The sequence below is a fragment of the Pseudomonas sp. Irchel 3F6 genome (genome assembly GCF_900187595.1).
GTDB lineage: Bacteria > Pseudomonadota > Gammaproteobacteria > Pseudomonadales > Pseudomonadaceae > Aquipseudomonas > Aquipseudomonas siliginis.
The window spans coordinates 1-113,081 of the sequence record NZ_FYDP01000011.1; the positions used below are offsets into that span (position 1 = coordinate 1).

General features: G+C 59.6%; 96 protein-coding genes and 3 pseudogenes. 57 read left to right on the forward strand and 42 right to left on the reverse strand.

The window, feature by feature from the left end; all coding sequences use genetic code 11:
* Positions 1 to 272: 272 nt before the first annotated feature.
* Entirely contained in the window at positions 273 to 2,165 is a 1,893-nt protein-coding gene (mrdA, locus tag CKW30_RS26065; protein ID WP_056791554.1) for a penicillin-binding protein 2, read from the forward strand.
* 44 nt (positions 2,166 to 2,209) lie between these two features.
* Here the strand turns inward: mrdA and CKW30_RS26070 are convergent, their stop codons facing one another.
* On the reverse strand, positions 2,210 to 2,614 hold the full coding sequence (locus CKW30_RS26070) for a lysozyme inhibitor LprI family protein (protein WP_041477366.1): 405 nt from the start codon (positions 2,612 to 2,614) through the stop codon (positions 2,210 to 2,212).
* 40 nt (positions 2,615 to 2,654) lie between these two features.
* Positions 2,655 to 3,569, reverse strand: a complete 915-nt coding sequence (locus CKW30_RS26075; protein ID WP_095182350.1) for an ADP-ribosylglycohydrolase family protein — start codon at positions 3,567 to 3,569, stop codon at positions 2,655 to 2,657.
* A gap of 176 nt (positions 3,570 to 3,745) precedes the next feature.
* On the opposite strand from CKW30_RS26075, the gene CKW30_RS26080 reads away from it, so the two are divergent.
* A complete protein-coding gene (locus CKW30_RS26080; RefSeq protein WP_016775506.1) occupies positions 3,746 to 4,234 on the forward strand; it encodes an SRPBCC family protein in 489 nt (162 codons plus the stop codon).
* Positions 4,235 to 4,548: 314 nt separating this feature from the next.
* On the opposite strand, the gene acnA is transcribed toward CKW30_RS26080, so the two are convergent.
* Positions 4,549 to 7,290 (reverse strand): aconitate hydratase AcnA, encoded by a 2,742-nt coding sequence (gene acnA / locus CKW30_RS26085; protein WP_095182352.1) that lies wholly within the window; start codon positions 7,288 to 7,290, stop codon positions 4,549 to 4,551.
* Between the two features lie 222 nt (positions 7,291 to 7,512).
* On the opposite strand from acnA, the gene rlmM reads away from it, so the two are divergent.
* Positions 7,513 to 8,586, forward strand: a complete 1,074-nt coding sequence (rlmM, locus tag CKW30_RS26090) for a 23S rRNA (cytidine(2498)-2'-O)-methyltransferase RlmM (RefSeq protein WP_041477361.1) — start codon at positions 7,513 to 7,515, stop codon at positions 8,584 to 8,586.
* A gap of 162 nt (positions 8,587 to 8,748) precedes the next feature.
* Entirely contained in the window at positions 8,749 to 8,997 is a 249-nt protein-coding gene (tusA, locus tag CKW30_RS26095; protein WP_016775503.1) for a sulfurtransferase TusA, read from the forward strand.
* A gap of 48 nt (positions 8,998 to 9,045) precedes the next feature.
* Here the strand turns inward: tusA and CKW30_RS26100 are convergent, their stop codons facing one another.
* Positions 9,046 to 10,455: an MATE family efflux transporter gene (locus CKW30_RS26100; RefSeq protein WP_095182443.1), complete on the reverse strand. Its 1,410-nt coding sequence runs from the start codon at positions 10,453 to 10,455 to the stop codon at positions 9,046 to 9,048.
* A gap of 160 nt (positions 10,456 to 10,615) precedes the next feature.
* Between CKW30_RS26100 and pdxB the strand changes: the two genes are divergently transcribed.
* Positions 10,616 to 11,761 carry a 4-phosphoerythronate dehydrogenase PdxB gene (gene pdxB, locus CKW30_RS26105; RefSeq protein WP_095182354.1) on the forward strand — a complete coding sequence of 382 codons (1,146 nt, stop codon included), beginning with the start codon at positions 10,616 to 10,618 and terminating at the stop codon, positions 11,759 to 11,761.
* A 154-nt stretch (positions 11,762 to 11,915) separates the two neighbouring features.
* Here the strand turns inward: pdxB and CKW30_RS26110 are convergent, their stop codons facing one another.
* Positions 11,916 to 12,095, reverse strand: coding sequence for a PA1571 family protein (locus CKW30_RS26110; RefSeq protein ID WP_024013646.1), 180 nt, complete (start codon positions 12,093 to 12,095; stop codon positions 11,916 to 11,918).
* Between the two features lie 258 nt (positions 12,096 to 12,353).
* On the opposite strand from CKW30_RS26110, the gene CKW30_RS26115 reads away from it, so the two are divergent.
* Positions 12,354 to 14,135: an ABC transporter transmembrane domain-containing protein gene (locus tag CKW30_RS26115; protein WP_177434240.1), complete on the forward strand. Its 1,782-nt coding sequence runs from the start codon at positions 12,354 to 12,356 to the stop codon at positions 14,133 to 14,135.
* 82 nt (positions 14,136 to 14,217) lie between these two features.
* Here CKW30_RS26115 and CKW30_RS26120 read toward each other — a convergent pair whose 3' ends face one another.
* Positions 14,218 to 16,146: a transglycosylase SLT domain-containing protein gene (locus CKW30_RS26120; protein WP_095182358.1), complete on the reverse strand. Its 1,929-nt coding sequence runs from the start codon at positions 16,144 to 16,146 to the stop codon at positions 14,218 to 14,220.
* A 214-nt stretch (positions 16,147 to 16,360) separates the two neighbouring features.
* On the opposite strand from CKW30_RS26120, the gene CKW30_RS26125 reads away from it, so the two are divergent.
* Positions 16,361 to 18,283: an ATP-binding cassette domain-containing protein gene (locus CKW30_RS26125; protein ID WP_016775499.1), complete on the forward strand. Its 1,923-nt coding sequence runs from the start codon at positions 16,361 to 16,363 to the stop codon at positions 18,281 to 18,283.
* Positions 18,284 to 18,475: 192 nt separating this feature from the next.
* Here the strand turns inward: CKW30_RS26125 and CKW30_RS26130 are convergent, their stop codons facing one another.
* Positions 18,476 to 18,913, reverse strand: a complete 438-nt coding sequence (locus tag CKW30_RS26130; protein ID WP_016775498.1) for a universal stress protein — start codon at positions 18,911 to 18,913, stop codon at positions 18,476 to 18,478.
* Between the two features lie 103 nt (positions 18,914 to 19,016).
* Between CKW30_RS26130 and CKW30_RS26135 the strand changes: the two genes are divergently transcribed.
* The 7 genes from CKW30_RS26135 to CKW30_RS26170 all read left to right on the forward strand — a co-directional run bounded on the left by CKW30_RS26135 (position 19,017) and on the right by CKW30_RS26170 (position 27,420).
* Positions 19,017 to 19,454, forward strand: a complete 438-nt coding sequence (locus CKW30_RS26135) for a hypothetical protein (protein WP_095182360.1) — start codon at positions 19,017 to 19,019, stop codon at positions 19,452 to 19,454.
* Between the two features lie 527 nt (positions 19,455 to 19,981).
* Positions 19,982 to 22,129, forward strand: coding sequence for a fatty acid oxidation complex subunit alpha FadB (gene fadB, locus CKW30_RS26145; protein WP_024013640.1), 2,148 nt, complete (start codon positions 19,982 to 19,984; stop codon positions 22,127 to 22,129).
* Positions 22,130 to 22,158: 29 nt separating this feature from the next.
* Positions 22,159 to 23,334: an acetyl-CoA C-acyltransferase FadA gene (gene fadA, locus CKW30_RS26150; protein WP_095182362.1), complete on the forward strand. Its 1,176-nt coding sequence runs from the start codon at positions 22,159 to 22,161 to the stop codon at positions 23,332 to 23,334.
* A 92-nt stretch (positions 23,335 to 23,426) separates the two neighbouring features.
* Complete coding sequence (locus CKW30_RS26155; RefSeq protein ID WP_016775494.1) at positions 23,427 to 23,663, forward strand: DUF1653 domain-containing protein; 237 nt, start codon at positions 23,427 to 23,429, stop codon at positions 23,661 to 23,663.
* 114 nt (positions 23,664 to 23,777) lie between these two features.
* Entirely contained in the window at positions 23,778 to 26,411 is a 2,634-nt protein-coding gene (gene topA, locus CKW30_RS26160) for a type I DNA topoisomerase (protein ID WP_056791529.1), read from the forward strand.
* Between the two features lie 144 nt (positions 26,412 to 26,555).
* Positions 26,556 to 27,080 (forward strand): DUF6586 family protein, encoded by a 525-nt coding sequence (locus CKW30_RS26165; RefSeq protein ID WP_095182364.1) that lies wholly within the window; start codon positions 26,556 to 26,558, stop codon positions 27,078 to 27,080.
* Between the two features lie 106 nt (positions 27,081 to 27,186).
* Positions 27,187 to 27,420 carry a hypothetical protein gene (locus CKW30_RS26170; RefSeq protein ID WP_003226592.1) on the forward strand — a complete coding sequence of 78 codons (234 nt, stop codon included), beginning with the start codon at positions 27,187 to 27,189 and terminating at the stop codon, positions 27,418 to 27,420.
* Between the two features lie 97 nt (positions 27,421 to 27,517).
* On the opposite strand, the gene sulA is transcribed toward CKW30_RS26170, so the two are convergent.
* Positions 27,518 to 27,991: an SOS-induced cell division inhibitor SulA gene (gene sulA / locus CKW30_RS26175; protein ID WP_041477346.1), complete on the reverse strand. Its 474-nt coding sequence runs from the start codon at positions 27,989 to 27,991 to the stop codon at positions 27,518 to 27,520.
* 10 nt (positions 27,992 to 28,001) lie between these two features.
* Positions 28,002 to 28,610: a transcriptional repressor LexA gene (lexA, locus tag CKW30_RS26180; RefSeq protein WP_016775490.1), complete on the reverse strand. Its 609-nt coding sequence runs from the start codon at positions 28,608 to 28,610 to the stop codon at positions 28,002 to 28,004.
* Between the two features lie 229 nt (positions 28,611 to 28,839).
* Between lexA and CKW30_RS26185 the strand changes: the two genes are divergently transcribed.
* The 4 genes from CKW30_RS26185 (at position 28,840) to CKW30_RS26200 (ending at position 34,770) form a co-directional block, all read left to right on the forward strand.
* Positions 28,840 to 29,547 (forward strand): TetR/AcrR family transcriptional regulator, encoded by a 708-nt coding sequence (locus CKW30_RS26185; protein ID WP_016775489.1) that lies wholly within the window; start codon positions 28,840 to 28,842, stop codon positions 29,545 to 29,547.
* Positions 29,548 to 29,717: 170 nt separating this feature from the next.
* Positions 29,718 to 30,716, forward strand: a complete 999-nt coding sequence (gene nagZ, locus CKW30_RS26190) for a beta-N-acetylhexosaminidase (RefSeq protein WP_177434243.1) — start codon at positions 29,718 to 29,720, stop codon at positions 30,714 to 30,716.
* A gap of 13 nt (positions 30,717 to 30,729) precedes the next feature.
* Positions 30,730 to 31,467: an S-methyl-5'-thioinosine phosphorylase gene (locus tag CKW30_RS26195; RefSeq protein ID WP_056791517.1), complete on the forward strand. Its 738-nt coding sequence runs from the start codon at positions 30,730 to 30,732 to the stop codon at positions 31,465 to 31,467.
* Between the two features lie 9 nt (positions 31,468 to 31,476).
* On the forward strand, positions 31,477 to 34,770 hold the full coding sequence (locus CKW30_RS26200; protein ID WP_095182368.1) for a DEAD/DEAH box helicase: 3,294 nt from the start codon (positions 31,477 to 31,479) through the stop codon (positions 34,768 to 34,770).
* A 148-nt stretch (positions 34,771 to 34,918) separates the two neighbouring features.
* On the opposite strand, the gene CKW30_RS26205 is transcribed toward CKW30_RS26200, so the two are convergent.
* The 3 genes from CKW30_RS26205 to mfd are packed head-to-tail and all read right to left on the reverse strand — an operon-like array spanning position 34,919 to position 41,647.
* Positions 34,919 to 37,609 carry a DEAD/DEAH box helicase gene (locus tag CKW30_RS26205; RefSeq protein WP_095182370.1) on the reverse strand — a complete coding sequence of 897 codons (2,691 nt, stop codon included), beginning with the start codon at positions 37,607 to 37,609 and terminating at the stop codon, positions 34,919 to 34,921.
* A gap of 11 nt (positions 37,610 to 37,620) precedes the next feature.
* The gene (locus CKW30_RS26210) at positions 37,621 to 38,187 is read right to left on the reverse strand and encodes a CsiV family protein (RefSeq protein WP_056791507.1); all 567 of its coding nucleotides are present in this window, start codon (positions 38,185 to 38,187) and stop codon (positions 37,621 to 37,623) included.
* A gap of 10 nt (positions 38,188 to 38,197) precedes the next feature.
* Positions 38,198 to 41,647 carry a transcription-repair coupling factor gene (mfd, locus tag CKW30_RS26215; protein WP_095182372.1) on the reverse strand — a complete coding sequence of 1,150 codons (3,450 nt, stop codon included), beginning with the start codon at positions 41,645 to 41,647 and terminating at the stop codon, positions 38,198 to 38,200.
* Between the two features lie 354 nt (positions 41,648 to 42,001).
* Here mfd and CKW30_RS26220 point away from each other — a divergent pair, with 354 nt between their 5' ends.
* Positions 42,002 to 43,465, forward strand: a complete 1,464-nt coding sequence (locus CKW30_RS26220) for a glyceraldehyde-3-phosphate dehydrogenase (RefSeq protein WP_016775482.1) — start codon at positions 42,002 to 42,004, stop codon at positions 43,463 to 43,465.
* A 172-nt stretch (positions 43,466 to 43,637) separates the two neighbouring features.
* On the opposite strand, the gene CKW30_RS26225 is transcribed toward CKW30_RS26220, so the two are convergent.
* A complete protein-coding gene (locus CKW30_RS26225; protein ID WP_095182374.1) occupies positions 43,638 to 44,936 on the reverse strand; it encodes an MFS transporter in 1,299 nt (432 codons plus the stop codon).
* Positions 44,937 to 45,011: 75 nt separating this feature from the next.
* Between CKW30_RS26225 and CKW30_RS26230 the strand changes: the two genes are divergently transcribed.
* Positions 45,012 to 46,058 carry an FAD:protein FMN transferase gene (locus CKW30_RS26230; protein ID WP_095182376.1) on the forward strand — a complete coding sequence of 349 codons (1,047 nt, stop codon included), beginning with the start codon at positions 45,012 to 45,014 and terminating at the stop codon, positions 46,056 to 46,058.
* 201 nt (positions 46,059 to 46,259) lie between these two features.
* Entirely contained in the window at positions 46,260 to 47,654 is a 1,395-nt protein-coding gene (sthA, locus tag CKW30_RS26235) for a Si-specific NAD(P)(+) transhydrogenase (RefSeq protein ID WP_016775479.1), read from the forward strand.
* A 42-nt stretch (positions 47,655 to 47,696) separates the two neighbouring features.
* Here sthA and CKW30_RS26240 read toward each other — a convergent pair whose 3' ends face one another.
* On the reverse strand, positions 47,697 to 48,419 hold the full coding sequence (locus tag CKW30_RS26240; RefSeq protein ID WP_041477331.1) for a glycerophosphodiester phosphodiesterase family protein: 723 nt from the start codon (positions 48,417 to 48,419) through the stop codon (positions 47,697 to 47,699).
* 14 nt (positions 48,420 to 48,433) lie between these two features.
* Positions 48,434 to 49,015, reverse strand: a complete 582-nt coding sequence (locus CKW30_RS26245) for a PilZ domain-containing protein (RefSeq protein WP_016775478.1) — start codon at positions 49,013 to 49,015, stop codon at positions 48,434 to 48,436.
* Between the two features lie 94 nt (positions 49,016 to 49,109).
* On the opposite strand from CKW30_RS26245, the gene CKW30_RS26250 reads away from it, so the two are divergent.
* The 3 genes from CKW30_RS26250 (at position 49,110) to CKW30_RS26260 (ending at position 52,359) form a co-directional block, all read left to right on the forward strand.
* Positions 49,110 to 50,360: a lipoprotein-releasing ABC transporter permease subunit gene (locus tag CKW30_RS26250; RefSeq protein WP_041477329.1), complete on the forward strand. Its 1,251-nt coding sequence runs from the start codon at positions 49,110 to 49,112 to the stop codon at positions 50,358 to 50,360.
* Positions 50,353 to 51,051, forward strand: a complete 699-nt coding sequence (gene lolD / locus CKW30_RS26255; protein WP_024013628.1) for a lipoprotein-releasing ABC transporter ATP-binding protein LolD — start codon at positions 50,353 to 50,355, stop codon at positions 51,049 to 51,051. Before CKW30_RS26250 ends, lolD begins: the two co-directional genes overlap by 8 nt.
* A gap of 63 nt (positions 51,052 to 51,114) precedes the next feature.
* Positions 51,115 to 52,359, forward strand: coding sequence for a lipoprotein-releasing ABC transporter permease subunit (locus CKW30_RS26260; protein ID WP_071173051.1), 1,245 nt, complete (start codon positions 51,115 to 51,117; stop codon positions 52,357 to 52,359).
* Between the two features lie 119 nt (positions 52,360 to 52,478).
* Here the strand turns inward: CKW30_RS26260 and CKW30_RS26265 are convergent, their stop codons facing one another.
* Both CKW30_RS26265 and CKW30_RS26270 read right to left on the reverse strand, forming a co-directional pair.
* Entirely contained in the window at positions 52,479 to 53,825 is a 1,347-nt protein-coding gene (locus CKW30_RS26265) for a heavy metal sensor histidine kinase (protein WP_056791495.1), read from the reverse strand.
* Positions 53,825 to 54,505, reverse strand: a complete 681-nt coding sequence (locus CKW30_RS26270) for a heavy metal response regulator transcription factor (RefSeq protein WP_056791492.1) — start codon at positions 54,503 to 54,505, stop codon at positions 53,825 to 53,827. The genes CKW30_RS26265 and CKW30_RS26270 overlap by 1 nt, the downstream gene beginning before the upstream one ends.
* 166 nt (positions 54,506 to 54,671) lie before the next feature.
* Here CKW30_RS26270 and CKW30_RS26275 point away from each other — a divergent pair, with 166 nt between their 5' ends.
* Together CKW30_RS26275 and queF are read left to right on the forward strand one after the other, a co-directional pair.
* The gene (locus tag CKW30_RS26275) at positions 54,672 to 55,205 is read left to right on the forward strand and encodes a plastocyanin/azurin family copper-binding protein (RefSeq protein ID WP_056791490.1); all 534 of its coding nucleotides are present in this window, start codon (positions 54,672 to 54,674) and stop codon (positions 55,203 to 55,205) included.
* Positions 55,206 to 55,266: 61 nt separating this feature from the next.
* Complete coding sequence (gene queF / locus CKW30_RS26280; RefSeq protein WP_095182378.1) at positions 55,267 to 56,097, forward strand: NADPH-dependent 7-cyano-7-deazaguanine reductase QueF; 831 nt, start codon at positions 55,267 to 55,269, stop codon at positions 56,095 to 56,097.
* A gap of 187 nt (positions 56,098 to 56,284) precedes the next feature.
* Here the strand turns inward: queF and CKW30_RS26290 are convergent, their stop codons facing one another.
* Complete coding sequence (locus tag CKW30_RS26290) at positions 56,285 to 56,551, reverse strand: DUF4404 family protein (RefSeq protein WP_056791483.1); 267 nt, start codon at positions 56,549 to 56,551, stop codon at positions 56,285 to 56,287.
* A 108-nt stretch (positions 56,552 to 56,659) separates the two neighbouring features.
* The gene (locus CKW30_RS26295) at positions 56,660 to 57,280 is read right to left on the reverse strand and encodes a phosphatase (protein ID WP_041477319.1); all 621 of its coding nucleotides are present in this window, start codon (positions 57,278 to 57,280) and stop codon (positions 56,660 to 56,662) included.
* Between the two features lie 199 nt (positions 57,281 to 57,479).
* Between CKW30_RS26295 and CKW30_RS26300 the strand changes: the two genes are divergently transcribed.
* The 3 genes from CKW30_RS26300 (at position 57,480) to rssC (ending at position 60,177) form a co-directional block, all read left to right on the forward strand.
* A complete protein-coding gene (locus CKW30_RS26300; protein WP_016775470.1) occupies positions 57,480 to 58,169 on the forward strand; it encodes a VacJ family lipoprotein in 690 nt (229 codons plus the stop codon).
* A 344-nt stretch (positions 58,170 to 58,513) separates the two neighbouring features.
* Positions 58,514 to 59,695, forward strand: a complete 1,182-nt coding sequence (gene rssB, locus CKW30_RS26305) for a two-component system response regulator RssB (protein ID WP_095182382.1) — start codon at positions 58,514 to 58,516, stop codon at positions 59,693 to 59,695.
* The gene (gene rssC, locus CKW30_RS26310; RefSeq protein ID WP_003226553.1) at positions 59,695 to 60,177 is read left to right on the forward strand and encodes an anti-sigma factor antagonist RssC; all 483 of its coding nucleotides are present in this window, start codon (positions 59,695 to 59,697) and stop codon (positions 60,175 to 60,177) included. The genes rssB and rssC overlap by 1 nt, the downstream gene beginning before the upstream one ends.
* Positions 60,178 to 60,391: 214 nt before the next feature.
* On the opposite strand, the gene tal is transcribed toward rssC, so the two are convergent.
* Together tal and CKW30_RS26320 are read right to left on the reverse strand one after the other, a co-directional pair.
* Positions 60,392 to 61,318: a transaldolase gene (tal, locus tag CKW30_RS26315; RefSeq protein WP_016775468.1), complete on the reverse strand. Its 927-nt coding sequence runs from the start codon at positions 61,316 to 61,318 to the stop codon at positions 60,392 to 60,394.
* Positions 61,319 to 61,520: 202 nt separating this feature from the next.
* Entirely contained in the window at positions 61,521 to 62,477 is a 957-nt protein-coding gene (locus tag CKW30_RS26320) for a glycosyl hydrolase family 5 (protein ID WP_095182384.1), read from the reverse strand.
* 289 nt (positions 62,478 to 62,766) lie between these two features.
* Between CKW30_RS26320 and CKW30_RS26325 the strand changes: the two genes are divergently transcribed.
* The 8 genes from CKW30_RS26325 (at position 62,767) to CKW30_RS26360 (ending at position 72,348) form a co-directional block, all read left to right on the forward strand.
* Positions 62,767 to 63,207, forward strand: coding sequence for a low molecular weight protein-tyrosine-phosphatase (locus CKW30_RS26325; protein WP_041477312.1), 441 nt, complete (start codon positions 62,767 to 62,769; stop codon positions 63,205 to 63,207).
* A 39-nt stretch (positions 63,208 to 63,246) separates the two neighbouring features.
* Positions 63,247 to 65,469, forward strand: a complete 2,223-nt coding sequence (locus CKW30_RS26330) for a polysaccharide biosynthesis tyrosine autokinase (protein ID WP_095182386.1) — start codon at positions 63,247 to 63,249, stop codon at positions 65,467 to 65,469.
* Between the two features lie 40 nt (positions 65,470 to 65,509).
* Positions 65,510 to 66,592 (forward strand): glycosyltransferase, encoded by a 1,083-nt coding sequence (locus CKW30_RS26335; protein ID WP_095182388.1) that lies wholly within the window; start codon positions 65,510 to 65,512, stop codon positions 66,590 to 66,592.
* Positions 66,593 to 66,607: 15 nt separating this feature from the next.
* The gene (locus CKW30_RS26340) at positions 66,608 to 67,720 is read left to right on the forward strand and encodes a polysaccharide pyruvyl transferase family protein (RefSeq protein ID WP_041477306.1); all 1,113 of its coding nucleotides are present in this window, start codon (positions 66,608 to 66,610) and stop codon (positions 67,718 to 67,720) included.
* A complete protein-coding gene (locus CKW30_RS26345) occupies positions 67,717 to 68,949 on the forward strand; it encodes an oligosaccharide flippase family protein (protein WP_095182390.1) in 1,233 nt (410 codons plus the stop codon). Before CKW30_RS26340 ends, CKW30_RS26345 begins: the two co-directional genes overlap by 4 nt.
* Positions 68,940 to 70,043 (forward strand): hypothetical protein, encoded by a 1,104-nt coding sequence (locus tag CKW30_RS26350; protein ID WP_016775461.1) that lies wholly within the window; start codon positions 68,940 to 68,942, stop codon positions 70,041 to 70,043. Before CKW30_RS26345 ends, CKW30_RS26350 begins: the two co-directional genes overlap by 10 nt.
* A gap of 12 nt (positions 70,044 to 70,055) precedes the next feature.
* Positions 70,056 to 71,105, forward strand: coding sequence for an acyltransferase family protein (locus CKW30_RS26355; protein ID WP_095182392.1), 1,050 nt, complete (start codon positions 70,056 to 70,058; stop codon positions 71,103 to 71,105).
* A 112-nt stretch (positions 71,106 to 71,217) separates the two neighbouring features.
* Positions 71,218 to 72,348, forward strand: a complete 1,131-nt coding sequence (locus tag CKW30_RS26360; RefSeq protein ID WP_095182394.1) for a GDSL-type esterase/lipase family protein — start codon at positions 71,218 to 71,220, stop codon at positions 72,346 to 72,348.
* 99 nt (positions 72,349 to 72,447) lie between these two features.
* On the opposite strand, the gene CKW30_RS26365 is transcribed toward CKW30_RS26360, so the two are convergent.
* The gene (locus CKW30_RS26365) at positions 72,448 to 72,861 is read right to left on the reverse strand and encodes a mannose-1-phosphate guanylyltransferase (RefSeq protein WP_016770593.1); all 414 of its coding nucleotides are present in this window, start codon (positions 72,859 to 72,861) and stop codon (positions 72,448 to 72,450) included.
* Between the two features lie 32 nt (positions 72,862 to 72,893).
* Complete coding sequence (galU, locus tag CKW30_RS26370) at positions 72,894 to 73,727, reverse strand: UTP--glucose-1-phosphate uridylyltransferase GalU (RefSeq protein ID WP_024013613.1); 834 nt, start codon at positions 73,725 to 73,727, stop codon at positions 72,894 to 72,896.
* 387 nt (positions 73,728 to 74,114) lie between these two features.
* Here galU and galE point away from each other — a divergent pair, with 387 nt between their 5' ends.
* The 6 genes from galE (at position 74,115) to CKW30_RS26400 (ending at position 80,316) form a co-directional block, all read left to right on the forward strand.
* Positions 74,115 to 75,131, forward strand: a complete 1,017-nt coding sequence (galE, locus tag CKW30_RS26375) for a UDP-glucose 4-epimerase GalE (RefSeq protein ID WP_076563642.1) — start codon at positions 74,115 to 74,117, stop codon at positions 75,129 to 75,131.
* Between the two features lie 230 nt (positions 75,132 to 75,361).
* Positions 75,362 to 75,598: a hypothetical protein gene (locus CKW30_RS26380; protein WP_016775457.1), complete on the forward strand. Its 237-nt coding sequence runs from the start codon at positions 75,362 to 75,364 to the stop codon at positions 75,596 to 75,598.
* A gap of 145 nt (positions 75,599 to 75,743) precedes the next feature.
* Positions 75,744 to 76,805: a polysaccharide biosynthesis/export family protein gene (locus CKW30_RS26385; protein ID WP_042609067.1), complete on the forward strand. Its 1,062-nt coding sequence runs from the start codon at positions 75,744 to 75,746 to the stop codon at positions 76,803 to 76,805.
* Between the two features lie 12 nt (positions 76,806 to 76,817).
* Complete coding sequence (locus tag CKW30_RS26390) at positions 76,818 to 77,483, forward strand: YjbF family lipoprotein (protein WP_024013610.1); 666 nt, start codon at positions 76,818 to 76,820, stop codon at positions 77,481 to 77,483.
* Positions 77,480 to 78,241: a capsule biosynthesis GfcC family protein gene (locus CKW30_RS26395; protein ID WP_095182396.1), complete on the forward strand. Its 762-nt coding sequence runs from the start codon at positions 77,480 to 77,482 to the stop codon at positions 78,239 to 78,241. The genes CKW30_RS26390 and CKW30_RS26395 overlap by 4 nt, the downstream gene beginning before the upstream one ends.
* Positions 78,238 to 80,316 carry a YjbH domain-containing protein gene (locus tag CKW30_RS26400; RefSeq protein WP_095182399.1) on the forward strand — a complete coding sequence of 693 codons (2,079 nt, stop codon included), beginning with the start codon at positions 78,238 to 78,240 and terminating at the stop codon, positions 80,314 to 80,316. The genes CKW30_RS26395 and CKW30_RS26400 overlap by 4 nt, the downstream gene beginning before the upstream one ends.
* Before the next feature lie 323 nt (positions 80,317 to 80,639).
* On the opposite strand, the gene CKW30_RS26405 is transcribed toward CKW30_RS26400, so the two are convergent.
* The 3 genes from CKW30_RS26405 to CKW30_RS26415 all read right to left on the reverse strand — a co-directional run bounded on the left by CKW30_RS26405 (position 80,640) and on the right by CKW30_RS26415 (position 84,102).
* On the reverse strand, positions 80,640 to 82,034 hold the full coding sequence (locus CKW30_RS26405) for an undecaprenyl-phosphate glucose phosphotransferase (RefSeq protein WP_095182401.1): 1,395 nt from the start codon (positions 82,032 to 82,034) through the stop codon (positions 80,640 to 80,642).
* Positions 82,035 to 82,424: 390 nt separating this feature from the next.
* Positions 82,425 to 83,084 (reverse strand): helix-turn-helix domain-containing protein, encoded by a 660-nt coding sequence (locus tag CKW30_RS26410; RefSeq protein WP_016775451.1) that lies wholly within the window; start codon positions 83,082 to 83,084, stop codon positions 82,425 to 82,427.
* Between the two features lie 277 nt (positions 83,085 to 83,361).
* On the reverse strand, positions 83,362 to 84,102 hold the full coding sequence (locus tag CKW30_RS26415) for a winged helix-turn-helix domain-containing protein (protein WP_095182403.1): 741 nt from the start codon (positions 84,100 to 84,102) through the stop codon (positions 83,362 to 83,364).
* Between the two features lie 491 nt (positions 84,103 to 84,593).
* On the opposite strand from CKW30_RS26415, the gene CKW30_RS26420 reads away from it, so the two are divergent.
* The gene (locus tag CKW30_RS26420) at positions 84,594 to 85,427 is read left to right on the forward strand and encodes an undecaprenyl-diphosphate phosphatase (protein ID WP_016775449.1); all 834 of its coding nucleotides are present in this window, start codon (positions 84,594 to 84,596) and stop codon (positions 85,425 to 85,427) included.
* Here CKW30_RS26420 and CKW30_RS26425 read toward each other — a convergent pair whose 3' ends face one another.
* Both CKW30_RS26425 and dusA read right to left on the reverse strand, forming a co-directional pair.
* The gene (locus CKW30_RS26425) at positions 85,428 to 85,799 is read right to left on the reverse strand and encodes a DUF2388 domain-containing protein (RefSeq protein ID WP_076563637.1); all 372 of its coding nucleotides are present in this window, start codon (positions 85,797 to 85,799) and stop codon (positions 85,428 to 85,430) included.
* A 75-nt stretch (positions 85,800 to 85,874) separates the two neighbouring features.
* Positions 85,875 to 86,849 carry a tRNA dihydrouridine(20/20a) synthase DusA gene (gene dusA / locus CKW30_RS26430; RefSeq protein WP_177434241.1) on the reverse strand — a complete coding sequence of 325 codons (975 nt, stop codon included), beginning with the start codon at positions 86,847 to 86,849 and terminating at the stop codon, positions 85,875 to 85,877.
* A gap of 266 nt (positions 86,850 to 87,115) precedes the next feature.
* Between dusA and CKW30_RS27745 the strand changes: the two are divergent.
* The 4 genes and pseudogenes from CKW30_RS27745 to CKW30_RS26440 form a co-directional block, all read left to right on the forward strand.
* Positions 87,116 to 87,252: pseudogene (locus CKW30_RS27745) on the forward strand (Lrp/AsnC family transcriptional regulator); the annotation flags it as partial.
* 421 nt (positions 87,253 to 87,673) lie between these two features.
* A pseudogene (locus CKW30_RS28010) lies at positions 87,674 to 88,750 on the forward strand (methyl-accepting chemotaxis protein); the annotation flags it as partial.
* A 78-nt stretch (positions 88,751 to 88,828) separates the two neighbouring features.
* Entirely contained in the window at positions 88,829 to 89,608 is a 780-nt protein-coding gene (locus CKW30_RS28015) for a methyl-accepting chemotaxis protein (protein ID WP_371857576.1), read from the forward strand.
* A 139-nt stretch (positions 89,609 to 89,747) separates the two neighbouring features.
* Positions 89,748 to 90,557 carry an EAL domain-containing protein gene (locus CKW30_RS26440; RefSeq protein WP_095182407.1) on the forward strand — a complete coding sequence of 270 codons (810 nt, stop codon included), beginning with the start codon at positions 89,748 to 89,750 and terminating at the stop codon, positions 90,555 to 90,557.
* Positions 90,558 to 90,615: 58 nt separating this feature from the next.
* Here the strand turns inward: CKW30_RS26440 and CKW30_RS26445 are convergent, their stop codons facing one another.
* The 8 genes from CKW30_RS26445 to CKW30_RS26480 form a co-directional block, all read right to left on the reverse strand.
* Entirely contained in the window at positions 90,616 to 91,035 is a 420-nt protein-coding gene (locus CKW30_RS26445) for a DUF6691 family protein (protein WP_095182409.1), read from the reverse strand.
* A 2-nt stretch (positions 91,036 to 91,037) separates the two neighbouring features.
* Complete coding sequence (locus CKW30_RS26450; protein WP_056791428.1) at positions 91,038 to 91,472, reverse strand: YeeE/YedE family protein; 435 nt, start codon at positions 91,470 to 91,472, stop codon at positions 91,038 to 91,040.
* 178 nt (positions 91,473 to 91,650) lie between these two features.
* The gene (locus CKW30_RS26455) at positions 91,651 to 92,436 is read right to left on the reverse strand and encodes a transporter substrate-binding domain-containing protein (protein WP_071173019.1); all 786 of its coding nucleotides are present in this window, start codon (positions 92,434 to 92,436) and stop codon (positions 91,651 to 91,653) included.
* A 58-nt stretch (positions 92,437 to 92,494) separates the two neighbouring features.
* Complete coding sequence (gene copD / locus CKW30_RS26460; protein ID WP_095182411.1) at positions 92,495 to 93,364, reverse strand: copper homeostasis membrane protein CopD; 870 nt, start codon at positions 93,362 to 93,364, stop codon at positions 92,495 to 92,497.
* A gap of 3 nt (positions 93,365 to 93,367) precedes the next feature.
* Positions 93,368 to 93,742: a copper homeostasis periplasmic binding protein CopC gene (gene copC / locus CKW30_RS26465; protein ID WP_056791417.1), complete on the reverse strand. Its 375-nt coding sequence runs from the start codon at positions 93,740 to 93,742 to the stop codon at positions 93,368 to 93,370.
* A 32-nt stretch (positions 93,743 to 93,774) separates the two neighbouring features.
* The gene (locus CKW30_RS26470; protein ID WP_371857577.1) at positions 93,775 to 94,596 is read right to left on the reverse strand and encodes a copper resistance protein B; all 822 of its coding nucleotides are present in this window, start codon (positions 94,594 to 94,596) and stop codon (positions 93,775 to 93,777) included.
* A 59-nt stretch (positions 94,597 to 94,655) separates the two neighbouring features.
* Complete coding sequence (locus tag CKW30_RS26475; RefSeq protein ID WP_095182415.1) at positions 94,656 to 96,353, reverse strand: copper resistance system multicopper oxidase; 1,698 nt, start codon at positions 96,351 to 96,353, stop codon at positions 94,656 to 94,658.
* Between the two features lie 102 nt (positions 96,354 to 96,455).
* Positions 96,456 to 96,926: a hypothetical protein gene (locus CKW30_RS26480; RefSeq protein WP_095182417.1), complete on the reverse strand. Its 471-nt coding sequence runs from the start codon at positions 96,924 to 96,926 to the stop codon at positions 96,456 to 96,458.
* A 164-nt stretch (positions 96,927 to 97,090) separates the two neighbouring features.
* Between CKW30_RS26480 and CKW30_RS26485 the strand changes: the two genes are divergently transcribed.
* A complete protein-coding gene (locus CKW30_RS26485) occupies positions 97,091 to 97,759 on the forward strand; it encodes a ribonuclease T2 (protein WP_095182419.1) in 669 nt (222 codons plus the stop codon).
* 177 nt (positions 97,760 to 97,936) lie between these two features.
* Here the strand turns inward: CKW30_RS26485 and CKW30_RS26490 are convergent, their stop codons facing one another.
* Entirely contained in the window at positions 97,937 to 98,794 is an 858-nt protein-coding gene (locus CKW30_RS26490; protein WP_095182421.1) for a LysR family transcriptional regulator, read from the reverse strand.
* A 109-nt stretch (positions 98,795 to 98,903) separates the two neighbouring features.
* Here CKW30_RS26490 and CKW30_RS26495 point away from each other — a divergent pair, with 109 nt between their 5' ends.
* The 3 genes from CKW30_RS26495 to CKW30_RS26505 all read left to right on the forward strand — a co-directional run bounded on the left by CKW30_RS26495 (position 98,904) and on the right by CKW30_RS26505 (position 102,139).
* Entirely contained in the window at positions 98,904 to 99,611 is a 708-nt protein-coding gene (locus tag CKW30_RS26495) for a haloacid dehalogenase type II (protein WP_095182423.1), read from the forward strand.
* Between the two features lie 11 nt (positions 99,612 to 99,622).
* Positions 99,623 to 100,396 (forward strand): aldolase, encoded by a 774-nt coding sequence (locus CKW30_RS26500; protein WP_095182425.1) that lies wholly within the window; start codon positions 99,623 to 99,625, stop codon positions 100,394 to 100,396.
* A 174-nt stretch (positions 100,397 to 100,570) separates the two neighbouring features.
* A complete protein-coding gene (locus CKW30_RS26505) occupies positions 100,571 to 102,139 on the forward strand; it encodes a sensor domain-containing diguanylate cyclase (RefSeq protein WP_076567680.1) in 1,569 nt (522 codons plus the stop codon).
* Between the two features lie 159 nt (positions 102,140 to 102,298).
* Here CKW30_RS26505 and CKW30_RS26510 read toward each other — a convergent pair whose 3' ends face one another.
* Positions 102,299 to 102,658, reverse strand: coding sequence for a hypothetical protein (locus CKW30_RS26510; protein WP_095182427.1), 360 nt, complete (start codon positions 102,656 to 102,658; stop codon positions 102,299 to 102,301).
* Positions 102,659 to 102,847: 189 nt separating this feature from the next.
* Between CKW30_RS26510 and CKW30_RS26515 the strand changes: the two genes are divergently transcribed.
* The 4 genes from CKW30_RS26515 to CKW30_RS26530 all read left to right on the forward strand — a co-directional run bounded on the left by CKW30_RS26515 (position 102,848) and on the right by CKW30_RS26530 (position 107,629).
* Positions 102,848 to 103,288 carry a carboxymuconolactone decarboxylase family protein gene (locus CKW30_RS26515; RefSeq protein WP_016775423.1) on the forward strand — a complete coding sequence of 147 codons (441 nt, stop codon included), beginning with the start codon at positions 102,848 to 102,850 and terminating at the stop codon, positions 103,286 to 103,288.
* A 252-nt stretch (positions 103,289 to 103,540) separates the two neighbouring features.
* Complete coding sequence (locus CKW30_RS26520) at positions 103,541 to 104,032, forward strand: sigma-70 family RNA polymerase sigma factor (protein ID WP_095182429.1); 492 nt, start codon at positions 103,541 to 103,543, stop codon at positions 104,030 to 104,032.
* Positions 104,033 to 104,120: 88 nt separating this feature from the next.
* Positions 104,121 to 105,104, forward strand: coding sequence for a FecR family protein (locus CKW30_RS26525; protein WP_095182431.1), 984 nt, complete (start codon positions 104,121 to 104,123; stop codon positions 105,102 to 105,104).
* Between the two features lie 98 nt (positions 105,105 to 105,202).
* Complete coding sequence (locus CKW30_RS26530) at positions 105,203 to 107,629, forward strand: TonB-dependent receptor (RefSeq protein WP_095182433.1); 2,427 nt, start codon at positions 105,203 to 105,205, stop codon at positions 107,627 to 107,629.
* Between the two features lie 85 nt (positions 107,630 to 107,714).
* Here CKW30_RS26530 and CKW30_RS26535 read toward each other — a convergent pair whose 3' ends face one another.
* Positions 107,715 to 108,866 carry an MFS transporter gene (locus CKW30_RS26535; protein WP_095182435.1) on the reverse strand — a complete coding sequence of 384 codons (1,152 nt, stop codon included), beginning with the start codon at positions 108,864 to 108,866 and terminating at the stop codon, positions 107,715 to 107,717.
* Between the two features lie 244 nt (positions 108,867 to 109,110).
* On the opposite strand from CKW30_RS26535, the gene CKW30_RS26540 reads away from it, so the two are divergent.
* On the forward strand, positions 109,111 to 110,091 hold the full coding sequence (locus CKW30_RS26540) for a diaminopimelate epimerase (protein ID WP_095182437.1): 981 nt from the start codon (positions 109,111 to 109,113) through the stop codon (positions 110,089 to 110,091).
* 129 nt (positions 110,092 to 110,220) lie between these two features.
* Here CKW30_RS26540 and codA read toward each other — a convergent pair whose 3' ends face one another.
* The 3 genes and pseudogenes from codA to CKW30_RS27400 all read right to left on the reverse strand — a co-directional run.
* Positions 110,221 to 111,456 (reverse strand): cytosine deaminase, encoded by a 1,236-nt coding sequence (codA, locus tag CKW30_RS26545; RefSeq protein ID WP_095182439.1) that lies wholly within the window; start codon positions 111,454 to 111,456, stop codon positions 110,221 to 110,223.
* 14 nt (positions 111,457 to 111,470) lie between these two features.
* Positions 111,471 to 112,742: a cytosine permease gene (gene codB, locus CKW30_RS26550; RefSeq protein WP_095182441.1), complete on the reverse strand. Its 1,272-nt coding sequence runs from the start codon at positions 112,740 to 112,742 to the stop codon at positions 111,471 to 111,473.
* A gap of 155 nt (positions 112,743 to 112,897) precedes the next feature.
* Positions 112,898 to 113,081: pseudogene (locus CKW30_RS27400) on the reverse strand (IS110 family transposase); the annotation flags it as partial.

The window sequence follows — 113,081 nt, forward strand, 5'->3', positions numbered from 1 at the left end:
CATCCCGAACTCAGCAGTGAAACGATGCATCGCCGATGGTAGTGTGGGGTTTCCCCATGTGAGAGTAGGTCATCGTCAAGATTAAATTCCGAAACCCCAATTGCGAAAGCAGTTGGGGTTTTGTTTTGCCTGCGAGAAAGTTTTTAGCCTGCCACCGGGGAAATTCATCCTGAAGTGGATGGCGAGTTTTGGTATGGTGCAGCTCGTTTTTTAACGGACTGATGTCCTGCCCACGGATCGGCACTCATTTACGTCTAAGAGTTGCTGTAGAAATGCCTGAACCAATCCCGATCAAGGACCATGAAAAAGAGACGAGGCTGGTCAACAAACGCTTGATTGCCTGTGCTCTGTTCGTGTTCGCCATCAGCTGCGCTTTGGTGGTGCGGCTGTACATTCTCCAGGTCGTGGAATTCGATTACCACTCGACCATCTCCGAAAACAACCGTGTCCATGTCCTGCCGATACCGCCGACGCGGGGATTGATCTACGACCGCAACGGCGTATTACTCGCCGACAACCGTCCCAGCTACAACCTGACCATCACCCGTGAGCGTGCAACCGACGTCAATCAAGAATTGGACGAAGTCATCAACTTGCTGCACTTGCCTGCTGAAGACCGTACGGTATTCGACAAGGCGATGAAGCAATCCCGGCATCCATTCACACCGGTCACACTGTTTTATGAGCTGACGGAAGAGCAGATCGCCGTCCTGGCGGTGAACGAATTTCGCCTGCCGGGGATTGATGTCGAACCGCAGTTTGTCCGGCACTATCCTCTCGGCGCACATTTCGCTCATTCGATCGGTTATGTCGGTCGGATCAATGAAAAGGAAGCTAAAACCCTCGACTCCGTGGAGTACCGAGGTACGCAGTCCATTGGTAAAACCGGTATCGAGCGTTTCTATGAGGCGCAGTTACACGGCCATGTCGGTTACGAAGAAGTCGAGACCAATGCTCAAGGCCGCGTGCTGCGGGTGCTCAAACATACCGATCCGGTGCCAGGTAAAAACATCGTCCTCAGTCTTGACGTCAAACTGCAGGAAGCCGCCGAAGCTGCTTTGGGCGACCGTCGTGGTTCAGTGGTAGCTCTCGACCCGTCCACCGGAGAAGTGCTGGCGATGGTCAGCAATCCGAGTTTCGATCCGAATCTGTTCGTCACCGGGATCAGTTCGAAGGAATATTCAGCGCTGCGGGATTCCATCGATCGGCCATTGTTCAACCGCGTGTTGCGTGGTCTGTACGCCCCGGGCTCGACGATCAAGCCGGAAGTCGCTATCGCTGGTCTGGACGCCGGCGTCGTGACCCCGCAGACCCGCGTATTCGATCCCGGCTATTACCAATTACCGGACTTCGACCACAAGTATCGCAACTGGAACCACAGCGGTGATGGCTGGGTGGACATGGACGCGGCGATCATGCGTTCCAACGACACCTACTTCTACGACCTGGCGCACAAGCTTGGCATCGATCGTCTGCACGACTACATGGCGATGTTCGGCCTTGGTGAAAAAGTCTCGCTGGACATGTTTGAAGAGTCCCCCGGTCTGATGCCGTCGCAGGCGTGGAAACGCGCTACACGGCGACAGGCCTGGTATCCCGGCGAGACGGTTATTCTCGGCATCGGCCAGGGATACATGCAGGTCACACCGCTGCAATTGGCCCAGGCCACTGCCCTGATCGCCAATAAGGGGATATGGAACCGGCCGCACTTGGCCAAGTCGGTCGACGGTGTAGCACCGGTCGACGAACATCCAATGCCCAATATCCTGCTCAAGGACCCGCGCGATTGGGAGCAGGTCAATCACGGTATGCAGATGGTCATGCACGATGCTCGAGGTATTGCCCGTGCGGCCGCTGCGGGTGCGCAATACCGCATCGCCGGCAAGAGTGGCACGGCGCAAGTGGTAGCGATCAAGCAAGGGGAGCGCTACAACCGCGAGAAAACCCTGGAGCGCCACCGTGATAACGCCCTGTTTGTAGGATTCGCACCGGCCGAGCATCCGAAGATCGCCATCTCGGTAATGATCGAGAACGGCGAGGCGGGTGGTCGTGTTGCCGGTCCAGTAGTGCGGCAGATCATGGACGCCTGGTTACTCGATCAGGATGGTCACCTTAAACCTCAATACGCTGCGCCGAGCAAAGCGCCGGGCGATCCTCACGTCTGAGGCGTAACGGTTCACAGCACAGGCTCCGTAAGCGGAGCCTGTGATTACGCACCCGGTACCGGGCAGCTCATATCACCTTCCTCACATTTCAAATACTGCTTGAGGGTTTCTACTCTGGCCTTGGTTACGGCTGTAAGACAACTACTGTAAACCAATGGATAAACACTCCCGCCTGCCACCCCAGAAGCCGAAAACTTGCACTCGGCATCCCGAAAGCTGACCCACGCCCGCTGCGCATTGACCAGCAGCTTCTTTCCGTCCGGGTTGTCCTTCAGGCGTCCGGTGATCTGCTGATAGAGCGTATTCAGTTCCTTGTCTGCCGCTTTGAAGGCTTGCCCCGCGCATTGATTCATCGTCGCCTGATCGCTGGCGTTGGCACAATCAACGGCGGCATGGGCGAAAGGGGCAAACAAAAAGGGCGCAGAGGCCAGAAGCAGACGCACTGACATAAGGTTCTCGCTGTATCGAGTGGAAAGAGTGTATCGAGTGTTATGTACGTAGCCGGGAGGCCTCAAGCAAGCGATCCGCAGTGGCGGTGATTTCTTCGCCTTCATGCAGCCGCTCCAGCCAGTGCTCGGGGATCGCCCGAGCGCTGTAGTAAGCACCTGCCAACTGACCCACGATAGCAGCCGTTGTATCCGCATCATCACCGAGATTGGCTGCTTTCAACACCGCTTCGGCGAATGTCTGCGTATGGTGAAAGCACCACAAAGCGGCTTCCAGCGATTGGACGCTATAACCACTGCCTTTTATTTCAGTTTCCGCTTTGTGAAGGTACTCACCCTGAGCAATCGCAACCACCTTGGGCTGGGAAAGCTTGAGCAGTGGCGCCCGGCGAAGCTGTGTTTTCTCCGCACCCTCAAGCGCTCGTGCAATCAGATCAGCCAGCAATTGGCAGCACTCGATTGCCTCCGGCGCCGCATGGGTTGTGCGCGAACTGTCGGCAGCAAAGGCCTGTATTTGGCGATTATCGGGGAAATAGAACAGCACGATGGGCGCCAACCGCATCAGCGACCCGTTGCCAGCTGTCAACGGGTCAGTCGAGCCGGCAAAAGGCTCTCCGCTTCGCTGATACTGTTGCAGCGCCTGGCTCACGGTCATGCCGATGTCGAAACATTCACCGGTGGAGCTCAGATATCCCCATTTCCACCAATTGAGATAGCGGCCCATCTGATCAGCCGCGTCGAAACCGTTTTTGCGCAGCAGGCTCTCGGCCAGGCAGAGTGCCATTGAGGTGTCATCGGTCCATTGCCCTGGCTTGAGCTGGAACGGGCCACCGCCGACCATGTCGCTCAGCGGCTGGAATGATCCTCGCGGCTGGAACTCAACTGTTGTGCCGACCGCATCGCCGCAAGCCAGGCCGAGGAGGGCGCCGCGATACCGATCGGCAAGAGAGGGCTGCATGATTCGTCCTTGTTTCTGCGGATTCGCTGGAAAGATAACAGGTCAAGCGGCGCCGATCACAGAGCGCAAACTACCGCAGGATGTGTCTGCTCGAATCGATGCCTGCAGCGCCTGGATACAACTTCGCATTGGACATGTGGTCATACAAGCCTAGTGTTCAGAACAGGAGGTGACGTATGAAACCAGTACCTAACAGTTTCGAACGCAAGATCACGCTCAAGGCGTCGCGTTCCCATGTCTGGCGCGCATTGGTCGATGCAGAGGCGTTCGGCCAGTGGTTTGGCGTGGCACTTGAGGGCCGGCGCTTCATTGCCGGTGAGTGGACGCAGGGCCAGGTCACGTACCCCGGTTATGAACACGTATTGTGGAATGTACTGATCGAGCGGGTCGAGCCGCAGCAGTTGTTTTCTTTCCGCTGGCACCCGTACGCGGTCAACCCGAAGATCGACTACTCACAAGAGCCGACCACGCTGGTCAAATTCGAACTGCAGGACTTCGAGGACGGCACTCTACTCAAGGTCTCGGAGTCCGGCTTCGCGCACATCCCTGATATCCGTCAGAAAGAGGCGTATTACATGGACAGTCGCGGCTGGGAGGAGCAGTTGAGCAGGCTTGAACAGTTTCTCGCCGAAAGCGCCAGGGCTCGTGAAAGCGGCGGTGCCTGACGGACCTAGGGGTTTTCGGAAGTGTTTGTATGGCGAATGTCTTACACGCGTTGGTAGCTTTTACGACTATTGCTGATTGGATCCACTGGGTAATCTACACACATCAACTGAGACACAGGGAGTGTTTCAGGATCATGGACGATCGACCATCGCAAGGATCGCTGCCGACAGGGAGTCGATAATGGTCTTGGGAAAAACCCGCTTCGGCGGGTTTTTTTTCGCCTGAATGTAGGAGCCGCCGAAGGCTGCGATCTTTTGATCCTGCTTTTAAAAGCCAGGTCAAAAAGATCACAGCCTGGGCGAATGTCATCCCGTCACGAAGCAATCAACTGCCGCAACACATAATGCAGGATCCCCCCGGATTTGAAGTACTCGACCTCATTCAGCGTATCAATGCGGCACAAGACTTCGATTCTCTCCTGACGCCCATCCTCCCGAGTGATAACCAGCGGCAGGTTCATCCGCGGCCTCAGCTCGACGCCGGTCAATCCCAGAATCTCGAACGTCTCTTTGCCGGTCAGATTGAGACTCTTGCGGTTCTGATCAAGCTTGAACTGCAACGGCAGCACACCCATGCCGACCAGATTCGAGCGGTGAATACGTTCGAAGCTCTCCGCAATCACCGCTTTGACGCCCAGCAGATTGGTGCCTTTCGCCGCCCAGTCACGGCTCGATCCGGTGCCGTACTCCTGACCGGCAATCACCACCAACGGCGTACCCGACGCCTGATATTTCATCGCTGCGTCATAGATCGCCATTTTTTCCCCGGTGGGAATGTAAAGTGTGTTGCCACCTTCCTCGCCACCCAGCATCTCGTTGCGAATACGGATGTTGGCAAAAGTACCGCGCATCATCACTTCATGATTGCCGCGACGCGAACCGTAGGAGTTGAAGTCGCGCGGCTCCACGCCTTTTTCCTGCAGGTATCGCCCGGCCGGGCTGTCGATCTTGATGTTGCCGGCGGGGGAGATGTGGTCGGTGGTCACTGAATCGCCGAGCAAGGCCAAGACCCGCGCGCCTTTGACGTCTTTGACTTCCGGCAGAGGGCCGGAAATGTCGTCGAAGAAAGGTGGATGCTGAATGTAGGTCGAATCGTCCTGCCACACGTAAGTCGCCGCTTGCGGCACCTCGATGGCCTGCCATTGCTCATCACCGGCAAACACTTCGGCGTATTCCTTGTGGAACATCGCCGTGTTGACCTGATTCACCGCTTCGGCGATTTCCCGGCTGCTCGGCCAGATATCGCGCAGGTACACCGGATTGCCCTGCTGATCCTCACCCAGCGGTTCGCTGCTGATGTCGGTGCGCACGCTGCCAGCCAGTGCGTAGGCGACGACCAGCGGAGGCGAGGCCAGCCAGTTGGTCTTCACCAGTGGGTGCACGCGGCCTTCGAAATTGCGGTTGCCGGACAGGACTGATGCGACGGTCAGATCGGCCTTTTGAATGGCTTTCTCGATCGGCTCCGGCAGTGGCCCGGAGTTGCCGATGCAGGTGGTGCAGCCGTAACCGACCAACGAAAAACCGAGCTGATCAAGGTACTGAGTCAGCCCGGCAGCCTTGTAATAGTCGGTGACGACTTTCGAACCGGGGGCCAGTGAGCTTTTGACCCAAGGCTTGCGCGTCAGACCTTTCTCGACAGCTTTTTTCGCCAGCAGTCCAGCAGCCATCATCACGCTCGGGTTGGAGGTGTTGGTGCAGGAGGTAATCGCGGCGATGACCACTGCACCGTTTTTCAGGCGATAGGTCTTGCCCTCGTATTCGTAGTCCGCTTCGCCCACCAGATCGGCGTTGCCCACTGCTACGCCGCCGCCACCCTCGCTTTCCAGGCGTCCTTCTTCCTTGCTGGTGGGTTTGAATTGCAGGTCGATGAAATCACTGAAGGCCTGCGCGACGTTCGGCAGCGAGACGCGATCCTGCGGACGTTTCGGTCCGGCCAGGCTGGCCTCGACGCTGCCCATGTCCAAAGCCAGGCTGTCGGTGAACACCGGCTCCTGACCCGGCAGACGCCACAGGCCTTGAGCCTTGGTGTAGGCCTCGACCAGTTTCACCACTTCCGGCGGCCGGCCGGACAGGCGCAGGTATTCCAGCGTGACATCGTCGACCGGGAAGAAGCCGCACGTCGCACCGTATTCCGGGGCCATGTTGGCGATGGTTGCGCGGTCGGCCAGTGGCAGATCGGCGAGACCATCGCCATAGAACTCGACGAATTTGCCGACTACGCCTTTCTTGCGCAGCATCTGCGTTACGGTCAGCACCAGATCGGTGGCGGTGATGCCTTCCTTGAGTTTGCCGGTGAGTTTGAAGCCGATCACTTCCGGAATCAGCATCGATACCGGTTGCCCAAGCATCGCCGCTTCCGCTTCGATCCCGCCCACGCCCCAGCCGAGTACGCCGAGGCCGTTGATCATGGTGGTGTGGGAGTCGGTGCCGACCAACGTGTCGGGGAACGCGTAGGTGCGGCCATCCTCGTCTTTGGTCCAGACGGTGCGGCCGAGATATTCGAGGTTGACCTGGTGGCAGATGCCGGTACCCGGCGGGACCACGCTGAAGTTATCGAACGCACTCTGGCCCCAGCGCAGAAAGGCATAGCGCTCGCCGTTGCGTTGCATTTCGATGTCGACGTTCTGTTCAAACGCACTGGCGCTGCCAAACTTGTCGACCATCACCGAGTGGTCGATCACCAGATCCACCGGCGACAACGGATTGATCCGTTGCGGGTCGCCACCAGCCTTGGCCATCGCCGCGCGCATTGCGGCGAGATCGACGACGGCGGGGACACCAGTAAAATCCTGCATCAATACCCGGGCGGGACGGTACTGGATTTCCCGATCAGAGCGGCGCTCCTTGAGCCAGGCGGCGATGGCTTTGAGGTCAGCGCCGGTGACGGTTTTTTCGTCTTCCCAGCGCAGCAGATTTTCCAGCAGTACCTTCAACGACATCGGCAGCTTGTCGAGGTCGCCCAGGCTTTTGGCGGCTTCCGGCAGGCTGAAATAATGGTAGGTCGTGGCATCGATTTGTAGGGTTTTCAGTGACTTCAGACTATCGAGGGACGGCATTACGATCACTCCTTTGAGTCCGCACGGCTACGGACTGAGGGGACGGGCAGAGCATTAAACCTAGCCCTGTTTTGAGTAGCTGGCTAATAACTGGACTCTATCGGCGCAACCATGGTTCCGACTTCAGCTATCATGCGCCGGTTTTCGTGACAGGCATTGCGGCAACGCAAGGCTTGAGCATCGCGCAACGGTCGAATGATCGACCGTTGCCCAGGAGTAAGAATGAACACCCTATTCATGCATTGCCGGCCCGGCTTCGAAGGCGAAGTCTGTTCGGAGATTTCCGATCTCGCCGCCCGTCTCAATGTCGCCGGTTACGCCAAAGCCAAAACCGCCACGGCCTGCGCCGAGTTTGTCTGCACTGAAGCCGACGGCGCCGAACGCCTGATGCGCGGTCAGCGTTTCGCCGAATTGATCTTCCCTCGGCAGTGGGCGCGGGGCTTTTTCATTGATCTGCCGGAAAACGATCGCATCAGCGTAATCCTCGCGCACATGGCCGATTTCCCGGTGTTTGGCAGTCTGTGGCTGGAAGTGGTCGATACCAATGACGGCAAGGAACTGTCGAATTTCTGCAAAAAATTCGAAGGCCCCCTGCGCAAGGCGCTGACCGCCGCTGGCAAACTGGTGGAAGACGCCAGCAAGCCGCGTTTGTTGCTGACCTTCAAGAGTGGCCGCGAAGTGTTTCTCGGCATGGCCGATGCCGGCAATTCGGCGATGTGGCCGATGGGCATTCCGCGCCTGAAGTTTCCTCGCGAGGCGCCGAGCCGGTCGACCTTGAAGCTGGAGGAGGCGTGGCACCACTTCATTCCACGTGATCAGTGGGAAGACCGCCTGCACAGCGACATGACCGGCGTCGACCTCGGCGCCGCGCCGGGCGGCTGGACCTGGCAACTGGTCAACCGGGGCATGCTGGTGACGGCGATCGACAACGGCCCGATGGCTGAAAGCCTGATGGAAACCGGGCTGGTCCAGCATCTGATGGCGGACGGTTTTACCTTCAAGCCAAAGCAGCCGGTGGACTGGATGGTTTGCGACATCGTCGAGAAACCGGCGCGCAACGCGGCGATGCTGGAAGAGTGGATCGGCGAGGGGCATTGCCGCGAGGCGGTGGTCAACCTGAAGCTGCCGATGAAACAGCGTTATGCCGAAGTGAAGCGTCTGCTCGAGCGCATTGCCGATGGTTTCAAGGCACGTGGGATCAAGGTTGATATCGGCTGCAAGCAGCTATATCACGACCGCGAGGAAGTGACTTGCCATCTGCGCCGGCACGACACCAGGAAAACCAAATCGCGCTGACACAACACTGAACCTGTGGGAGCGAGCCTGCTCGCGAAAGCGGTGGGGCAGCCAACGATGTGCTGACTGACGGATTGCCTTCGCGAGCAGGCTCGCTCCCACATGGGTTGGACGATAATCCCGGCGATGCGCGACAATGCCGGCCAGTTTCTGGAGTGAACCATGAGTGAAATGATCGATACCCCGGTCGACGGCACCCTCGACGCCACCGGCCTCAATTGCCCGGAGCCGGTGATGATGTTGCACCAGCACATTCGCGATCTGGTACCCGGCGGCCTGCTCAAGGTGATCGCCACCGATCCCTCGACCAAGCGCGATATCCCCAAGTTCTGCGTGTTTCTTGACCATGAGCTGGTCAGCCAGCACGAAGAGGCCGGCACCTATCTGTACTGGATTCGCAAGAAGTCCTGACTCAGGGCAAAAAAAGACCTGCAAATGCAGGTCTTTTTTTATGGGTGATCAACCCGCCGAACGACTGATTCGAATCCGCTTGCGCGCACTGCGTGTCAGACGAATCGACAGCATCAACGCTGCGCAGCTTAAGCCTACGATCAAACCCTGCCACAAACCGCTCGGACCGCGTGGCTCGCCGAGCCAATCGGTCAGGCCCAGCGCATAACCGACCGGCAGACCGATGCCCCAGTAGGCGAAGAGAGTCAGGATCATCGTCACCCGAGTGTCCTGATAGCCACGCAGTGCGCCTGCTGCGGTCACCTGGATTGCATCGGAAAACTGGAACAGCGCCGAATAGACAATCAGCATCGCCGCAATGTGAATCACCGTTGGATCAGCGGTATAGATCGCCGCAATCGGCTCGCGCAGCACCAGCATCAGGCTCGCCGACAGGCAGGCGTAGGCCAGCGCAGTGCCCATGCCGACTCCGGCGGCAAAGCGCGCTTCACGCGGTTCTTCGCGCCCAAGCGCCTGACCGACACGCACGGTGACCGCCATGCCCAGCGAATAGGGAATCATGAATACCAGCGAGCTGACGTTCAGCGCGATCTGATGCCCGGCCACCACCGTCGCGCCGAGGCTGCCGATCAGCAGCGCAATCACGGCAAAAATGCTCGACTCGGCAAACACCGCGATGCCGATCGGCAAACCAATCGACAGCAGACGTTTAATCACCGCCCACTGCGGCCAGTCGAAGCGGCTGAACAATTCGCTTGAGCGATAGGCCGGTGCCCAGCGTTCATACCCGGCCAGGCCCAGCGCCATTACCCACATCACGATCGCCGTGGCCCAACCGCAGCCGACGCCGCCCATGGCCGGCACGCCGAAGTGGCCGTAGATGAAGATGTAGTTCAGCGGGATGTTCAGCGCCAGACCGCAGAGGCCCAGCACCATGGCCGGGCGGGTGCGGCCGATGCCGTCGCTGGTGCAGCGCAGCACGTGATAGAAGGCCACCGCCGGCAAGCCGCTGGCGATGCCGTGCAGATATTGCATGCACGGGCCGATCAACTCGGGATCGACTTTCATCAGATGCAGCACCGGTTCGGCGGCGACCAGCATCGAGGTGGCGATCAATCCGACTACCAATGCCAGCCACAACGCCTGACGCACGATCGGGCCGATTTCGCTGTGCTTGCCGGCGCCGAAACGCTGGGCGACTTTTGGTGTGGTGGCCAGCAGGGTGCCGGTCATCAATAGAAACACCGGAACCCAGATCGAGTTGCCCAGCGCCACTGCCGCCAGGTCCTTGGGGCCGACGCGCCCGGCCATCACCGCATCGACGAAGCCCATGGCCGTGGTCGCCAGTTGCGCGATGATGATCGGCAGGGCCAGGGCGAGCAGGTTTTTCAACTCCAGGCGAATCCGCGCAGGGCGGCTCAGCGAGACGGCGACAGGTTGGTCAGTTACAGGGTTCACAGGCAAAGCGTCCAGAAAGTATTGATGCGCAGAGCGGCGCATTCTACGCCGCTGACGCCTCGGTCAGGAAATATCCTCTGTTGCGTATTTGTAAGCGCAAACCCTGCTGGCTGATCGACGCGTCAGCACCTAAACTGCCGATCCGCCCAAGGAGCCCGCCATGCTGATTGTTGCCGACGAAAATATCCCGCTGCTCGATGCTTTTTTTGCCGGTTTCGGCGACATCCGCAGAGTGCCGGGCCGCTCCATTGACCGCGCGACGGTTGAGCAGGCCGATGTGTTGCTGGTGCGCTCGGTGACTAACGTCAATCGCGCGCTGCTCGAAGGCAGCAAGGTGCGCTTTGTCGGCACCTGCACCATCGGCACCGATCATCTGGATCTCGATTACTTCAACGAGGCCGGGATCTGCTGGTCGAGCGCGCCGGGTTGCAATGCCCGTGGTGTAGTCGACTACGTACTGGGCAGTCTGATGACACTGGCCGAAATCGAAGGCGCGGATCTAACTCAGCGTACTTACGGCGTCGTCGGCGCCGGTGAAGTGGGGGGGCGCTTGATCAAGGTTCTCAAGGGCTTGGGCTGGAACGTCAAGGTTTGCGATCCGCCGCGTCAGGCTGCCGAGGGCGGCGAATATGTCAGCCTTGAGCAGATCATCGAGCAGTGCGACGTAATCAGTCTGCATACGCCATTGACCCGCAGCGGCGACTCTGCAACCTGGCATCTGTTCGATCAACAGCGTTTGCAGCAACTCAAGCAGGGTGCATGGCTGATCAACGCGGCGCGCGGCCCTGTGGTGGATAACGTTGCGCTGCGTGAGGTGCTGCTGGAGCGCGAGGACCTGCAAGCGGTGCTCGACGTCTGGGAAAAAGAGCCGGAAGTCGACCCTGCGTTGGCCGAACTCTGCGTATTGGCCACGCCACATATTGCCGGTTACAGCCTCGATGGCAAGCAACGCGGGACCGCGCAGATTTATCAGGCCTACTGCGCTTTCAGCGGCCAACCTGCAGCTATCCAGCTCAGCGATCTGCTGTCAGCAACCTGGTTGTCGGAAGTTTCCCTGCACGGTGACAGCGATCCGGCGTGGGCGCTGGCGATGTTGTGCCGGGGCGTGTATGACCCGCGCCGCGATGATGCGGATTTCCGCCGCAGCCTGGTGGGAAATGTCGCTGAGCAGCGCTCGGCGTTTGACGCGTTGCGCAAGCAATATCCGGTGCGACGCGAGATCGAAGGGCTGAAGGTGCGGATTGAAGGGGAGTCGCCGTTGTTGCGGCAGATTGTGGCGGCGCTGGGGGCAACCCGTGTCCTGTAGGAGCTGTCGAGTGAAACGAGGCTGCGATCTCTCGATCTTGCTTTTTGAAGATCAAAAGATCGCAGCCTTCGGCAGCTCCTACACGATTCGCAAGTAAATTACAGATATAAAAAACCCGGCCATTCAGGGCCGGGTCAGGAAGACGGTGGCTACATCACTCTTGTTCGGCAGGCTTGACCAATCGCTTCTCCAGTTCGCGGCACGCGTCCTGGATCATGTCTTCAGTGATCGGTACTTCGCGGCCCTGCTCATCGATAATCGAGCAACCCAGAGACTGGTCGGGTTTGGTGCGGATCACTTCAATCTTGTCTTCGCTGCTGTGTTGCAAGGACATGGCCTGTCTCCTCATCAGGTTGTGTGCCTAAGTTAAAACCGCCACGTGACCAGGCTGTGACAACTCCCTGCGGTCTGTCGGCGGGCGGCATCTCTACTCAAACAGAAATGACCGCTCGTCTCAACCGCAACCTTAGACCAATCGTTTCTAGCATCCGGACATCCCGGGCATATTTAACCTGACTCATTGTGATTTACAGAGTTCCACCCCATCTGAGTCTGTAGGCTGGCCCGATCCATCTGCGCAGACGTGAACTCCATGATCTCCATGTTTTCTTCCCGACACCGGCGTGCCCTGCGCCTGACCAGTCATTTTCTCCTGCCGTACCGCTGGCATGCCTTCGGCGCACTGCTCGCGCTGATCGTCACCGCCGGCATCACCTTGTCGATGGGGCAGGGCATCAAGTTGTTGGTAGACCAGGGTTTCATGACCCGTTCGCCGCATCTGCTCAATCAGTCGATCGGGATTTTCATGTTGCTGGTGCTCGGACTGGCGCTGGGCACCTTTGCCCGTTTCTATCTGGTGTCGTGGATAGGCGAGCGCGTGGTCGCCGACATTCGCCGCCAAGTGTTCAATCACTTGGTGTATCTGCATCCGGGCTTTTATGAGGATAACCGCAGCTCGGAAATCCAGTCGCGCCTGACCGCTGATACCACGCTGCTGCAATCGGTGATCGGCTCGTCGCTCTCGCTGTTCCTGCGCAATCTGCTGATGGTCATCGGTGGTGTGGTGTTGCTGTTCATCACCAATCCGAAGTTGACCAGCATTGTCGTGATTGCACTGCCGCTGGTGATCGCGCCGATCCTGATTTTCGGCCGCCGTGTGCGCAATCTGTCGCGCCAGAGCCAGGACCGTATCGCCGACATTGGCAGCTATGTGTCGGAAACCCTTGGTCAGATCAAAACCGTGCAGGCCTACAACCATCAAGTGCAGGACGAGCAGCGTTTCGCTTCTACCGTCGAGCAGGCGTTTGAAACCGCGCGTAAGAGGATCTTCCAGAGGGCGTGGTTGATCACGCTAGTGATCGTGCTGGTGCTTGGCGCGGTGGCGGTGATGTTGTGGGTCGGCGGCATGGATGTGATGGCGGGGCGGATTTCGGCTGGGGAACTGGCGGCGTTCGTTTTCTACAGCCTGATTGTCGGCAGTGCGTTCGGCACGCTGAGCGAAGTGATCGGCGAGCTGCAGCGCGCTGCTGGCGCAGCGGAGCGGATCGCAGAATTGCTGCGTTCGGAAAACATCATCCAGCCACCGTTGACCGGACTGGTCACTTTGCCAGCGCGAGTCAAAGGTGAACTTGAGCTGCGCGACGTGCGCTTTTCCTACCCCTCGCGTCCGGAAAGCTACGCAGTTGATGGCTTGAGTCTGACGGTGAGGGCGGGCGAAACCCTGGCATTGGTGGGGCCGTCCGGCGCCGGCAAGTCCACGGTTTACGACTTGTTGCTGCGCTTCTACGATCCACGCGAGGGGCAGATTTTCCTCGATGGCGTGCCGCTGACCAGCCTTGACCCGCTGGATCTGCGCCGCTGTTTCGCCCTGGTCTCGCAAACCCCCGCGTTGTTTTTCGGCAGCGTGGAGGAGAACATTCGCTACGGCTGCCCGATGGCCACGCTTGAACAGGTCAAGGAAGCTGCGCGAATTGCCCACGCCCACGACTTCATCGAACAAATGCCGGACGGCTATCAGACTCATCTGGGAGATGGCGGCCTCGGGTTGTCCGGCGGTCAGCGCCAACGTCTGGCCATTGCCCGCGCCTTGCTAGTGGACGCGCCGATCCTGCTCCTTGACGAAGCCACCAGCGCCCTCGACGCACAGAGCGAACATCTGATCCAGCAAGCTCTGCCAACGCTGATGGAAAACCGCACCACGCTGGTGATTGCCCACAGGTTGGCCACGGTGAAGAACGCTGACCGGATTGCGGTGATGGATCAAGGCAAGCTGGTAGCGGTGGGGACACATCAGGAGTTGATCGCCAGCAATCCGCTGTACGCACGGCTGGCGGCGTTGCAGTTCAATGATGGTCGATCTGTCACAGCAGACTGAGCAATCGACCAAGTAACCGACCAAAAAAATGCCCGCATCTCACGATACGGGCATTTTTCATGATCCGGCGTCAGCCTGGTGATTACTGATCGTCAAAATACCGCTCATGCCAATCCACCAGCGGTTGCGGCGAGTTGAGTTTTTGCCCGTAGATCACCGAGTAGGACAACACGTTCTGCACGTATTGACGGGTTTCGTCGAACGGGATGCTTTCCACCCAGACGTCGAAACTCAGGTGATCAGCGCCGCGCAGCCACTGACGCACGCGGCCTGGCCCGGCGTTATAAGCGGCGGAGGCGAGCACGCGGTTGCCGTTGAACTGGCTGTGCACCTGGCTGAGGTAAGCGGCGCCGAGCTGAATGTTCTTGTCTGGATTGAGCACCTGCTGCGGCGAAGCCAGGGGGATGCTGAATTTGCGTGCGGTTTCCTTGGCGGTGGCTGGCATCAGTTGCATCAGACCGCTGGCGCCGACGCCGGAGCGCGCGTCGTCCATGAAAGCACTTTCCTGCCGGGTGATCGCGAACACCCAGCTCGAATGCAGGCCGCGAACCTTGGCTTCACGCACGAGGGTATCGCGGTGCGCCATCGGGAAGCGGATGTCCAGATCGTCCCAGTACTGCGCCTGACTGATGGTGCGAATCGCCGGGAAGTACCATTTCAGGTCGTAGGCCAGTTTGGCCTGGGCGACCATTTCATCGCGGTTGAAATGACGGCTGACGTGATACCACTCGCGACGCCCGTCGACGATCTGCCCGCGTGCATGAAACTCCAGCGCGCGCCGCACGCCGGGGGTGTTACGAACCTTGTTGATCAACGCCTGGCTGAGCACCAGCGGCTTGTTGTTCAGCGAGTAAGGCGACTGTGAACGGTCTGCGGCGAGGAAGCCGTAGAAGTCTCGTTCCCGCGCCAGATTCTTGTACAGGGTCAGCGCTTGCGGGTTTTGTGGCTCGGCCAGTTCCAGACTGCGCGCCTGCCAATAGCGCCAACGGTTGGTGGTGGCCAGGTCTTGCGGCAGACGTTTGGTCAATTCGTAGGCATCGTTCCAGCGTGCCAGACGCAGCAGCAGGCGCAGGCGCCATTCCGAGACGGTGTTGTCGCGCAGCTCCGGATCGTATTTGGTCATCACGTCCAGCGCGCGGCTGTCGAAGCGGCGCGCGAGGGTCAGGCCGATCTCGCGAGCGATCGCGACCTTCTCATCGCGAGAGAAATGCATGCTGCTGGCGTAACCGTCGAGCAAAGCCATGGCCTTGTCCGGATCCTGCCGAGCGAGGCGGCGCAAGCCGAGGCTGACGACGTCTGACATCGGCTCGTCGGCCGGGGTGAAGCGCGACGGCTGATTGAGCAATTCGGGTTTCTGCGCCACGTCGACCAGCAAACGACCGCGCGGGGCGAGGGTGGTCAGGCCGTTGATCAGGCTGTTGGCCAGCGGATAGTTGCGTGCCTGCGCAGCAAGTTTGGTGCGCTCCCAACGTTTCTGCTCGGTAAGCTGGCCGTCGGCAGCCCAGATGCCGAACAGCGCGTCACAGGCGGCGGGTTGCGATTTGCCGGTCAGCCAGAGTTTTTCTGCGTTCGCATAGCCTTCAGCCTTCTTGTCGTGGCTGATTTGGTATTGCGCGTTGAGGCAGTCGAGCTCAGTGAAATTCAGCTTCGGATCGTAATATTTGACGAAGGTCGCCCAGTCGCCACGGTCGGCGAGCCAGCGCAACCAGCGCAGCTTCATCCAGTTGGCCTGGGGCAGATCACCGTGCTCGGCGAGAAATTTCTCGATCTCTGCGTTGCTCGCGGTCTTCAGACGCGCGGTCAATTCGTCGTAGGCCAAGTACGGTTCCAGCGGATAATCGGCCAGCGCCTGGCTGTAACGGAAATACGGGCCGGTATCACCCTTGGCCAAGGCGCGCTTGGCTTCATCGTAATACTGGCGTTGGGTGGACAAGTCCACCGCCTGGACGGATTGAGCGGCAGCGGCGGTAAGAAACAAGCAGGACAACACACTGAAAAGGCGACTGCGCATGAGACATCCGGGCAGAGAAATCATGACAAGTGCCGATCGGAATCCGCACTGAATTGACTGTAGCTTAGCCTTTTGCCAGCAAGCGGCGAAAGCTTTGCGAGCCTCGCTGCACAAGTTCGCAACAAAAGTCGTGCAGAGTGCTTCGACAGACAAATTGCCGGCCTGCTGAAGCCTCAAGTCAGGTAGAATGCGCGCCCGGTTTTTGGAGAAGCTCATGACCCTGCTCAAATTCAGCGATGTGTCCCTTGCGTTCGGCGCTATGCCGTTGTTGGATAAGGTGTCCTGGCAGATCGCCCGTGGTGAGCGGGTGTGCATCATCGGCCGCAATGGCACTGGCAAGTCCAGCATGATGAAACTGGTCAAGGGCGACCAGAAGCCCGATGACGGCTCGGTGTGGCGTGCCCCCGGTCTGAAAATCGGCGAATTGCCGCAAGAATTGCCAGTTGCCGACGACCGGACGGTATTCGACGTGGTGGCTGAAGGCCTCGATGGTGTTGGCGCCTTGCTCGCCGAATATCATCACCTGAGCCAGAACATCGTCACCGACGCCGATCTGGACAAGCTGATGCACGTTCAGCACGACCTCGAAGCCCGTGATGGCTGGCGCCTTCAAACGCTGGTCGACAGCACCCTGAGCCGTCTGCAACTGCCGGCCGACAAGACTCTCGCCGAACTCTCCGGCGGCTGGCGTCGTCGCGTGCTGCTGGCGCAGGCGCTGGTGTCCGAACCGGATCTGCTGCTGCTCGACGAACCGACCAACCACCTGGACATCGGTGCGATTGCCTGGCTCGAAGAGGCGCTGAAAGATTTCCAGGGCGCCGTGCTGTTCATCACGCACGACCGTTCCTTCCTGCAAAACCTCGCCACGCGCATCCTCGAACTGGATCGCGGTGGGCTGATCGACTGGAACGGCGACTACGCCAGTTTCCTCGTGCACAAAGAAGCTGCGCTGGCCGCTGAAGAAACCGCCAACGCGCTGTTCGACAAGCGTCTGGCTCAGGAAGAGGTGTGGATCCGTCAGGGCATCAAGGCCCGCCGCACTCGTAACGAAGGTCGTGTGCGCGCTCTGAAAGCCCTGCGCGTTGAGCGCAGTGAGCGTCGCGAGCGTACCGGCAAGGCCAACATCCAGCTGGAAACCGCCGACAAATCCGGCAAGCAGGTAATGGTCCTCGAGAACGTGAGCTTCGCGCATCCGGGCGGGCCGTTCCTGATCAAGGATTTCTCCATGGTCCTGCAGCGCGGCGACCGTATCGGTCTGCTCGGCGCCAACGGTACCGGCAAGACCACCCTGTTGAAACTGATGCTCAGCGGTCTGCAACCGACCAGCGGTAAAGTGGAAGAGGGCACGCGCATCGACGTGGCGTACTTCGACCAGTTGCGCCATCAGCTGGATCTGGAAAAAACCGTGATCGACAACGTCGCCGAAGGTCGCGACTTCATCGACATCGACGGGCAGAGCCGTCACGTGCTGAGCTATCTCGGCGACTTCCTGTTCAGCCCGCAGCGTGCACGCACGCCGGTCAAGGCGTTGTCGGGTGGTGAACGTGCGCGTCTGTTGCTGGCGAAGCTGTTCAGCAAACCGGCGAACCTGCTGGTGCTCGACGAACCGACCAACGACCTCGATGTGGAAACTCTCGAGCTGCTCGAAGAAGTGCTGCTGACTTTCAACGGCACCGTGCTGATGGTCAGCCACGACCGGGCATTCCTCGATAACGTGGTGACCAGCACCCTGGTCTTCGAAGGTGAAGGCAAGGTTCGTGAATACGTCGGCGGCTATCAGGACTGGATCCGTCAGGGCGGTTCGCCGCGTCTGTTGGGCGTGACTGAAAGCAAGTCGGGCAAGGCTGACCTGAACTCGGCGGTGGTTAGCGCTGAGCCGGCTCCGGTGGCTGCGCCTGCGGCTGCCGCTCCGGTTGCCAAGAAGAAACTGAGCTACAAGCTGCAGCGCGAGCTGGAAGCCTTGCCGGGCGACATCGACGCCAAGGAGCAGCAGATCGCCGCGGTTGAAGCGGAAATGGCTGAAGCCGGTTTCTATCAGCGTCCGCCGGCGGAAACGGCCAAGGTGATTGCTTCGCTGGAGCAATTGCAGGCCGAGCTGGATGCGTTGGTGGAGCGTTGGGCCGAGCTGGATGCCTGATTGCTCCTGATGTGAAAAAGCCCGGCGCTCAGTGATGAGCGCCGGGCTTTTCATATGTAGCGCGATCTACAGGCTGGAGCAGGTCAACTGTGAGAGCGAGCCTGCTCGCGAAAGCGGTGTGTCAGGCGGCACTCATATTGAATGTGCCGACGTATTCGCGAGCAGGCCCGCTCCCACAAACTGCAAGACAGATCAGCGTTTGACCAGGTGCACCGCGAGTACATCGCATGGCGCACCGTGCAGCACGTCATTCGCGGTCGAGCCGAGCAGCAGTGCCAGGCCATGGCGGCCATGACTGCCGACCACAATCAGATCGCACGCTTGTTCCTTGGCGAAATGATGGATTTCCTGGCGTGGCTGGCCGTAGGTCAGATGGCAATTGGCGCCTTCGAGCTCGGGGTATTTCGATTTGAGTTTTTCAAGACGCTCCTTGGCCTGATCAAACTGCTGTTGTTGCAGTTGTGACAGGTCCATTGGCACGTCGCCACCGAAGGCCATGGCCATAGGTTCAACGATATGCACCAGCGACAACTTGGCAGCATTGCTCACCGACAGCTCGCGGGCGCGGTGGATCACAGGGTCGCACTCTTCGGTCAGATCTACGGCGACCAGTATGTGGTGGTAGGGCATGAGGTGCTCCTCCTGAGGGTTCGATATTGGTAAGTATGGCTGGTTTCAAGCGCATTGGTTCGCAAGTGACACAATGGGCTCATCAAAAATCGGGAGTACAGATATGACGGTCTGGCTGGTGGTGTCAATCCTGCTGGTAGTTTTAAGTCCGCTGGCATGGTTGCGCCCGTCTCGCGGGCAGAGCGGGCGCATGGCCCTGCGCATGGAGGCGCGACGCATCGGCCTGGCCATGCAGCTGGCGCCGCAGGAGTGGCCGCACTGGCTGCTGCCGGAGCCGCCAAACCCCTGCGCCCAGTACCACCGGCCCCGGCGTGGCAGTCAACCGGCGTGCTGGACCTATTGGCAGAAAACCCCGGGCGTGTGGGTCAATCAATGGCAAGAAGTCTGCGATGACCGGATCCTGCTCGATTATTTCGAAAAATTGCCGGGCAATGTTTTCAAGATCGAAGCGGACAAGCAGATGATCGCCTTGTACTGGGGCGAGAAGGGCGAGGCGACGGTTCTGCAGGATATCGACGCGACCCTGAAAGCACTGGCGTGATGCGCGGACTTTTCTCACTGCAACGGTGTGAAACGTCCGGCAGACGCGCAATAAAAAGCCCGACATGATTCGTCGGGCGGATTGGCCAGGCAGGCCGGTAATCTTTTTTTGCGGCAGGCGCTTTGATCGCCTCGGCAAATCTCCTCGCAGTCCACCCAGCGTAGCCTTCTGAACAGGGCTCGGCGGAAATTAGGGCGACTTTTCTAACTATTGATTCTATGAATGGCTCAACATCGAGACGGGTGTTGCTGCTCATCATGGTGCAGAAATGACCGCAAAGTCGCATTTCAGCCCGAATTTAGGGCGATTGACAATTGTCTGAAATTCCGTGAAGGTGACGTACCCGAATCAAACGGGCGTATGAATTGAGCGTTTGTCTTACAGACTGCTCCTACAGAATCCCGACTATCGCGTTGGCGGGTGTGCCAGGCGGACAGGTGTCAGCATCGACGAACAAAGCGTCCTTCTGAGCCATATGCCTGCGTCCGACGTGTACTGTTCAGCTTCCATATCGTGGAGATCAGTTGATGATTTACGAAGGTAAAGCCATCACGGTTAAAGCTCTTGAAAGTGGCATCGTCGAATTGAAATTCGACCTCAAGGGTGAGTCCGTCAACAAGTTCAACCGTCTAACCCTGAACGAACTGCGTCAGGCCGTAGACACCATCAAGGCAGATGCTTCGATCAAGGGCGTGATCGTCAGCAGCGGCAAGGACGTGTTCATCGTCGGCGCCGACATCACCGAATTTGTCGACAACTTCAAGCTGCCGGATGCCGAGCTGGTTGCAGGCAATCTCGAAGCCAACAAGATCTTCAGCGATTTCGAAGACCTCAACGTGCCGACCGTCGCGGCCATCAACGGCATCGCCCTCGGTGGCGGTCTGGAAATGTGCCTGGCGGCTGACTATCGCGTCATGTCCACCAAGGCCAAGATTGGTCTGCCGGAAGTGAAACTGGGCATCTACCCGGGCTTCGGCGGTACCGTACGCCTGCCACGCCTGATCGGTGTCGACAACGCCATCGAGTGGATTGCCGCCGGCAAGGAAAACCGCCCTGAAGACGCGCTGAAAGTCAGCGCCGTCGACGCCGTAGTCGCCCCTGAAAAATTGCAGGAAGCTGCCCTTGAGCTGATCAAGCGCGCCATCTCCGGTGAGTTCGATTACAAAGCCAAGCGTCAGCCGAAACTTGAAAAACTCAAGTTGAACGCCATTGAGCAAATGATGGCTTTCGAAACCGCCAAAGGTTTCGTGGCTGGCCAGGCCGGCCCGAACTACCCGGCGCCGGTTGAAGCGATCAAGACCATCCAGAAAGCCGCGAACTTCGGTCGCGACAAAGCGCTGGAAGTGGAAGCTGCAGGCTTCGTCAAACTGGCCAAGACCTCTGCCGCACAGAGCCTGATCGGCCTGTTCCTGAACGATCAGGAGCTGAAGAAAAAGGCCAAGGCCTACGACGAAATCGCCAAAGACGTGAAGCAGGCTGCCGTACTCGGCGCCGGCATCATGGGTGGCGGTATCGCTTATCAGTCGGCCTCCAAAGGCACGCCGATCCTGATGAAGGACATCAACGAGCACGGTATCGAGCAGGGTCTGGCCGAAGCCGCCAAGCTGCTGGTCGGCCGTGTTGACAAGGGTCGCATGACCGCGGCGAAGATGGCTGAAGTGCTCAACGGCATTCGTCCGACCCTGTCCTACGGCGACTTCGGTCACGTCGATCTGGTCGTCGAAGCTGTGGTCGAAAACCCGAAGGTCAAGCAAGCGGTACTGGCTGAAGTCGAAGACAAGGTCAAAGAGGACACCATCCTCGCGTCCAACACCTCGACCATTTCCATCAGCCTGCTGGCCAAGGCCCTCAAGCGTCCGGAAAACTTCGTCGGCATGCACTTCTTCAACCCGGTGCACATGATGCCGCTGGTGGAAGTGATCCGTGGCGAGAAGTCCAGTGAACTGGCGATCGCCACCACCGTTGCCTACGCGAAGAAAATGGGCAAGAACCCGATCGTCGTCAATGACTGCCCGGGCTTCCTGGTCAACCGCGTGCTGTTCCCGTACTTCGGCGGTTTCGCCAAGCTGGTCAGCGCCGGTGTCGACTTCGTTCGCATCGACAAAGTGATGGAAAAATTCGGCTGGCCAATGGGCCCGGCTTACCTGATGGACGTGGTCGGCATCGACACCGGTCACCACGGTCGCGACGTCATGGCTGAAGGTTTCCCGGATCGCATGAAGGATGACCGTCGTTCGGCCATCGACGTGCTGTACGAAGCCAAACGCCTGGGCCAGAAGAACGGCAAGGGCTTCTACGCCTACGAGGCCGACAAGAAAGGCAAGCAGAAGAAAGTCGCCGATCCGTCGGTACTCGAAGTGCTCAAGCCGATCGTTTACGAGCAGCGCGAAGTCACTGACGAAGACATCATCAACTGGATGATGATCCCGCTGTGCCTGGAAACCGTGCGCTGCCTGGAAGACGGCATCGTTGAAACCGCCGCCGAAGCCGACATGGGTCTGGTCTACGGTATCGGTTTCCCTCCATTCCGTGGCGGTGCGCTGCGCTACATCGATTCGATCGGTGTTGCCGAGTTCGTTGCCCTGGCTGACCAGTACGCTGATTTGGGCGCGCTGTACCACCCGACCGCGAAGCTGCGCGAAATGGCCAAGAACGGCCAGAGCTTCTTCGGTTAAGCGCCCCCAACTAGAGTGAGAGTGAACTTATGAGCTTGAATCCTAGAGACGTCGTGATTGTCGACTTCGGTCGTACTCCGATGGGCCGCTCCAAGGGCGGCATGCACCGCAACACCCGCGCTGAAGACATGTCGGCGCACCTGATCAGCAAACTGCTGGAACGCAACACCAAGGTCGACCCGGCGGAAGTCGAGGACGTGATCTGGGGCTGCGTCAACCAGACCCTGGAGCAGGGCTGGAACATCGCGCGCATGGCGTCGCTGATGACCCAGATTCCGCACACTTCGGCCGGCCAGACCGTCAGCCGTCTGTGCGGTTCGTCGATGAGCGCGCTGCACACTGCTGCGCAAGCGATCATGACCGGCAACGGTGACGTGTTCGTGGTCGGCGGCGTCGAGCACATGGGCCACGTGAGCATGATGCACGGTGTCGATCCGAACCCACACATGTCGCTGTACGCGGCGAAAGCCTCGGGCATGATGGGCCTGACCGCTGAAATGCTCGGCAAGATGCACGGCATCACCCGTGAGCAGCAGGATGCCTTTGGCGTGCGTTCCCACCAGTTGGCCCACAAGGCAACCGTGGAAGGCAAGTTCAAGGACGAAATCATCCCGATGCAGGGTTACGACGAGAACGGTTTCCTGAAACTGTACGACTACGACGAAACCATTCGTCCGGAAACCACCCTGGAAAGTCTGGCGGCACTCAAGCCGGCCTTCAATCCGAAAGGCGGCACCGTGACTGCCGGTACTTCGTCGCAGATCACCGATGGTGCTTCGTGCATGATCGTGATGTCGGCGCAGCGTGCACAGGACCTGGGTATCCAGCCTATGGCGGTTATCCGTTCGATGGCAGTGGCGGGTGTGGACCCGGCGATCATGGGCTATGGTCCAGTGCCGGCAACACAAAAAGCCCTGAAGCGCGCAGGCCTTGGCATCAACGATATCGACTTCTTCGAGCTCAACGAAGCTTTCGCCGCACAGGCTCTGCCAGTGCTGAAAGATCTGAAAGTGCTCGACAAGATGAACGAGAAGGTTAACCTGCACGGCGGCGCGATCGCCCTGGGTCACCCGTTCGGTTGCTCCGGTGCACGTATTTCCGGCACCCTGTTGAACGTGATGAAGCAGAATAGCGGCACCTTCGGGGTGGCCACTATGTGCATTGGTCTCGGCCAAGGCATCTCCACCGTCTTCGAACGCGTTTAAGCGTCTCGTCGATGGAAGCCGGGGCCCAGTGCCCCGGTTTTTGTTTTTGGGTTTTTATTTATTTTTGAAAAGATTTCAGTGAGGGCCGAAGCATGCCGATACAACCTGGGCTCTACCAACATTACAAAGGTCCGCAATACCGTGTATTCAGTGTTGCGCGGCATTCCGAAACCGAAGAAGAAGTGGTCTTTTACCAAGCCCTGTATGGCGATTACGGCTTTTGGGTGCGCCCGCTGAGCATGTTCGTCGAGTCGGTCGAGGTTGACGGCGAGCAGGTGCCGCGCTTTGCTTTGGTGCAAGCCGAACCGAGCCTTTTTGACAAGGCATGAGGCGACTGCGCAGACAACCCTGCGCTTGACCTCACCTTGTATCAACTATATATAGCGGTGCCGCGTCAGGCGCCAACCGCCTTTCACTTCTAGAATTCAGGAATTTTCTGATCCATGGGCAAATCGCTGGTCATTGTGGAATCCCCGGCTAAGGCCAAGACCATCAACAAGTATCTGGGTAACCAATACGTGGTGAAGTCGAGTATCGGCCATATCCGAGACCTGCCCACCAGCGGTTCGGCTAGCGCCAGCAAAGAGCCAGCCGCCAAGCGCGGCAAGGCTGCTGCGGGCGAAGGTCCGGTGCTCTCGCCGAAAGAGAAAGCGCGCAAGCAGCTGGTCTCGCGCATGGGCGTCGATCCCGAACACGGCTGGAAAGCCCAGTACGAGATCCTCCCGGGCAAAGAAAAGGTCATCGAAGAGCTGCGCCGGCTCGCCAAGGATGCTGACACCATCTATCTCGCAACCGACTTGGATCGCGAGGGGGAAGCCATTGCCTGGCACCTGCGCGAAGCCATCGGTGGTGACGACAGCCGTTACAAGCGCGTGGTGTTCAACGAAATCACCAAGAAGGCGATCCAGGAAGCCTTCTCCGAGCCGGGCGAGCTGGACATTGATCGTGTCAACGCCCAGCAGGCGCGTCGCTTCCTCGACCGCGTCGTCGGCTACATGGTCTCGCCGCTGCTGTGGGCCAAGATCGCCCGTGGTCTGTCCGCCGGTCGCGTGCAATCGGTTGCGGTGAAGCTGGTAGTCGAGCGTGAGCGTGAAATCCGTGCGTTCAATCCCGAAGAATACTGGGAAGTGCACGCTGATCTCGGCACCACCAAAGGCTCGACCGTGCGTTTCGAAGTGGCTCGCGAAAAAGGCGAAGCCTTCAAGCCGCTGAATGAAGCCCAGGCCATGGCTGCGCTGGAGAAGCTCAAGTCTTCCAGCTACAACATCGTCAAGCGCGAAGACAAACCGACCAGCAGCAAGCCGTCGGCGCCGTTCATCACGTCGACCTTGCAGCAGGCTGCGAGCAACCGCCTCGGTTTCGGCGTGAAGAAAACCATGATGATGGCCCAGCGTCTGTACGAAGCCGGCTACATCACTTACATGCGTACCGACTCGACCAATCTCTCGGCGGACGCCGTGGCGATGGCGCGCACTTACATCGAAGACGAGTTCGGCAAGAAGTACCTGCCGGAAACGCCGAACGTCTACAGCAGCAAGGAAGGCGCGCAAGAGGCTCACGAAGCGATTCGTCCGTCCGACGCCAATACCACGCCGAGCAAGCTGGCGGGTATGGAGCGCGATGCCGAGCGTCTGTATGAGCTGATCTGGCGCCAGTTCCTAGCCTGCCAGATGCTGCCGGCGCAGTACCTGTCGACCACCGTCAGCGTCGGCGCTGGCGACTTCGAGCTGCGTGCCAAGGGCCGTATCCTCAAGTTCGACGGTTACACCCGGGTGATGCCGCAAATTGCCAAGCCTGGCGATGATGACGTGCTGCCGGACATGGCCCAGGGCGATGTGATGAAGCTGATCAAGCTTGACCCGTCGCAGCATTTCACCAAGCCACCGGCGCGTTATTCCGAAGCCAGTCTGGTCAAGGAGATGGAAAAACGCGGCATCGGTCGTCCTTCGACTTACGCTGCGATCATTTCGACCATTCAGGATCGCGGTTATGTGACCCTGCACAACCGTCGTTTCTACTCGGAAAAGATGGGTGACATCGTCACCGAACGTCTGTCCGAGAGCTTCTCCAATCTCATGGACTACGGCTTCACCGCCGGCATGGAAGAGAACCTCGATGACGTGGCGCAGGGCGAGCGCGACTGGAAAAACGTGCTGGACGAGTTCTATGGCGACTTCAAGAAGAAACTCGAAGTAGCGGAAAACCCGGACAGCGGCATGCGCGCCAACCAGCCGGTCATGACTGACATTCCGTGCACCACTTGCGGCCGTCCGATGCAGATTCGTACCGCATCGACTGGCGTGTTCCTCGGCTGTTCGGGCTACAGCCTGCCGCCGAAAGAGCGCTGTAAGGCCACCGTCAACCTGGTGCCGGGCGATGAAATCGCCGCGGACGACGAGGGCGAATCGGAATCGCTGGTGCTGCGTGGCAAGCATCGCTGCCCGATCTGCAGCACGGCGATGGACGCCTACCTGCTGGACGAGAAGCGCAAGTTGCACATCTGCGGCAACAACCCGGATTGCGCCGGTTACGAAATTGAAGAGGGCAGCTATCGCATCAAGGGCTATGAAGGTCCGAGCCTGGAATGCGACAAGTGCGGCAGCGAAATGCAGCTCAAGACGGGCCGTTTCGGCAAGTTCTTCGGTTGCACCAACCCGGAGTGCAAGAACACCCGCAAGCTGCTGAAGAGCGGTGACGCGGCGCCGCCGAAGATGGATCCGGTAAAGATGCCTGAGCTGAAATGCGAAAAGGTCAACGACACCTACATCCTGCGCGACGGTGCGTCCGGTCTGTTCCTGGCCGCCAGTCAGTTCCCGAAAAACCGCGAGACCCGCGCTCCGTTGGTGATCGAGATTCTGCCGCACAAGGACGAGATTGATCCGAAGTACCACTTCCTGTGCGAGGCTCCGCAAAAGGATCCTGACGGTCTGCCAGCGGTCATCCGCTACAGCCGCAAGACCAAGGAGCAATACGTACAGACCGAAGTCGACGGCAAGCCGACAGGCTGGAAAGCGTATTACGACGGTGGCAAGTGGACTGTTGAAGACAAGCGCAGCGCAAAGGCCAAGGCTGAGTAAGCGCTAGTCTGAACAGCAAAAAGGCCGCATGAACCCTTCGGGTTTTCATGCGGCCTTTTTGTTTTGTGCTTGCGCTGGCATCGGCTGATCCATGACACTGCCGGGCCTGTGTGAAGCAATTATTTCGTTGTGGAGGCTGCCGTCATGGCCCACGAACTCTATACCCGCACCAACCAGAAGATCTATTTCGCCGGGCTGTCACTCGAAGCTCTGGCTCGTGCTGAAGAAGGGCGGGCGATGAATTCTCTGGCGCTGATCCAGGCCGGGCGTGAGTCGGCGTTGTTCCACCTCTACGGCGCACTGCTGGGCTTGTGTCATGAGATCGCCGGCTTTTATCGTCTGCCGCAGGCCAATTCGCCGAGGGCAGAGGAGTTGTTGAGGCGCGAAGTGCTGGAGTCGATCGCCATTCCGGAGTTGGCCGAAATGGTCGAGCTGGCCGGTAATCCGGAAACCTGGCTGGCGAAACTGCTGGCGGCGCACGCAGCACTGTTTCAGCCACCGAGGGCGCCACGCAAGCCGAAAGGCGACGTGACGCAGCCGCTGATCCAAGCGATTAATCTTGATGAAGAAGAGGCGCCGGAAGAGCTCAGTCGAGACGAGCTGGAGAGCTGGCGGCAGAACCTTAAAGGTCTGGCCCTGCGTTTCCGTGAAGGTTTGAATGAGTGCTGATTGGATTTGGCGCAGTGGCAATCTGAAACATGCTGCTGGTCAAGATCCCGAGCGAAGCTCGAATGATGTCTATATAATCGCTGCCTTTCGTGGAGAACAGACTTATATGCCAACGTCCTTTCTAGAAATTGTCGAGTTACCAGACGGCCGAATCGAACTGCGCAGGGCCGAGGACGAAGGTTCTCTGGTGACGCTGGATTTCTCCGAGGATGCCAAGGCGTTCCTGCAAGGCCAGCACGTTGAAATTGCCAAAGCGATGTTGAGCGTCGGCGTGCAGATGGCAGGTCGTATGGTTGAAGGCGAGTTTGATAAGGAAGAAGGGCCGCGGGTTCTTCATTGATCCACGCTTTGGCCTTTTCTCGGTCGCTTGCGCTTCAGATCGGCTTCTCTGTCCTTGGAGAAGCCCTGCGCTTCACACAGCGCGCATTACTCAACAATCAACCCAAACGAATGTTCAGGCTCTGAGCTTCGCCCGTGCGCGCGGCGCTGATCAGTTGTTGCCGTGAATTGGCATTCAACGGGTTTAGCCAGGTCACCACGGTGTGGCTGCGACCCAGTCGCAACGCTTCGCACGCCAGTTGCTGAGCACTCTGCGTGCCACGCGGTTGCAGCAGCAGGATGCGTTCGCGGTTCAGGCCGGCATCGCGCAGCCAGGTTTGCGTCAGGCTGGCGGGTGGGGCGATCAGCGTCAGCCAGCGCGCATCCTGATCCTCGCTCAATTCACGGAGGATCGGCGCTAGCAGGTTCAGGCAGTTCCCGGCCGCACCACGCAGTGATAGCTCACTGAAGGCGTCAGGTTTGGCATTCCAGTCACGCTCGACCACGTCTTTGAGGATCGGCGCAATCGGTTGCGCCAGAAACGCTTCAAATAAAGGCAGTTGTGTTTGCTGAGGTGTGTGTGGGAACTGCATGGAGCCTCCTTTAGCGGCGAATGACGCCGACACTCAAGCCTTCGATCACCAGTTCCTGATCTTTCAGGTCGACTTCGATAGGGGCAAACTCGGGGTTCTCGGCAATCAGCCAGACTTTGCTGCCTTCACGCTTGAAGCGTTTGACCGTCACTTCGTCGCCGATACGCGCAACCACAACCTGGCCGTTACGCGCTTCGCGGGTGGTATGCACTGCCAGCAGGTCGCCGTCGAAGATGCCGATATCCTTCATGCTCATGCCGTGCACACGCAACAGGTAGTCGGCGCGAGGATGGAAGAAGGTCGGGTTGATGTTGCAGGATTCTTCGATGTGCTGCTGGGCGAGGATCGGCGCGCCGGCAGCCACTCGGCCAATGATCGGCAGGGTGGAGTCGTCGGCCTTGGCTTCGAAGCCGGGAATACGAATGCCGCGGGAAGCGCCCGGGGTCATCTCGATCGCGCCCTTGCGGGCCAGGGCCTTGAGATGTTCTTCCGCCGCATTTGGCGATTTGAAACCCAATTCCTGAGCGATTTCCGCACGGGTGGGCGGATAGCCGTTGTCTTCGAGGCAACGTTTGATGAAGGCCAGAATCTCGGCTTGGCGTGGCGTCAGCTTTAGCATATTGATCGCTCTGTCTTTTTATACAGTGACTGGGATTATATACAGTGAAGCAGTCTTGGCAATGGGCGTTTTTTTGCCGCCCGCCGAGCGGTCGCGAAGGGCGCTTATTAATGCTGGCGCCTTGTGTGGTTAAATAGCTGACCGACCATTCCCAAAACGAACCGGCAGGCTTGACAAGGCTTAGGCTGAAACGTATGTTTCAAACAAGTGTTTGTCAGGCGGAGTAGCCATGGCCCAGTCGGAAACCGTTGAACGCATTCTTGATGCTGCCGAGCAGTTGTTCGCGGAGAAAGGATTCGCTGAAACCTCATTGCGTTTGATCACCAGCAAGGCTGGCGTCAATCTGGCTGCGGTGAATTATCACTTCGGCTCGAAAAAGGCGCTGATTCAAGCTGTGTTCTCGCGCTTCCTCGGTCCGTTCTGCGTGAGCCTCGATAAAGAACTGGAGCGCCGTCAGGCCAAGCCTGAGAACAAGCCGACCCTCGAAGAGTTGCTGGAAATTCTCGTCGAGCAAGCGCTCGTCGTGCAGCCTCGCAGCGGTAACGATCTGTCGATCTTCATGCGTTTGCTCGGCCTCGCGTTCAGCCAGAGCCAGGGCCACTTGCGACGTTATCTGGAAGACATGTATGGCAAAGTGTTCCGCCGCTACATGCTGCTGGTCAACGAAGCGGCGCCACGCATTCCACCGATCGAGCTGTTCTGGCGCGTGCACTTCATGCTCGGCGCCGCAGCGTTCAGCATGTCCGGGATCAAGGCCTTGCGCGCGATCGCCGAGACCGATTTCGGCGTCAATACCTCCATCGAACAGGTCATGCGCCTGATGGTGCCGTTCCTCGCTGCCGGCATGCGCGCCGAAACCGGCGTCACCGATACAGCCATGGCCAGCGCGCAATTGCGTCCGCGCAGCAAATCCATGCCGGTCGCCGCCAAGGTTTGACCGCGCACGGGTGGGCGCGGCAGCTGGTATCCGCTAAGCTAGCCGGCCATGCCGACTCTCGTACTGAACCCGATCTGCATGAATTCTGCTGACCGTCCGGGCATTGCCCACGGTAGCGAATGCAAGCAGATCGGGTTTTTCGTTTTCAAGGAATCTCTATGACTGCTGGCCTGCAAGGCTCGTTGATGGTGGACGTCGCCGGTACCTGGCTGACGGCCGAAGATCGCCAATTGTTGCGTCAGCCCGAAGTGGGCGGCCTGATCATTTTCGCCCGCAATATCGAGCATCCACGCCAGGTGCGCGAATTGAGCGCCGCGATCCGCGCGATTCGTCCGGATCTGCTGCTGGCGGTGGATCAAGAGGGCGGGCGTGTGCAGCGCTTGCGTCAGGGTTTCGTCCGTCTGCCAGCGATGCGCGCCATCGCCGATAACCCGAATGCAGAGTATCTCGCCGAGCAATGCGGCTGGATCATGGCCACCGAAGTGTTGGCGGTCGGGCTCGACCTGAGTTTCGCCCCGGTGCTGGATCTGGACTATCAGCGCAGTGCCGTGGTGGGCACCCGTTCCTTCGAAGGGGATCCCGAGCGCGCTGCCTTGCTCGCCGGTGCATTCATTCGCGGTATGAACAGCGCCGGCATGGCCGCCACCGGCAAACATTTCCCAGGCCACGGCTGGGCCGAAGCCGACTCCCATGTGGCGATTCCGAACGACGAGCGCAGTCTCGACGAAATCCGCGCCAATGATCTGGTGCCCTTCGCCCGTTTGAGCAAGCAGCTGGCCGCCGTCATGCCGGCCCACGTCATCTATCCGCAAGTCGACTCGCAGCCCGCCGGTTTCTCCCGACGCTGGCTGCAGGAGATTTTGCGCGGCGAGTTGCAGTTCGATGGCGTGATCTTCAGCGACGATCTGTCGATGGCCGGCGCCCACGTGGTCGGCGACGCTGCCAGCCGCATAGAAGCCGCGCTGAGTGCCGGTTGCGACATGGGTCTGGTGTGCAACGACCGCGCGGCAGCCGAGCTGGCGTTGAGTGCCGCCCAGCGTATGAAGGTCAAGCCTTCCACGCGCATCGCGAAGATGCGCGGGCAGGCCTTCGCCAGCACCGATTATCGTCAGGACCCGCGTTGGCTCACCGCCCTCGGCGCGCTCAAAGACGCTCAACTGATCGATTAAGGATTTTTTCGTTATGACCGTTTACGCAATCATCGGTGGCACTGGCCTGACTCAGCTCGAAGGCCTGATCATTCGCCAGTCGCTGGCAGTCGACACCCCGTACGGCGCGCCTTCGGCCGAGGTGCAGATTGGTGAATACGCCGGCAAGGAAGTGCTGTTCCTCGCCCGTCACGGTCACCCGCATCGTTTCCCGCCGCACAAGGTCAACTACCGCGCCAACCTGTGGGCGTTGAAGCAGGCGGGTGCCGAAGCGATCATCGCCGTAAATGCCGTTGGCGGGATCCATCCGGCCATGGGCACCGGGCATTTCTGCGTGCCGCACCAGATCGTCGACTACACCAGCGGGCGCGAACACACCTATTTCGCCGATGATCTGGAGCACGTCACCCACATCGATTTCAGCTTTCCCTACAGCGAGCCGTTGCGTCAGCAATTGATTGCCGCAGTCGCCGCCGAAGGCTGCGAATACAGCGATCAAGGCGTGTACGCCTGCACCCAGGGTCCGCGTCTGGAAACGGTCGCCGAGATCGTGCGACTGGAGCGTGACGGCTGCGACATCGTCGGCATGACCGGCATGCCGGAAGCGGCGCTGGCGCGTGAGCTGGATCTGGATTACGCCTGTCTGGCGCTGGTGGTGAATCCTGCAGCCGGCAAGACCACCGAAGTCATCACCATGGCCGAAATCGAGCAGGCCTTGCACGATGGCATGGGCAAGGTGAAATCGACGCTGGCCCGGGTGCTGGCCAGCTAAGGACTGTCCATGAGCATTTTCATCGAGCGGCTTAAAGGGCTGACATGGACCCACGCATTCAGTAGCAAGGCGTTGGCCAAGGCCCGGGCTTATGCCGCCGATGACCGGGTAGAGATCCTCGAAATCGATGACAGGAAGATTGAGGCGTTCTGCGTCGGATCGCAACTTCAGGCGTATGAGCAAACCATTTACCTGTCAGAAGATCGGTTGGGATCGGTTAGCTTGCGATGCCTGTGCAGCTGTCCGGTTGCACTGGACTGCAAGCACAGCGCGGCGGTGATCTATCACCTGCTGGGCACGGGTGAGGATGCGTCTGACAATGATGCACAGATCCCGTTGGGGCGAGCGCTCGAGCATTGGCTTTCGACAATTCCCGTGCCGGCCAAGCCTGCTGACGAAAGTGCGCAAACCGCAGGCACGCGTCTGTTTTACAAGCTCAAATCGACGTCTGCGAACGGCAAGTGGCTGCTCGATATCTTCAAGGTCTACCAGCTCAAGAGCGGCGAGTTACGCGAGGTCAAACCGATGTACTCGCTCGCGGAAATGCTCATGCGCCAGCCCGGCTACCTGTCCGAGCTGGATCTGCGCATCGCCCGGCTGTTGGTCGCCATGCATTCCCATCACGCCTACTACAGCGGCTATCCGCTGGAAGGCAGCAGTGGCGCCGAACTGCTGGAAATGCTCCTGCGTACCTCGCGGCTGTTCCTCGACTTCGAAGACCTGCGAGCGCTGACACCGGGGGCGAAACGCGTCGGTCAGTTCTCTTGGGCCGAGCAGGCTGACGGCGGATTCCGCGCGCAATGGAGCAGTGCCGAAGCCGCGCAGGAAACCGTGCTGGCGCTGGAGCCGCTTTATTACCTTGATCGCGAGCAGCGCCAGGTTGGCCCGCTGTTCACTGAGCTGGAAGAAAAACTCGCCTGCCATTTGACCCTGGCGCCAGACATTCCGGCGCGTCAGGCCATGCAGTTCAGCCATCGCATGAGCGCGGCGACCCAAATTGCGCCACCGCACAAACTCACCGAACGGATCATCGATGACGTGCTGCCGCAGCCGCAACTGACCCTGGTCAGCGGCCGGGAACGTTCGCGCTGGGAATACGTGCTGGAGCACCGCGCCGCTCTGCTGTTTACCTACAACGGTCATCCGGCGGTGGATCGCAACCCGGAAGTGATGATCCTCAATGGCAGCGAAACCCAGCGCATTCAGCGTCAACCGGCGCTGGAAAAGAAGCTGCGCCAGAACCTGCAAAAACATGGCTTCAAGAAAGCCACGCGCAAGAGTGCAATGGATCGTCCCGGCGAGATGTTTACCTTGCCGGATGATTCCGCCTGGCTCGGGTTCATGCACGAAGGGCTGGCCACACTGCGCGCCGCAGATTGGAAAATCGAGATCAGTCCCGGTTTCCATTTCGATGTACAACCGGTTGAACAGTGGTACGCCGAGGTCGAAGAAGAGGCCACGCATCAGCGGTTTGATCTGCAGTTGGGTATCGTCGTCAACGGCGAGCGCTACAGCTTGCTGCCGATCCTTCTGCACCTGTTGCGGACCCAGCCGCGCTTGCTCGACCCGGTCAATCTGGCGCAGCGCAACGATGATGAAAAACTCCTGATCGAGCTCAAGCCCAGCGGTTTTGGCGACCCGGCCGGCGCCAAGGTCGCGTTGCCGCTGAGTCGGGTCAAACCGTTGATGGCGACGCTGGGCGAGCTGTATCTGGGCGGACACCAGGGCGATGCGCTGCGCTTGACCGCTCCAGACGCCGCACGCCTGAGTATGCTCGATGGCGTACCGCTGGACTGGCAGGGCGGCGAACGCCTGCGCACTTTTGCCAAGCGTCTGCAGAATTCCAGTCACGCCCAGGTTGCTGCGCCTGCCGGCCTCAACGCGCAACTGCGCCCGTATCAGCTCGAAGGCTTGAACTGGATGCAGACCCTGCGCGAGCTGGAAGTCGGCGGCATTCTGGGCGATGACATGGGCCTGGGCAAAACCTTGCAGACCCTGGCGCATCTGCTCACGGAGAAACACGCCGGGCGCCTGGACTGTCCGGCACTGGCGGTGATGCCCACCAGCCTGATTCCCAACTGGCTCGACGAAGCCGAGCGCTTCACGCCGCAGTTGAAAGTCCTGGCGCTGCACGGCACCGGGCGGCAGAAGGACTTCGCCAATCTCGCCGAATACGACTTGGTGCTGACCACTTACGCATTGCTGCCCAGGGATCTGGAGATCTTGCAGCCGCAGCCGTGGAGCGTGCTGATTCTCGACGAAGCGCAGAACATCAAGAACCCGCTGAGCAAAGCCGCCCAGGCCGCGCGTGACTTGCAGGCCCATCAGCGCTTGTGTCTGAGCGGTACGCCGCTGGAAAACCACCTCGGTGAGCTGTGGTCGCAGTTCCATTTCCTCATGCCCGGCTGGCTCGGCGACAGTAAATCCTTCAATCGCGATTACCGCACGCCGATCGAGAAGCACGGCAATGTCCAGCGCATGCAACACCTGACCGCGCGCATCAAGCCGTTTTTGCTGCGGCGCAAGAAAGATCAGGTCGCCACCGAGTTGCCGCCGAAAACCGAGATCATCCACTGGGTCGAACTCAGTGATGGTCAGCGCGACGTCTATGAGACGGTGCGCGTGGCGATGGACAAGAAGGTCCGCGACGAAATCGCCCGCAGCGGCGTGGCGCGCAGTCAGATCATCATCCTTGATGCGCTGCTCAAGCTGCGTCAGGTCTGCTGCGATCTGCGTCTGGTCAATATGCCGCTCACGGCGAAGGCGTTGCGCTCGGGCAGCGGCAAGCTGATCAGCCTGATGGAGATGCTTGAAGAATTGCTCGGCGAAGGGCGGCGCATTCTGCTGTTCTCGCAGTTCACCTCGATGCTGGCGCTGATTGAGCAGGAATTGCAGCAACGCGGGCTTGGCTACTCGTTGCTGACCGGCGACACCACCGATCGGCGCACGCCGGTGAGGGATTTCCAGGGCGGCAAGGTGCCGTTGTTTCTGATCAGCCTCAAGGCCGGCGGTACCGGTCTGAACCTGACAGCGGCGGACACGGTGATTCACTTCGACCCGTGGTGGAACCCGGCGGTGGAGAATCAGGCGACTGATCGGGCGTATCGCATCGGCCAGAACAATCCGGTGTTCGTCTACAAGTTGATTGCCAAAGGCACCGTCGAAGAGAAGATCCAGGCGTTGCAGCAGGAGAAGGCTGCGCTGGCCGGGGCGGTGCTTGAGGGTGGCACGACGGGGGGATTCAAACTGGAACAGAGTGATATCGAGGCGTTGTTTGCCCCGTTGCCGGTTTCCAAGGGTTGAGCCCTGAGTGATTGCGCAATATTGGATGACCCCATCGCTGGCAAGCCAGCTCCCACAGATATCGAGTTGAATCACAATCTTCGGTACAGCTCATAACCCTGTGGGAGCTGGCTTGCCAGCGATAGCTATCTAACCAGCAACGCCGATTTCAGCGCTTGTCGATCTTGTCCGGCAACGGCGCAAACAGCGCTTCAATATCATCGCTCTGCAATTTCCAGTCCCCGGCCTTGCGCCCATCGAGCACGCCCGCTGCAAGGTCAGACTTTTCCTTCTGCAGGTGCTGAATTTTCTCTTCCACTGTGCCCCGGGCAATCATCTTGTAGACGAACACCGGTTTCTCCTGGCCGATTCGATACGCGCGGTCAGTCGCCTGATTCTCGGTTGCCGGGTTCCACCACGGGTCGTAGTGAATCACCGTATCGGCTTCGGTGAGGTTCAAACCGACACCACCGGCCTTCAGGCTGATCAGGAAGATCTGACGCTTGCCGCTCTGGAATTCTTTTACCGGGGTGCGCCGGTCACGGGTCTGGCCGGTGAGCAGGGCATAGGCGACCTTGCGTTTTTTCAGTTCGTCCTCGATCAACGACAGCATCGAAGTGAATTGCGAGAACAGCAGAATCCGCCGACCTTCTTCGAACAATTCCTCAAGCATTTCCATCAGGCTGTCGAGTTTGCCCGAGGTGCTGCCGCGTGCGGGCAGGGTGGCGTCGTTGACCAGACGCAGGTCGCAGCAGACCTGACGCAGCTTGAGCAGTGCTTCGAGAATGATGATCTGGCTGCGCGCCACACCTTTGCGGGTGATCTCGTCGCGGACTTTCTTGTCCATCGCCAGGCGCATGGTTTCGTACACATCGCGCTGCGCTTCGTTGAGTTCGACCCAATGGATGATTTCGGTTTTCGGCGGCAGCTCAGTGGCGACCTGCTCTTTGGTCCTGCGTAGCAGAAACGGTTTTATCCGACCGTTGAGGTGCTGCAGCCTGACTTCACTGCCGCGCTTTTCGATCGGCACGCGGTAGTCGGCATTGAAGCTCTTCACGTCGCCGAGCCAGCCCGGCAGCAGGAAGTGAAACAGCGACCACAGCTCACCCAAGTGGTTTTCCAGCGGCGTACCGCTGAGGCACAGGCGCTGGCGCGCGTTCAGCTCGCGGGCGGCCTGGGCGGCTTTGCTGTTGGGGTTCTTGATGTATTGCGCTTCGTCCAGCACCAGAACATGCAGCGGCTGTTTGGCGAGACGTTCGAGATCCTTGGGCAACAGGGCGTAAGTGGTGAGGATCAGGTCGAAGTCGGCCAGATTGTCGAAGTGCTTTTTGCGCGTGGCGCCATACAGCGCCAGGACTTTCAGCTGCGGGGTGAAGTGCGCCGCTTCATCGAGCCAGTTCGGAATCAGGCTGGTCGGCATCACCACCATGCACGGACGATCGAGGCGTCCGGCGTTCTTCTCGCTGAGAATATGCGCCAGGGTCTGTAGGGTTTTGCCCAGGCCCATGTCATCCGCAAGAATCCCGCCGACCTCCAGTTGCCGCAGCGATTGCATCCAGCTCAAACCTTCGAGCTGATACGGGCGCAGCGTTGCATTCAGACCTTGCGGCGCTTCGGCAGTGAAATCGCGGATGTCGCGCAGCCGCTGGGCGAAGGTGCGGATCTGCTCGCCGCCTTCCCACAACAGCGGCAGGCCTTCCAGCGAATTGAGCCGGGTGGCGTCAGCCTTGCTCAGGCGCAGGGTGGTTTCGCCCGGCTCCTGCAAATAGAACTCGCCCAGCGTCATCAATACCGGCTTCAAGCGACCGAGCGGCAGCGCGACTTGCAACGGCCCATGCTCGCTGGTGCGTTGCGGAATGTTGACCAGAATCAGCTCGTCATCGCGACGACGGGCGAGGCGTTCCGGGTTGAGGATCTCGGTGTGCGAGCGCATCAGATTCAGCAGAATCGGCAGCAGGCTCAGGCGCTCGCCGTTGACGATGATGCCCAGCTCCAGATCAAACCAGTCGCGCTCCGGCGCCTGTTCGACGGTGGCGTACCAGTCGTCGACGGCGGTCAGGTCGAAACCGAATTCCTCATCGATCTGCAACTCCCAACCCTGGCTGCGCAACTTCGGCAAGTCATTGAGGGTGAAGGTCAGCCAGGCGCTGTCGTTGACCATCTCGTAAAGTTCGCCGGCGCTCTCCGGCAGGGCTTTGCTCTGCCGGGTGGCGATGCGGAAACCGAGGATGCGTAACTGTTCGCGGTAGGACTGTTCGACGTCCGGGTGACGTTTTATCCGCAGGGTCTGGGCTTCCTGACGGATCAGGATATCGCTGTGTTTTTGCCCGCTGACGTATTCGTCCAGATAGCTGAACGACAGCGCCGCGCGGTGCTGAATGTAGCGCTGCATCTTGCCGTTGCGCGGCTCGAAGGCGCTGAACTCGACGCTCGCCAGCCACAGGCGCGGCACCGGCTGCACGTTGTCCACCAGCACTTGCGGTGGCGCTTTCGGGCTGCGGTTTTCCAGCACGGCCTGGAGCTTCTCCAGCAGCTCGGCATCTTTAGCGGCGGCGGGGTAATCGAGGGTTTCCTGGATTTTCAGCAGCACCGCCGCGCAGTGTTTGCAGTTGCTGCGCACCGGGCAGGTGCAGGTGGCGTCGACCAGCAGCAGCGTCGCTTTGGCTGACTCGCGCAGATGGATGGTTTGTCGGTAAACGCTACCGCCAGAACCTTCGCAACTGGCGGTGATGGTCGCATCGCCGACCTGGGCGATGCGCACTCGATTCTCCAAAGCGTAGCGGCGGCCGCGCTCCAGACTCTGTTCTTTGAATCGGCTGACCCACGACGGGGCCAGCGGTTTGCTCAGGGGCGGCGGCATAAGGACTTCGATCAGTCCGGCACGACTTCAGGCGCTTCGCGAGGCGCTGGCGCGGTCAGGGAAGTGATCTTGATCAGCAGGGCCAGATGACCGTTGTCGAGGTAATTGAGCTGGCCGTTCTTGGTGTGGCTGTCCTGACGCAGACGCTCACTGGCGGTGACCAGGCCATTGGCGTCGATCTGATTGACCCAGAAATCGGCGGTCACGTCGGTGAAGCGGCCGAGTTTCATTTCCAGCGTGCCCTCGATGGGGAACTGGCCGAACTGTTCCTGACCTTCGCTCACTGCGACTTTCGCCGGCGCTTCGCCGAGGCTCTGCTGCCAGGCTTTGTGCATCAACACGGTGTACTCGCCGCTGGCGGTGAGTTTGTTCACTACATCATTCAGCGCTGGGGTGCGCTGGCTGTCGCTGCCCAGACGCTGGGCGCCTGCGGCCCAGTCTTCCGGGGCGGCGCGGCTGACGATGGCCGGGACGGCATTCTGGCGCACCAGGATCATTTCGACCTGATACGTGTCATCGGCAAACGCCGTCGGTGCTGCAAGTGCAAGCAACAAAGTCAGAGAGCGGAACAGGCGCATCGGGCGTCCTTCAAGCGGATTTCGGGATGAGACGCTCAAACAGCGCCTCGACAGTATTGAAACGTTCTTCCGGGCGCTCCATCGGCACCTGGAATTTAAACATCGTCGCGCCTTCGAACTTGTAGCGCTTGGGCTGCGTCTGGATCAGCTTGATCAGGGTCATCGGGTCAACCGGCGTCTGCGCTTCGAACTCGATGCGTCCGCCTTGCGGCCCGCCGTCGACTTTCTTGATGCCGAGCTTTTCCGCCTGCAATTTCAGCGCGGTGATCCGCACCAGGTTCTTGGTCGGCTCCGGCAACAGGCCGAAGCGGTCGATCATCTCCACCTGCAGATCCTTGAGGCCTTCCTCGTCGGTGGCCGAGGCGATGCGTTTATACAGAATCAACCGCGCATGCACATCCGGCAGATAATCTTCCGGAATCAGCGCCGGCACCCGCAGATTGACTTCCGGGCCGCCGCCAAGCGGTTGATCGAGGTTCGGCTGCTCGCCCTTGCGGATCGACTTCACCGCGCGTTCGAGCATTTCCATGTACAGGGTGAAACCGACGGCCTGAATCTGCCCGCTCTGACCGTCGCCGAGCAGTTCGCCGGCGCCACGGATTTCCAGGTCGTTGGTGGCCAGGACGAAACCGGCGCCGAGGTCCTGGGTATTGGCGATCGCTTCCAGACGTTTTTCCGCGTCCGAAGTGATTTGCTGGCGTGGCGGTGTCAGCAGGTAGGCGTAAGCCTGGTGGTGACTGCGACCGACACGACCACGCAACTGGTGCAACTGCGCCAGACCGAACTTGTCAGCGCGCTCGATGATGATGGTGTTGGCGCTCGGCACGTCGATGCCGGTCTCGATGATGGTCGAGGCGATCAGCACGTTGAAGCGCTTGTGGTAGAAGTCGCTCATCACCTGTTCGAGTTCACGTTCGCGCATCTGCCCGTGGCCGATACCGATGCGCGCTTCCGGCACCAGTTCGGCGAGATCGGCGGCGCATTTCTCGATGGTCTTCACATCGTTGTGCAGGTAGTACACCTGGCCGCCACGCAGCAGTTCACGCAGCAGAGCCTCTTTGACCGTGCTCTTGTTCTGCTCCATGACAAAGGTGCGCACCGACAGGCGTCGCGCTGGCGGCGTGGCGATGATCGACAGATCGCGCATGCCCGACACCGCCATGTTCAGCGTGCGCGGAATCGGCGTCGCGGTCAGGGTAAGGATGTCGACTTCGCTGCGCAGGGCCTTGAGCTGTTCTTTCTGGCGCACGCCAAAGCGGTGCTCTTCGTCGATGATCACCAGCCCGAGGTTTTTGATCTTCACATCATCGGACAGCAGTTTGTGCGTGCCGATGACGATGTCGATCTTGCCTTCCGCCAGATCGGCGATCGCCGCGTTGACTTCCTTGGCCGATTTGAAGCGACTCATCACTTCCACGGTCACCGGCCAGTCGGCGAAGCGGTCGCGGAAACTGTTGTAGTGCTGCTGGGCGAGCAGGGTGGTCGGCACCAGAATCGCCACCTGACGACCGCCGTGCACGGCAATGAACGCGGCGCGCATGGCCACTTCGGTCTTGCCGAAGCCAACGTCGCCGCAGACCAGGCGATCCATCGGTTTCGGCGCGAGCATGTCTTCGCGCACGGCCTCGATGGTCGCTTGCTGGTCCGGCGTCTCCTCGAACGGGAAACCGGCGCTGAAGGTGGCGTAATCGGCCTTCGGGTCGGCGAAGGCGTAACCTTCACGGGCGGCACGACGGGCGTAAATGTCGAGCAATTCGGCGGCGACGTCACGCACCTGCTCGGCGGCCTTGCGCTTGGCTTTCTGCCAGGTTTCCGAGCCGAGGCGGTGCAGCGGCGCGAGCGAATCGTCGCTGCCGGTATAGCGCGCGATCAGGTGCAGGTTGGCCACCGGTACGTAGAGCTTGGCGTTCTCGGCGTATTCGAGGGTGAGGAATTCGGCGGCCTGATTGTCGATTTCCAGGATCGTCAGGCCCAGGTAGCGGCCGACGCCGTGATCGATATGCACCACCGGCGCGCCTTCACGCAGTTCGGTGAGGTTCTTGATCACCGCATCGTTGCTGACGTCGCTGCGCTTCTCGCGGCGACGACGTTGCATGACCCGTTGGCCGAACAGCGGACTTTCCGCCACCAGCGCCAGCGCCGGGTCGTCGAGCAGCAGACCCTCGTCGAGCGGGGCGATGGTGATCGCCATACGATCCTTGCTGGCGACGAAGTCCGGCCAGCTGTCGACGGTTTTCGGCCGCAACTTCAGGCGTTCCAACAGTTCCAGCAGGACTTCGCGACGACCCGCCGATTCAGCGGTGAACAGCACGCGCCCGGGGAATTCTTCGAGGAAACCGGCCAGCGCCGCCAGTGGTTGCGTGGCTTTGGCTTCGATGGCCAGATCGGGCAGCGCATGGGCCGGGAAGCGTTCGCGGCCGACACCGCTTTCAACGTCCTGTTGACTGGCAACGACCCGTGGCCAGTTCTTCAGGCGCGCGAAGCAGTCTTCCACCGGCAGGAACAATTCGGCCGGTGGCAATAAAGGACGCGATGGATCGACGCGGCGTTCTTCGTAACGATTGCGCACGTCGTTCCAGAAGTTTTCCGCCGCCTGCTCGATGCCCGGCAGCGAGAACACTTGTGTGTCCTGAGGCAGGTAATCGAACAGCGTCGAAGTTTCGTCGAAGAACAGCGGCAGGTAGTACTCGATGCCGGCCGGGGTGATGCCGCTGCTCAGGTCCTGAAAGATCGGGCAGCGACGGAAGTCGACGTCGAAGCGCTCGCGAAAGCGCGCCTTGAAGCGGGTGACTGCGTCTTTCTGCAACGGGAATTCGCGGGCCGGCAGCAGCTTGACCGACTCGACCTTGTCGATTGAACGCTGGGTTTCCGGATCGAAGGTGCGCAGGGTTTCGATTTCGTCGTCGAACAGGTCGATGCGATACGGCAGTTTGCTGCCCATCGGGAACAGGTCGATCAGCGCGCCGCGTACGGTGAACTCGCCGTGCTCATACACCGTGTCGACATAGCGATAGCCGCTGGCTTCGAGCCGCGCGCGCATCTGTTCGACGTCGAGCTTCTGGCCGATATCGAGCACCAGGCTGCTGCCGAGCAGGAATTTGGTCGGCGCCAAGCGATGCAGGGCGGTGGTGATCGGTACCACCAGCACGCCGTGGGCCAGTTCCGGCAGGCGATACAGACTTGCGATGCGCTGGGAGATGATGTCCTGGTGCGGCGAGAACAGGTCGTAGGGCAGGGTTTCCCAGTCGGGAAAATGCAGTACGGGCAAATCCGGGGCGAAGAAACTCAGCTCCTGTTCCAGCCGTTCGGCACTTTGGCTGTCGGCGGTCAGCAGCAGGGTAAAGCGCTTGGCAGCGCTGGCAGCCTCGGCAATCGCCAGGCTGAGGGCGGCACCGGGCAGATTGCCCCAGTGCTGTTTACCTGCTTCGGCAGGGAGTAGCGGTAGACGCAGAACAGGCACGGAAGGTTGAGCTCCAGGCGTTGCGACAAAGTCGGTAATTGTAGCGGCCTCCGGTGCCGCCTGTCAGTTGCAGACTGCGTCTATCTTCATGGTTTGGACGAAATGTAGTGGTAACCATAAAAACGAGCACTTTTTTCATGATTATGTAGTGCCGAAACCGGGTGGTGTTACGGAGGGTTACAGACATCGTCTAACAGTCGTCGAAAAATTGACTGCGCTGAAAGCCCCGGTTTTACTGGGCTGGAGAAGGGCGTAAATTTTTTGAACGGGAATTTGTTACCGATTGCGCGACAAGCGCGCATTGCTGAAAGGGCTTGTCGGCGGCATAATGTAGCCCCTTTTTTCTGCCCCTACATGTGGAAGGTTACCGTGACTCAGAAGCCCGACCAGTGTCTTGGTGAATGGATCGACCGTGAAGCACTCGCAGAAGCGATGATTCCGCTTATCGGTCAGCTCTACCGCAATAACAACGTGGTTAGCTCGATCTATGGCCGCAGCCTGATCAACCAGTCTGTCATCGCGATTCTCAAAGCTCACCGCTTTGCTCGCCACCGTTCTTCCGACGACAGCGAACTCTCCGTCCACGAAACATTCCCACTGCTCAAGGCCATGAGCGAGCTCAAGCTCGGCGCGGCGTCGGTGGATCTGGGCAAGCTGGCGTTCAAATTCCGTAACGAAGGCAACGGCCGCAGCGCCGAGCAGTTCGTGCGTGAAGAGATGGCTGACGTGGTTGGCCAGCAGAACGCTTCGGCCCGCAAAGGCACCGACGTTGTTCTTTACGGCTTCGGTCGTATCGGCCGTCTGCTGGCGCGCATCCTGATCGAGAAAACCGGTGGCGGCGACGGCCTGCGTCTGCGCGCCATCGTCGTGCGCAAAGGCGCCGAGAACGACCTGACCAAACGCGCCAGCCTGCTGCGTCGCGATTCGGTACACGGTTCGTTCAACGGCACCATTACCATCGACGAAGAAAACAACACCATCACCGCCAACGGTAACCTGATCCAGGTGATCTACGCGAAGAACCCGACCGAGGTGGATTACACCCAGTACGGCATCAAAGACGCGCTGCTGGTGGACAACACCGGTGTATGGCGTGACGCCGATGGCCTGGGTCAGCACCTGGCCTGCCCGGGTATCGATCGCGTTGTTCTGACCGCGCCTGGCAAGGGCAAGCTGAAGAACATCGTTCACGGCATCAACCACGGTGAAATCACCGCTGACGACAAGATCGTCTCGGCTGCTTCCTGCACCACCAACGCCATCGTGCCGGTGTTGAAAGCGGTCAACGACAAGTTCGGCATCATCAACGGTCACGTCGAAACCGTTCACTCGTACACCAACGACCAGAACCTGATCGACAACTTCCACAAGGGCGATCGCCGTGGCCGCAGCGCCGCGCTGAACATGGTGATCACCGAGACCGGCGCCGCTACCGCTGCTGCCAAGGCTCTGCCTGAGCTGGCCGGCAAGCTGACCGGCAACGCGATTCGTGTTCCGACGCCAAACGTGTCGATGGCCATTCTCAACCTCAACCTTGAGAAAGCCGCCACCCGCGAAGAGATGAACGAGTACCTGCGCTACATGGCGCTGCACTCCGAGCTGCACAAGCAGATCGACTTCGTCAATTCGCAGGAAGTGGTGTCGACCGACTTCGTCGGCTCGCGTCACGCTGGTGTGGTTGATGCTGAAGCGACCATCGTGCAGGACAACCGCGTCGTTCTGTACGTCTGGTACGACAACGAGTTCGGCTACAGCTGCCAGGTGGTTCGTGTGATGGAAGACATGGCTGATGTGAATCCGCCAGCATTCCCGCGCTAAGCTTCAGGCTTGAATGAAAACGCCCCGACATTTTGTCGGGGCGTTTTTGTTTGTGGGCCTGTTGGATCTTCGGCGTCCCTGCCGGCCTCTTCGCGAGCAGGCTCGCTCCCACACTGGATCGGTGTCGTTCACAATCTTCTGTGGGAGCGAGCCTGCTCGCGAAAGCATTCTGTCAGGCGCCGCTGGCTACCGAGGCCTGCGCGGTGCGCAACTCATGCCGGTTGCCACGGAACAGCACCAGTGTCGCAATCAAGCCCAACACCGCCGCGCCACTTAGCCAGATGCCCGGTGCTGCCTTGTTGTCCAGCACATGAATCAGATAGGTGCATGCTGCCGGAGTAAATCCGCCGAACGTCGCCGTTGCCAAACTGTAGGCCAGGGAAAACCCGGTCGTGCGCACTTCCACCGGCATGATCTCGGTCAGCGCCACCACCATCGCGCCGTTGTACGAGCCGTACAGGAACGACAGCCACAATTCGACAATCAGCAAATGGCTGAAGCTCGGGTTCGCCACCAGCCACGACAGCGCCGGATACGCCGTCAGGATCGCCAGAATCGTCGCCGCCAGCAGTAAGGGTTTTCGGCCGATCTTGTCGGATACCGCGCCCATCACCGGTAGCCAGAAGAAGTTCGACAAGCCGATGCACACCGTCACCAGCAGCGCATCGAGATCAGACAGGTGCAGTTCGGCCTTGCCGAACGTCGGGGTGTAAGCGGTGATCAGGTAAAACGACACCGTGGTCATCACCACCAGCGCCATGCCGGCAATGACGATGCCGAAGTTCTGCCCGATCGAGCGGACGATTTCGCCGAGGGTAGGGCGGTGGGCGCGCGCCTGGAATTCCGGAGTTTCTTCCAGCGAGCGACGGATGAAAAAAATCACCGGCACGATCATGCAGCCGATCAGAAACGGCACACGCCAGCCCCATTCGCCCATTTGCTCCGGACTCAGCCAGTGGTTGAGACCGACACCGAGCAGACCGGCGAACACCACGGCTGCCTGTTGGCTGGCGGACTGCCAACTGACGAAAAAGCCTTTACGCCCCGGCGTCGAAATTTCCGCCAGATACACCGACACACCGCCCAGTTCCACGCCCGCCGAGAAGCCTTGCAACAGACGGCCGAACAACACCAGCAGCGGCGCGGCGACACCGAGCGTCGCGTAGCCGGGCACGCAGGCGATCAGCACCGTACCGGCGGCCATCATCGCCAAAGTGATGATCAGCCCTTTGCGCCGTCCGTGACGGTCGATATAGGCGCCGAGGAAAATTGCCCCCAGCGGGCGCATCAGGAAGCCGGCGCCGAAGGTCGCCAGCGACAGCATCAGCGAAGCGAAGGCGCTGTCGGTGGGGAAGAAGGTTTTGGCGATGGCCGTTGCATAGAAGCCGTAGACCATGAAGTCGAACATTTCGAGGAAGTTGCCGCTGACAACGCGAAAGATCGCTTTGCCTTTGCCCGTGGTGGAGGACATGGGAGGTACTCACTGTTCAATTTTGTATAAAGGCGTTGCAGCCATGGGGAAGCGAGCGGGCGCTTGTAGTTCATAATGGCCGCCGTGGTTTTGCGGGGAGATGAAGAATTGTTAACTGGACGCTGGTTGGGGCTTGTGGTGTTGGCTGCGGCAATCGGCGGCTGCGGCAACGGCGATTTCCTGGAACAGGTTGGCGGTTCGACCATGGGCAGCACCTGGTCGGTCAAGTACGTGCGCCACGCCGGGGTCGCCGATCCTGCGCAAGTGCGCGGTGAAGTGGAGCGCATCCTCGGCGAAGTCGATCAACAGCTGTCGACTTACCGCAGTGACTCCGTCATCGAGCGTTTCAACGCCTTGCCCGCCGGTAGCTGCCAAGCCATGCCGGCAGCGGTGCTCGAATTGGTCCGCATCGGCGAACAGCTTTCAATGCAAAGCGAAGGCTCCTACGACCTGACCGTGGAACCGCTGCTGGACCTCTGGGGATTCGGCCCGCAAGGACGCGAAGAAAAGATCCCTGATGCGGCCGCGCTGGCCGAGGTCATGCAGCGGGTCGGCCATCAGCACCTGCGCATCGATGGCGAGCGGTTGTGCAAGGACGCCGCCGTCGAAGTCGACTTCAACAGCATTGCCGCCGGTTACGCCGTGGATGCCATCGCCGCCAGATTGCAGGGCATGGGCATCGACAATTACCTGGTCGAAGCCACGGGCGAACTCAAGGCCCGGGGCAAGAAGCCGGATGGTTCCGCGTGGCGCATCGCTCTCGAAGAGCCTCGCGATGACCAGCAAGTGGCCGAGCGGATTATCGATGTCGATGGCTACGGCGTGTCCACCTCCGGTGACTACCGCCATTATTTTCTGCAGGACGGTCGGCGTTATTCCCACACCTTCGATGCACGCAGCGGAAGGCCGGTCCTACATGATCTGGCGTCAGTCACGGTGATTCATCCTTCAGCGTTGATGGCCGATGGACTATCGACGCTGTTGCTGATTCTCGGGCCGGAAAGGGCACGGGACTATGCCCAAAAGCATGACATTGCTGCATTCTTTGTCTTGCGTGCCGATACAGGTTTCGTCACCCGCAGCAGTCAGGCATTTACGCAGCTTGTCGGTGAAAAAAACTGACCGGAGACAAGACGAAAGCTGGCGTTGTAGTGCAGGCAAAAGTAGCCTACGACGCGACCAAGGGTTAATGTGCGCGGCGTTGACGCTTCTATAGACTGTGTCCGGGTTCTTCACTGGCCCCCAATTGTTCCTTCGCGCCGCCGTTCGGCGTGATTTAGCCGCCGGTGCTGCTGGCACCGCGGCCTGTTCTGAGGAGTACGCATGGCTGTCTACAACTACGACGTGGTGGTACTGGGTTCCGGCCCGGCGGGAGAAGGCGCGGCAATGAACGCCGCCAAAGCGGGGCGCAAGGTCGCGATGGTCGACAGCCGTCGTCAGGTCGGCGGCAACTGCACCCACCTCGGCACCATCCCGTCCAAGGCACTGCGTCACTCGGTGCGGCAGATCATGCAGTTCAACACCAACCCGATGTTCCGCGCGATCGGCGAGCCACGCTGGTTCTCCTTCCCGGACGTGTTGAAAAGCGCCGAAAAAGTCATTTCCAAACAAGTCGCATCGCGCACCGGCTACTACGCCCGTAACCGCGTCGATGTGTTCTTCGGCACCGGCAGCTTCGCCGACGAGCAAACCATCGAAGTGGTCTGCGGCAACGGCGTGGTCGAGAAGCTGGTGGCCAAGCACATCATCATCGCTACCGGTTCGCGCCCGTATCGCCCGGCGGACATCGATTTCCACCACCCGCGCATCTACGATAGCGACACCATCCTCAGCCTCGGCCACACCCCGCGCAAACTGATCGTTTACGGCGCTGGTGTGATCGGTTGCGAATACGCATCGATCTTCAGTGGTCTGGGTGTGCTGGTCGAACTGGTCGACAACCGTGGCCAGTTGCTGAGCTTCCTTGACTCGGAAATTTCCCAGGCGCTGAGCTACCACTTCAGCAACAACAACATCACCGTGCGTCACAACGAAGAGTACGACCGCGTCGAAGGCGTGGACAACGGCGTGATCCTGCACCTGAAATCCGGCAAGAAGATCAAGGCCGACGCCTTGCTCTGGTGCAACGGCCGTACCGGCAACACCGACACGCTGGGTCTGGAAAACATCGGGGTCAAGGTCAACAGCCGTGGCCAGATCGAAGTCGACCAGAACTACCGCACCTGCGTGGAGAACATCTACGGCGCCGGTGACGTGATCGGCTGGCCAAGCCTGGCCAGCGCCGCCCACGACCAGGGTCGTTCGGCCGCTGGCAGCATCGTCGACAATGGCAGCTGGCGCTTCGTCAATGACGTGCCGACCGGCATCTACACCATTCCGGAGATCAGCTCGATCGGCAAGAACGAGCAGGAGCTGACCCAGGCCAAAGTGCCGTACGAAGTCGGCAAGGCCTTCTTCAAGAGCATGGCGCGGGCGCAGATTGCCGGTGAGCCGCAGGGCATGCTGAAGATCCTCTTCCACCGCGAAACGCTGGAAGTGCTCGGCGTGCATTGCTTCGGTTATCAGGCGTCGGAGATCGTTCACATCGGTCAGGCGATCATGAACCAGCCGGGCGAGCTGAACACCCTGAAGTATTTCGTCAACACCACGTTCAATTACCCGACCATGGCCGAAGCCTATCGGGTAGCGGCGTACGACGGCCTCAACCGGCTTTTTTGACGGGCTCCGGCCGGTGGCCTGAGCCGGCCGGGGAGACCGATTTCAGCAATTCTCAAGGGTGGCAGTGGCCAAACCGGGAAAGTCTGTAATCAGGCTGTCAACGCCGAAGTCGGCGAGTCTGCGCATCAGTGCAGGCTCGTTGACGGTCCACACCGACACATGCAGGCCCTGACGCTGCGCCTTTTGCAGGCGTTCCGGCGTACACAGCGTCCAGTTCAACGCGAGAATTTCGCAACCGTAGCTGGCCGCCACCTTCAACGGATCGAGCCAGGCGTATTCGGCCACCAGGCCACGGGATACGTCCGGTACCAGGTCCAGCGCTGCCTTCAAGACTTCCCGTGAACTCGAGGTGATCGTCACCTTGTCGAGCAGGCCATGCCGTTGAGCCATTTCCCGAATCGCCAGCACGGTAGTCGCCGCGCGGGTGCGTGAAGCGCTTTTGACTTCCAGCTGCCAGTGCTCGAAATCACATTTCTCGAACAACTCTTCCAGCGTCGGAATCGGGCACGGCTGGATCCAGCCCGGGCCACCCTTGCGCGCGTCGTAGGTCACCAGTTCGGCGGCGGTGTGCTCGACGACTTTGCCGCGACGGTCGGTGGTGCGCTTGAGCGTCGGGTCATGGATGACCATCAGCTCGCCGTCCTTGGACAGGTGCAGATCCAGTTCGCAGCGGCGCACGCCGTGCTTGAGGCATTCCTGAAAGCTGCTCAGGGTGTTTTCCGGTGCTTCGCCCTTGGCGCCGCGGTGGCCGTAGATGAGGGTCACGGTGCTTCCTTAAGTTAAATGCCAGATTCGTTCTGTTCGCGGGCCAGACGGCGTTCCTGAGCCTGCTTCTGCAAGATGTAGCGCGCGAGCAATTGGCGCTGGGCATCGGTCGGGCGCTCGAACTCGGTGCCGACGTCATAGCCATCGCCCTTGGGATCGCAATGGGTGACCCGGGCGCGCAGCAGCAGGCCGAGTGCCTGCGGCATCAGTACCAGTTTCACCGACAGGTGCGCGCCGGTGGCAATCGGCGTCGGGTACTGAAAGTCGATCCCGCCCTCGGAGATGATCACCGGCTGCGGCTCGCCGATGTGTCCGAGCACCGTCAGGGCGATTACCTGGCTGAGCAGGTCGATGCGTTTGTTCTGCGATTTGAGGAACGCGGCGATGGCGCGGTCGCGCTCGCTGATCTGTCGCAGCAGGTGCTGCGACTCGAATTCGCTCAGGTGCAGTTCGCTGAGCAAGTTGAAGAGTGGGGAAGCATCCTGCAACACTTCCTGGCCTGCGGCTTCGGGAGCGGACAGGGGCCGAATTTCCAGTGCGATCGTGTCCTCGATACGGTAGTATTCGCGGCGATCTTCTTCATCTAATGTCGACATGGCGAACCCATGGTAGCGGCGGTGGTCTGAGTGTAAAGCTGGTTTTCGACCCCCGCCACAAGGACGTTCCTTTTCCCTCCGAACAAGCCCCGACATGTTCAGACCTCTCTTCGTATTTATCGGCACGCGTTATACCCGTGCAAAGCGTCGCAATCATTTTGTGTCATTCATTTCCCTGACTTCGATGATCGGGCTCGCCCTTGGCGTGGTCGTGATGATCGTCGTGCTGTCGGTGATGAACGGCTTCGACCATGAGATGCGCACCCGCGTGCTGGGCATGGTGCCCCACGCCACTCTCGAGACCGGCGAGCCGATCAATGACTGGCAGAGCCTGGCCGACAAGGTCAGGCAGAACCGGCAGGTGACGGCGGTGGCGCCGTTCACCCAGATGCAGGGCCTGCTGACCAATAACGGTCAGGTTTCCAAGGTGTTGCTCAATGCCATTGATCCTGCGCTCGAGCGCAATGTGTCGATCATCGACAACTTCATGAAGCAGGGCAAACTCGACGACCTGACACCGGGCAGCTTCGGCATCGTCATCGGCGACAAGGCCGCGACCAAGCTTGGCGTTGGCATCGGCGACAAGGTCACTTTCGTTGCACCTGAGGTCAGCGTGACCCCGGCCGGGATGTTCCCGCGCATGAAGCGCTTCACCGTGGTCGGGATTTTCCATGTCGGCGCCGGTGAGCTCGACGGCTACCTCGGCGTGACCAATCTGCAGGATCTGGCGAAAATGCACCGCTGGAAAGCCGATCAGGTGCAGGGCCTGCGGCTGAAGTTCGACGACCTGTTCCAGGCCCCGCGCGAGGCGTGGAACATTGCCCAGCAGCTCGGCGAAGATCGGTACTACGCCCGCGACTGGACCCGCACCCACGGCAACCTGTATCAAGCGATCCGCATGGAAAAAGCCATGATCGGGCTGCTGTTGCTGCTGATCGTCGCCGTCGCCGCGTTCAACATCATTTCCACGCTGGTGATGGTGGTCAACGACAAGAAGGGCGACATCGCCATTCTGCGCACCCTTGGCGCCACTCCGGGCACGATCATGCGCACGTTCATGGTTCAGGGCACGGTGATCGGCGTGGTCGGCACGGCCATCGGCGCGGTGGTCGGGATCCTCGCGGCACTGAATGTCAGTGCGGCCATTTCGGCGCTTGAAGGGCTGATCGGCCACAAGTTCCTTAATGCTGACGTGTATTTCATTGATTATCTTCCTTCGCAGGTCCAGAGCCAGGACGTCGTCATGGTCTGCGCCGCTGCGTTGGTCCTGAGTTTCCTCGCCACCCTGTATCCCGCCTGGCGTGCCGCGCGCACCCAGCCGGCGGAGGCGTTACGTTATGAGTGAGTCGGGCATGAGTGAACAAGCAATTCTGAGCTGCCGTAACCTGGGCAAGTCCTATGAGGAGGGCCCGGAGTCGGTACAAGTGCTGGCCGGCCTGCAACTGGAGCTGCACCCGGGCGAACGTGTAGCGATCGTGGGCAAATCCGGTTCCGGCAAGAGTACTTTGCTCAACTTGCTCGGCGGTCTCGATACGCCAAGCAAGGGCAGCGTCTGGCTCGACGGTGAAGAACTGTCTGCGTTGAGCGAGAAAAAGCGTGGCCTGCTGCGCAATCGCGCGCTTGGTTTCGTTTACCAGTTTCACCATTTGCTGCCGGAATTCACCGCGCTGGAAAACGTCTGCATGCCGCTGTTGATCGGCAAGACCGCCATCCCGGAGGCGCGTCAGCGTGCCACGGCATTGCTGGAGCGCGTCGGTCTTGGCCATCGTCTGGAACACAAACCGGCGGAACTGTCCGGCGGCGAGCGTCAGCGCGTGGCCATCGCCCGTGCCCTGGTCAACAACCCGGGGCTGGTGATGCTCGATGAGCCAACCGGTAACCTCGACCTGCACACCGCCGAAGGCATTCAGGATCTGATGCTGGAGCTGAGCACTTCGATGCGCACAGCGTTCCTGGTGGTGACGCACGACATGAACCTGGCTCGCCAGATGGACCGCGTCCTGCAGTTGCAGGAAGGTTGCCTGACCCCCATCTGACTGGCTGAAACCCGGCGCCCGTAACGGTGCCGGGTCTTTTATTTCTATACGGTGCCCCAGCGAATGTTCAGACCGTTATCGATCTTTATCGGCACGCGCTATACCCGCGCCAAGCGCCGCAATCGCTTTGTTTCGTTCATTTCGATGACCTCGATGATCGGCCTCGCCCTCGGCGTGCTGGCGATGATCGTCGTGCTGTCGGTGATGAACGGCTTTCAGCGCGAAATGAGCTCGCGCATCCTCGGCATGGTGCCCCATGCGACCATCGTTGGCGTCAAGCCGATCGATGACTGGCAGCCAGTGGCCGCCGCTGCGATGAAAAATCCCGAAGTGACGGCCGCCGTGCCGTTCACCGAAATGGAAGGCATGCTGTCCTACAAGGGTTCGATGCAGCCGATTCAGATCAGCGGCGTTGATCCGGCCCAGGAAGGCAAGGTGTCGATCGTTGCCCAGCACATCGTCCAGGGTCGTCTGGATGCCTTGAAGCCGGGTGAATTCGGTGTGGTGATCGGTGAAATCACCGCGCGGCGTTTCCGCCTCAATGTCGGCGACAAGATCACTCTGATCGTCCCGGAAGTCAGCACCGCGCCGGGCGGTATCACCCCGCGCATGCAGCGCCTGAATGTGGTTGGCGTGTTCAAGGTCGGCGCCGAGCTGGACGGCTCGATGGGCCTGATCCATGTCGCCGATGCCGCGACCATGCAGCACTGGCAGCCGAATCAGGTGCAGAGCGTGCGGCTGGCGGTCAAGGATCTGTACGCGGCACCGAAAGTGTCTGCGGACATCGCCAGTGGCCTCGGCGCTGACTTCAAGGCTGACGACTGGACTCACACCCAGGGCAGCCTGTTCAGCGCGATGAAGATGGAAAAAACCATGATCGGCCTGCTGTTGCTGATGATCGTCGCGGTGGCGGCGTTCAACATCATCGCAACGCTGATCATGGTGGTGAACGACAAGGGCGCCGACATCGCGATCCTTCGCACGATCGGTGCCACGCCCCGGCAGATCATGGCGATCTTCATGGTGCAGGGCACGGTGATCGGTATTGTCGGCACCATCATTGGCGGCGTGCTGGGCGTTATCGCCGCGCTTAACGTCAGTGAATTGGTCGGCTGGGTGGAGCGTGTGACCGGGCAGCACATCTTCAGTTCGGATGTGTATTTCGTCAGCAACCTGCCCTCGGAACTGCAGGGTGGGGATGTGCTGTTGATCTGCTCGGCGGGTTTCATCCTGAGCTTCCTGGCGACGGTGTATCCGGCGTGGCGAGCGGCGAAGATTGAGCCGGCGCATGCGCTGAGATATTCGTAAGCGACTCCATGCTCGTTCCCACGCTCTGCGTGGGAATGCCTCAAAGGACGCTCTGCGTTCGGCTCTTGAAGAGACGCGGAGCGTCCCGGGCTGCATTCCCACGCAGAGCGTGGGAACGATCAGGTCCGAGGCAACTCGATCACAAACCGCGTCCAACCCGCTTCAGATTCGCAATGAATCTGCCCGCCATGCGCCCGCACGATCGACTGAGTAATCGCCAGCCCCAACCCCGCATGCTCACTGCTGCCTTCCTGCCGCGCCGGATCCGCTCGATAGAAGCGGTCGAACAGACGTGGCAGTAATTGCGCGGAAATACCCTCGCCACTGTTCTCGACGCAAACGCGCACAGCTTTCGCCTCGTCGACGATGCTCAAGCGAACGTACCCCTCGGCCGGGGTAAACCGCAGCGCGTTATCCAGCAGGTTCGACAACGCCCGGCGCAACATGCCGCGATCACCTTCGATACGCGCCTCACCTTCACGGCTCAAGCTCACGCCAGCGTCTTCCGCCAATGGCGCAAAAAACTCCAGCAACATGTCGGCCTCATCCGCCAGCTCCAGTGGTTCGCGCTTGGGCATCAGCAAGCCGTGGTCAGCCTTGGCCAGGTAGAGCATGTCGTTGACCAGTTGCGCCATCCATTGCAGTTCTTCGAGGTTGCTGTGCAGCGCTTCGCGGTAATCCTCCAGTGCCCGAGGGCGGGTGAGGGTGACCTGGGTGTGGGTCAGCAGATTCGACAGTGGCGTGCGCAGCTCATGGGCGATGTCGGCGGAGAACGCCGAGAGGCGCTGAAACGAGTCGTCGAGGCGTGCGAGCATGGCGTTGAAGCTGTAGGCCATTTCTGCAAGCTCTGGTGGCATCTTCTCTTCAGGCAGTCGGGCATTCAGCGATTGCGCAGAAATCCCACGGGCCACCGCGCTCATCCGCCGCAACGGGCGCAGACCGCTACGCGCGGCCCAGGCCCCGAGCACGGCAGTGGCCAGCGCCGACAGGCCGACGGTCAGCCAGATCAGATGCTGCATGCGCGTAAGAAAATGCTGGTGATGGGTGATGTCCAGCAGCAGCGTCAGTTGTGGCGAATCCGCTGTGTCCGGGTAGAGCGGGGCGCGCAGCACGCGGTAATCGGTGCCGTCATGGCTGATGGTAGACAGGCCGGTTTGCAGGGGCAGATTCTTCGGAATTTGCACCGAGCTGTCATACCAGTGCTGCCCGTCGCCACTGGTGATGCGCAACGACAGATCGGCCTGACGGCTGAGTTCATCGGCCAGCCGCGCCTCGCGCTGGGCAGGTTGGAGATCCTGCAAGGCGCGGCGCAGGCCGATCAGTTTCGTCTCCAGTTGTTGCTGATCGAGTTCGATGAAGTGCGCCTCGCTGGCGCGGTCGAACAGCACCCCGGCGAACAGCGAGACCACCGCAGTGCAGGCGGCAAACAACAGCGCCAGGCGCGTGCTCAAGGACAGGCTACGCATCACAGCGAACGCTCTTCGAGCACGTAACCCATGCCGCGCACGGTGTGGATCAACTTGTTGGGGAAGTCATCGTCGATCTTCAGGCGCAAGCGGCGGATCGCCACTTCGATGACGTTGGTGTCGCTGTCAAAATTCATGTCCCAGACCTGCGAAGCGATCAGCGACTTCGGCAACACTTCACCCTGGCGGCGCAGGAGCATTTCCAGCAGGGCGAACTCCTTAGCGGTCAGGTCGATGCGCTGGCCGCTGCGTTCGACCCGGCGGCGGATCAGATCCAGGCGCAGATCGGCCAGTTGCAGGCTGGTTTCCTGGGCGATTGCGCTGCCGCGTCGCAACAGGCTGCGCACCCGGGCGAGCAATTCGGAGAAGGCGAATGGCTTGACCAGATAATCGTCGGCGCCCAGTTCGAGGCCTTGAACCCTGTCCTCCACGGCGTCTTTGGCGGTGAGAAAAAGTACCGGCGTTTCGAGGCCAGCGCTGCGCACCGCTTGCAGAATCTGCCAGCCACTGCGCCCGGGCAGCATTACATCGAGGATCAACAGCGCGTAGTCACCGCTCAAGGCCAGTTGCTGGCCGCTGATGCCATCGGCCACCAGCTCGGTATTGAATCCGGCCTCGGTCAGGCCCTGACGCAGGTATTGGCCGGTTTTCGCTTGGTCTTCGACGATCAACAGTTTCATGGGCGACTCGGGCTGCTTCGGGATGAAAAAGGGCGAGGGCGTTATACCGTGAGATCCGGCGATAAGCGCCAAGCTGACAAAGTTGTAATCTGCCTGTCAGGTCGATGCCAGCACTGGGTGGTTAGAGTTTCCCACAGGCTGAACCTTGTCTCGTTGGAGTACGACCATGTTTTTGCGCACCTCGCTGAAAATAGCCACCTGTCTGCTGGCATTGAGTTCGCCAGCCTGGGCGGCACCCGCGCACACCTTCGCCTTCGGCCAGCCGGCAGCGGCGAGCCAGGCTACGCGCAGTATCGAAATCGTCATGGGCGACATGAACTTCGACCCGAAAGCCATACAGGTCAAGGCCGGTGAGACGGTTCGCTTTGTACTGGTGAATAAAGGCCAGTTGCTGCATGAATTCAACCTCGGTGATGCGGCGATGCATGCCAGTCACCAGCAGGAAATGTTGCAGATGCAGCAAAGCGGCATGCTTACGCCTACCGGCATGAAAGAAATGTCCCACGACATGGCGGGCATGAATCACGCGGCGATGGGCCACGGCATGCAGCATGACGACCCCAACAGCGTGCTGGTCGAGCCCGGTAAAACCGCCGAGTTGACCTGGACCTTCAGCAAGGCCACGGCGCTCGAGTTTGCCTGCAATATCCCCGGGCATTATCAGGCCGGCATGGTCGGCAAACTGACAGTCAGTCAGTAAGCACTCAAAGGCGCGGGCAAAGGCTGGTAGAATCCGCTGATTCTTCAGTCAGGTTTCCGCCATGCATCCCGCAGCCGAACATTCGCCGCTGGGCAAATCCAGCGAATACATCGCCACCTACACGCCGTCCCTGCTGTTCCCGATTCCGCGCACCGCGAAATGGGCCGAGCTGGGCCTGACCGCCGAAACCCTGCCGTATAAAGGCGTGGATTTCTGGAACTGCTTCGAGCTGTCGTGGCTGCTGCCCTCGGGCAAACCGGTGGTGGCGATCGCTGAATTCAGCATCCCGGCGGACTCGCCGAACATCATCGAATCGAAGTCGTTCAAGCTCTACCTCAACTCGCTGAACCAGACGCCGTTCGCCGACGTTGCCATATTGCAAGCGACGCTGGTCAAGGATCTGTCCGCCGCTGCCGGCAAACCTGTGGGCGTTCGGGTTCGCAGTCTGAAGGACGTCGAAGCCGAAGGCGTGGTGGCGTTGCCGGGCGTGTGCATCGACGATCTGGATATCAGCGTGAGCAACTATGAGCATCCGCGTCCGGAGCTGCTGCGTTGCGACAATTCGCGCGTGGTCGAGGAGAGCGTGCACAGCCACCTGCTCAAATCCAACTGCCCGGTGACCAGCCAGCCGGACTGGGGCAGCGTGGTAGTGGAATATCGCGGCGCGGCGCTGGATCACGCCAGCCTGCTGGAGTACATCGTCAGCTTCCGCCAGCATTCGGACTTCCATGAGCAATGCGTTGAGCGGATTTTCCTCGATCTGCAGCGGTTGTTGAAACCTGAAAAGCTCACCGTGTTTGCACGTTACGTTCGCCGGGGTGGGCTGGATATCAATCCGTATCGCAGTACCGAAAGCGTACAACTGCCGAATCATCGGCTCGTACGTCAATAAAGGTCCTGAATGTGCGATATCCAATGTGGGAGCGAGCCTGCTCGCGAATGCGGTGTGTCATTCAACGATGATGTCGACTGATACGACGCCTTCGCGAGCAGGCTCGCTCCCACAAGGGCTTGCATGCACATTTTGCAAATGAAAAAGCCCTGCCATCGCTGGCAGGGCTTTTTTGTGCGGCGGGGCGTCAGATGCCCATGCTGCCCAGCGCGTTGACGATGTTGCGCAGGGTGCCGGCGATCGCCGGGTGTTCGACTTCGAAGCGCTCCACGGCAAGGTTCACCCCGTCCACCAGGTTGTTGTCCTGTAGCTGATTTTCCAATTGAATTTCTGCTTCGATCTGCGCCATCAACCGGTGTAAGTTTTCACGTTCAGACTCGGACAGAGGCGGGTTCTGCTCCAATTGATCACGCAAGGTGTTGAGCTGATCCTGCAGTTCTCGTCGGGCGGGCATGGTGGTTTCCTTTTATCAATAGGCACTGGCATTGACCGCAGCCACGCGCCAAAGGTCTATGGCTGACCTTTAGATTAATCCACTCTCGGTAAACCTGCATGACGCCGGTCAGGGCTTTTCGCCTTTGGCGCGGCGCAAGCTGATGTCGGCGAGGCAGGCGTCCAGTTCGCCGAGATGATCGATCACCGAATGCACACCCAGGCCGAACAACTGCACGGTGGCCTTGCCGCGCAACTTTTCGCGTTCCTTTTGCGACAGAACCTGCCACTCGCTCGGGCTCAGGCCGCACAGCGAGCCGCAGGACGCCAGGCCAATCGTCCATAACCCGGCATTCAGACCGGCCTGTAACAGGCGCGGCTCACCACTGACCAGCACGCAGCCGTCGAGGCGGTCGATGTTCAAACTCATCAACGCTTGCCAGCAGGCGTTGGGGGCGGGCCACGGATTCATTGTTGCTGAATGTTGCGTCGGCTTGATCCAGTCCGGCAGCGACGCGGCCAGTGGTTGAGCGAGGGCAGGGGGCAATTCGTCGAGCCACGCGCAGGGAATTCCCTGGCGCTGCAAACTTTTCAAGCTATCGAGTGCGCCCGGTGTAGTTTTGGCATGTTCCGGCTGGGCGTTGAGCTCTTGCGCGGCGCGGGCACCGAAATCCACCAGGCAACCGCTCAGGCCGAACAGCACGGCAGTCAGGCCGGGCGCGGCCACGGGCAAGGTTTCGGCGTGAGTCATGGCAACGTCCCTGAAATAACGCTCAAGACTAGGGCGCTGGGGTGACAGTTGCATGACAGCCGAGTGAAAGCCTGTGTAGGAAACTTCCTGCATATCCTTGCAGCGGCGCACTGCCCAAATCGCCGTTTACGCTTATACTAGCGGCCTTAATGCCCGGGCCGAGAGGACCGCGCCAGTATCGAATCCAAGGAGTTTTTCTATGCGCTGGAGCCCTTCGCTCACTCAGCTAAGTGTATGTGCCAGCCTGTTGCTGGCGCCGTTCGCCACCCAGGCGGCCACCGAAGAAGACCCTTGGGAAAGCGTCAACCGGCCGATTTTCCAGTTCAACGACTTCGTTGACACCTACGCGCTGAAGCCATTGGCCCAGGGTTATGAGTTCATCACCCCGCAGTTCGTCGAAGACGGCATTCACAACATGTTCCGCAACGTCGGTGACGTGACCAACCTGGCCAACAACATCCTCCAGGCCAAACCGGCTGCGGCGGGCGTTGATACCGCCCGACTGATTTTCAACACCACCTTCGGACTGCTCGGCTTCTTTGATGTCGGCACCAAGATGGGCTTGAACCGCAGCGACGAAGACTTCGGTCAGACCCTCGGCTATTGGGGCGTGGGCAGCGGCCCATACGTGATGCTGCCGCTGATGGGGCCGAGCACCCTGCGTGACGCACCGTCGAAATACGTCGACAGCTTCACCGGCGCGTACCGCTACATCGACCACGTGCCGACGCGTAACTCGATCTTCGGCCTGAATATCGTTGACACCCGCGCCAGCCTGCTGTCGAGCGAGAAGCTGATCAGCGGCGACAAATACACCTTCATCCGCAACGCTTACCTGCAGAACCGCGAGTTCAAGGTGAAGGACGGTCAGGTCGAAGACGATTTCTGATTTCGACCGGCGACAGAAAGGCGACCCTCGGGTCGCCTTTTTTGTCCGCGCCAGAGCGTTGCCTGCGACTGCCACTACCTTCCATCGGGTTACCGTTGGAGCGGTTCTTATAACTCCCGGTGATTTGACAAACAAAGTCGTCAAGCGACAATCGGCGCATGCTTGAAACGCTCTGCGGATGGGAGTACCGTCTGCGCCTTAGAAGGGCACCTCTGTTTAAAACCGCGCGCCAGGCGAATGCTTGAAAGCGCTGCAACAGAGAGGCTAGAAAGCGAATCCAGTAGTCTGCGCAGGGCCGTTGCCCCGCTCACTACGCCAACCTAATTCTGGCGCCGTTTGCCCACATGCCAAAAACCAGTGCCACGCTGCTGATAATCGATGATGACGAGGTAGTGCGCGCGAGCCTCGCGGCCTATCTGGAAGACAGTGGTTTCAGCGTCCTGCAGGCCGGCAACGGTCAACAGGGTCTTCAGGTATTCGAGCAAGACGAGCCCGATCTGGTCATCTGCGATCTGCGCATGCCGCAGATGGGCGGTCTCGAACTGATCCGTCAGGTTACCGAGCGCTCATCGGAGACGCCGGTGATCGTGGTCTCGGGTGCCGGGGTGATGAACGACGCAGTCGAGGCCCTGCGCCTTGGTGCGGCGGATTACCTGATCAAGCCTCTCGAAGATCTGGCTGTGCTCGAGCACTCCGTGCGCCGGGCCCTGGATCGTGCGCGGCTGCTGCTGGAAAACCAGCGCTACAGCGAGAAGCTGGAAAAGGCCAACCGCGAGCTCGAAGCCAGCCTGAACCTGCTCCAGGAAGACCAGAACGCCGGTCGTCAGGTGCAGATGAACATGCTGCCGGAAAGCCCGTGGAGCATTGACGAATTCAATTTTGCCCACCAGATCATCCCGTCGCTGTACCTGTCGGGTGATTTTGTCGACTATTTCCGCGTTGACGAGCGCCGGGTCGCGTTTTATCTGGCGGATGTTTCCGGGCATGGCGCGTCATCAGCCTTCGTCACCGTGCTGCTGAAGTTCATGACCACGCGTTTGCTCTTCGAATCGAAACGCAGCGGTACCTTGCCGGAGTTCAAGCCTTCGGAAGTGCTCGGTCATATCAACCGGGGGCTGATCAGTTGTAAGCTGGGTAAACACGTCACAATGGTCGGTGGAGTCATCGACGAGGAGACCGGTTTGTTGACCTATAGCATCGGCGGCCATCTGCCTTTGCCTGTGTTGTACACGCCTGACAGTGTTCGTTATCTCGACGGCCGTGGTCTGCCGGTGGGGCTTTTCAACGAAGCCACCTACGAAGACCACGTGCTTGAGCTGCCGCCGACGTTCAGCCTGACGCTGATGTCTGATGGCATTCTGGACCTTTTGCCGGAAGCAACGCTCAAAGAAAAAGAGGCTGCTTTGCCCGAACGGGTGAAGTCGGCGGGCGGCAGCCTGGATGGTCTGCGGCAAGTGTTTGGTTTGGCCACGCTAGGGGAGATGCCGGATGATATCGCCCTGTTGGTGTTGAGCAGGAATCTTTAATGAGTACCGGTAGAATCCAGTTCGCCGAGCAGGACGGCACCTTCGTCCTGAAGTTCGTCGGTGAAGTTCGCCTGACCCTGTGTTCGGCGTTGGATGCGACTATTGAGAAAATCTTCACCGCGCTGAATTTCAACGCGATCGTGATCGATTTGACCGAAACCCGCAGCATCGACAGCACCACCCTGGGCCTGCTGGCCAAACTGTCGATCCTGTCGCGGCAGAAGGTCGGCCTGTTGCCGACGGTTGTCACCACCCACGAAGACATCACTCGGCTTTTGCAGTCGATGGGCTTCGAGCAGGTGTTCAACATCGTCAACCACCCGGTGCCGTGCCCGGAGTGCCTGGACGACCTGCCGGATCAGGACCAGTCCGAAGAAGTGGTGCGAATCAAGGTGCTGGAAGCGCACAAGATTCTCATGGGCCTGAACGATTCCAATCGTGAAGCGTTTCATGATCTGGTCAATGCCCTGGAAAGACACTGACCTCATGAATTGATGGTGTCTGGGCTGGCCTCATCGCGGGCAAGCCCGCTCCCACAATGATCGCGTGAAACCTCAAACTTAGGTTCTCCACATACCCTGTGGGAGCGGGCTTGCCCGCGATGGCGTCGGGTCGGTCGATACATTTATCAGTGCAGGCAAATGAAAAAGGGCGAACCCTCACAGGTTCGCCCTTTTTGCGTTCTACAGACTCAAATCACAGCTTGGCCTGCAGCAACGCTTCCAGCTTCTCCTGGTCGCGGGCGAACTGACGGATGCCTTCAGCCAGTTTCTCGGTGGCCATCGCGTCTTCGTTGGACAACCAGCGGAATTGCGCTTCGTTGAGGCTCAGACGCGCTTCACCGGCATTGCCCGGCGCCAGTTTGCGTTCCAGCTTGCCGGTATCGGCGGCCAGCTTCTCCAGCAGTTCCGGGCTGATCGTCAGGCGATCGCAGCCAGCCAGTTGCTCGATCTGGTTGATGTTACGGAAGCTCGCGCCCATGACCACGGTCTTGTAGTCGTTGGCCTTGTAGTAGTTGTAGATGCGCGTCACCGACTGCACGCCCGGATCATCGGCGCCGGTGTAGTCGTTGCCGTTGGCCTTCTTGTACCAGTCGTAGATGCGGCCCACGAACGGCGAGATCAGGAACACCCCGGCGTCGGCGCAGGCGGCGGCCTGGGCGAAGGAGAACAGCAGCGTCAGGTTGGTCTGGATGCCTTCCTTCTCGAGGATCTCGGCGGCGCGGATGCCTTCCCAGGTCGAGGCGATCTTGATCAGCACGCGGTCACGGCCAACGCCGGCCTTGTCGTACAGCTCGATCAGGCGATGCGCACGCTTGAGGATCGCATCCTGGTCGAAGGACAGGCGCGCATCCACTTCGGTGGAGATGCGGCCTGGAACCACGTTGAGAATTTCCTTGCCCACTGCGACGCCGAAACGGTCGCTGGCCAGGCCTACATCGCCCTTGCAGTCGCGAACGCAATCGTTCAGCAGTTCGGCGTAACCGTGAATCGCCGAAGCCTTGAGCAGCAGGGAAGGGTTGGTGGTGGCATCGGTCGGTTTGACTCGGGCGATCGCTTCGAAGTCGCCGGTGTCGGCAACCACGGTGGTGAACTGTTTGAGTTGTTCCAGCTTGGAAGTCATGGGCGTGCTCTATCCTATGGGTCTGAAGACATTACCCGAGCGCTGACGGGCACTCAAGGGTGCATTCGTGGATCGATGGCCCCTGCGGCAACAACCTGAAAACGATTGTTTGAAAGGCGGGGCGCGGTGTCGCTGAATACGATGCCAAAACAGCCCACAGGTTCAAAGCAACCGACCTGTGAACAGGCCGGTCGCCCAACGCCTACTCAGCGTTCAACACACCTTCCACGGACAACCGCGCCGGTTTTGGCTGGCCGTCAGAGGTCAGAAAGCCGAAGTTCTTCTCGCGATCGTTGCTGCCTGAATCACTGTTCCGCCATTCATAGATAGAGGTCAGGGGAATATTGAGGCGTTTAACGTCGGTAATAAACGCGTTGATCTTGGTCGCTTGCCCCTCAGGACCACCGTTGGAGGCGAGGGCCGAAACCCCCCATTCACTGATGACCCCCGGCAGATTGAAGTTCTGCTGGATGAAGGTCTGCGCGTTGCTGATCTGCGTGGCGGTCATGCCGTAAGGGTGGTAGGACACGGCGTTCAAGCATTTGGGGTACTCGCTGACGATACTTTTCAGCGCCACCGTCGACGCCGAGCCCGCGCTTGGCGGCCGGGCGAAGCCGAAACCGACCCGTGGTGTCGTCTGTGGCTGAGCTTCGAAGGCCTTGCACATGCCGGCCATGAACGGCACGAACGTTGTATCGAAATTGCGCGTCGGCCAATAGGTTTCCAGGTCCGGCTCGTTCCAGATTTCGATCGCCACCAATTGCGAGCTCCAGGATTTTTCCAGCCCGGTCACGGTGTTGGCGAACTTACCGCCGGCGGCGTTCAGCTCCTCCGGCGAAGTGGCCGGCAGTGCCTTGATCGCGCGCACCGTCAGCAGCACCGGCAGGCCGGCGGAAGCGGCGGCGGCGAAGGCGTCGCTGACCTGTTTCTGATACGTCTTGGCGGTGAGGCTGTCACTCCACACACCGAAGCGCACAAAGCTGAAGCCGGCGGCCTTGATTTGCGCGGCATCGGCGGCGGTGAAGCTCTGGATTTTCACCTGCACGCCGATGGTTTTCGCTGGAAGGTTGGGAAACAGCTCACTGGCGTGAACCTGGCTGGCGGCACCGAGCGCCATCAGGGCGAGGGCGGCGAGTTTATTGCGCTGTGCTGTTTTCATGTCTGCTCTCCTGAAGAGAATGACAACTACGAATATTTATCCCGTTACTCAATTTCCGATAACGGTGATGGCACTAAGTGCGCGAATGTTATTTTTTGTCAGGAAAACAGCAACTGAAAATCACAGTTATTTTTAGTCCGCTAATTGTGGTTGGGGCGGCTTAAAACGCTGTGGTACTTAATGTTCCTGTACTAACAGGGCGAAGCTATTTCTGAGTGCAGGAAAGTCGAGAGGGTTCATTAACTTTCACGGCATGTTGGCTGTTTGATATTACACAGGAAAGCAAGACTTGTTCAAAAAGATCCTCGTTGTCTGCGTGGGCAATATATGCCGAAGTCCGACGGCTGAACTGCTGCTGCGCAACGCGCTGGGCCAGTCCGCCATCACCGTGTCCTCAGCCGGCCTGTCCGCCCGCGTGGGCGAGGGCGTGGAGGCCTCGGCGCGGCAGGTTCTCGAAGAGCACGGGCATTGCGCCGAGGCCTTCAAGGCGCGGCAACTGACCTCGGACATCGTCAATGACTCGGACCTGATCCTGGTCATGGAAAAGACCCACGTCAATCAAGTGCTGAAGATTGCCTCGCACGCCCGAGGCAAAGTGTTTCTGCTCGGCAAGTGGCAGAGCGAGCGCGAAATACATGATCCGTATCGTCAAGGCAAAGCCGCGTTTATTCATGCCCACGCATTGATCGAAGATGCTGTTAGTTCATGGGCAAAGCGTCTCGGGCATTGATGAATCTTCTTCAGAACAGTAAATGGTAAGAACAGACTTATGCAGTTACCGTCCGTAATCGGCACCCGCGACAATGATCAAGACAGTATTGATCTGCTCGGCATCTTCGGCAGCCTGATCGACCAGAAGTGGCTGATCGGCGCGCTGACCGGTGCCTTCATGGTCACCGGCGTCGCCTATGCGGTTCTGGCGACGCCGGTGTACCTGGCGAACGCGCTGGTGCAGGTCGAACCGAAAAAGAACGACATGCTCGGTTTCTCCGACCTCAACAGCATGCTCGGCGGGCAATCGCCGTCGGTGACCGAAATCGGCATCATCAAATCCCGCGCGGTGATCGGCAAAACCGTTGACGACCTGCGCCTGGATATCGACGTCACGCCCAACACGTTCCCGTTGATCGGCGGCTTCCTTTCGCGGCGCTATCGCGGTGACAGCGAGACCAGCGTCGCGCCGCCGCGTTTCGGTTTGAACAGTTATGCCTGGGGCGGCGAACGTCTGGAATTCACTCGGCTGCAATTGCCGAAAGACCTGCTCGGCAAGAAACTCACCCTGATCGCCGGCGAGCAGCAGCGTTTTCAGCTGTTCGATGAAAACGACAATCTGCTCGCCGAAGGCGTGGCCGGCGAAGCGTTTGCCAACGATGGCGTGGAAGGGCAGATCGCGCACTTTTCGGCCAACCCCGGCACGCGCTTTCAGGTGGTGCGCAATCCTCGGATTGTGACCATTCAGGGCTATCAGGACGCGCTGGATATCTCCGAACAAGGCAAGGAGTCGGGGATCATTCGTCTGGCGCTGGCCAGCTCCGACGCGGCCGAGGCGGTGAAGATCCTCAACAAGATCGCCTCGCTCTACGTCGAGCAAAACGTACGGCGCACTTCGGCGGAAGCCGCGCAGAGCCTGGCCTTCCTGCAAAGCCAGTTGCCCCAGGTCAAGCGTGATCTGGCCAGGGCCAGCGACGCCTTGAATGCCTACCAGACCCACGGCAAGACCGTAAACATCTCGCTGGAAACCCAGTCGGTGCTGGGCCAGTCGGTGGCGCTGGAAACGCGCATTTCCGAGCTGAAAATGCAGCAGGCCGAACTCGATCGCAAGTTCACCAAACAGCACCCGGCCTATCGCGCCTTGATGACGCAGATCGGCGAATTGACCCAGCAGCAGAAATCCCTCGAAGGCAAGGTCCAGGACTTGCCGGCCACCCAGCAGGAATTGCTCAACCTGACCCGTGACGTCGAGGTGGCTTCGCAGATCTACACGCAGTTGCTGAACAAATCCCAAGAACTCGACATCGTCCGCGCCGGGGCCGTCGGCAACGTGCGCCTGATCGACACCGCCGATGTCGACCTGACCAATCCGATCAAACCGAAGAAACCACTGATCGTGCTGATCGCGACATTGCTCGGCGCGTTTGTCGGCGTGGCGCTGGTGCTGCTGCGCAAATCCCTCAGCCGTGGCCTTGAAGGCCCGGAAGGCATCGAGCAGTTGGGCCTGCCGGTTTATGCGTCGATTCCCTACAGCGCCTTGCAGGAAGAAGAGGACAACAAAAAGGGCCGCGCCCGCGATGGCGTCGACAAACCGGCGTACCTGCTGGCGCTGCGCAACCCGACTGATCTGTCGATCGAATCGATCCGTAGCCTGCGCACCTGCCTGCACTTTGCCGGGCTCGATTCGACCAACAACCGCATCATGATTTCCGGGCCGAGCCCGCAGGTCGGCAAGACCTTCGTCTCGTCCAACCTTGCGGCGGTCATGGCCCTCAGCGGCCAGCGCGTGGTGCTGATCGATGCCGACATGCGCAAAGGGCACCTGCACAAAACCCTCAACACGCCGATCAGTAACGGGCTGTCCGACCTGCTGGTCAAGCGCTGCACCCTCGAACAGGCGATCAACAAAGTCGAAGTCGACAACCTGCACTTCATCAGCCGGGGACAGGTGCCGCCCAATCCTTCCGAGCTGCTGATGCACGCCAACTTCCGCGAACTGCTGGCGCAACTGAGCGAGCGCTACGACCTGGTGATCATCGACACGCCGCCACTGCTGGCAGTGACCGATGCCGCCATCGTCGGTCGCGAGGCTGGCATCAGCCTGATCGTCACCCGCTTCGGGGTGAACCCGGCCAAGGAGATTGAACTGACCATTCGCCGCTTCGCCCAGAACGGCATCGAGTTGAAAGGCGCGGTGTTCAACGGCGTCGAGAAGCGTGCGGCCAGCTATTACGGCGGCACTGGCTATTACAACTACGAATACGCGTCCGACAAATCCTGATGGTTGCCGATTGTTCTTTCCTGTTTGAAGTGGGTGAGTTGTGAAAAAAATACTGCACGTGGCAGAGACGATCAAAGGTGGCGTGGCGACGGTGATCCGCACGATCTCGGCATCCCCAGAAGACGACGCAGCGAATTATCAACTGGTCTATCTGGTACCCGAGGATCAGGCCAAGGAGCTGCACGGCATCGCCCCGCAGCAGGTGCGCACCTTTCCACGCAGTGGCCGTAACGTGCCGTCGCTGCTGCGTTTCGCCTGGCGTCTGAGCCAGGTGCTGCTCAAGGAAAAACCCGACGTGGTGCATTTGCACAGCACCTTTTCCGGGGTGATCGGCCGTGTGGTGTGCGTGCTGTTGCGACCATGGCGCAAGCCGAAAATCGTCTACTGCCCGCATGCGTTTTCGTTCCTGATGGAAAGCTCGCCGACCAAGCAGAAGGTCTACGCGTGGATCGAGCGCGTGCTGCAGAAAGTCACCGACGTGATCATCTGCGTCAGCCAGTACGAGCTGGATAAAGCCGCGCGTTTCGGCATCGAGCGCAAGCGCATGAAGCTGATCTACAACGGCATTCACCCCAAGGACGACGCACCGAAGAGCGTTGGCGCCGAGCCGATTCATCTGCTGTTCGTCGGGCGTCTGGATTACCAGAAAGGCTTCGATGTGCTGCTCAAGGCCTACGCCAAGGTCAATCGCAACGACCTCAAACTGACGGTGGTTGGCAGTGCGGTCAACGAAGACTCTGTCGAGTGCCCGCCGATGGATTCGGTCGAGTACCTGCCGTGGGTGACGCCGAGTGAAGTGCAGGCGCTGTATCAGAAAGCCGATGCGCTGATTGTGCCGAGTCGCTGGGAAGGCTTTGCCATGGTGCCGCTGGAAGGCATGGCCATGGGGCTGCCGGTGATTGCCAGTAACTGCACCTCGCTGCCGGAACTGGTCACCAACGAAGTGTCCGGCTACGTCTTCCCGTCCGGCGATCACCAGGCGCTGGCCGACGTTTTGACGATCATCCAGAAGCCGCGACTGCTCGACCTCGGCAACGAAGGCCGGAGCATTGTCCGCGAACGTTTCAGCGCCGCGTTGATGATCCGCCAGACCTACGACCTGTATCACGCTCCCACTTATTAAGTAGAACTCAAGCTTATGAACGTAACGATTTTGCATGGCTACAGTGCGTCCAACTCCGGTGACGGTCTGCTCGTCGATCTGGCCATTGCTCTGGTGCAGCGTAACTTCGGTGACGACACCGCGATCAGTGTCGTGGCGTCCGACCCTGAGTCGTTCAACTATCTGCCGCACCCGCGTTTCGATGCGCCGGTGATGGCGGCCAAGGGTCTGGGGCGGGTCAAGCAAGCGGTGTTTCTCAATCAGTCCTACGCCGGGCTCGCCGATCTGCTGAAGAAAACCGATCTGATCGTCGGTGTCGGCGGCGGTTACATGCGTTCGAAAAGCGCCTTCGAGCACATCAAGCTGAAGCTCGGCCATGCCAAGCAACTGGAAACCGCGATTCTCAGCAAAGTGCCGTCGGTGTACCTGCCGCAGAGCATCGGCCCGTTCCACGGCGAGAGCAGCAAGATCGTCGAACACTACGCCAGCGCCGATGCGGTGTTCGTGCGTGACAACCGTTCCTCGGCCATCTTCGATGCTTGCGAAAACGTCTACCGCGCGCCGGATCTGGCGGTGCAGTCGCTGGCGAGCAAGATTCTTCAGCAACCGAAATTCACTCGCTGCGCCGCCTCGCCGGCGACCGTCTGCGTGGTGCTGCGCAAGCCACCGGAGTGGAGCAAAGAGAAGAAGGTCGCTTATGTGGCCAATCTGAAACTGCTGCTGCAGCGCCTGAAGAACAAAAGCAAAGTGGTCTGCGCCGTGCAAAGCGCGGTGCGCGGCAACGATGACGGCGCGTTCTACCGCGAGCTGGGCATCAACGAAGACCTGCTGTCGCTGAAGGCAACCATCGCCAAATACCAACCGGACCTGGTGATCTCGGTGCGTCTGCACGGCGCCATCGAATCGCTGCTCTCCGGCGTGCCGGCGTATCACATCAGCTACGAGCGCAAAGGTTTTGGCGCCTACCAGGACATGGGTGTCGAGGACTGGGTGATCAACGGCGGCGATATCGACGTCGACACCATCATCAACACCGTTTACGCGCCCAATGCCTTGGCGGATTTCGGCAAGCGCCTGACCGACACTTGCCGCGAGATCGAGGCGAAAACCGTGGCCATGGACGAAATCATCAAGGGTGTCGTTCGATGATATTTCGGCTGTTGCTTCGCGGCGGAGCCTTGGGCGCGAAGTTCTTGCTGGTGTTGGCCATCACCCATTACCTCGGTTACGAGGCGCTGGGTTTTTATGGCGTGGTGGTCGCGGCTTCGCTGATCGCTTCGAAGTTCTACAGCGTCGGCTTCAGTTCCGAAATCAACCGTTTGATCAGCGTCGGCGGCAGTTCGCGGCGGGTGGTCGAGAAGGTTCTGCTGCTGTATCTGGCGGTGGGGCTGTTGTTGTCGGTGCTGACGGTACTGATCTATTCGCTGTTCCAGTCGGTGGAAGCAACCGCCACGTTGATCCTGTGCGTGACGCTGGTGTTGCTCACTGAGCACCTGTCGTTCGAAATCAATTCCTTCGTGTTTTCCGCGCAGAAAGCCACCGCCGGTGCTCTGCTGTTCTTCATCAAGACCGGCCTGTGGGCGGTGTTGGCGGTGGGCGGCATGGTGCTCGGCTGGGTCGCGGGCATCGCCAGTGTGTTGTGGCTGTGGGTCGCCGCCAACGTGCTGGTGATCATTGCGGGTTACCTGATCGTGGTTGACGTGCACAAGGGCCGCGAAGCAGCGCCGCTGGACACCGCGACGGTGTGGAAGGCCGGGTTGCCGTTCTATCTCGGCACCGGTCTGATCGCCCTGAGTCAGTACGCCGAGCGCTTTCTGATCATCGACCTGGAGCCCTACGCCAGCCTCGGTAAATATGTGTACGCGTGGTCGGCGGCCAATACCTTGCAGGCATTGTCTTATGCGGTGGTGGCGGTGGTCGGCATTCCGGTGCTGGCCAAACGGTTTCAGGCCGATCAGCAGGCGTTCACGGTCAGGCAACTGTTCGTCAACAAATGGGTGATGCGCTCGCTAGTGGTCTCCGCCGTTGTGGCCGTGGCGATCTATGTGTTTTTCAATGTGCTGCTCGATTACGTCGCCAGCAGCGTGCCGCGCCCGGATAACGCGCTCCTCGCGGTGCTGATTTTTTCCTTCGCTTTGCGGGCGATTGGCGACATCGTCTGGGGCGGTTTGATTGCTTCGAAAAACAGCCGGGTGTCGCTGGCCAGCGCGGCGCTCTGTCTGCTGATTTCAGTGCCGGTCAGCTATGTGCTGATCAAGCATTACTCGATCTATGGCGCGGCGTGGGGCAATGTTTTCGCCATCGTCGTGCAACTCGGTGTGATTGCAGTGTTGACCCGTGTCACCGGCGCGAAAAAGGCTGCGCTGTCATGGGCCTGAAGCTGCCGCGCATCGAGTTTCGTGGGCGCAAATTCGATTCGTCGATTTCCTTTCTGATTCTGTTCACCGGGCTGTTTCTGTCAGTGGCGATGCCGTTGCTGGTGCCGCGTGATCCGGGTCCGGATGCGATGACGTTGTGGTCGTCGTATGCGCGTGCCGACAACTGCAATTTCTGGAACCCGTTCTCGCCGGATCGCTCGTCCTACGAGTGTTCGGCGTTCCTGCTGCGGCCCACCGGGATCAACCTGACCAATGCCTGGGCCTACGGCATGTTCTGCAATTTCTTCCTCACCGCAATTCCGGTGGTGGTGTTCCGGCGCATGCCGCTGACCATCTTCGGCACCCTGTGCCTGTGGGGCATCGTGCGCTCGTTTTTCCTTGAGAACCTGACCAAGGAAATCATCGTGTCGGTAGCGGTGTTGAGCATTCTGCTCAGCGCATTGACGCGCAAATATCGCGGCGGTTTTTTCCTCTCGGCGGTGATTTACGGTGTGCTGATCCGGCCGTACTGGATTCTGTTTTCGCTGTCGTGGGTCGGCGTCTGCGTGATGAAAAAGTACGTCTCGCGCTTCACCTTCTTTCTGATGCTGTTTCTGTTTTATCTGGCGGTGGCCATGGCCATTCAGCTGGCGCTGGGCTTTCCGGTGTCATCGATCCGCGCGAGCAACAACGAGCTGCGCACGGCGGGCGAGGAGGGCTCGAAATCGCTGATCGTCTCCTGGCTCAGCGGCAGTGACTTCGTCTCCCAGGCACTGGATTCGATGATCATTTTCTTCCGCCTGTCGTTCCCGGTTGAGCTGATTCTGCTGTCCGGGCCGGGGCAGGTGATCTTCGTTGCGCTGATGATCATGACCGCGCTGCTGCTGTTCAAGGTCATCACTTCGACCGACTACAAGGGCGCGCCGATCCAGACCAAACCCAAGGAACTGATCGCGATTCCGCTGGCGTTTCTGTTGGTGCAAGGCTTGTTCGAGCCGGACTTCGGCTCCTTTGCCCGCCACTTCTCCATGGTCGTGCCGGTGTTGTTCGTTGGCCTGGGCTTGATGCTGCGCGCGAACAAACCGGTGCAGGTCGAATCAAGAATTCTCACTTAAGGCAGGTGCTCTATGTCGAGCAAGAAAAAATCCCTGGAGATCGAAACCCTGCGCGGCCTGGCGTGCCTGCTGCTGGTGCTCTATCACGTCATCGGCCCGCTGGGCGGCGGCTTGAAGATCGACATCGGCTCGCCGTTCCGGGTCATCGCCGACTCGATGGTGTACGTGCGCATGCCGCTGTTCACCTTTATCTCCGGCTACATCTATTCGATCTACAAGATTCGCGGCAATGACTTTCCCGCGTTCTTTGCCGGCAAAGTGCGGCGGCTGATCGTGCCGCTGTTCTGCGTCGGCGTGCCGTTCTCGGTGCTGCAAGCGGTGGGTCCGGGGGTGAACAAGGACGTCGGCGTGATCGACGCGTTGTTGTCGTTCTGGGTACCGATCAACCACTTCTGGTTCCTGCAGGCGGTGTTCAGCATTTTCATCTTCGTCGGCTTGCTGGAATGGCGTGGCCTGCTGCGTTCAGCAACGCGGCTGTATGGCTTGTTTGCGTTTGCTGCGGTGTTGTTCCTGCTGCCGCCGTTGCCGCTGGATGCGTTCGGTATCAACGGTGCAATTTACCTGCTGCCGTTTTTTGTTGCAGGGATGATCGGTCAGGAAAATGTCGATGTTTTGAAGCAGCGTTTCAAAGTGATCGGGCCGCTGTTGTTTGTGCTGATCTCGCTGACGTTGCTGTACGTCGCGGCGATTGATCGTGAGCTGATTGTCGATCGCCGCAGCCTGATTGGTTTGACGGTGGGTTGCGTGTCTTGCATTGCGTTGCTGTCGAGTGACATGCGTTCGAAAGCGCTGACCTGGCTCGGTGGATATTCCTATGCGATTTTCCTTTTTCATGTTTTGTTCGCGGCGACCTCGCGGTTTGTCCTCGGGCGCCTCGGCGTGAAGGATGAGAGCTTGCTGGTGCTCGGTGGTCTGAGTTGTGGATTGCTCGGGCCGGTGCTGTTGGCGATGGTGTTCAGTCGGTTCAATTTCACCTCGGTGTTGTTCCTTGGAGAGCGGGCGGCGAAGCGGAAACCGTTGGCGCCCATCACCCCGGTGGTACAGACGCAATCCTCCCTGTAGGAGCTGACGAGTGAAACGAGGCTGCTCCTACAGTGGATTCGTGCAAGTCACACCATCCTTGTGGGAGCGAGCCTGCTCGCGAAGGGTTCATCCCGGCCAAAGGAAATATTCAATGATGCCAGTAGACGCCCCTCAAACAGTCGCCACCTCGGCCATCACGGTAGACGATGCCCGCCAGCGCTTTGCGCAGTGGCGCGACGGCAAGACCGGCAAGGTGCTGGCGGTTTCGGTGATCGGCGACAGCTACACCGCCGGGCAGGATTTCTACCTGAACAAACTGGTGCAGCGAGTGGCCGCTGAGGTGGGTTTTGCCGGCCCCGGTTACGTCGGTTTCAACCACGGCGCGGCGCTGGGCGGCACGCATTTCAAATACACCCGCAGCAGCGACAAATACTTCGGCGGCGGCTGGAAGGTTTCCGACCTGGGCCAGGCCAGCCCGGACAGTCGCACGATCAGCGGCAAGCCGGGTGCCTGGGTGCAAGTCGATGCCAGCCCTTCGCCGCGCATCGATACCACGGTCACTCAGGCGAAACTGTTGTATCTGGGCAACGGCGAATCCGATGAGTTGCGCTATCGCTGGTCGCCCGCGCAGGCCTGGCAACCGTTGAAACTCGCAGGCTCAGGCGTTCAGGAAGTCGCGCTAGCGGGCGTTCCATCAGCCGCAGACTGGTCATTCAGACTGGAAGTGGTGAAGGGCGCGCCGACGCTGTTCGGCCTGTGCCTGGGCAACGCTCAGCAGGGCGTGCGGGTGTCGAAACTGGCGGCCTCCGGCGCGGCATCGGCGGATTTCTATCACGCCGATCCGCAGTGGCAGACGCAATGGAAAGCTGTGGTGTCGAAGATTCCGGCCGACGTGTACCTGATCATGCTCGGCGGCAACGATCAGGGCTTCGGCGTCAAACCTGCGCAGTACCTGCAGAACGTTCAGGGCCTGGTGAGCATGCTGCGCGAGATCCAGCCAGCGGCGAGCATCAACCTGATCATGCGTCAGGACACTACGCGCTCCAGCGCTTATCCGATGTCGGCCTACGCGCAGGTGCTCGAACCGTGGGCGCGTGAGCAGCAGCTCGGTTTTGCCAACCTGCAATGCGCGTTCGGCCCCGACGTCAAACGCTACGCCAGCGCGATGATCGGCCCGGACAAGATTCATCCGTTGCCGGCCACAGGCGGGAAGGTGATTGCCGATTATTTTTATGGCTGGATAACTGGTACGAGTACCGGTTGCGACGACTCGCCACCATGATCGTTCCCACGCGGAGCGTGGGAACGATCAATGCTGACTGTGCCGCCGCTTTCGCGAGCAGGCTCGCTCCCACAATGGATCGGCATGACGCCCGGGTGATCAGGCGTCGTGCTTGAAGGCGTCGATGAGCCCCAGCAGTTCGTCAAGCTTGCGCGGCATCAACCGCGCATCACAACGGGTTTCAACATTAATGATGATCGCCGGGTCGTTGCAGCAGATGCGCACGCGAAAGCGCCAGTCGCTGAAGATCACTTTCAGGCCATCGCGGTCATCCATTTCCAGCGCCTGTTCGCCATACAACGCCTTCAGATGCGCGAGTAGCGGATAGGGATCACGCAGCGGCCGGCGAATATCGCCGGACGCAGGAAACACGCCGATCCGCTCCACCAGCAGAATCGTGCCCAGCCAGGTTTCGTTGGCGCTGGGCAGCGGTTGATGGCGCGACAACCAGCTCATCACCCCGAGGTTGCCCACCTCACGTTCAATCTCTGTCGAATGTTGTGCAATGTTCATGGTTGCCTGCCTGTGGGGAGAGAAAAGCCGTCTCAGCGGCCCTTGAGGTACACGTTGTCGTAGCAGAAATTGGTCGCCTGCAAGTAACCCTCGGCATCGCCGCAATCGAAGCGCAGGCCTTTGAATTTGTAGGCCAGCACGCAGCCGTTCTGCGCCTGTTTCATCAGTGCGTCGGTGATCTGGATTTCGCCGCCCTTGCCCGGTTCAGTGTCGGCAATCAGGTCGAAGATGTCCGGGGTGAGGATGTAGCGCCCGATGATCGCCAGGTTCGACGGCGCGTCCTGCGGCGCCGGTTTTTCCACCATGTTGTTGACCCGGTAGATGCCCTCGGAAATCAGCTCACCGGCAATCACGCCGTACTTGTGAGTCTGGTCGGCCGGGACTTCCTGAATGGCGACGATCGAGCAGCGAAACTTCTTGTACAGCTGGATCATCTGCGACAGCACGCCGTCGCCTTCGAGGTTCAGGCACAGGTCGTCGGCCAGCACCACGGCAAACGGCTCGTCGCCGATCAATGGGCGACCGCTTAGAATGGCGTGGCCCAGGCCTTTCATTTCCACCTGACGGGTGTAGGAGAAGGTGCAGGTGTCGATCAGCTCGCGGGTGCCGGCGAGGAATTTCTCTTTCTCGGTGCCACGAATCTGGTGCTCGAGTTCGTAGCTGATGTCGAAGTGGTCTTCCAGCGCGCGCTTGCCCCGGCCGGTGACGATGGCCATGTGTTGCAGGCCGGCGTCCCGTGCTTCTTCAACGGCGTATTCGATCAACGGCTTGTTGACGATCGGCAGCATCTCTTTCGGCATGGCTTTGGTCGCCGGCAAGAAACGCGTGCCGTAGCCGGCAGCGGGGAACAAACATTTACGAATCATAAAAGTATCCTGGACAGTCATGGAACACAGGCGACGGTTGCGCACCAGAAAGTGGCGGCAAGTTTCAATGATTATTGAAGGCTTACTTTAATACCCGAGTCAGGTTGTTGCTGGCAATTAGTTGCGCTGTTAAAAAGCGCTAATGTTATGAGATGTCGACTACTTGGTTATTAGTTATTTTTAGTCGGTATCTGTCGATAGTGATAAGTGTCCAGTGAGTGCTAATAAGTACCTGTCAAACAGTTTGACCGGCAAAAATAATTATTGCCAGTGGTTGAACTAAATTTGTTTGAGGTTGTTGTCGCCTTGTTTGTGTGAATTGCTCCGCATATCCACCAGGCATGGCTTGACACGCTACCGGGTATTTATTCAATGACGGACCGCGCTATGAAGATTCTGGTAACGGGTGGTGCCGGCTATATCGGCTCGCATACCACACTTGCATTGCTTGAAGCAGGTTATGAAGTTGTCGTTCTGGATAATCTTTGTAACAGCAGCGATGCAGCACTCCACGCCGTTGAGGCCATTTGCGGCAAAAGTGCATGGATGATTCGCGGCGATGTCTGCGATCGCGCGTTGCTGGATCGTATTTTCCGCGAACATCAGATCGACGCCGTGCTGCATTTCGCCGGGCTCAAAGCCGTGGGCGAAAGTGTGCGTAAACCGCTCGAATACTACGAAACCAACGTCGGCGGCAGCATCACCCTGTGTCAGGCGATGGCAGCGGCGGGGGTGTTCCGGCTGGTGTTCAGTTCCTCGGCAACGGTGTACGGCGAGCCCGAAGAGATGCCGATTCGCGAGGATTTTCCGACGGGCAATCCGACCAATCCCTACGGCCAGTCCAAGCTGATCGTCGAGAACGTGCTGCGCGACCTGAGCCTCGCCGAGCCGCGCTGGAGCATCGCCCTGCTGCGCTATTTCAACCCGATCGGCGCCCACGCCAGCGGGCACATGGGCGAAGACCCCAACGGCATCCCGAACAATCTGGTGCCGTATATCAGCCAGGTCGCAGTCGGCAGCCTGCGCGAGCTGTCGATCTTCGGTAACGATTACCCGACCGCCGATGGCACCGGCGTGCGCGATTACATTCATGTCGTCGATCTGGCGGATGGGCATTTGAAAGCGTTGCAGTCGATCAGCGAGCGCACCGGCATTCACACCTGGAACCTCGGCACCGGCGATGGCTACAGCGTGCTGCAAGTGCTGCATGCCTTCGAACAGGCCTGCGGGCGGCCGGTGCCGTACCGGATGATGCCGCGTCGCGCCGGTGATATTGCCGAGAGTTTTGCCGATGCTTCGAAAGCGGCGAAAGAGCTCGGCTGGAAAGCCACGCGCAACTTGCAGGACATGGTTGCCGACACTTGGCGCTGGCAATCGAATCATCCCAATGGTTATTCGCGATGATGGCCATTTAGTCCGATGTTAGTTTCAGTCAGGTTGTTAGATAACGTCGGGAAATTACACTGGCAATGCCTTTTGCAAGTCCGTAGATATAAACCTGCCGTTCGACTTTAGCAGTTGCACAGGACTGTGAAAGAACAACGGATCTTGTTCGCGCTCTTTGCGGACTTGAAAGCTACCAGCTCTGACACAGATCTGTTTTTTAACAGTTCGAATGTTAGAAAGGAGTTGTTATGAAAAAAGTGATGGCAGTTGCCCTGTTGACGATGTTGAGCAACTGGGCTGCCGCCGCTGAAGCGCCGTTGACAGCGGTAACCAATGTAGGTGGCAGTGTGGCGGCTTCGCAAGCGCCCGCGGCCAGTACTGCAATGGTTGCCAGTGCTGTAGCGGCGTCCAACAGCGGTGGCAGTGCCAACGGCGGTACCACCGGTACGACGGGTACCACCGGTACAACCGGCACGCATAACTAACAGGAACATTTGTTAGTGCAGTACAGAGTCGCCCGACGCAAGTCGGGTGACTTTGTTTTTTGGATTCGCCCTTGAATAGCGTAGTGCCATTATGACTCGTAGTGTTTATTTTTTAATGTTGGCAAGTCTCGCTTTGCAAGGTTGCATGTTTTCCCCCGGCCAGTACCTGAGCACCAGCGATATCACCCGCCAGGGTGCCAGCGAAAGCAGTCGGGTCGAGCTGATTCCGATCACCCCGAAGCTGATCGCCATGAACCGCGCCACGCAGAAGCGTGAGTCGCTGCCGGCGGAGCTGCTGGTGACGCCGGCGGAATATCGCATCGGCAACAATGACGTGCTGTACATCACCGTCTGGGATCACCCGGAGCTGACTGCCCCCTCCGGCGCGCAACAACAGATTGATGCCAACGGCCGACTGGTGCGCTCCGATGGCACGCTGTATTACCCGTTCATCAAGGAAGTCCAGGCCGCCGGCCGGACCATCCAGCAACTGCGCGCGGACATCGAACAACGCCTGTCGGCATTCATCGCCGAGCCGCAGGTCGACGTTGCAGTATTGCGCTTTGCCAGTCAGAAAGTCGTGGTCACCGGCGCCGTCACGAAGGCCGGCCCGCAAGCGATTTCGACCAATCCGCTGAGCGTGGTCGAGGCCCTCGGTTCCGCTGGCATCGACACCAATAACGCCGACTTGTCGGGCCTGCTGCTGACGCGCAACGGGCGGGTGTATCCGCTCAATCTCGACTCGCTCAATCAGCAGGATTCCGAACTGCAGAACGTCTACCTCAAGGGCGGCGATCAGCTGTATCTGCCGTACAACGACAACAAGCGCATCTACGTCATGGGCGAGGTCAACCAGCCGCGCGCGCTGAGCTTCAAGACCGCGACCATGAATCTTTCCGACGTGCTCGGTTCGGTCGGTGGCCTGAGTCAGACCAGCTCCAACGGCAACGCGGTCTATGTCATTCGCGGTGTGGAAAACCTCGACGTCGAGCCGGCGAAGATCTATCAGCTCGAAGCCGAATCACCGACCGCCATGGCGCTGGCTTCGCACTTCCAGGTGCGGCCACAGGATGTGGTCTACGTCGGCCCGGCCAACGTCACTCGCTGGAACCGTTTCATCAGCCAGTTGGTGCCGTCGGCGTCGATTGTCGGCACCGGGGCTTCGGCAGCGAAGAACTGGAGCGAATACAGCAACAACAGCAAATAAGGCCGCCCGACTGTGAACCTATTGAAAGTGGGCGTCTGCCTGATGGCGGCCTCGTTGCTGTGCGGCTGTAACCCGCTGATGAGCGCATCGCTGAACAACCTCAAGGCCGCCGTCGTCGGCCCCGACGAGGTTGATGTGACAGCGGCCGAAGTCGCTGGGGTCAACTACCCGCAACTGAAACTGACCACGCCATCCGGCTCAGGCGTGCTGGCGCTGGTGCGCGAGCGCGAAGACCTGCAATTCTGGGTCGCCTCCGGCAAGCAGGTGTTGCTGCTGCGCGATGGCCTCGCCGTGCGCAGTATCGGCCTCGGTCTGCAAGGCGACCTGGATGGCACGCGGCTGGCCGATGACTCGCCGTTCAAGCACGGTCTGCATCACGTCGCCGACGGTTTCACCACACGGCGCTGGATTGATCTGTACAAGGGCCAGGAAGTCGGCGTGATCGTCAACAGCCGCTTTTCCCGCCGTTCCACCGAGACCCTGGAGATTCTCGACAAGGCTTACTCGGTGCTGCGCGTCGATGAACAGATTGACGCGCCAGCCATCGGCCTCAGCGCGACCAACCGTTACTGGGTCGACCCGCGCGACGGTTTCATTCTGCAAAGCGAGCAACAACTGACCTCGCAATTGCGCGTCAAGCTGGTTCAGCTGACGCCTGATCGCAGGCATCTGCCGTGAAGCGCTCAAGCATTTTGGCTGCGGGTCTTTTGCTGATCGCAGGGGCGAGTCAGGCCGCCGTCACTGTGTCCGGCGACGTCGCCAATCCCGGTCCGATCGCATTGCCGCCGGGTGGACGCCTGTTCGATGTGATCAGCGAAGCAGTGCCCAATGCCGAAGGCTATTGGCTGGCGGGCGGATTGTTGCGCCAGTCGCTGGTCGAGGAACAGACACGGCTCAAGGTTGGTGTGCTGTTCGATCTCGAGGTGCTGCAGCGCATGGCGACCCTGTTTGATCGGCCAAGCCGCGCGGCACTGGCACAGCGCGTTGCTGAAGAAGTCCGGCAAATGCCAGTGACCGGACGGCAGATCGCTGACCTCGATCCGGTGGCGGTGGAAGTCGGCTTCGCCCGCAACATTCGCCTGGATGACGGCGATCGGCTGATCTATCCGAAACGGGTTGATGAAGTGCAAGTGTTGGGCGCGGTCACCGAGCCATGTCACTTGCCGTACCAGCCATTGCAGGAGGCCCGCGAGTATCTCGAAGGCTGCTCGATTCTCGACGATGCCGAGGCCGATTACCTGTGGCTGATCCAGCCCAACGGCGTGTCGCGGCGCGTCGGCATCGCGCACTGGAATCGCGAGTCCGGGCAGTTTCCGGTAGCCGGCAGCAGGATTCTGGTGCCGATAAAAAATGATGATCTAGATCCGCCTCTTCCTGAATTGAATCAGCAGTTGGCCGAATTCATTGCCACGCAGCTGGCCGAGGTGGTTCGTTGAAGTTACGTTTTGCAGCTGTGTTGTTATTGCCCTGCGGTCTGGCCCACGCCGAGCCGCGCATCACCCAGAATGACTTCGGAGGCACCGGTCTGTTGCAGACGCCGACGGCGCGCATGGCCCCGGCCGGCGAGCTGAGCGTCAACGCCAACCGCACCGACCCGTACAGCCGCTACAGCGTGTCGTTGCAGCCGCTGGACTGGCTAGAAGGTTCGTTTCGCTACACCGCGATCACCAACCGGCCCTACGGCTCGGAGGCCCTCAGCGGCAGCCAAAGCTACAAGGACAAGGCGGTCGACGCCAAGGTACGCCTGTGGCAGGAAAGCCACTGGGCGCCGGAAGTGGCGCTGGGCTTTCGAGATATCGGTGGTACCGGTTTGTTCTCCAGCGAATTCTTCGTCGCCAACAAGCGCTTCGACAATTTCGATTTCAGTGCTGGCATCGCCTGGGGCTACATCGGTAATCGCGGCGACTTCGACAACCCGCTGGGCTACGTCAGCAATCGCTTCGACACGCGCCCGGCGCTGGAAGGCACCGGCGACGTCAACTCCGGCGCGTACTTTCGTGGCAAGCCTTCACTGTTCGGTGGCGTGAGCTACCAGACGCCGTGGGATCGGCTGAGCCTGAAGCTGGAATTCGAAGGCAACGACTACAAGAACGAGCCGAAGGACAACGAGATCAAACAGGACTCGCCGATCAACCTTGGCGCGGTGTTCAAGGTGACCGATTCGATCGATCTGAGCGCTGCGTGGGAGCGGGGCAATACGGCGATGTTCGGCGTGACGTTTCACACCAATTTCGTCAGCCGCAAAGCGCCGGCCAAGACTTACGATCCGACTCCCGAACCGCTGCCGGCGAAGGCGCCGACGACCTCGATGGAACAGGTCAACTGGGCCGATGTGTCGCGGCGTTTGCAGCAGAACGCCGGGTACAAGGTCGAGCGCATCAGTCAGCGCGATTCCGAACTGATCGTCTACGGCGAGCAGCAGCGCTATTTCCATTCGTCCAAAGCCGTTGGCCGCGCGAGCCGGATTCTCGACAACAGCGTCAACAACGACATCGACTGGTTCACCGTGGTCAACAAGCGCTACGACTTGCCGCTGGAAGAAACCAGCCTGCCGCGCCAGACCTTCCGCGAAGTGATCAACAATGAAGAACCGTTGGAGTCGCTGCACCGCACTACCGAAATCAACCCGGCGATGCCGCACAACGAGAAAACCCTCTACACCGAAGCGCCGCAGCATTTCAGCTATGGCGTGGGTCTGGGCTTCAAGCAGAACGTCGGCGGCCCGGATGGTTTGCTCTATCAATTCAGTGCCGATGCGGACGCGGAATATCGCTTCAACCGCAACACTTGGTGGAGCGGTTTGCTCAGCGCCAACCTGGTCAACAACTTCGACAAATTCGTCTACGACGCGCCGAGCGGATTGCCCCGCGTGCGCACGGATTTGCGCCAGTACCTGACCACCTCAAACACGACCATGCCGTTGTTTCAGCTCAGCCATGCCGAGCAGTTGGATAAAGACCTGTACGGCATGGTGTACGGCGGCTATCTGGAATCGATGTTTGCCGGCGTCGGCGCGGAAGTGTTGTTCCGCCCGACCGGCGAGCGCTGGTCGCTGGGTGCGGATCTGAACTGGGTGCGCCAGCGTGATTTCGATCAGGGCTTTGCCTTGCGCGATTATTCGGTAGTGACCGGGCATATCACCGGCTATACCGACCTGCCGTTCGACACGCTGGCGGCGGTCAGTGTCGGTCGCTATCTGGCCGGTGATTGGGGCACGACCGTGGACATCTCGCGCGAGTTTTTCAACGGCGTACGCGTCGGTGCCTGGGCAACCATCACCACGGCCAGCAGCGCCGAATATGGCGAAGGTAGCTTCGACAAAGGCCTGTACCTGTCGATCCCGTTCGACGAGATGATGAGCATGTCGACCATGCGCCGCGCCAACCTGGTCTGGGCGCCACTGACTCGAGATGGCGGCGCCAGACTGAGCCGCAGCTATCAACTGCACTCGATGACGGATAGCCGGGAAGGGGACATGTTCTATCGCAACTTCGAGAAGATTACCGAGTAGGCGCTGGTCTGTGGGAGCGAGCCTGCTCGCGAATGGTCCGGCACATCCAATATCTCCAGTGCCTGACACACCGCTTTCGCGAGCAGGCTCGCTCCCACAGTTGATCGGCGTCACGCCACACATCCAGGTCATCACCCGAATCCCTGTGGGAGCGAGCCTGCTCGCGATAGCTTCGTGTCAGCCGACATCGTCATTGACTGACCCACCGCCATCGCGAGCAGGCTCACTCCTACAAGGTTTGTGCCGGTAGTCGATACTGGTTACCAAAATCCCGCCCACAAAAAAGGGGACTTTCGTCCCCTTGTGATCTGCAGCGCTGAACCTCAGTAAATATCCTTCGACAACAACGTAAACGGCGTCTTCACGAGGATCTTCAGATCCAGCCACAACGACCAGCTGTTGATGTACTGCAGGTCGATCTCGACACGCTTTTGCATCTTGTCGATGGTGTCGGTCTCACCCCGGCAGCCGCTGATCTGTGCCAGGCCAGTGATGCCCGGTTTGATTCGGTGACGCGCCATGTAAGCGAGGATCTTGCCCGAGTAGTAATTGTTGTGCGCCACCGCATGCGGCCGTGGCCCCACCAGCGCCATGTGCCCCTGCAACACGTTGAACAACTGCGGCAACTCATCCAGGGAAGTGCGGCGAATAAAACGGCCTACTGCGGTGATGCGCGAGTCATTACGGCTGGCCTGTTTCACTTCACGGTCATCGTGGACACGCATCGAGCGGAATTTCCAGACCTTGATCACCTTGCCGTTCCAGCCATGGCGGTCCTGCTTGAAAAACACCGGGCCGGGCGAGTTGATTTTCACCGCCAGAGCGATGATCAACAGCAGCGGACTGAGCGCGATGATCGCCAGGAATGCCACGGTTTTCTCCACCAGACTCTTGCTCAGGGCAGCGGTCGGGCGGCTGGTCAGCGGGCTTTCGTTCAGGTAAATCGCCGGCAGGCCGTCCACGACTTTCACCGAGTGGTTGAGCAGGGTCAGGCTGTTCAAGTCCGGCACCCACACCACATCGACGTTGGCGCCGAGCAAATCGACATACATCGCTTCGATTTTCGCGGCTTCGCACAGGGGCAGGGTGATGTACAAACGACGGATGTCGTGGGCCTCGATCAGCTCAAGCAACTCGTCCTGAGCACCAACGATACGCGGTGCATCGGAGCCGAGAGCGGGCTTGTCTCCGTTGCTGACCAGCCCGATCAGCGGCAGGTTTTCCAGTTGGCTGAGTTTTTTCGCCAGGCCCAACGCCAGTTCGCCGGTGCCGACAATCAGCGTCCGGTGTTCGCTTTTACGCGAACGCTGGTAGAACTTGGAAAACGCATGCAGCGGCGCGTAGAGGAACGCCTGACCGAGGAAGCCGTACACCGCCCAGCTGAGAATCACCTGACGGGAAAACAGCTCATCGGCCTGGCAGACAAACGCGATGCACGCCAGCGCGGCCATGGTCATCGACCAGCCCATGAACAAGCGGCCGAGGCCGGTCAGGTAGTTGTCGCGTTTGCGATAAACGCCGCTGAATGTGTAAGCCGGCACCGAAGCCAGGACGGCGAGGGTGGCGCACATTCGGTAGTAGAACGCGACGGTGCCGGTGTGCTGTTCAGCGAGAATGAACAGCAGCGTCACAACGAAAGCCTGTGCCAGCGCCCATTGGCCCCAAAAGGTCAGTCCCTTGAGGCCCGTGCTTCGATTAATACTGAGAGAAAGATCCATACGATATCCCCAAAAGACGTCCATTCAGGTTTCAACAGTTGAAAGCCGAGTTGTTATGCAGACTTATTGTTTTTGTTTTAGCGAGTGTCTTGAGGTAACAACATCGAGAGCCGAACTGTCGTCAGCCAATAGACTAAGTTATTGCCGGGAATGGTGTCTGACGAGTTCTAACAAGATGGCACAATGCCAACTTTTTAATAATTAAATAGATGGCTGTTAGAAAAGGTCGTAGAGCGGGGGATGAAAAGGCGAGGGGGTATTTGTTACTGTTGCAGGGTGGAGGCAGGGAAGCTTTTATTGAATCAGGGAGGGAAAACCAGACAGAGTGCTCTTCTTGTTGTTGTAGTCGCACTTTATATCTGTTTGTCTCGGTTTTAGTGGCGCCGGTGATTACGCTACGACTTCCTGGATCAGGCAATATCCGCGATTTCTTACGGCTCGGAACAATCGCTCGCCATTACTCGCACTCTTGAACTTGTCCTGCAATCGGCTCAGGCACATTTCCAGGCCACGGTATTGCTCGGGTTCCCGACCAATGCTGATGATCAGGTCATCACGACTGACCACGCGCTCTTCATGGCTCAGCATTTTCCTGACCAGAGCGGTTTCCAGGCCAGTCAGGCTGATCGCAACATTGTCCTTGAGCAACACGCCTTGTTCATCGTCGAGATGCCAAGTATCGCTGCAAGGTTCAGTGCTGTCGCTGACATTGGAGATATGAGCGCGTTCTGCACTGCGGGTCGGGAAGCTTTGAAACGGATTGTCTGTTTGCGCGGCTCGCCATTCATTTTCAAGAGTGGCCAGTATGCGTTGAGTATCATGTTCGATACTGCGCGCAACGTTCTTTCGACTTAGGCTCGGGTAACTGAACTCCATGACCATCGGGGCGGAAGAGGGCGAAGCAACACCTTCAACAAACATTTGTGCCTGCGACGTGCCAAACGAATTGAAACGCTCACTGGACAAGATGCTTTCCAGTTCACGTTGCGACGTTGTGCTGTGCGTCACAACAACAAAATATTTTCTGGGGAGGGTTGTACTCGTTTCCATGTCTCTCTCCTAAATACACACCAAAATTGGCTAAAAGATAAATCGGCAGGCGAGCAATGACTTCCTCGGAAGTAATCGTAGGCAGGGTTCTGGCCGAAAATGGCCATCGATAAATTCCACTCGATCTGCTGCTATGTTATGGAGTTTTATTGTTATGTGGCGTGATGCCGTGCTCATTCAAGTGCTTGAGTTTTAATAAGTATGAGGCGCAATTGAAACGATATGGCTGCATCAGACGATCCTTCGTACGTATGCAAAAGGGAAGACTGCCCGAGACTCAGGCAGTCGATATCAGGCCCCGCATCAGGCGATAGCCGTAGCCGCGGATGCTCTGAATCGCGTTTGTACCATACATGTCCTTGATTTTTCCACGCAAGCGACTGATTGATTTTTCCAGTGCCCGAGGATCGTAGAAATTGCTGTTGAGGCCCATGATGCTGGCGATTTCATCATGACTCAGAATGTGATTGCCGGTGTGCGCAAAGGCTTCGAGAATCTTCATTTCGGCGAAAGAGATATCCAGTTTGCGCCGACTGTCCATCAGGCAGATTCGCGTCGGATCAAGCGTGAGATTGATATCTCGTTGCCAGTCTTCGCTGTTGAAGAACTCCGCGAGCAAGTCTTCGCTGTCATCGCTCAATGTGTTGAGCTTGATACAGGCATCCGCCCCGGCGAGGAAATATTTGATCTTGTTGACGGCACCGCGGCCGGTGACAATTGCGCAAATAAGCGGCTTCAAGTTGTCATCGCGCAGGTTCTGCACCAGGGCCAGATTTTCTTCGATAGCTTGTGGATTATCGATGATGACGAAAATGGCGCGGTAGGAACCGATGTAACCGTGCTGCTTATATGAACTAGTGAAAGCACCTGTTTCCAGGGTCATATCGGGCTGCACGTGCTTTGCGATCAGCGATCTCAAATGATCAGCCACACCCAGTGTACGACCCAGAGCAAGAACACCGGATTCATCATTTGTCGGGCGCGGACTTCTCGTCGCCAAGTTCCCTGAGAGCATCATGCGTTGACTCGAATTAGGTGCTGACATCGGGATGTTAAAGCACCGGTTCTTATCTGTGACTGACAATTGGTAACATTTGCGCGGATTTTAGACGTGTCTCCCGAGATTTCTAATAATAACTAAGCTTTTCAGGCTTTTAGTTGATTTTCTCGGGCTTGTGAACTAATGGATAAGTGATGGCTATATGCAATGGTGCCACTATTTTGAGCTTATGGCGATGGCTTTGTCTATGTCCTTTTGCCACTGATTGGCCATGTCAACAATGTGTGAAGTTGATCACACTTCATATCTGAACTGAAATATTTTTAGTAATAGATGTAAATTTTTTCCGTTTAGTTCGTCGGCCGACGATTACTAACAGCTCTTGAGTCTAACTCTGCATAAACCCTATTCTTCCGGATCGGCGAATCGCTGTATGCATTACTTCAGATACTCAACCCCTGAGTGTTATTGAACCGGTCGCTCACCCTGAGTGCTCTGACGGAGGATTAATGGATTTCTGGACCCTTTTCCAGGTATTGATATTGGGCGCGGTAGAAGGCTTGACCGAGTTCTTGCCCATCTCGAGTACCGGCCACCAGATTATTGTCGCCGACCTGCTCGAGTTTGGCGGCGAACGCGCCATGGCGTTCAACATCATTATTCAACTGGGGGCCATTCTGGCTGTGGTCTGGGAATTTCGTCCGAAGATCTTCGAAATCGTCAAAGGCCTGCCCACCGAGCGCAACGCGCAACGTTTCACCCTTAATCTGCTGATCGCGTTTTTCCCGGCCGTTATCCTCGGCGTGTTATTCGCCGACGCGATTCATGAATACCTGTTCAACCCGATCACCGTTGCGGTGGCCCTGGTTGTTGGCGGCATCGTCATGTTGTGGGCCGAACAGCGCAGCCATGTTGTCAGCGTCGAACATGTCGACGACATGCGCTGGTCCCACGCGTTGAAGGTCGGTTTCGTACAATGCCTGGCAATGATTCCCGGCACCTCGCGCTCCGGCTCGACCATCATCGGCGGGCTGCTCTTCGGCCTTTCGCGCAAAGCCGCCACCGAGTTCTCGTTCTTCCTCGCCATGCCGACCATGGTTGGTGCCGCCGTTTATTCCGGCTACAAATACCGCGACCTGTTCCAACCCAACGACCTGCCAGTCTTCGCCCTCGGCTTCGTCACCGCGTTCATCTTCGCCATGATCGCCGTGCGTGGCCTGCTGAAATTTATCGCCAACCACAGCTATGCCGCGTTCGCGTGGTACCGGATCGGTTTTGGTTTGTTGATTCTGGCAACCTGGCTGTTTGGCTGGGTCAACTGGACCGCCGCAGCGGCCGCCTGATCACTGCGCGCTGATCAACGCCGCCACGGCGAGATCGTTTAACGTCGAATCCGACGACTCCTGACGAAAGCGCTGCAAGGCCGAGGTGAAATACGCGGCTTGCAGCATGCCGTCGCTGGCCAGATAGAGTCGCGCGTCTTCTTGCTCCTCGGCAGAGTAAACACGCTTGTGACTGTCGGTCGTTTCCTGGCTAGACGAAATAGGTGCGAGGATCAAAGACACCAAAGTGAAGCCGGAAAGCTGCGTCACCTCCCACGGCGTATCGGTACGGCCCATGCAAAAGCCATCGCAGTGCGCATAAACGTTGGAAGTGAAGCTGAACAAAGCGAGGAGGGTGAAACGCTTGAAACCTGAAAAAATAAACGCGGGCATAAACAAAAGACATCCTGTCAGTACATCAAAATACCGGGCAACGCTCATGCGCCGCCCGCACACTCAAACCATCAATCAACGACCTTCAAGCAACTCAGCCGCCTGATCCAGCAACGCCAACGGATCCTTGGCCTTGTGAATATCCACCGACAACAACTGACGAAACTTGCGCGCCCCCGGGAACCCGGTGCCCAGGCCCAGCACATGCCGCGTGATGTGATGCATCGCGCCACCGGCCAGCAGATGTTCGGCGATATACGGCCGCAATTGCGCCAGCGCCTCAGCCCGACTGATCACCGGCGCGGTACTGCCGAACAGTTGCTGATCCACCTCCGCCAGTAAATACGGATTGTGATAAGCCTCACGCCCGAGCATCACGCCATCGAAGGTCTGCAAATGCTCATGGCAGGCTTCCATGGTCTTGATCCCGCCGTTCAGCACAATCTCCAGCTCCGGAAAATCCGCCTTCAACTGCGCCGCGACGTCATAACGCAACGGCGGAATGTCACGATTCTCCTTCGGCGACAACCCCTCCAGAATCGCAATCCGCGCATGCACGGTAAAACTCGTGCACCCGGCATCGCGCACGGTGCCGACGAATTCACACAGCTCAGCGTAACTGTCCCGACCGTTGATGCCGATGCGATGCTTCACCGTTACCGGAATCGACACCGCATCACGCATCGCCTTCACACAATCGGCCACCAACTGCGGATGCCCCATCAGGCACGCGCCGATCATGTTGTTTTGCACACGATCACTCGGGCAGCCGACGTTCAGGTTCACCTCGTCGTAGCCGTGTTCCTCGGCCATGCGCGCGCAGGCGGCGAGATCCAACGGAACACTACCGCCGAGCTGCAAGGCGAGCGGGTGCTCGGCTTCGTTGTGGCGGAGGAAACGCTCGTGATCGCCGTTGAGCAGCGCGCCGGTGGTGACCATTTCGGTGTAGAGCAGGGCGTTCTTCGACAGGAGGCGTAGGAAGTACCGGCAGTGGCGGTCCGTCCAATCCATCATGGGTGCCACACTGAAGCGGCGAGACGGCTCAGGCATGGATTTTACTGGGCTGAAGCTCTGATTCTGGACCATTTTACTCAACGTGTTTTCGGCGTGCTTTTGGGCGTTTTCAAGGGTGTTCAGCATCTGGTTGGTACGATGTACCAATTCGAAGCCAATGCGTACCACTTTCGTTTATGGCAGCTGTCAGGACATGAAAACTGGCGGATGGCAGCATGCGCTACACCGCATCCGGCGGAATGGAGTGCAAGTCTACCAAGACAGCCACATTTTCGCCCCGGAAACGGACTACGCGATCTGGATTGCTGGCAGAGGATCTTGATAGCTCCAGCAACTTCATCGAGCAGGTGCTCCGGCGTCAGATGGGGATTGCCTCTATTGAGTCCCGTGCTTGCGCGAGGCCACGACCGGTAGGCGTATTGCCATTCCCACCTGGTAAAGGATTGAGTCGCCAAGCGTTTGAATGCGCATTTTCAGCCCCCGTTTCACGCCGATAGCGATGTGCCACAAATCATGATGGCAATGCGTCATCACGTCGCTCAAAAAGTTCAACGATTATACAAAAATATAAAGTTGTACAAGTTTTCGCAAAATTAATAGCATCCCTTCAGACACCTTTGCTGAAACGATAAATCCAGCCTGCATATGCTCTGTTGCGACGTGATGGCTTTGTCTGCCGGTGCTCGCGTCGGGTTGTTTTCGACGCTTCAACAGCATCGGCATTTGCATTTCAGGGACCGCTGGAGCGTCCCGTACTACGCCCTGGATGACGACCCCCGAATGTCTGGACGGTGACTGTGGTTACCGGAGATCAATTTTTTTGTGCCTGGCGTTTCGCGTCAGGACGTTTGAGGCTGAATATGGCAGTAGCATCGAATTTCCTCGGTGACATCAAAGTTTCCCGCAAGCTGGGAACCGGCTTCGGCATTCTTCTGCTGGCCGTTTTGGCGGTTGCCTTCATTGGCTATAACAGCAACAGCGTGCTGGTTGATCGCTTGAGTACGACGCGTCTGATCGGCACGTTGAATGACGCTACGCAAAATATGCGTCTGTCCGAGAAACAGTACGAAGCCGCCGCTGACGCAGCCTTCGCCGAGTCCTATAACGCGCAGTTGAATGTCTTGCAGGGCCTTGTGGGCAAGGCGCTGGACACCTTGACCCGCGCTGAAAACCAGCAAGCCTTGAAGGCTTTGCAAACCACGATTGTTGCCTACGACCAGAAGGTCAAACGGCTGATCGCTGCCGATCAATCGACCACCGATGCGCTGAAACCGCTGACGGCGCTGTCGGACAAGTACGCGCAAACTTTTGCCGGCATGCTTGAAGGCACCACGACCAGAGCACTGGCGTCTGCCGATGGTGAACGCGTTCGGGAGCTGCGTACGGTGGCCGACTTGCGCAATGGCATGACCACGTTTCGCCTGATGTTGCGTCGTTACATCGCGGTGCCCAACGACGTGAACAAAAAACTGCTGATGGAAACCATCGATAGCTTCTTGAGTGATATCAGCAAGGCGCGCACCAGCCTGCCGACGGCGCTGTCGAGCCAACTGGAAGAAGCCCACGCCGGCATGCGGCGTTATCGCGAAGTACTGGTGGAAGTGGCCGGGCTATTTGAGCAGAAGCAGAACATGCGCGAGCAGGTCGACCAGGAAAGCAAGGCGATGGACAAGATCATGAGTGGCCTGATGGACACCCAGCAGCGCCTTGCACATGAGGATCAGCATTCGGCTTTTATTCAGATGGCGGTATTGACTGCGCTGGCGCTGGTGATCGGGCTGTTGGCTTCGGTGGTCATCTCGCGCCAGATTACTGCGCCGCTGGCGCTGACGGTTGATCTGGCGCGACGGATTGCCAAAGGCGACCTGACGGTCCAGGCCAGGTCTGCGCGCAAAGATGAGTTGGGCGATCTGCAAAATGCGATGCAGGAGATGGCGCAGAACCTGAACACGCTGGTGCAAGGTATCGGCAATGGCGTCACGCAGATTTCCACTTCTGCGGAAAAGCTCTCGGCCATGAGCGAGCAGACCAGCGCAGGTGTACGTCAGCAAAAAAGTGAAGTGGATCAAGTTGCCACGGCGATGCACGAAATGGCTTCGACGGTGCAGGAAGTTGCGCGTAACACCACCGATGCCTCCGCTGCCGCGACCCTCGCCGATCAGCAGGCGCGCCACGGCAGCACGGTGGTCAAGCAGGCGACGGTGCAGATCAGCGAACTTGCCATGGCCATTGAAGAGTTGGGCGGTGCGATGAACGTGCTGACTCAGGACAGCGAGCAGATCGGCAAAGTCATCGATGTGATCAAAGCCGTCGCCGAGCAGACCAATCTGCTCGCGTTGAACGCCGCTATCGAAGCCGCACGGGCGGGTGAGCAGGGACGTGGCTTTGCTGTGGTGGCAGACGAAGTGCGCTCGTTGGCACAGCGCACGCAGGACTCGACCAAGGAAATTGAAGCGCTGATCGTTACCCTGCAACAAGGCACGCAAGCGGCCGCGACGCTGATGACCTCAAGCCGCGAGCGCACCCTCGATACGGTGGTACTGGCGCAGAAGGCCGAATTGGCGATTACCGAGATCAATCAGTCCATCGGTACGATCCAGGAGGTGAGTCTGCAGATCTCGGCCGCCGCCGAGCAGCAAAGTGCCGTGGCCGACGAAATCAACCGCAGCATTGTCAGTGTGCGTGATGTGGCTGACCAGTCGGCTGTCGCCAGCGAAGAAAGTGCGGCGGCGACGATCGAATTGGCGTCCCTAGGGCAGGACCTGCAGCGAATGACCGCGCATTTCCGCACCTGACCATTTAACGTCGAGCACGCGGCGCCTTTGAATATTCAGGCGCCGCAGGGCTGCAGTTGTTGCCTGGTTTGCAGATGACGCAATCCTGCAACTGTTCATTTATCACCATGGAAGGTTACAACCCGTTATCAGGGGTGTCATGACCGACTTTCCAAAATCATTCGCGTCTCCCGGTGGCTGCCAGGGCTGTAGGAACAAAGGTGTGCCAGAGATGGATTTCGCCTTCGCTTTCCAGCCCATTGTGGATCTGCGCGATCAAACGACGTTTGCCCATGAAGCGTTGGTTCGCGGCGTAAACGGTGAAGGCGCCTTGTCTGTCCTGGAACAGGTGGACGATCAGAACCGATACCGATTCGATCAACTGTGTCGAGTGCGGGCGATTTCCACGGCGGCTGACTTGGGCATGACGCAGTACCTGTCGATCAACTTTCTGCCGAATGCCGTTTACCGGCCGGAGATGTGTATTCGCAGCACGCTGGAAGCGGCGCGCACATACGGCTTTCCGCTGGAGCGGCTGATCTTCGAGGCTGTGGAAGGCGAGCACGTTGAAAGCAACAAACACTTGATGAATATCTTGCGTGAGTATCGTGAGTTTGGTTTCAAGACGGCCATCGACGACTTTGGCGCAGGCTATTCCGGCCTTAATTTGTTGGCGGATTTTCAACCGGACCTGATCAAGCTGGATATGGCGCTGATCCGCAATATTCACCGTGACCGCGTACGCCAGACGATCGTGCGCAACGTGGTGAACATGTGTAGAGAGTTGGGCGTGGAAGTGATCGCCGAGGGCATAGAAGAGGCCGAGGAAAGAGACTTTCTCGCCGATTGCGGCATCTATCTGATGCAGGGCTACTGGTTCGCCAGGCCCGCCTTCAAATCATTGGCGCAGATCTCGACGAGTGCGTGGCAGGGGAGATCATCCAATCCGCGATCTTGTGCAAAACATTGATCACCACCAACACTGGCTGCCGTGGATGCCCTGCGCCTGAATGCCGGTTGTTCTGCGGTCACGGGTTGCGTCGGGTTTCCAGCAGCGTAAATAGCCCCATGCCTGCCAGCATCGCCAATACGAAAACGATTGCCTGCCAGTGGCCCGTCAACAGGATGGTCACTGCCGGGCCAGGGCAGATGCCGGCTATCCCCCAACCGACCCCGAACAGCAGGCTGCCACCAACCAGACGTCGGTCCAGCTCTTTTCGGGCGGGTAGTTGCATGGGATTGCCCAGTACCGATTTGCGTTGCCGGCGTGCCCAGGTCAGCGGGCCGATAGCGGTGGCAATGGCGCCCACCATGACCAATGCCAGCGAGGGATCCCAGGCCCCGGCCACGTCGAGGAACGCCAGGACTTTCGTCGGATTGGCCATGCCCGCCAGAAGTAATCCGACGCCGAACAGCAGGCCGGCCAGGAATGCATTGAGTTTGAGCACGTTCAAACTCCCGTCAGATGGCGCAGGACAAATACGGTGAAGAACCCGCTGAGCATAAAGCAGGCAGTGGCGAGCATCGAACGTGGCGAAAGGCGCGATATGCCGCAAACGCCATGGCCGCTGGTGCAACCTGAGCCGTAGCGTGTGCCAAGCCCTACGAATAACCCTGCGAGAATCAGCCCTGACCAGTCGCTCTGGAACTCGATCGGCGGTAACGCCTTGAACAATCCCCACAGCAGTGGCGCGACCAGCAGGCCAAGGATGAACAGGGCTTTCTCGCTGGCGCCTTCACGGTTGCGTTGCAGCAGGCTGCCGATCAGGCCGCTGATGCCGGCAATACGCCCATTGCCGACCACGAACAGACTCGCGGCCAGGCCGATCAGCGCGCCGCCGGCGAGGGAAGACCAAGGCGTGAAATTGAGCCAGTCGACATTCATGGGACGCCTCAAGCGCAGTAGCGGTGGATGTGCGGTATGCCTCTCGGCAGAAGCGAACGTGTCGCTGTGATTTCAGTGTAGGCCTTGTCTGCTTTTTGAATCACGGCTGCCACTTTTCTCCAACGCGCGCATTGAGCGAACGGTTCCCTCAATGCGCGCGTCCGCCGGGTTCCGTGGCTTACTGCGGCACCGCAATCCACTCACTCAACGTCTGCTGATACTTGCCAGTAACCTTGCTCAAATGCAGCCACTGATCGACATACAGTTTCCAGCTGATGTCGTCGCGCGGCAGCAGATAAGCCTTCTCGCCGTATTGCATGTATTGATGCGGATTCACCGCGCACAACCCCGGTTTGAGTTTCTGCTGATACAGCGCTTCCGAGGCGTCGGTGATCATCACGTCGGCTTTGTTGTCGAGCAGTTGCTGGAAGATCGTCACGTTGTCGTGCAGGGCCAGTTGCGCTCTGGGCAGGAAGGCGTGAACGAAAGCTTCGTTGGTGCCGCCGGCAGGTTCCACCAGGCGCACGTTGGGCTGGTTGATCTGGTCGATGGTCTGGTATTTGGACTGGTCGGCGCAGCGCACCAGCGGGATTTTGCCGTCGGTGTCGAGGGTGTTGCTGAAGTAGGCTTTTTTCTGCCGTTCGAGGGTGACCGAGATGCCGCCCATGCCAATGTCGCATTTGCCGGCCTGCATGTCGGGCATCAAGGTTTTCCAGGTGGTCTGCACCCATTGCACCTTGACGCCGAGGCTGTCGGCCAGGGAGCGGGCCATGCTGATGTCGATGCCTTCGAAGTCGCCGTCGCTGCGCTTGAAGGTGTAGGGCTTGTAGTCGCCGGTGGTGCAGACACGCAACTGGCCTTGTTGCTGGATGCTGTCGAGGTGGGACGTGGCGGGGTCGGCGTGAGCGCCAGTCGCCAGGGTCAGCAGGCCGCCGAGGATCATCGTGCTTTTTAGTGTTGTCATTGAGATCGGGCTTCTGAAAGGGAAGGTGGCCCAGTGTAGTGAAAGCCTTCCACGGGTGTCATCCCGGGTCCGGACTCAATGTGCCGAGCCACGCCACCAGCGCCACGATCAACAGGGCAAGGGCCAGCTCCATCACCACACTGCGCCGCAGCGCGTTCGCGGCGATGAGGTGCTGGCCGTCGCGCAGCGATCGTTGCAGTGACGGTCCAAGATGAAAGCGGTTCAACGCAGCCAGCACCAGCATCACGGCAAACGCCAGCACCTTGATCGTCAGCAGCTGCCCGTAGGTCCCGAACAGCACTCCGTCGAGCCTTGGGCCGACGATGAAAAGATAATTCATCACGCCGGTGACCAACACCGTCAGCACGATCACAGCGCCCACCCATTCGAAGCGTTTCACTGCATCGGCTATCAAGCGAAGGCGTGTATCACCGATCCGCCCGCTCACCATCAACACCAGCGCCAGCAAGGCACCCAACCACGCTCCCGCCGCAAGCAGGTGCAAGATGTCGCTGAGAAAGTGCCAAAACCGCAGCCATCCTTCGTCCATTGCGCCATGCCCGCTCCATGCCTGCGAAGCGAGGGCAATGGCGCCTGCCAACGACGCTGGCCACAGACCCGGTCGGATCACCACGATGGCCAGTGCTGTCATCCGCAGTGCCCACGCCAGGCCGACGTCCGTTTCCAACACCATCATCTGCAGGTGCGGCCACAACGCCGCGAGCTGTGTTTCGCCACTCATGGCGCGGGTCATCAGCACCAGCCCGGCCACTGACAGCAATGCCCCTGTCACTGCCATGCCCCGCAATAACCGACGGAACCGTAGCAACGTGTTGAAGCTGTACAAGCCAAACAACGCCAGCCCGAACAACAGCAGCAAATCGATATACAAGGCGAACCGCAGGATGATGTTGAGCAGGTCCGCCATTGTTCACTTCACTTTGAACGTGACGTTACCGGTGATCGGGTGCGTGTCGGCGGACACCGCACGCCACTGCACCTGATAGGTGCCGGCAGGCAGCGGGGCGAGCGGGGTGATCAGCATGGTTTTCGGATCGCTGCTGGCGCTGACTTTGGCTTTCATCGGCATCGGCGAGTGAGCCATGCCACCCATTTCGGTCATTACCAGTTTGGCCCCGGAGAATTGCGTGACCAGGTTCTCGGAAAAGTGCAGCTCGATCCTGCCCGGCGCGGCGCCTTCCGCGCCTTCGGCTGGCGTTGACGAAAGCAGTTTCGGATGGGCCTGGGCGAGGGTGCTCAGGAGCAATCCGCTGGCGAATATCAGGGGCAGGGTCAATGTGCGCATGCAAGGTCTCCGATTTGTTTTTTTAGAAGAATTCAGAACCACAGCCTGACGCCTAGGACGAGGCGCGCCTCACTGCGATCCTCGTCTTCTTCGCGGGCGTAGTCGGCGGTGTTGCCGTAAGTGCGATTCCACGTCACGCCGATATAAGGCGCGAATTCGCGGCGGATTTCATAACGCAACCGCAGGCCCGCCTCGGTATTGGACAACCCTGAGCCGATGCCTCGCTGCGGATCGTTCTTACCGTAGATATTCAGTTCAGCGGTCGGCTGCAGGATCAGTCGATTGGTCAGCAGGATGTCGTAGTCGCCCTCCAGGCGTACCGCACTCTGGCCGCCCTCGCCAAGGAAAGCCGTGGCTTCGGCCTCGAAGTTGTACAGCGCCATGCCTTGCACGCCGAACGCGGCCCAGGTTTGCGGTGCGCCGGGTTTAAAGTCCTGACGCACGCCGCTGACCACGTCCCACCATGGTGAAATCGCGTGGCCCCATAGCGCTTGAATTTCCGCGTCTTCAGTCTTGCCGTTGTTGCGCTCGCCTTCAGAGCGCAGCCACAGCCGATCGGTATCCCCACCGATCCAGCCGGACAGGTCCCAGGCCAAAGCGCTGCCGTCATCGGCGTTCTGCCATTCGAGTTTGTCGGCAAGAAAGTAACTGTTTATAACGCTGTCATGCACCTGATGACCGCCGGGGCTGGTGAACACCGCAGCGCGGTCGGCGTCGGTCACGGGCGGAATCGGCGTGCGGCTTTCGCTCGGCGCGGCGGGCTGCATCATGCCGTCGTCCATGCTTTGCATTGCCGAATGATCCATCCCGGGCATCTGGCTGTGATCCATACCGTGCATGTCGTCGGCGGCCATGGCTGAGGTGCCGGCGAGCAGCAGCGGAAACACGCTGAGTCGAGTCATGATGGACCTCTTCATTCTTCCACCCGCACTTCGCGGAACATGCCCGTTTCCATGTGATAAAGCAGATGACAGTGATAGGCCCAGCGGCCGAGGGCGTCGGCGGTGACGCGATAGCTGCGGCGGCTGCCGGGCGGCATGTCGATGGTATGTTTGCGCACCTGAAAGTTGCCGTTTTCGTCTTCCAGATCGCTCCACATCCCGTGAAGGTGGATCGGGTGGGTCATCATGGTGTCGTTGACCAGCACCAAGCGGATGCGCTCGCCGTATTTCAGCCGTAAAGGCTCGGCATTGGAGAATTTGATGCCGTTGAACGACCAGGCGAATTTCTCCATGTGGCCGGTCAGGTGCAGCTCTATCGTGCGGCCCGGATCGCGGCCGTCCGGGTCCTCGAAGGTGCTGCGCAGGTCGGCGTAGGTCAGCACTCGGCGGCCGTTGTTGCGCAGGCCGAGGCCTGGGTCGTCAAGCTTTGGCGCGGTGATCATGGCCTGCATGTCCACCAGCGGATTGTTGTTTTCACTGTCGGGATGGGCTTGCATCGGGCCCATGGCGGAGTGATCCATGGTGCTCATGTCCATGCTGCCGTGATCCATGCCGCCCATGCCCATGTCGTCCATGCTCACCAACGGACGCGGATCCAGCGCCGGCACTGCTGCCGACATGCCGGCGCGTGTGGCGAGAGTGCCACGGGCGTAGCCAGTGCGATCCATCGCTTGAGCGAAGAGGGTATAGGCCTCGCTTTCAGGTTCGACGATCACGTCATAGGTCTCGGCCACTGCGATACGCAGTTCATCGACGCTGACCGGTTTGACGTACAGGCCATCGGCAGCCACCACCGTCATCTTCAGTCCCGGAATGCGCACATCGAAATAGGTCATGGCCGAGCCGTTGATCAGGCGCAGGCGCAGTTTTTCGCCGGGACGGAACAGCCAGGTGAAGTTGTCATCGGGGGCCTGGCCGTTGATCAAAAAGGTATACGTGGCGCCACTGACGTCGGCAATGTCGGTGGGATTCATGTTCATTTGCGCCCACATCTTGCGATCGGCGACCGTGGCGCCCCAGCCTTTTTCACTGACATCGTCGATAAAATCGCCGACGGTGCGTTTGTGGAAGTTGTAGTAGTCGGACTGTTTTTTCAGGGTCTTAATCAGGCTGGCCGGGTCTTCGTCGGTCCAGTCGCTGAGCATCACCACGTAGTCGCGATCGTACTGGAACGGCTCCGGCTCTTTGGCCTCAATGACCAGCGGCCCGTAGACGCCGGCCTGCTCCTGTAAGCCGGAATGGCTGTGATACCAGTAGGTGCCGTGCTGCCGGACCTTGAATTGGTAGACATACACGCCGCCCGGTTCAATGCCGTGGAAGCTCAGGCCCGGTACGCCGTCCATGTTCGCCGGCAGGAGAATGCCGTGCCAGTGAATCGAGGTGTCAGCCGTGAGCCGGTTTCGCACCCGCAGCGTCACTGTATCGCCTTCGCGCCAGCGCAACAGCGGGCCGGGCAGGCTGCCGTTGATGGTCATCGCCGTGCGTGCGGAACCCGTGAAATTGACCGGAGTTTCGCCGATGAACAACTCGAATTCGTTGCCGCTCAGTTCGTTGAGGGGGGCGGCGCCGTTCAGCGCCCAGACCGGTGTACGCCACAGCCCGAGGCCTGCGAGCACGCTGCCAGCGGCCAGGCCTTTGACAAAGGTACGTCTTGTTGGAGTGGAAGGCATGCGCTGGAAATCCCCGTCTGACTCATGACAGAGAGACTAGCCAGCCTCAGCTTTCAGTTGGCTGAGGCGAACATTACAGTTTTGTCAGTTGACTCGGACGCCTTACAGGCCCAGCCCTTGCTGCACCACTTGCAGCAGATTGTTTTCCGTCAGCGCAATCGCATCCAGCTCCTGGCCGGTCTCGATAGTCTGCAACCACCAATGGCTTTCGCCATGCTCGTCAACCGTGCGCAGCAACGACTGATCGCGCCCCGGTACCTTGATCTCGACACGTCCGCAACCATCCTCGGTAAACCGCGCAATCGGATCGAACGTAAGGCTGTGATGATTAGCCTCGATCACCAACTGGTCTATGGCGTAGTCGTGGCTTTCACCATCCGGCGAACTTTCGCAAACGTGCGTAGGATTTCGCCGAATCTTCAGTCCTACTTCGGTGACTGGTTGCAGCCAGCCCTCAATGCGGTGGTACAAGTCGTACACCTGAGCAGGCCAGCAATCGATTTCCAGCACCGCATCAGCCTGGGTGTGCCGTGTCTGCTTGAGTCTGGCGGCGAGTTCGTCTGCTTTACTCATGTCGGTTCCCTTGTTGGATGTCTGCCTGTTCAGCGTAGACCTTTGCACGGCGCAGGGCCTTGCCTTGCGTCATGCGCTTGCAATACAAGCGTGTCGAAATCAGCACTGGCCAGGTCTGGCCAACAACGAAAACCACGGACGCAGGCGTCCCAAGGAACGGGTTAATGAAAAAGCTGTTTACAATTCTGGCGCTGATCGCGCTGACGGCCGGTAGCATCGGCACGAGTTCGGCGCGTCAGCCGGCGTCGAACAAAGCGCAGGCCGAATCGGTGGCGGGGGTGTTCGACTACTACCTGCTGGCGCTGTCCTGGTCACCGACTTTTTGTCTGACGCACAAGGACGATGCGCAGTGCACCGGCAAGGGTTATGGTTTTGTCCTGCACGGTTTGTGGCCGCAATACGCCAAGGGCGGCTGGCCGCAATCCTGTCCGCCGCTGACCAGGCTGTCGGCGGCAGAAACCAGCAAGGGCCTGACGATGTACCCGACGAAAAAACTCCTTGATCACGAATGGTCCAAGCACGGTACCTGCAGCGGTCTTGGCGCAATGGGTTATCTGGACAAGTCCGATCAGGCCCTCGGCGCGGTGAAGATTCCGCAGGCGTTACAGCCGTTCGGCTCGACGTCGTACTACTTCGAAGCGCAAGAGATTGTCGATCTGTTTCGCAAGGCCAATCCGGGTATTCCCGAGGATGGAATTGCGGTGATTTGCAGCGGCCCGCAGCTGTCGGAAGTGCGGGTGTGCATGGACAAGGATCTGCAGTTCGGCGCGTGTGGCAAAGGGGTGAAGACGCAGTGTCGGGCGGGGGATATTCGGGTGCCGCCGGTACGGTGAGCCATCCGTAATGAGCCAGGAAAAACAGGCGCTCCCGTGAGCGCCTGTTTTTTTGGTCTGAGGATTTGGAAATGTGAATATGAATACGAACCACGCTACTACTCAAACACCATGAACATCCCCACCGCCGACCTGCTCCGCGAAATCAACAAACCCGAATAAGGATCCCCGGGGGGTTCAGGCAAATCCCCCCGCATCCACCCCCAATTCTCCACGCAAAAACTCCACCAGCCCCCGCTGCAAGTCGCTCAACACTCCCTCGCGGCTGACCAGCGCCAGTTCCGTCGGCGCCAACTCCGGCAGATCCCTACACACCTCGTACTCTGGCAATACCGCCGAAACCGGTAACACCGAAATCCCTAATCCAGACGCCACCGCCGCTTGAATTCCGGTCAGGCTGTGGCTGCCGAACGCCACTCGCCATGGTCGCTGCGCCACATCGAGCAGGCGAATAGCCCGCTGTCGGTACAGACAGCCCTGCGGAAACAGTGCCAGCGGTAGCACACCGCTGGAGGTGTCGAACTCGGTGCCTTTGACCCATACCAGTCGTTCCGGCCAGGTAGCCCATGCCGGGCCGCTGTCGGGTTCGCGTTTGATCAGGGCAATGTCGATGTCGCCGGCGTCGAGGCGTTGGCGCAGGTCGAGGCTCATGCCGCTGATGGTTTCCAGGCGCGCCTGCGGATGGTTGCGGGTGAAGCCGGCGAGGATCAGGGCCATGCGCCGGGCGTCGAAGTCTTCCGGCATGCCGATGCGCAGCACTTCCAGGTCGACGTCACTGGCCAGCGCTTGCGTGGCTTCGGCGGACAGCGCCAGCAACCGGCGCGCATAGTGGATCAGCAGTTCGCCGTGTTCGGTGACCGCGACGTTCACTCCGGTGCGGTCGCGCAGGAGTAGCGGGTGGCCGACCAGATCTTCGAGTTTGCGCACCTGCTGGCTGACCGTCGATTGGGTGCGGTGCACACGTTCGGCAGCACGGGTGAAGCTGCCTTCGTCGACCACGCAGACAAAGGTTTTCAGCAATTCCAGATCCAGCATGGCGGCGCTCCTGATAGTTGATTTGCGAATGACAATCGCGTGTTTATTTAATTTAACACTATCACCGCGCGCTCATAAGCTGAAGTCCTCACTGTGGAGGAATCGACCGATGACCTTAAACAACACGCCGCGCCCGCACTGGCTGACCTTCGATTGCTACGGCACGCTGATTCAGTGGGATGAAGGCCTGAAAGCCGTGGTCGAAAAAATGCTCAGCGACAAGGGCGAGCACGCAGTCGACGCCGCTAAGTTGATCGAAGTCTACGACCGTCACGAGCACCGTCTCGAACAAACACCGCCGCACCGTTCCTTTCGCGAACTGAGCACACTCGGCCTGCAACTGGCGCTGGCAGAACTGGGCTTGCCGAGCCAGTCCGAGGACAGTCAGCGTCTGGCGGCGGCCATCCCGAACATGCCGCCATTTGCCGAAGTGGTCGACACCCTCGCGCAGCTCAAAGCCTTGGGCTTCAAGCTGTGCATCGTCTCAAACACCGACGACGACATCATCGCCGGTAACGTCGCGCAACTCGGCGGCCATATCGACCGGGTGATTACCGCGCAACAGGCCGGTGCCTACAAACCGGCGCCGCGCCTGTTCGACTACGCTCATGAGCAATTGGGCGTGACCCGGGATGAAGTGGTGCACATCTGCGCCAGCCCCATGCTCGATCACACGGCGGCGCGGGACATGGGTTTTCGTTGCGTGTGGATCGATCGCGGCACGGGTCGTCAGTTGTTGCCGGACTATCGCCCCGACGCGATCCTCTCCAGCCTCGATCAAGTGCTGCCGCTGTTCAAATCCCTCGGCTGGACCTAAGGAGAATTGCCATGGCTCATATCTTGAGCGGCACTGGCAAAGCCAGACCAAGCGCAACGCTGCACCTGGACACCGAGGCGATCACCACCGCCCGCAACGAACTCGCTGCGTGCTTTCAACTGGCAGCCCTGCATGGGCTGGAGGAGGGCATCTGCAATCACTTTTCGGCGATGCTGCCGGGGCATGATGATCTGTTTCTGGTCAATCCATACGGCTACGCTTTTTCGGAAGTGACCGCGCAGAATCTGCTGGTCTGCGACTTCGCTGGCAACGTGGTCGATGGCGAAGGCGAGCCCGAGGCGACGGCGTTCTACATCCACGCGCGCCTGCACAAACAACTGCCACGGGTAAAAGTCGCTTTCCATACGCACATGCCGCACGCCACCGCGTTGTGCCTGTTGCAAGGCCCGCCGCTGCTGTGGCTGGGGCAGACTGCGCTGAAGTTCTACGGACGGACGGCGGTGGACGAGGATTACAACGGTCTCGCGCTGGACGCATCCGAAGGCGACCGCATCGCCAGCGTCATGGGCGATGCCGACATTCTCTTTCTGAAAAACCACGGTGTGATTGTCGCTGCGCCGAGCATTGCCGAAGCCTGGGACGATCTGTATTACCTGGAACGCGCCGCGCAGGTGCAACTGCTGGCACTGGCCACTCAGCGCGAATTGAAACCGGTGCCCCATGCGATTGCGCAGCGCGCCTATGAACAAATGCGTGAAGGCGATGCGCAAAGTGCCCGCGCGCACCTGACCAGCGCGATGCGGCGGCTGGCCCTGCACAACTGATTAACCGTAAAGAAGCAATCGTAAATAAATCGACGAAAAGCGATCATCCAAACTCGCGAGGCGCCGATAACTGGGCGGGAGGCGGGCGTTTGCCCGGTACATCCCGGTGGGCTACGCTCACATATACAAGGGTTTCGGGCTCGCGCCCCTGTCGTACCTGCCCAGGACATGCTTTTGCCAATCCCCAATCACGATCCGCATCAGGCCCCCGGCACGCTCAAGCGCCTGCCGCTACGCAAAGCGGCGGTGCTGTTTATCGTTGCGGTGAGCCTGTGCCTGTGTGGTCTGCTGTACCTGCAACTGGAGCAGTCGCGGCGTCAGGATCTGGCAGTGGCGAAGATGGCTTCGGGCAACCTGACCCGGGCCATGGCGCAGCAGGCCGAGGACACTGTGCGGGCGGCGGATCTGGTGATGACCAGCCTGGTCGACTGGATTCAGGACGATGGTTATGGAGCGGCGCAGCGCCCTCGGTTACAGCGGATCTTCGCCCGCCGCGCGCAGCAACTGGATCAGTTGCATGGCATCTTTCTCTTCGATCGCGAAGGGCAGTGGGTCATTACTTCGTTCGCCGATCTGCCTCGCGGCAATGGCGTGGCCGATCGCGACTATTTCAAGTTCCATCAGCAGAATGCGTCGACCGTTGCGCGCATTGGTCCGGCGATTCGCAGCCGCGAAAACGGCGAGTGGATCATTCCGATTTCCAGACGCGTCAACGACCAGCTCGGCAATTTTCAGGGCGTGCTGATGGCCGGCATCCGCATGTCGTACTTCGATCAGTTCTTCAAAAGCTTCAGCCTCGATGACAGCGGCATCATGTTTCTGGCGCTGACCGACGGCACCTTGCTGGCGCGACGGCCCTTTGATGAGTCGCTGATCAACACCTCGGTGGCCCACGGCGAGATCTATCAAACCTTGCTGCCGAACGCTAACGCGGGCACGGCGATGCTCAATTCCGTGGTCGACGGTGTGACCCGCTTGTATGGCTATCGCCAGCTGGCCTCGTATCCGCTGGTGGTCTCTGCGGCGACGTCGCAAGACACGATTCTGCAGGGCTGGTATGACCGCGCCTTTCAGTCCAGCGTGATTGTCGCGCTTGTGATTCTCGGGGTTGGCCTGTTCGGCTGGGTGTTCATTCATCAGGTGCGCGACGGCGAACGTATCGAGAAAAACCTGCGCAAGGCGCAACTGGCGCTGGAGCAGATCGCCACCCACGACAGCCTGACCGGGTTGGCCAATCGGCGCTTGTTCGAGCGCTCGCTGGACATCGAATTTGCCCGGGGCGCGCGCCAGGTCAGTCCGGTCAGCCTGATCATGCTTGATATCGATTTCTTCAAGCGCTACAACGACGCTTACGGACATGTCGCCGGCGACCAATGCCTGGCGCAGGTGGCGCAAGTGGTGAAGGCCTGCTGCCAGCGCAAGTCGGATCTGGCGGTGCGTTATGGCGGCGAAGAGTTTGCCGTGCTGTTGCCGGACACGGACATCAACGGCGCGCTGGCGATAGCCGGGCAGATTCGCCGCAGCGTGATCGACAAGCACATCATCCACAGCGGCTCGCCGACCGGTTATCTCACCGTGAGCCTGGGCTGTTATTCATTCATTCCGCATGGCAACGACAGCCCGCAGGTGTTTATCCAGCGCGCGGACGCGGCGTTGTATGAGGCGAAAAATGCCGGGCGCAATCGCGCGGCGGTGTTTACAGCTGAAGAGGGTTTTGCCGAGCTGATGCGTTCGGATCGCTGATTTTTTCAATCAACAGACGTCAGAAGTGGGAGCGAGCCTGCTCGCGAATCGGTGTGTCAGCTTGCATCAAGGTTGGCTGACAGACCGCTTTCGCGAGCAGGCTCGCTCCCACATTGGGTCCTGATGTAAGCAGGACTATCTGGGATGGCTCTTGTTCGTTCAGCTGCCCGTGCCACCGCCCGCACCACCCGTGCCGCCGCCGGCCGAACCGGTCCCGCCACCCGCGCCGGAACCCGAACCGCTGGCGCCGCCATTGGTGCCCGTTCCAGTGCCCATGCCCGAACCAGTTCCTGTCCCTGTCCCTGTCCCGGTTCCTGTGCCAGTTCCGTTATTGGTTCCACCAGAATTGCTGTCAACGGAAGGCGAGCCCGGCGTGCTGTCTGGCGGCATGGTTGAACTGCTGGCGCCGCCGGACTTGGTGCCCGTCGCATCGGTGCTGTCATTGGCAGCGAAGCTGGCGGCGGATGCCGTGGCGAGCAGGCCGGCCAACAATAACGAAGTGAATTTGCGCGTCATCATGGTACGTCTCCTGATAAAGGGGATTACCTGATATTGGTCAGGCGCACTGAAACCTTGGTGCCCGTCGAGTGACGAGCGGTCAGTCGCCGCGCCAAGTGGCCTACCGTTCTTCTGCAATATTGGCTATTTGCCGAACCACCCCCGGGGACTAACGTAGCCACACATTCAATCGCTACCCCGGAGCCCACCATGCAACCTCGTGCCGATTTCTACACCGCTTCCCCCGATGCCATGAAAGCGATGATGGCGCTGGAAAATGCCGTCTCGAAACTGTCGCTGGAAAAGAGCCTGCTCGAACTGGTCAAGCTGCGCTCTTCACAGATCAACGGCTGCGCATTCTGCATCGACATGCACACCGCCGACGCGATCAAGGACGGCGAAACCCCGCGTCGTCTGTTCGCCGTGACAGCATGGCGGGAAGCGCCGTTCTTCAGCGAGCGTGAACGTGCCGCACTGCTGTGGACCGAGTCGCTGACGCAACTGAGCCTGACCCACGCGCCGGACGAAGACTATGAAGTCGTCGCTGCGCAGTTTTCGCCGAAGGAACTGGTTGACCTGACGGTGGCGATCAACACCATCAACGGCTGGAATCGCCTGGCAGTGGGCTTCCGCAAACTGCCGCAGGCCTGAGACATTCACGCTTTTACCTTGTGGGAGCGAGCCTGCTCGCGAAGGCGACGTGTCAGTCACCATCATCGTTGCTGACATACCGCATTCGCGAGCAGGCTCGCTCCCACAGGGTCCTATTCAATGCCCATCGGAGCTCGGCGTCGTCGGTGCTTGCACCTTGCGCATCAAGAACACCATCACAGCGTGCATTGCTTTGTATTAATACGAAGCATTACTATTCACGCCCCTTTCTCACCACGCCGCCCATCCCCCATGCGCTCCCGCAGATCCGGCTTTTTCGAGCATTACGAAGAGTTGATCGGCACCTGGACTCGTCGCCTGCGCAATCGCGCGCAGGCCGAGGATCTGGCGCACGACACCTTTGTGCGGGTGCTCGAGGCGGATTCGGCGGCGGTGCAGCAGCCGCGTGCGTATTTGCATCAGACCGCACGCAATATCGCCGTTGACGGTTATCGGCGTGAGGACCGGCGGGGCGTCATGGAGTCGGAGGCGGTCGATGACAGTGCATCGTCGGCGGGCGATCCGGAGCATTACATGCACGCGATCCAGTTGGCCGACTCCATCGAACTCGCGCTCACCGAGCTGCCGCTCAACTGCCGCAAGATCTTTGTCTGGCAGAAGATCGAAGGCCTGACGCAGGCAGAAATCGCCGAACGCCTGGGGCTGTCCAAGAACATGGTCGAAAAGTATATGATCCGCACCCTGCGCCATCTGCGTGAGCGGCTGGATGGCTTGCAGTCATGATGACGTGTGACGTCGAAAAGATCGCAGCCTTCGGCAGCTCCTACAGGGGGGCGTGCCTGGTCTCAACCTCAGCCGGACAGAATATTCCATGATGGAGACGAGAGATTGCGCCTGTGGGCAAGCGGCGGTGCGTGACGAGGCGGCGGCATGGTTCGTGCGATTGCAGGAGCCGAATGTCAGCGTCGAGCAACGGCAGCGCTTCGAGGCCTGGCTGAACGAGCATCCGCAGCACCGTGCAGAATTCCAGCTGCTACAGGACTTGTGGGCGGCTGCTGATCTGCTGCCGACGTCGCGTCTGCAGGCCCTTGCCGAAACTCCGCCAGCTCGCCGCCAACGTCGGCCGATGCTGCGTTATGCCGTCGCCGCGAGTGTTCTGGCCGTGGCGCTGGGGCTTGGCCTGTTCAGCGGGCTGAATCATCCAGGCGGTTACCGCGCTGAATTCGCCACGGCGCCGGGCGAGCGCAAACATGTGGCGTTGCCGGACGGTTCGGTGATCGATCTGAACAGTCGCAGCCGCTTGCAGGTGCGTTATGAGCAGGATCGACGGGTGATCGAATTGAGCGCGGGCGAGGCGATGTTCAGCGTTGAACACGACGCCTCGCGTCCGTTTATTGTCGAAGCCGGCAGCGGCAAGGTCACGGTTACCGGCACGCGTTTCGATGTGCGCCGCAATGCCACGCAGACCCGCGTGGCGGTGGAGCAGGGCACGGTGAAGGTACAGGGAAGTGCTGCCCCGGACAACGAGTTCATCAACCTCACCGCAGGCCTCGGCACGGCGGTCGATGCCCAAGGCAAAGTCCTGCCGGCCTACGCGGTCAACCCGGCGCAGCTGACCGCGTGGCGCAACGGCAAACTGGTGTTCAACAACGCCAGCCTCAGCGAAGTAGCGGCAGAAGTATCGCGCTATCGCGACAAGCCGCTGACCGTAACCCAGCCGAACGTAGCCAGCCTGCGCCTGACCAGCGTGTTCAAATCCGACGACACCGACGCCTTGCTCAAAGCCTTGCCGAGCATCCTGCCGGTGACGGTGCGCACCCTTGCCGATGGCAGTCAGGAAATAATTTCCAGATAGCATTCAGGTTTTTTCGCCGTTCATCGTCTTCCTGTTCAACTGCAACTGGTTTGCATTAACAGCCGCACAATCTTGCGATCCACAGGACTCCGTACGACGTGAACATCACCACAACCCACAATAAAAAATCCCCTTGGTTGCCACTGGCTCTCGCGCTGGCAGTCAGCGCCGCGATGCCGTTGGCGTTTGCCGCTGAAGCCATTCATATCCGCGCGCAACCGCTAGGCCAAGCCTTGAGCGAACTGGGCCAGCAAACCTCGCTGCAGGTGTTTTTCAGCCCTGAGCTGGTGGCCGGCAAACAAGCTCCGGCGGTGGACGGCGACCTCGCGCCAGAGCAGGCGCTGCGGCAGTTGCTGCAGGGCAGCGGCCTCGATTATCAGATCAATGAAGGCTCGGTGACGCTCGCCCCGGCCGCCACTTCCGCAGCCAGCAACGGCCCGCTGGAACTGGGTGTGACCGACATCAAAGTGGTCGGCGACTGGCTCGGTGACGCGGACGCTGCGGTGGTGCAGAACCACCCCGGCGCACGCACGGTGATTCGCCGCGAAGCGATGGTCGAGCAGGGCGCGATGAACGTCAGCGACGTGCTCAAGCGCGTGCCTGGCGTGCAGGTGCAGGACTCCAATGGCACCGGCGGCAGTGATATTTCCCTCAACGTCGGCGTGCGCGGTCTGACTTCGCGCCTGTCGCCACGCTCGACTGTTTTGATCGATGGCGTGCCAGCGGCGTTCGCGCCTTACGGCCAGCCGCAACTGTCGATGGCGCCGATTTCCTCGGGCAACCTCGACAGCATCGACGTCGTGCGTGGCGCCGGTTCCGTGCGCTACGGGCCGCAAAACGTCGGCGGCGTGATCAACTTCGTGACCCGCGCGATTCCGGAGAAAACCACCGGCGAAATCGGCACCACCCTGGAAACCACGCAGCACGGCGGCTGGAAACACATCGACACCGCATTTCTTGGCGGCACCGCCGACAACGGCATGGGCGTCGCGCTGCTGTACTCCGGCGTCAACGGTCACGGTTATCGCGAGCGCAACAACGGCAATGACATCGACGACGTGCTGCTCAAGACGCATTGGGCGCCGACCGATAAGGACGATTTCAGCCTCAACTTCCACTACTACGACGCCAGTGCCGACATGCCGGGTGGCCTGACGCAGCGTCAGTACGACGACAAACCGTACGAATCGGTGCGTGATTACGACCAGTTCACAGGCCGGCGCAAAGACGTGTCGTTCAAGTGGATCCGCCAGATCGACGAGCGCACCCAGGCAGAAATTCTCACCTATTACACCGACAGCTTTCGCGGCAGTACCATCGCCGCGCGCGATCAGCGCACCCTCAGCTCGTACCCGCGTTCCTATTACACCCTGGGCATCGAGCCGCGCGTGTCGCGGGTGTTCGATGTCGGCCCGACCACTCAGGAAGTCAGCGTCGGTTATCGCTATCTGAAAGAGGCCATGCACGAAGAGTCGAGTCGTCTGGCGCTGGTCAACAATCAGCCAGTGGTCACGCCGACTTCCGACGGCCATGTATTCCAAGATCGCACCGGTGGCACCGAGGCCAATTCGGTGTATGTCGACAACAAGATCGACGTCGGCAACTGGACCATCACCCCGGGCATTCGCTTCGAACACATCAGCACCGATTGGCACGACCGCGCCGTGCTCGACACCGCTGTCCGGCCGGTCCAGGAGAAAAACCGCAGCATCGAAAGCAATGAGCCGCTGCCGGCGCTGAGCGTGATGTATCACCTGTCCGATGCCTGGAAGCTGTTCGCTAATTACGAAACCTCGTTCGGCAGCCTGCAGTATTTCCAGCTCGGCCAGGGCGGTTCGGGTGACAGCACCGCCAACGGTCTGGAGCCGGAAAAGGCCAAGACCTACGAGATCGGCACGCGTTACAACGATGATGTCTGGGGCGGCGAGGTGACGCTGTTCTACATCGATTTCGATGACGAACTGCAATACATCAGCAACGACGTCGGCTGGACCAACCTCGGCGCGACCAAGCACCAGGGCATTGAAGCCTCGGTGCATTACGACATGGCCGCACTCGACCCGCGCCTCGATGGCCTGACCGCCAACGCCGGGCTCACCTACACCCGCGCCACTTATGAAGGCGAGATCCCCGGCTTCAAGGGCCGCGATCTGCCGTTCTATTCGCGGCAGGTTGCGACAGTCGGTTTGCGTTACGACATCAACCGCTGGACCTGGAACATCGACGGCTTTGCCCAATCGAAACAGCGTTCGCCGGGCACCGGTGTGAATGCGGATGGCAGCTTCAATGGCAACTACATCACCGAAGGCACAGCAGACGGGCAGTACGGCGACATCCCGGGTTACGTGACCTGGAACGTGCGCGGCGGTTATGACTTTGGTCCGCAGGTGTCGAACCTGAAGCTCGGCGCCGGGGTGAAGAACGTCTTCGACAAGCAATACTTCACCCGCTCCAGCGACAACAACTCGGGGATGTATGTCGGCGCACCGCGCACGTTCTTCGTGCAGGCCAGCGTAGGCTTCTGATAGAGCGCGGTGCCTTCTTCGCGAGCAGGCTCGCTCCCACATGGACCACTGAAACCCTGTGGGAGCGAGCCTGCTCGCGAAGCTTTCAGACCTTGAGGACTTTGCCGCCAATCGCCACAGCCACCAGCAACACTGCCATCAGTCCAAAGGCAAAACTCAGGCTGCTGGCATGGGCGACAAAACCGATTACTGCCGGCCCGGCGAGAATCCCGGCATAACCGAGCGTGGTAATTGCCGGTACCGCGATGCTCTCCGGCATCACCGTCTGCTTGCCCACCGCCGTGTACAGCACCGGCACGATGTTCGAGCAACCGGCGCCGACCAGCGCATAACCGAGCAGCGCCGCTTGCCAGCTCGGCGCGAAGGTGGCGAGAAACAGTCCCGCCGCCGCCAACAGACCGCCGAACAGAATGATCCGCGTAGCCCCCAGCTTGCGCACTATGCGATCACCAAGCAGACGGCCGACGGTCATGGTCAGGGCAAACGCTGCGTAACCCATTCCCGCATAAGCCGTGTCGATCCCGCGTTCCTGAGCGAGGAACACTGCGCTCCAGTCCAGCGCCGCGCCTTCGGTGAGGAACACGATGAAGCACATGCCGCCGATAAACAGCACGATGCCATGGGGAATGGCGAACGCCGGGCCGGAGCTTTCGCTGCCGTAGGGCAACATGTGCGGCACGCACTTGAGCAAGGCGCCGATCAGCAAAACCACTACCACCAGCATCGCCGCCAGCGGTGTCAGGCCGAGGCCGAGCAGGGCGCTGACACCCGCCGCACCGACGATGCCGCCGAGGCTGAACAGGCCGTGAAACCCCGACATCATGTGCTTGCCGCTGGCGCGCTCGACGATCACTGCTTGCAGGTTCACCGTCGAATCCACCGTGCCGAGGCCGGCGCCGAACATGAACAGCGTGGCGATCAGCGCCGGGATCGATGACACCGTCGCCAGCAACGGCAGCGCCGCGCAGATCAGCAAGGTGCCGCCGGTGGCCACACGTCGGCAACCAAAACGCGTGGCGAGAATCCCCGCCAGCGGCATCGCCAGAATCGAGCCGACACCCAGGCACAGCAGCAGTAATCCCAGCGTGCCCTCATCCAGCCCGGCCCGCGCCTTGGCATACGGCACCAGCGGCGCCCAGGCGGCGATGCCGAGGCCAGCGATGAAAAAAGCGACGCGGGTGGACATCTGTTGCAGACGTCCGGGGACGAAGGTGTCTTGGGGGTTGAGGCTGGTCATATCGATCCTTGGCAAAAAAACAACTGCATCCCGAGTGACATTCTGACGGCGTTGAGGTTCGATCTCAGGCCTTTCGGGGCATAACGGTGAACATCCTACCCTGTGGGAGCGAGCCTGCTCGCGAAAGCGGTGGGTCAAATATGGAATTGTCGACTGACGCACCGCCTTCGCGAGCAGGCTCGCTCCCACACTGAGTTGCGGTTTACAGTCGGATTTTCGCCAGCATGGAATACGGGAACAAGGCATGACGAGCTTCTACGACGCACGCGGCAATATCTACGCCGTGGTCTCACCCCAAGCCTTGCGCGAGGCCGGGATTGCTTTGCCGGCCAGCGCCGCCGAGTGCGCCGGGTCTCGGCAGCAATGGAGCGAAGCCGCCATCGCCCTGTGCTGCGATTGGCCGGAAGGCCAGCGTCCGGCCAACGGCAAACCCCACCGCAGTGACGGCCTGCTGATCGGCCCGTTTCAGGCATCTGCGCCGTTCGATGTGCTGATCGTCAACACCGACGGCAGTCTCGCCGAGCGCAGCGGTAACGGCCTGACGATTTTTTCTCAGGCATTGACCGAGCAAGGCTTGATGGCGGAGCAGGGCGCCATGCTGCGCGTTCATCACGACAAAGGCGAAGCGCTGGAAACCGCGGTGACACCGGCCCAAGTCGAAGGCGTGCGCGGTTTCTGGCTCGACCTCGGTCAGCCCAAATTTGGCCCGGAGGTTGTGGGTGCGCATACGGTTGAAAGCGTTCAGTTCAACAATCGCGACGTCAGCCATGTCCAGCCCCTGGCGGAACTCGATCCTGACTGGAGCCACAGCCAATTCGTCCGTATCGGCAATCCGCATTGCGTGACGCTGCTAAGCGATCCGGCCATGTTGCCGAGTAACGAGCAGATGCTTGAATCACTGCTGAACGAAAGGCTGACGGCAATTGCCTATGCCATGCCCACCGGTGCCGGCAATCCCTGCCCGGCGGGCGTCAATCTGCAATGGGCCGCGCTGGCGTCGCCGCAGCAAATCCTCGCCCGGGTATTCGAACGTGGCGAAGGACCAACCGCGTCATCCGGCACCAGCGCCAGTGCGGTCGCGTGTGCCGCGTGGCGGGTGGGTTGGGTCGAGGCGGGAAAAGTGCGGGTGGTCATGCCGGGTGGCACCGCACCGGTTTTGCTTGAGGTTTCGCAAGGGGAATTGCTGCGCGTCAGATTGTTTGGCACGGCGCGGTTGGCGGGTTGATTCGGCCGACGCCATCGCTGGCAAGCCAGGCTCCCACAGGGTTTTGCATGAGGGCCCAATCATGTGCTCAACACAAAACCTGTGGGAGCCTGGCTTGCCAGCGATGAGGCCATCAGCCCCAGCGCAATCTCAACTGAACTCCACCACCGGCATCTGCCGCTTCATCAACACCTTGCCGCCGCGAATCGAATACAGCGGCAGGCCTTGGCTGCGGATCACTTCGTAGTCGCTGTCCGCCGAGAGAATCAGCAGGTTCGCCGGGCGGCCCTGTTCGAGGCCGTAGCGCTCGCCCAGGTGCATGGCTTTGGCGCTGTTGTCGGTGACCAGATCCAGCGCGCTTTGCAGGTTGCGATAACCGAGCATGTGGCAGATGTGCAAACCCGCTTCAAGCACGCGCAGGATGTTGCCGTTGCCCAGCGGATACCACGGGTCGACGATCGAATCCTGACCGAAACACACGTTCATGCCGGCTTCGAGCAGTTCGTTGACGCGGGTCACGCCCCGGCGTTTCGGGAAGTTGTCGAAACGTCCTTGCAGATGAATGCTTTCGGTCGGGCAGGAAACAAAGCTGATGCCGGAATGGCCGAGCAGGCGGAACAGTTTGGCGCAGTAGGCATTGTCATAAGAACCCATCGCCGTGGTGTGGCTGGCGGTGACGCGGGCGCCCATGTCGCGGCTGCGCGCTTCTTCGGCAAGCACTTCGAGGAAACGTGAATGCGGATCGTCAGTCTCGTCGCAGTGCACGTCGACCAGGCAGCCGGTACGCTCGGCCAGGTCCATGAGGAACTTCACCGAGCTGACGCCCTGATCGCGGGTGTACTCGAAATGCGGAATGCCGCCGACCACGTCAGCGCCCATACGGATCGCTTCTTCCATCAGCTCGCGACCGTTGCGGAACGACTCGATGCCTTCCTGCGGGAACGCGACGATTTGCAGGTCGATCAAGTGACGGCTTTCCTCACGGACTTCGAGCATGGCTTTGAGCGCGGTGAGTTGCGGGTCGGTGACGTCGACGTGGGTGCGCACGTGCTGAATGCCGTGGGCGGCCAGCGTCTGAATGGTCTTCTTGGCGCGGGTCTTGGTGTCTTCTTCGGTGATGGTGACCTTGCGCTCGCCCCAGCATTCAATGCCTTCGAACAGCGTGCCGCTCATGTTCCAGCGCGGCTCGCCGGCGGTGAGGGTGGCGTCGAGGTGGATGTGCGGCTCGACGAAGGGCGGCACCACCAGATTGCCGCCGGCATCGAGGTCATCCGCGCCGAGGGTCGGCGCTTCGGTCTGACGGGCGATGCTGTGGATCAGTCCGTCTTCGAGGTGCAATTCGTGCAGGCCTTCCTGGTTGCGCAGGCGGGCGTTGATGATGTGCATCAGGCAAATCCTTTTTATAGGTCTTGTAGTGGTGCGCTGACGCGACGGGCGCCCAGCACACCGGTGACGATGACATACGTTAGCGCGGCAGCGGCGATCCCTACCAGCGGCGCGACCCAGGGCGAGCTGAATGCAGCGACGGTTCCGACCCCGTAGGCCCCGAGGCCCGGCCAGTTGAACGCTGGCAACCGTGCGTCGGCCAGACGCGGATAGTGCCCGCGCCAGCGGTAGAAGAAGTCAGCCATGATCACCCCGCCAATCGGCGGAATCACCGTGCCGAGCAGGATGAGATACGGCACCAGCATGTCGTACATGCCCAGCAGGGCGAGCAGAGTGCCGATCACCGCGCCACCGAGGGTCACGGTCTTGCGCCGCCCGGTGCGCAGCAGGTTGCAGCCGGCGACGGCGAAGTTGTAGATGGTGTTGTCCTGAGTGCTCCAGATGTTCAGCAACAGCATGGCCATCGCGGCCATGGCGAAGCCCTGCAACAGCAGCACTTCAACCACGTCCGGTTGCTGATAGACGATCGCGCCATATGCGCCGATCAGCACCATCAGGCCGTTGCCGATGAAAAAACCGATCAGGCTGGCCAGCACTGCCACCTTTGCCGAGCGGGAAAATCGCGTCCAGTTGGTGGCTTGCGTTGCGCCGCTGACGAAGGTGCCGAACACCAGCGTGATCGCTGTCGACCAGTCCAGAGAACCGCTCGGCACCACGCTGAGCAAGCCTTCGAAGCCACCGACTTTCACGGTCGCTGCCCACATCGACAGCATCAGCAGCAACATCATCGCCGGCACCGCGATGTACGAGAGAATTTCCAGTCCGCGATAACCGATGTACGCCGTGGCGCAGAAGCCGAGGCCGAACAGCACCATCAGGACCAGCACGGTGCTTTCATCGAGATTGAAATACTTGCCGATCACCACCGCCGCCGTCGCCGTGCCCCACGCGTACCAGCCAATCTGGGTGAAGCCGAGAATCAGCTCGCTGAGCTTGCTGCCGACTTCGCCAAAACAGAAGCGGCCCATCAGTACCGAATTGAGGCCGCTCTTGAAGGCGATGTAACCCAGCCCTGCGGCGTAAAGGCCCAGCAGCAGATTGCCAACAATGATCACCGCCATCATCTCGGCGAAACCGAACGCGACCCCGAGCTTGCCGCCGGCAAACATGGTCGCAGTGAAAAACGTGAAGCCCAGTAACACCATCGCCGTCGAGGCCAGGCCTTTGCGCGCGTGCATGGGGACTTCACTGAGCGGGTAATCGTTGCCGGAGGCGTTCTGCGTCATGGGGCAGTCCTTGCTGGAAGGGGAAGACGCAGAAGGGTTGCAGCGGTCGTGCCAAACGCGGTCGGGCCAGGTATGTATAGACGACACGGCGAAGTCAGGCGCGAAAACGGTGCACCCGAACACACTGAAGCCCAATGTAGATACTCTGTTCACGGTCAAGCTTTTTGGGTGTGTTTATCGCTAAAAAGCTTGGCTGTACTGAAGTCTTCGCTTGCCCGCATGCAGGCCCATAGTCCGGTCAGGTATTTGCGCATGACTGCGACAATAGCCTGCATCTTCCTCTTTCCTCGAGCCACCAAGGCTTCGTAAAACGCTTTCACATTTGGGTCGCAACGTATG

Coding starts and splice junctions, on each gene's coding strand:
- CKW30_RS26110 (WP_024013646.1), bottom strand. CDS start 12,095: ATGTCCTTGCAACACAGCAGCGAAGACAAGATTGAAGTGATCCGCACC.
- CKW30_RS26265 (WP_056791495.1), bottom strand. CDS start 53,825: ATGCGTAGCCTGTCCTTGAGCACGCGCCTGGCGCTGTTGTTTGCCGCC.
- CKW30_RS26525 (WP_095182431.1), top strand. CDS start 104,121: ATGATGGAGACGAGAGATTGCGCCTGTGGGCAAGCGGCGGTGCGTGAC.
- rssC (WP_003226553.1), top strand. CDS start 59,695: ATGAGTACCGGTAGAATCCAGTTCGCCGAGCAGGACGGCACCTTCGTC.
- CKW30_RS26540 (WP_095182437.1), top strand. CDS start 109,111: ATGACGAGCTTCTACGACGCACGCGGCAATATCTACGCCGTGGTCTCA.
- CKW30_RS26485 (WP_095182419.1), top strand. CDS start 97,091: ATGAAAAAGCTGTTTACAATTCTGGCGCTGATCGCGCTGACGGCCGGT.
- fadA (WP_095182362.1), top strand. CDS start 22,159: ATGAGCTTGAATCCTAGAGACGTCGTGATTGTCGACTTCGGTCGTACT.
- CKW30_RS26250 (WP_041477329.1), top strand. CDS start 49,110: ATGTTCAGACCTCTCTTCGTATTTATCGGCACGCGTTATACCCGTGCA.
- CKW30_RS26340 (WP_041477306.1), top strand. CDS start 66,608: ATGAACGTAACGATTTTGCATGGCTACAGTGCGTCCAACTCCGGTGAC.
- CKW30_RS28015 (WP_371857576.1), top strand. CDS start 88,829: ATGAGCGAGCAGACCAGCGCAGGTGTACGTCAGCAAAAAAGTGAAGTG.
- CKW30_RS26475 (WP_095182415.1), bottom strand. CDS start 96,353: ATGCCTTCCACTCCAACAAGACGTACCTTTGTCAAAGGCCTGGCCGCT.
- CKW30_RS26420 (WP_016775449.1), top strand. CDS start 84,594: ATGGATTTCTGGACCCTTTTCCAGGTATTGATATTGGGCGCGGTAGAA.
- CKW30_RS26170 (WP_003226592.1), top strand. CDS start 27,187: ATGCCAACGTCCTTTCTAGAAATTGTCGAGTTACCAGACGGCCGAATC.
- lexA (WP_016775490.1), bottom strand. CDS start 28,610: ATGCTAAAGCTGACGCCACGCCAAGCCGAGATTCTGGCCTTCATCAAA.
- CKW30_RS26535 (WP_095182435.1), bottom strand. CDS start 108,866: ATGACCAGCCTCAACCCCCAAGACACCTTCGTCCCCGGACGTCTGCAA.
- CKW30_RS26125 (WP_016775499.1), top strand. CDS start 16,361: ATGACCCTGCTCAAATTCAGCGATGTGTCCCTTGCGTTCGGCGCTATG.
- galU (WP_024013613.1), bottom strand. CDS start 73,727: ATGATTCGTAAATGTTTGTTCCCCGCTGCCGGCTACGGCACGCGTTTC.
- CKW30_RS26195 (WP_056791517.1), top strand. CDS start 30,730: ATGACCGTTTACGCAATCATCGGTGGCACTGGCCTGACTCAGCTCGAA.
- CKW30_RS26270 (WP_056791492.1), bottom strand. CDS start 54,505: ATGAAACTGTTGATCGTCGAAGACCAAGCGAAAACCGGCCAATACCTG.
- sulA (WP_041477346.1), bottom strand. CDS start 27,991: ATGCAGTTCCCACACACACCTCAGCAAACACAACTGCCTTTATTTGAA.
- CKW30_RS26405 (WP_095182401.1), bottom strand. CDS start 82,034: ATGGATCTTTCTCTCAGTATTAATCGAAGCACGGGCCTCAAGGGACTG.
- CKW30_RS26490 (WP_095182421.1), bottom strand. CDS start 98,794: ATGCTGGATCTGGAATTGCTGAAAACCTTTGTCTGCGTGGTCGACGAA.
- CKW30_RS26345 (WP_095182390.1), top strand. CDS start 67,717: ATGATATTTCGGCTGTTGCTTCGCGGCGGAGCCTTGGGCGCGAAGTTC.
- CKW30_RS26320 (WP_095182384.1), bottom strand. CDS start 62,477: ATGAAAACAGCACAGCGCAATAAACTCGCCGCCCTCGCCCTGATGGCG.
- CKW30_RS26350 (WP_016775461.1), top strand. CDS start 68,940: ATGGGCCTGAAGCTGCCGCGCATCGAGTTTCGTGGGCGCAAATTCGAT.
- CKW30_RS26515 (WP_016775423.1), top strand. CDS start 102,848: ATGCAACCTCGTGCCGATTTCTACACCGCTTCCCCCGATGCCATGAAA.
- CKW30_RS26510 (WP_095182427.1), bottom strand. CDS start 102,658: ATGATGACGCGCAAATTCACTTCGTTATTGTTGGCCGGCCTGCTCGCC.
- fadB (WP_024013640.1), top strand. CDS start 19,982: ATGATTTACGAAGGTAAAGCCATCACGGTTAAAGCTCTTGAAAGTGGC.
- queF (WP_095182378.1), top strand. CDS start 55,267: ATGCATCCCGCAGCCGAACATTCGCCGCTGGGCAAATCCAGCGAATAC.
- CKW30_RS26385 (WP_042609067.1), top strand. CDS start 75,744: ATGTTTTCCCCCGGCCAGTACCTGAGCACCAGCGATATCACCCGCCAG.
- CKW30_RS26275 (WP_056791490.1), top strand. CDS start 54,672: ATGTTTTTGCGCACCTCGCTGAAAATAGCCACCTGTCTGCTGGCATTG.
- CKW30_RS26495 (WP_095182423.1), top strand. CDS start 98,904: ATGACCTTAAACAACACGCCGCGCCCGCACTGGCTGACCTTCGATTGC.
- mrdA (WP_056791554.1), top strand. CDS start 273: ATGCCTGAACCAATCCCGATCAAGGACCATGAAAAAGAGACGAGGCTG.
- CKW30_RS26185 (WP_016775489.1), top strand. CDS start 28,840: ATGGCCCAGTCGGAAACCGTTGAACGCATTCTTGATGCTGCCGAGCAG.
- CKW30_RS26070 (WP_041477366.1), bottom strand. CDS start 2,614: ATGTCAGTGCGTCTGCTTCTGGCCTCTGCGCCCTTTTTGTTTGCCCCT.
- CKW30_RS26440 (WP_095182407.1), top strand. CDS start 89,748: ATGACCGACTTTCCAAAATCATTCGCGTCTCCCGGTGGCTGCCAGGGC.
- CKW30_RS26165 (WP_095182364.1), top strand. CDS start 26,556: ATGGCCCACGAACTCTATACCCGCACCAACCAGAAGATCTATTTCGCC.
- CKW30_RS26245 (WP_016775478.1), bottom strand. CDS start 49,015: ATGTCGACATTAGATGAAGAAGATCGCCGCGAATACTACCGTATCGAG.
- tusA (WP_016775503.1), top strand. CDS start 8,749: ATGAGTGAAATGATCGATACCCCGGTCGACGGCACCCTCGACGCCACC.
- CKW30_RS26415 (WP_095182403.1), bottom strand. CDS start 84,102: ATGATGCTCTCAGGGAACTTGGCGACGAGAAGTCCGCGCCCGACAAAT.
- CKW30_RS26380 (WP_016775457.1), top strand. CDS start 75,362: ATGAAAAAAGTGATGGCAGTTGCCCTGTTGACGATGTTGAGCAACTGG.
- CKW30_RS26130 (WP_016775498.1), bottom strand. CDS start 18,913: ATGCCCTACCACCACATACTGGTCGCCGTAGATCTGACCGAAGAGTGC.
- copC (WP_056791417.1), bottom strand. CDS start 93,742: ATGCGCACATTGACCCTGCCCCTGATATTCGCCAGCGGATTGCTCCTG.
- CKW30_RS26260 (WP_071173051.1), top strand. CDS start 51,115: ATGTTCAGACCGTTATCGATCTTTATCGGCACGCGCTATACCCGCGCC.
- rlmM (WP_041477361.1), top strand. CDS start 7,513: ATGAACACCCTATTCATGCATTGCCGGCCCGGCTTCGAAGGCGAAGTC.
- rssB (WP_095182382.1), top strand. CDS start 58,514: ATGCCAAAAACCAGTGCCACGCTGCTGATAATCGATGATGACGAGGTA.
- CKW30_RS26365 (WP_016770593.1), bottom strand. CDS start 72,861: ATGAACATTGCACAACATTCGACAGAGATTGAACGTGAGGTGGGCAAC.
- CKW30_RS26135 (WP_095182360.1), top strand. CDS start 19,017: ATGACGGTCTGGCTGGTGGTGTCAATCCTGCTGGTAGTTTTAAGTCCG.
- CKW30_RS26355 (WP_095182392.1), top strand. CDS start 70,056: ATGTCGAGCAAGAAAAAATCCCTGGAGATCGAAACCCTGCGCGGCCTG.
- CKW30_RS26225 (WP_095182374.1), bottom strand. CDS start 44,936: ATGTCCTCCACCACGGGCAAAGGCAAAGCGATCTTTCGCGTTGTCAGC.
- CKW30_RS26455 (WP_071173019.1), bottom strand. CDS start 92,436: ATGACAACACTAAAAAGCACGATGATCCTCGGCGGCCTGCTGACCCTG.
- sthA (WP_016775479.1), top strand. CDS start 46,260: ATGGCTGTCTACAACTACGACGTGGTGGTACTGGGTTCCGGCCCGGCG.
- CKW30_RS26230 (WP_095182376.1), top strand. CDS start 45,012: ATGGCCGCCGTGGTTTTGCGGGGAGATGAAGAATTGTTAACTGGACGC.
- codA (WP_095182439.1), bottom strand. CDS start 111,456: ATGCACATCATCAACGCCCGCCTGCGCAACCAGGAAGGCCTGCACGAA.
- CKW30_RS26290 (WP_056791483.1), bottom strand. CDS start 56,551: ATGCCCGCCCGACGAGAACTGCAGGATCAGCTCAACACCTTGCGTGAT.
- lolD (WP_024013628.1), top strand. CDS start 50,353: ATGAGTGAGTCGGGCATGAGTGAACAAGCAATTCTGAGCTGCCGTAAC.
- CKW30_RS26450 (WP_056791428.1), bottom strand. CDS start 91,472: ATGAATGTCGACTGGCTCAATTTCACGCCTTGGTCTTCCCTCGCCGGC.
- codB (WP_095182441.1), bottom strand. CDS start 112,742: ATGACGCAGAACGCCTCCGGCAACGATTACCCGCTCAGTGAAGTCCCC.
- CKW30_RS26155 (WP_016775494.1), top strand. CDS start 23,427: ATGCCGATACAACCTGGGCTCTACCAACATTACAAAGGTCCGCAATAC.
- CKW30_RS26500 (WP_095182425.1), top strand. CDS start 99,623: ATGGCTCATATCTTGAGCGGCACTGGCAAAGCCAGACCAAGCGCAACG.
- CKW30_RS26200 (WP_095182368.1), top strand. CDS start 31,477: ATGAGCATTTTCATCGAGCGGCTTAAAGGGCTGACATGGACCCACGCA.
- tal (WP_016775468.1), bottom strand. CDS start 61,318: ATGACTTCCAAGCTGGAACAACTCAAACAGTTCACCACCGTGGTTGCC.
- topA (WP_056791529.1), top strand. CDS start 23,778: ATGGGCAAATCGCTGGTCATTGTGGAATCCCCGGCTAAGGCCAAGACC.
- CKW30_RS26120 (WP_095182358.1), bottom strand. CDS start 16,146: ATGCGCAGTCGCCTTTTCAGTGTGTTGTCCTGCTTGTTTCTTACCGCC.
- CKW30_RS26410 (WP_016775451.1), bottom strand. CDS start 83,084: ATGGAAACGAGTACAACCCTCCCCAGAAAATATTTTGTTGTTGTGACG.
- CKW30_RS26360 (WP_095182394.1), top strand. CDS start 71,218: ATGATGCCAGTAGACGCCCCTCAAACAGTCGCCACCTCGGCCATCACG.
- CKW30_RS26075 (WP_095182350.1), bottom strand. CDS start 3,569: ATGCAGCCCTCTCTTGCCGATCGGTATCGCGGCGCCCTCCTCGGCCTG.
- CKW30_RS26470 (WP_371857577.1), bottom strand. CDS start 94,596: ATGGCCGCCGACGACATGCACGGTATGGATCACAGCCAGATGCCCGGG.
- CKW30_RS26295 (WP_041477319.1), bottom strand. CDS start 57,280: ATGACTCACGCCGAAACCTTGCCCGTGGCCGCGCCCGGCCTGACTGCC.
- CKW30_RS26425 (WP_076563637.1), bottom strand. CDS start 85,799: ATGCCCGCGTTTATTTTTTCAGGTTTCAAGCGTTTCACCCTCCTCGCT.
- copD (WP_095182411.1), bottom strand. CDS start 93,364: ATGGCGGACCTGCTCAACATCATCCTGCGGTTCGCCTTGTATATCGAT.
- CKW30_RS26480 (WP_095182417.1), bottom strand. CDS start 96,926: ATGAGTAAAGCAGACGAACTCGCCGCCAGACTCAAGCAGACACGGCAC.
- CKW30_RS26220 (WP_016775482.1), top strand. CDS start 42,002: ATGTGGAAGGTTACCGTGACTCAGAAGCCCGACCAGTGTCTTGGTGAA.
- CKW30_RS26115 (WP_177434240.1), top strand. CDS start 12,354: ATGATCTCCATGTTTTCTTCCCGACACCGGCGTGCCCTGCGCCTGACC.
- CKW30_RS26300 (WP_016775470.1), top strand. CDS start 57,480: ATGCGCTGGAGCCCTTCGCTCACTCAGCTAAGTGTATGTGCCAGCCTG.
- acnA (WP_095182352.1), bottom strand. CDS start 7,290: ATGCCGTCCCTCGATAGTCTGAAGTCACTGAAAACCCTACAAATCGAT.
- pdxB (WP_095182354.1), top strand. CDS start 10,616: ATGCTGATTGTTGCCGACGAAAATATCCCGCTGCTCGATGCTTTTTTT.
- CKW30_RS26210 (WP_056791507.1), bottom strand. CDS start 38,187: ATGCGCCTGTTCCGCTCTCTGACTTTGTTGCTTGCACTTGCAGCACCG.
- CKW30_RS26520 (WP_095182429.1), top strand. CDS start 103,541: ATGCGCTCCCGCAGATCCGGCTTTTTCGAGCATTACGAAGAGTTGATC.
- CKW30_RS26330 (WP_095182386.1), top strand. CDS start 63,247: ATGCAGTTACCGTCCGTAATCGGCACCCGCGACAATGATCAAGACAGT.
- galE (WP_076563642.1), top strand. CDS start 74,115: ATGAAGATTCTGGTAACGGGTGGTGCCGGCTATATCGGCTCGCATACC.
- CKW30_RS26080 (WP_016775506.1), top strand. CDS start 3,746: ATGAAACCAGTACCTAACAGTTTCGAACGCAAGATCACGCTCAAGGCG.
- CKW30_RS26205 (WP_095182370.1), bottom strand. CDS start 37,609: ATGCCGCCGCCCCTGAGCAAACCGCTGGCCCCGTCGTGGGTCAGCCGA.
- dusA (WP_177434241.1), bottom strand. CDS start 86,849: ATGCCTGAGCCGTCTCGCCGCTTCAGTGTGGCACCCATGATGGATTGG.